This is a genomic window from Pseudomonas sp. MT92, from assembly GCF_058792515.1.
In genome coordinates, this window is sequence record NZ_JBXAFA010000015.1 from 1 (window position 1) to 112857 (window position 112857).

Annotated in this window: 108 protein-coding genes, 2 tRNA genes and 3 pseudogenes (1 of these 113 only partly in view); 50 read left to right on the forward strand and 63 right to left on the reverse strand. The window is 58.7% G+C overall.

Annotation, left to right across the window (positions count from 1 at the left end):
- The coding region (locus AC1Q6D_RS25165) for a hypothetical protein (RefSeq protein WP_103405882.1) at window positions 1-233 on the reverse strand (233 nt) is incomplete at its 3' end.
- The gene (locus AC1Q6D_RS25170; protein ID WP_158249410.1) at window positions 230-385 is read right to left on the reverse strand and encodes a hypothetical protein; all 156 of its coding nucleotides are present in this window, start codon (window positions 383-385) and stop codon (window positions 230-232) included. The genes AC1Q6D_RS25165 and AC1Q6D_RS25170, both read right to left, overlap by 4 nt.
- Window positions 386-759: 374 nt before the next feature.
- On the opposite strand from AC1Q6D_RS25170, the gene AC1Q6D_RS25175 reads away from it, so the two are divergent.
- From AC1Q6D_RS25175 to AC1Q6D_RS25185, 3 genes are read left to right on the forward strand one after another with little or no spacing between them, the layout of a single operon-like run.
- Complete coding sequence (locus tag AC1Q6D_RS25175; RefSeq protein WP_103405883.1) at window positions 760-978, forward strand: tautomerase family protein; 219 nt, start codon at window positions 760-762, stop codon at window positions 976-978.
- On the forward strand, window positions 975-1631 hold the full coding sequence (locus AC1Q6D_RS25180) for a DsbA family oxidoreductase (protein ID WP_103405884.1): 657 nt from the start codon (window positions 975-977) through the stop codon (window positions 1629-1631). The genes AC1Q6D_RS25175 and AC1Q6D_RS25180 overlap by 4 nt, the downstream gene beginning before the upstream one ends.
- A gap of 43 nt (window positions 1632-1674) precedes the next feature.
- Window positions 1675-2385, forward strand: coding sequence for an SDR family NAD(P)-dependent oxidoreductase (locus AC1Q6D_RS25185; protein WP_047539192.1), 711 nt, complete (start codon window positions 1675-1677; stop codon window positions 2383-2385).
- A 122-nt stretch (window positions 2386-2507) separates the two neighbouring features.
- Here AC1Q6D_RS25185 and AC1Q6D_RS25190 read toward each other — a convergent pair whose 3' ends face one another.
- The 10 genes and pseudogenes from AC1Q6D_RS25190 to AC1Q6D_RS25235 form a co-directional block, all read right to left on the reverse strand.
- Complete coding sequence (locus AC1Q6D_RS25190) at window positions 2508-3341, reverse strand: hypothetical protein (RefSeq protein WP_256590352.1); 834 nt, start codon at window positions 3339-3341, stop codon at window positions 2508-2510.
- Window positions 3341-5143 (reverse strand): hypothetical protein, encoded by a 1803-nt coding sequence (locus tag AC1Q6D_RS25195; protein ID WP_103405885.1) that lies wholly within the window; start codon window positions 5141-5143, stop codon window positions 3341-3343. The genes AC1Q6D_RS25190 and AC1Q6D_RS25195 overlap by 1 nt, the downstream gene beginning before the upstream one ends.
- Window positions 5144-5160: 17 nt before the next feature.
- Entirely contained in the window at window positions 5161-6702 is a 1542-nt protein-coding gene (locus AC1Q6D_RS25200; RefSeq protein WP_158249411.1) for an OmpA family protein, read from the reverse strand.
- A 1246-nt stretch (window positions 6703-7948) separates the two neighbouring features.
- Window positions 7949-9169: a hypothetical protein gene (locus AC1Q6D_RS25205; RefSeq protein WP_178083152.1), complete on the reverse strand. Its 1221-nt coding sequence runs from the start codon at window positions 9167-9169 to the stop codon at window positions 7949-7951.
- 281 nt (window positions 9170-9450) lie between these two features.
- Entirely contained in the window at window positions 9451-10092 is a 642-nt protein-coding gene (locus AC1Q6D_RS25210; protein ID WP_178083153.1) for an ATP-binding protein, read from the reverse strand.
- On the reverse strand, window positions 10089-10808 hold the full coding sequence (locus AC1Q6D_RS25215) for an ABC-three component system middle component 1 (RefSeq protein WP_103405887.1): 720 nt from the start codon (window positions 10806-10808) through the stop codon (window positions 10089-10091). Before AC1Q6D_RS25215 ends, AC1Q6D_RS25210 begins: the two co-directional genes overlap by 4 nt.
- Window positions 10798-11745, reverse strand: a complete 948-nt coding sequence (locus AC1Q6D_RS25220) for an ABC-three component system protein (protein ID WP_256590353.1) — start codon at window positions 11743-11745, stop codon at window positions 10798-10800. Before AC1Q6D_RS25220 ends, AC1Q6D_RS25215 begins: the two co-directional genes overlap by 11 nt.
- Window positions 11746-11789: 44 nt before the next feature.
- The gene (locus AC1Q6D_RS25225; protein ID WP_256590354.1) at window positions 11790-12236 is read right to left on the reverse strand and encodes a hypothetical protein; all 447 of its coding nucleotides are present in this window, start codon (window positions 12234-12236) and stop codon (window positions 11790-11792) included.
- A 289-nt stretch (window positions 12237-12525) separates the two neighbouring features.
- Window positions 12526-12801 carry a hypothetical protein gene (locus AC1Q6D_RS25230; protein ID WP_029529272.1) on the reverse strand — a complete coding sequence of 92 codons (276 nt, stop codon included), beginning with the start codon at window positions 12799-12801 and terminating at the stop codon, window positions 12526-12528.
- Window positions 12798-13643: pseudogene (locus AC1Q6D_RS25235) on the reverse strand (integrase domain-containing protein); the annotation flags it as partial. The pseudogene AC1Q6D_RS25235 and the gene AC1Q6D_RS25230, both read right to left, overlap by 4 nt.
- Here AC1Q6D_RS25235 and AC1Q6D_RS25240 point away from each other — a divergent pair.
- Window positions 13527-14129, forward strand: a complete 603-nt coding sequence (locus AC1Q6D_RS25240; protein WP_371919931.1) for a hypothetical protein — start codon at window positions 13527-13529, stop codon at window positions 14127-14129. The pseudogene AC1Q6D_RS25235 and the gene AC1Q6D_RS25240 sit on opposite strands and share 117 nt — an antisense overlap.
- On the forward strand, window positions 14114-15091 hold the full coding sequence (locus AC1Q6D_RS25245) for a hypothetical protein (RefSeq protein WP_103405888.1): 978 nt from the start codon (window positions 14114-14116) through the stop codon (window positions 15089-15091). Before AC1Q6D_RS25240 ends, AC1Q6D_RS25245 begins: the two co-directional genes overlap by 16 nt.
- Before the next feature lie 731 nt (window positions 15092-15822).
- Here AC1Q6D_RS25245 and AC1Q6D_RS25250 read toward each other — a convergent pair.
- From AC1Q6D_RS25250 to AC1Q6D_RS25315, 14 genes are all read right to left on the reverse strand, one after another.
- Entirely contained in the window at window positions 15823-16119 is a 297-nt protein-coding gene (locus AC1Q6D_RS25250; RefSeq protein WP_103405889.1) for a hypothetical protein, read from the reverse strand.
- Window positions 16120-16132: 13 nt separating this feature from the next.
- The gene (locus tag AC1Q6D_RS25255) at window positions 16133-16321 is read right to left on the reverse strand and encodes a hypothetical protein (RefSeq protein WP_371919932.1); all 189 of its coding nucleotides are present in this window, start codon (window positions 16319-16321) and stop codon (window positions 16133-16135) included.
- 190 nt (window positions 16322-16511) lie between these two features.
- Complete coding sequence (locus tag AC1Q6D_RS25260) at window positions 16512-17216, reverse strand: hypothetical protein (RefSeq protein ID WP_103405890.1); 705 nt, start codon at window positions 17214-17216, stop codon at window positions 16512-16514.
- Window positions 17217-17758: 542 nt separating this feature from the next.
- The gene (locus tag AC1Q6D_RS25265) at window positions 17759-18193 is read right to left on the reverse strand and encodes a DUF2335 domain-containing protein (RefSeq protein WP_103405891.1); all 435 of its coding nucleotides are present in this window, start codon (window positions 18191-18193) and stop codon (window positions 17759-17761) included.
- A gap of 28 nt (window positions 18194-18221) precedes the next feature.
- Window positions 18222-18449, reverse strand: a complete 228-nt coding sequence (locus tag AC1Q6D_RS25270) for a hypothetical protein (RefSeq protein ID WP_178083154.1) — start codon at window positions 18447-18449, stop codon at window positions 18222-18224.
- A 214-nt stretch (window positions 18450-18663) separates the two neighbouring features.
- Window positions 18664-19020: a hypothetical protein gene (locus AC1Q6D_RS25275; RefSeq protein WP_103405893.1), complete on the reverse strand. Its 357-nt coding sequence runs from the start codon at window positions 19018-19020 to the stop codon at window positions 18664-18666.
- A 484-nt stretch (window positions 19021-19504) separates the two neighbouring features.
- Window positions 19505-20095: a hypothetical protein gene (locus AC1Q6D_RS25280; protein WP_103405894.1), complete on the reverse strand. Its 591-nt coding sequence runs from the start codon at window positions 20093-20095 to the stop codon at window positions 19505-19507.
- Window positions 20096-20189: 94 nt separating this feature from the next.
- Window positions 20190-20265 (reverse strand) — tRNA-Thr (locus AC1Q6D_RS25285).
- A 130-nt stretch (window positions 20266-20395) separates the two neighbouring features.
- On the reverse strand, window positions 20396-21637 hold the full coding sequence (locus tag AC1Q6D_RS25290) for a nucleoside deaminase (protein ID WP_103405895.1): 1242 nt from the start codon (window positions 21635-21637) through the stop codon (window positions 20396-20398).
- Window positions 21638-21936: 299 nt separating this feature from the next.
- Entirely contained in the window at window positions 21937-23166 is a 1230-nt protein-coding gene (locus tag AC1Q6D_RS25295) for a methyltransferase (protein ID WP_103405896.1), read from the reverse strand.
- Window positions 23147-23836 (reverse strand): ABC transporter permease, encoded by a 690-nt coding sequence (locus AC1Q6D_RS25300; protein WP_103405897.1) that lies wholly within the window; start codon window positions 23834-23836, stop codon window positions 23147-23149. Before AC1Q6D_RS25300 ends, AC1Q6D_RS25295 begins: the two co-directional genes overlap by 20 nt.
- Window positions 23833-24528: an ABC transporter permease gene (locus AC1Q6D_RS25305; protein WP_047536288.1), complete on the reverse strand. Its 696-nt coding sequence runs from the start codon at window positions 24526-24528 to the stop codon at window positions 23833-23835. Before AC1Q6D_RS25305 ends, AC1Q6D_RS25300 begins: the two co-directional genes overlap by 4 nt.
- Window positions 24529-24606: 78 nt before the next feature.
- Window positions 24607-25353, reverse strand: a complete 747-nt coding sequence (locus AC1Q6D_RS25310; protein ID WP_103405898.1) for an ABC transporter substrate-binding protein — start codon at window positions 25351-25353, stop codon at window positions 24607-24609.
- Between the two features lie 13 nt (window positions 25354-25366).
- Window positions 25367-26140 carry an ABC transporter ATP-binding protein gene (locus AC1Q6D_RS25315; protein ID WP_007972784.1) on the reverse strand — a complete coding sequence of 258 codons (774 nt, stop codon included), beginning with the start codon at window positions 26138-26140 and terminating at the stop codon, window positions 25367-25369.
- A 565-nt stretch (window positions 26141-26705) separates the two neighbouring features.
- Between AC1Q6D_RS25315 and gabP the strand changes: the two genes are divergently transcribed.
- Window positions 26706-28097 (forward strand): GABA permease, encoded by a 1392-nt coding sequence (gene gabP / locus AC1Q6D_RS25320; protein ID WP_103405899.1) that lies wholly within the window; start codon window positions 26706-26708, stop codon window positions 28095-28097.
- 87 nt (window positions 28098-28184) lie between these two features.
- On the opposite strand, the gene AC1Q6D_RS25325 is transcribed toward gabP, so the two are convergent.
- Genes AC1Q6D_RS25325 through AC1Q6D_RS25335 form a run of 3 tightly spaced genes read right to left on the reverse strand, consistent with a single transcriptional unit; the run spans window position 28185 to window position 30060 of the window.
- Window positions 28185-28637 carry a hypothetical protein gene (locus AC1Q6D_RS25325; protein ID WP_047536296.1) on the reverse strand — a complete coding sequence of 151 codons (453 nt, stop codon included), beginning with the start codon at window positions 28635-28637 and terminating at the stop codon, window positions 28185-28187.
- Window positions 28638-28643: 6 nt separating this feature from the next.
- On the reverse strand, window positions 28644-29060 hold the full coding sequence (locus tag AC1Q6D_RS25330) for a hypothetical protein (RefSeq protein WP_047536298.1): 417 nt from the start codon (window positions 29058-29060) through the stop codon (window positions 28644-28646).
- A 37-nt stretch (window positions 29061-29097) separates the two neighbouring features.
- Window positions 29098-30060: an alpha/beta hydrolase family protein gene (locus tag AC1Q6D_RS25335; protein ID WP_103405900.1), complete on the reverse strand. Its 963-nt coding sequence runs from the start codon at window positions 30058-30060 to the stop codon at window positions 29098-29100.
- Between the two features lie 216 nt (window positions 30061-30276).
- On the opposite strand from AC1Q6D_RS25335, the gene AC1Q6D_RS25340 reads away from it, so the two are divergent.
- Complete coding sequence (locus AC1Q6D_RS25340) at window positions 30277-30726, forward strand: hypothetical protein (RefSeq protein ID WP_103405901.1); 450 nt, start codon at window positions 30277-30279, stop codon at window positions 30724-30726.
- Between the two features lie 107 nt (window positions 30727-30833).
- Here AC1Q6D_RS25340 and AC1Q6D_RS25345 read toward each other — a convergent pair whose 3' ends face one another.
- From AC1Q6D_RS25345 to AC1Q6D_RS25380, 8 genes are all read right to left on the reverse strand, one after another.
- On the reverse strand, window positions 30834-31625 hold the full coding sequence (locus tag AC1Q6D_RS25345) for a TSUP family transporter (RefSeq protein WP_103405902.1): 792 nt from the start codon (window positions 31623-31625) through the stop codon (window positions 30834-30836).
- Window positions 31626-31695: 70 nt separating this feature from the next.
- Window positions 31696-32775: a hypothetical protein gene (locus AC1Q6D_RS25350; protein WP_103405903.1), complete on the reverse strand. Its 1080-nt coding sequence runs from the start codon at window positions 32773-32775 to the stop codon at window positions 31696-31698.
- A gap of 449 nt (window positions 32776-33224) precedes the next feature.
- Window positions 33225-33662: a hypothetical protein gene (locus AC1Q6D_RS25355; protein ID WP_047536308.1), complete on the reverse strand. Its 438-nt coding sequence runs from the start codon at window positions 33660-33662 to the stop codon at window positions 33225-33227.
- Window positions 33663-33896: 234 nt separating this feature from the next.
- Window positions 33897-33972: transfer RNA gene (locus tag AC1Q6D_RS25360), tRNA-Phe, on the reverse strand.
- 103 nt (window positions 33973-34075) lie between these two features.
- The gene (locus AC1Q6D_RS25365) at window positions 34076-34348 is read right to left on the reverse strand and encodes an oxidative damage protection protein (RefSeq protein ID WP_003220737.1); all 273 of its coding nucleotides are present in this window, start codon (window positions 34346-34348) and stop codon (window positions 34076-34078) included.
- A complete protein-coding gene (mutY, locus tag AC1Q6D_RS25370) occupies window positions 34345-35412 on the reverse strand; it encodes an A/G-specific adenine glycosylase (RefSeq protein ID WP_103405904.1) in 1068 nt (355 codons plus the stop codon). Before mutY ends, AC1Q6D_RS25365 begins: the two co-directional genes overlap by 4 nt.
- The gene (locus tag AC1Q6D_RS25375) at window positions 35409-37634 is read right to left on the reverse strand and encodes an AsmA family protein (RefSeq protein ID WP_103405905.1); all 2226 of its coding nucleotides are present in this window, start codon (window positions 37632-37634) and stop codon (window positions 35409-35411) included. Before AC1Q6D_RS25375 ends, mutY begins: the two co-directional genes overlap by 4 nt.
- A 78-nt stretch (window positions 37635-37712) precedes the next feature.
- Window positions 37713-38117, reverse strand: a complete 405-nt coding sequence (locus AC1Q6D_RS25380; RefSeq protein ID WP_103405906.1) for an acetyl-CoA sensor PanZ family protein — start codon at window positions 38115-38117, stop codon at window positions 37713-37715.
- 291 nt (window positions 38118-38408) lie between these two features.
- Here AC1Q6D_RS25380 and AC1Q6D_RS25385 point away from each other — a divergent pair, with 291 nt between their 5' ends.
- From AC1Q6D_RS25385 to AC1Q6D_RS25415, 7 genes are all read left to right on the forward strand, one after another.
- Entirely contained in the window at window positions 38409-40073 is a 1665-nt protein-coding gene (locus AC1Q6D_RS25385) for an OFA family MFS transporter (RefSeq protein ID WP_103405907.1), read from the forward strand.
- Window positions 40074-40274: 201 nt separating this feature from the next.
- Window positions 40275-40868 (forward strand): imidazoleglycerol-phosphate dehydratase HisB, encoded by a 594-nt coding sequence (gene hisB / locus AC1Q6D_RS25390; RefSeq protein WP_047536319.1) that lies wholly within the window; start codon window positions 40275-40277, stop codon window positions 40866-40868.
- Entirely contained in the window at window positions 40868-41506 is a 639-nt protein-coding gene (gene hisH / locus AC1Q6D_RS25395; RefSeq protein ID WP_103405908.1) for an imidazole glycerol phosphate synthase subunit HisH, read from the forward strand. The genes hisB and hisH overlap by 1 nt, the downstream gene beginning before the upstream one ends.
- Window positions 41507-41770 (forward strand): DUF2164 domain-containing protein, encoded by a 264-nt coding sequence (locus AC1Q6D_RS25400; RefSeq protein WP_103405909.1) that lies wholly within the window; start codon window positions 41507-41509, stop codon window positions 41768-41770.
- A gap of 92 nt (window positions 41771-41862) precedes the next feature.
- Complete coding sequence (hisA, locus tag AC1Q6D_RS25405) at window positions 41863-42600, forward strand: 1-(5-phosphoribosyl)-5-[(5-phosphoribosylamino)methylideneamino]imidazole-4-carboxamide isomerase (protein ID WP_090328037.1); 738 nt, start codon at window positions 41863-41865, stop codon at window positions 42598-42600.
- A 9-nt stretch (window positions 42601-42609) separates the two neighbouring features.
- Window positions 42610-43380 (forward strand): imidazole glycerol phosphate synthase subunit HisF, encoded by a 771-nt coding sequence (gene hisF / locus AC1Q6D_RS25410; RefSeq protein ID WP_007897430.1) that lies wholly within the window; start codon window positions 42610-42612, stop codon window positions 43378-43380.
- A gap of 236 nt (window positions 43381-43616) precedes the next feature.
- Window positions 43617-44372, forward strand: a complete 756-nt coding sequence (locus AC1Q6D_RS25415) for a substrate-binding periplasmic protein (RefSeq protein ID WP_103405910.1) — start codon at window positions 43617-43619, stop codon at window positions 44370-44372.
- Window positions 44373-44427: 55 nt separating this feature from the next.
- Here AC1Q6D_RS25415 and AC1Q6D_RS25420 read toward each other — a convergent pair whose 3' ends face one another.
- The 4 genes from AC1Q6D_RS25420 to gpmI form a co-directional block, all read right to left on the reverse strand.
- Complete coding sequence (locus tag AC1Q6D_RS25420) at window positions 44428-45204, reverse strand: divergent polysaccharide deacetylase family protein (protein ID WP_047536331.1); 777 nt, start codon at window positions 45202-45204, stop codon at window positions 44428-44430.
- 2 nt (window positions 45205-45206) lie between these two features.
- Complete coding sequence (locus AC1Q6D_RS25425) at window positions 45207-46526, reverse strand: S41 family peptidase (protein WP_047536333.1); 1320 nt, start codon at window positions 46524-46526, stop codon at window positions 45207-45209.
- A 31-nt stretch (window positions 46527-46557) separates the two neighbouring features.
- Window positions 46558-47853: a murein hydrolase activator EnvC family protein gene (locus AC1Q6D_RS25430; protein WP_047536335.1), complete on the reverse strand. Its 1296-nt coding sequence runs from the start codon at window positions 47851-47853 to the stop codon at window positions 46558-46560.
- 239 nt (window positions 47854-48092) lie between these two features.
- The gene (gene gpmI, locus AC1Q6D_RS25435; protein WP_103405911.1) at window positions 48093-49622 is read right to left on the reverse strand and encodes a 2,3-bisphosphoglycerate-independent phosphoglycerate mutase; all 1530 of its coding nucleotides are present in this window, start codon (window positions 49620-49622) and stop codon (window positions 48093-48095) included.
- A gap of 153 nt (window positions 49623-49775) precedes the next feature.
- Here gpmI and AC1Q6D_RS25440 point away from each other — a divergent pair, with 153 nt between their 5' ends.
- From AC1Q6D_RS25440 to secB, 3 genes are read left to right on the forward strand one after another with little or no spacing between them, the layout of a single operon-like run.
- On the forward strand, window positions 49776-50189 hold the full coding sequence (locus tag AC1Q6D_RS25440) for a rhodanese-like domain-containing protein (protein WP_047536339.1): 414 nt from the start codon (window positions 49776-49778) through the stop codon (window positions 50187-50189).
- A gap of 1 nt (window position 50190) precedes the next feature.
- Window positions 50191-50445 carry a glutaredoxin 3 gene (gene grxC / locus AC1Q6D_RS25445; RefSeq protein ID WP_008149430.1) on the forward strand — a complete coding sequence of 85 codons (255 nt, stop codon included), beginning with the start codon at window positions 50191-50193 and terminating at the stop codon, window positions 50443-50445.
- Window positions 50446-50501: 56 nt separating this feature from the next.
- Entirely contained in the window at window positions 50502-50987 is a 486-nt protein-coding gene (gene secB / locus AC1Q6D_RS25450; RefSeq protein WP_047536344.1) for a protein-export chaperone SecB, read from the forward strand.
- 114 nt (window positions 50988-51101) lie between these two features.
- Here the strand turns inward: secB and AC1Q6D_RS25455 are convergent, their stop codons facing one another.
- The gene (locus AC1Q6D_RS25455) at window positions 51102-51557 is read right to left on the reverse strand and encodes a tRNA (cytidine(34)-2'-O)-methyltransferase (protein WP_103405912.1); all 456 of its coding nucleotides are present in this window, start codon (window positions 51555-51557) and stop codon (window positions 51102-51104) included.
- Here AC1Q6D_RS25455 and AC1Q6D_RS25460 point away from each other — a divergent pair.
- Window positions 51556-51996 (forward strand): hypothetical protein, encoded by a 441-nt coding sequence (locus AC1Q6D_RS25460; protein ID WP_090465736.1) that lies wholly within the window; start codon window positions 51556-51558, stop codon window positions 51994-51996. The two genes, AC1Q6D_RS25455 and AC1Q6D_RS25460, sit on opposite strands and share 2 nt — an antisense overlap.
- 738 nt (window positions 51997-52734) lie before the next feature.
- Here the strand turns inward: AC1Q6D_RS25460 and ntrC are convergent.
- From ntrC to glnA, 5 genes are all read right to left on the reverse strand, one after another.
- Window positions 52735-54171 (reverse strand): nitrogen regulation protein NR(I), encoded by a 1437-nt coding sequence (gene ntrC, locus AC1Q6D_RS25465; RefSeq protein ID WP_047536349.1) that lies wholly within the window; start codon window positions 54169-54171, stop codon window positions 52735-52737.
- Window positions 54168-55253 carry a nitrogen regulation protein NR(II) gene (gene glnL, locus AC1Q6D_RS25470; RefSeq protein ID WP_047536351.1) on the reverse strand — a complete coding sequence of 362 codons (1086 nt, stop codon included), beginning with the start codon at window positions 55251-55253 and terminating at the stop codon, window positions 54168-54170. Before glnL ends, ntrC begins: the two co-directional genes overlap by 4 nt.
- Before the next feature lie 316 nt (window positions 55254-55569).
- Window positions 55570-56085, reverse strand: coding sequence for a DUF4124 domain-containing protein (locus tag AC1Q6D_RS25475; RefSeq protein ID WP_103405913.1), 516 nt, complete (start codon window positions 56083-56085; stop codon window positions 55570-55572).
- Window positions 56086-56110: 25 nt separating this feature from the next.
- Entirely contained in the window at window positions 56111-56530 is a 420-nt protein-coding gene (locus AC1Q6D_RS25480) for a cupin domain-containing protein (protein WP_103405914.1), read from the reverse strand.
- 182 nt (window positions 56531-56712) lie between these two features.
- Window positions 56713-58119 (reverse strand): type I glutamate--ammonia ligase, encoded by a 1407-nt coding sequence (glnA, locus tag AC1Q6D_RS25485; protein WP_047536354.1) that lies wholly within the window; start codon window positions 58117-58119, stop codon window positions 56713-56715.
- Window positions 58120-58447: 328 nt separating this feature from the next.
- On the opposite strand from glnA, the gene thiI reads away from it, so the two are divergent.
- Together thiI and typA are read left to right on the forward strand one after the other, a co-directional pair.
- On the forward strand, window positions 58448-59902 hold the full coding sequence (gene thiI / locus AC1Q6D_RS25490; RefSeq protein WP_103405915.1) for a tRNA uracil 4-sulfurtransferase ThiI: 1455 nt from the start codon (window positions 58448-58450) through the stop codon (window positions 59900-59902).
- Window positions 59903-60041: 139 nt separating this feature from the next.
- Window positions 60042-61862, forward strand: a complete 1821-nt coding sequence (gene typA / locus AC1Q6D_RS25495) for a translational GTPase TypA (protein WP_090465730.1) — start codon at window positions 60042-60044, stop codon at window positions 61860-61862.
- Between the two features lie 157 nt (window positions 61863-62019).
- Here typA and AC1Q6D_RS25500 read toward each other — a convergent pair whose 3' ends face one another.
- Complete coding sequence (locus AC1Q6D_RS25500; RefSeq protein ID WP_047536361.1) at window positions 62020-62457, reverse strand: YkgJ family cysteine cluster protein; 438 nt, start codon at window positions 62455-62457, stop codon at window positions 62020-62022.
- A gap of 255 nt (window positions 62458-62712) precedes the next feature.
- Here AC1Q6D_RS25500 and AC1Q6D_RS25505 point away from each other — a divergent pair, with 255 nt between their 5' ends.
- The 5 genes from AC1Q6D_RS25505 (at window position 62713) to AC1Q6D_RS25525 (ending at window position 72164) form a co-directional block, all read left to right on the forward strand.
- Window positions 62713-65163: a glycogen/starch/alpha-glucan phosphorylase gene (locus tag AC1Q6D_RS25505; protein ID WP_103405916.1), complete on the forward strand. Its 2451-nt coding sequence runs from the start codon at window positions 62713-62715 to the stop codon at window positions 65161-65163.
- A 158-nt stretch (window positions 65164-65321) separates the two neighbouring features.
- On the forward strand, window positions 65322-68909 hold the full coding sequence (locus tag AC1Q6D_RS25510; protein WP_103405917.1) for a DUF2339 domain-containing protein: 3588 nt from the start codon (window positions 65322-65324) through the stop codon (window positions 68907-68909).
- A complete protein-coding gene (locus AC1Q6D_RS25515; RefSeq protein ID WP_103405918.1) occupies window positions 68906-70276 on the forward strand; it encodes a DUF3999 domain-containing protein in 1371 nt (456 codons plus the stop codon). The genes AC1Q6D_RS25510 and AC1Q6D_RS25515 overlap by 4 nt, the downstream gene beginning before the upstream one ends.
- 271 nt (window positions 70277-70547) lie before the next feature.
- Window positions 70548-71558, forward strand: a complete 1011-nt coding sequence (locus tag AC1Q6D_RS25520) for a class 1 fructose-bisphosphatase (protein ID WP_103405919.1) — start codon at window positions 70548-70550, stop codon at window positions 71556-71558.
- Window positions 71559-71561: 3 nt separating this feature from the next.
- A complete protein-coding gene (locus AC1Q6D_RS25525) occupies window positions 71562-72164 on the forward strand; it encodes a DUF924 family protein (protein ID WP_103405920.1) in 603 nt (200 codons plus the stop codon).
- Between the two features lie 113 nt (window positions 72165-72277).
- Here the strand turns inward: AC1Q6D_RS25525 and AC1Q6D_RS25530 are convergent, their stop codons facing one another.
- Together AC1Q6D_RS25530 and AC1Q6D_RS25535 are read right to left on the reverse strand one after the other, a co-directional pair.
- Window positions 72278-73042, reverse strand: coding sequence for a methyl-accepting chemotaxis protein (locus AC1Q6D_RS25530; RefSeq protein ID WP_422625966.1), 765 nt, complete (start codon window positions 73040-73042; stop codon window positions 72278-72280).
- Between the two features lie 93 nt (window positions 73043-73135).
- Window positions 73136-74170 (reverse strand): annotated as a pseudogene (locus AC1Q6D_RS25535) (HAMP domain-containing protein); the annotation flags it as partial.
- Between the two features lie 285 nt (window positions 74171-74455).
- Between AC1Q6D_RS25535 and AC1Q6D_RS25540 the strand changes: the two are divergent.
- The gene (locus AC1Q6D_RS25540) at window positions 74456-74710 is read left to right on the forward strand and encodes a hypothetical protein (RefSeq protein ID WP_103404440.1); all 255 of its coding nucleotides are present in this window, start codon (window positions 74456-74458) and stop codon (window positions 74708-74710) included.
- Window positions 74711-74741: 31 nt separating this feature from the next.
- Complete coding sequence (locus AC1Q6D_RS25545; protein WP_090465714.1) at window positions 74742-75311, forward strand: lipocalin family protein; 570 nt, start codon at window positions 74742-74744, stop codon at window positions 75309-75311.
- Window positions 75312-75412: 101 nt separating this feature from the next.
- On the opposite strand, the gene AC1Q6D_RS25550 is transcribed toward AC1Q6D_RS25545, so the two are convergent.
- Window positions 75413-76777 (reverse strand): formimidoylglutamate deiminase, encoded by a 1365-nt coding sequence (locus AC1Q6D_RS25550; protein ID WP_103404441.1) that lies wholly within the window; start codon window positions 76775-76777, stop codon window positions 75413-75415.
- Between the two features lie 146 nt (window positions 76778-76923).
- On the opposite strand from AC1Q6D_RS25550, the gene hutC reads away from it, so the two are divergent.
- Together hutC and AC1Q6D_RS25560 are read left to right on the forward strand one after the other, a co-directional pair.
- Complete coding sequence (gene hutC / locus AC1Q6D_RS25555; RefSeq protein ID WP_161793960.1) at window positions 76924-77634, forward strand: histidine utilization transcriptional repressor HutC; 711 nt, start codon at window positions 76924-76926, stop codon at window positions 77632-77634.
- Entirely contained in the window at window positions 77631-78203 is a 573-nt protein-coding gene (locus tag AC1Q6D_RS25560; RefSeq protein WP_103404442.1) for a HutD/Ves family protein, read from the forward strand. The genes hutC and AC1Q6D_RS25560 overlap by 4 nt, the downstream gene beginning before the upstream one ends.
- A 6-nt stretch (window positions 78204-78209) precedes the next feature.
- Here AC1Q6D_RS25560 and AC1Q6D_RS25565 read toward each other — a convergent pair whose 3' ends face one another.
- The gene (locus tag AC1Q6D_RS25565) at window positions 78210-79847 is read right to left on the reverse strand and encodes a methyl-accepting chemotaxis protein (protein ID WP_103404443.1); all 1638 of its coding nucleotides are present in this window, start codon (window positions 79845-79847) and stop codon (window positions 78210-78212) included.
- A gap of 455 nt (window positions 79848-80302) precedes the next feature.
- Between AC1Q6D_RS25565 and hutU the strand changes: the two genes are divergently transcribed.
- From hutU to AC1Q6D_RS25655, 18 genes are all read left to right on the forward strand, one after another.
- On the forward strand, window positions 80303-81991 hold the full coding sequence (gene hutU, locus AC1Q6D_RS25570; protein WP_103404444.1) for a urocanate hydratase: 1689 nt from the start codon (window positions 80303-80305) through the stop codon (window positions 81989-81991).
- 78 nt (window positions 81992-82069) lie between these two features.
- Window positions 82070-83542 (forward strand): purine-cytosine permease family protein, encoded by a 1473-nt coding sequence (locus AC1Q6D_RS25575; protein WP_103404445.1) that lies wholly within the window; start codon window positions 82070-82072, stop codon window positions 83540-83542.
- Between the two features lie 69 nt (window positions 83543-83611).
- On the forward strand, window positions 83612-84580 hold the full coding sequence (locus AC1Q6D_RS25580) for an ABC transporter substrate-binding protein (protein ID WP_103404446.1): 969 nt from the start codon (window positions 83612-83614) through the stop codon (window positions 84578-84580).
- Between the two features lie 214 nt (window positions 84581-84794).
- Entirely contained in the window at window positions 84795-85646 is an 852-nt protein-coding gene (locus AC1Q6D_RS25585; RefSeq protein WP_103396924.1) for an ABC transporter permease, read from the forward strand.
- A complete protein-coding gene (locus AC1Q6D_RS25590; protein WP_103404447.1) occupies window positions 85643-86473 on the forward strand; it encodes a quaternary amine ABC transporter ATP-binding protein in 831 nt (276 codons plus the stop codon). Before AC1Q6D_RS25585 ends, AC1Q6D_RS25590 begins: the two co-directional genes overlap by 4 nt.
- A gap of 163 nt (window positions 86474-86636) precedes the next feature.
- A complete protein-coding gene (hutH, locus tag AC1Q6D_RS25595) occupies window positions 86637-88160 on the forward strand; it encodes a histidine ammonia-lyase (RefSeq protein WP_103404448.1) in 1524 nt (507 codons plus the stop codon).
- A 115-nt stretch (window positions 88161-88275) separates the two neighbouring features.
- Window positions 88276-89808: a histidine ammonia-lyase gene (gene hutH / locus AC1Q6D_RS25600; RefSeq protein ID WP_103404449.1), complete on the forward strand. Its 1533-nt coding sequence runs from the start codon at window positions 88276-88278 to the stop codon at window positions 89806-89808.
- Window positions 89809-89932: 124 nt separating this feature from the next.
- Entirely contained in the window at window positions 89933-91138 is a 1206-nt protein-coding gene (gene hutI / locus AC1Q6D_RS25605) for an imidazolonepropionase (protein ID WP_103404450.1), read from the forward strand.
- A gap of 10 nt (window positions 91139-91148) precedes the next feature.
- Window positions 91149-91952: an N-formylglutamate deformylase gene (gene hutG / locus AC1Q6D_RS25610; RefSeq protein WP_103404451.1), complete on the forward strand. Its 804-nt coding sequence runs from the start codon at window positions 91149-91151 to the stop codon at window positions 91950-91952.
- Between the two features lie 269 nt (window positions 91953-92221).
- Complete coding sequence (locus AC1Q6D_RS25615) at window positions 92222-93169, forward strand: choline ABC transporter substrate-binding protein (protein WP_103404523.1); 948 nt, start codon at window positions 92222-92224, stop codon at window positions 93167-93169.
- 146 nt (window positions 93170-93315) lie between these two features.
- A complete protein-coding gene (locus tag AC1Q6D_RS25620; RefSeq protein WP_103404452.1) occupies window positions 93316-94233 on the forward strand; it encodes an alpha/beta hydrolase in 918 nt (305 codons plus the stop codon).
- A 104-nt stretch (window positions 94234-94337) separates the two neighbouring features.
- Window positions 94338-95309 (forward strand): prolyl aminopeptidase, encoded by a 972-nt coding sequence (pip, locus tag AC1Q6D_RS25625; protein ID WP_047536406.1) that lies wholly within the window; start codon window positions 94338-94340, stop codon window positions 95307-95309.
- Complete coding sequence (gene dtd, locus AC1Q6D_RS25630; RefSeq protein WP_047536408.1) at window positions 95306-95743, forward strand: D-aminoacyl-tRNA deacylase; 438 nt, start codon at window positions 95306-95308, stop codon at window positions 95741-95743. Before pip ends, dtd begins: the two co-directional genes overlap by 4 nt.
- A 321-nt stretch (window positions 95744-96064) precedes the next feature.
- Window positions 96065-97879 (forward strand): glucan biosynthesis protein G, encoded by a 1815-nt coding sequence (locus AC1Q6D_RS25635; protein WP_103404524.1) that lies wholly within the window; start codon window positions 96065-96067, stop codon window positions 97877-97879.
- Window positions 97872-100442: a glucans biosynthesis glucosyltransferase MdoH gene (gene mdoH / locus AC1Q6D_RS25640; RefSeq protein WP_103404453.1), complete on the forward strand. Its 2571-nt coding sequence runs from the start codon at window positions 97872-97874 to the stop codon at window positions 100440-100442. The genes AC1Q6D_RS25635 and mdoH overlap by 8 nt, the downstream gene beginning before the upstream one ends.
- A 223-nt stretch (window positions 100443-100665) precedes the next feature.
- Entirely contained in the window at window positions 100666-101463 is a 798-nt protein-coding gene (locus tag AC1Q6D_RS25645) for a transporter substrate-binding domain-containing protein (protein WP_103404454.1), read from the forward strand.
- A gap of 162 nt (window positions 101464-101625) precedes the next feature.
- Complete coding sequence (locus AC1Q6D_RS25650) at window positions 101626-102585, forward strand: amino acid ABC transporter permease (protein ID WP_103404455.1); 960 nt, start codon at window positions 101626-101628, stop codon at window positions 102583-102585.
- Window positions 102578-103312 (forward strand): amino acid ABC transporter ATP-binding protein, encoded by a 735-nt coding sequence (locus AC1Q6D_RS25655; RefSeq protein WP_103404456.1) that lies wholly within the window; start codon window positions 102578-102580, stop codon window positions 103310-103312. The genes AC1Q6D_RS25650 and AC1Q6D_RS25655 overlap by 8 nt, the downstream gene beginning before the upstream one ends.
- Window positions 103313-103454: 142 nt before the next feature.
- Here the strand turns inward: AC1Q6D_RS25655 and AC1Q6D_RS25660 are convergent, their stop codons facing one another.
- The 11 genes and pseudogenes from AC1Q6D_RS25660 to ubiE form a co-directional block, all read right to left on the reverse strand.
- Window positions 103455-104318 carry a methyl-accepting chemotaxis protein gene (locus AC1Q6D_RS25660; RefSeq protein ID WP_371919911.1) on the reverse strand — a complete coding sequence of 288 codons (864 nt, stop codon included), beginning with the start codon at window positions 104316-104318 and terminating at the stop codon, window positions 103455-103457.
- Window positions 104313-105371, reverse strand: a pseudogene (locus tag AC1Q6D_RS25665) (methyl-accepting chemotaxis protein); the annotation flags it as partial. The gene AC1Q6D_RS25660 and the pseudogene AC1Q6D_RS25665, both read right to left, overlap by 6 nt.
- A gap of 132 nt (window positions 105372-105503) precedes the next feature.
- Window positions 105504-106211: a 16S rRNA (uracil(1498)-N(3))-methyltransferase gene (locus AC1Q6D_RS25670; RefSeq protein WP_103404458.1), complete on the reverse strand. Its 708-nt coding sequence runs from the start codon at window positions 106209-106211 to the stop codon at window positions 105504-105506.
- Window positions 106208-107002, reverse strand: coding sequence for a twin-arginine translocase subunit TatC (tatC, locus tag AC1Q6D_RS25675; RefSeq protein WP_103404459.1), 795 nt, complete (start codon window positions 107000-107002; stop codon window positions 106208-106210). Before tatC ends, AC1Q6D_RS25670 begins: the two co-directional genes overlap by 4 nt.
- Window positions 106999-107442: a Sec-independent protein translocase protein TatB gene (tatB, locus tag AC1Q6D_RS25680; protein WP_103404460.1), complete on the reverse strand. Its 444-nt coding sequence runs from the start codon at window positions 107440-107442 to the stop codon at window positions 106999-107001. The genes tatC and tatB overlap by 4 nt, the downstream gene beginning before the upstream one ends.
- A gap of 10 nt (window positions 107443-107452) precedes the next feature.
- On the reverse strand, window positions 107453-107725 hold the full coding sequence (locus AC1Q6D_RS25685) for a twin-arginine translocase TatA/TatE family subunit (RefSeq protein ID WP_103404461.1): 273 nt from the start codon (window positions 107723-107725) through the stop codon (window positions 107453-107455).
- A gap of 25 nt (window positions 107726-107750) precedes the next feature.
- Window positions 107751-108083 carry a phosphoribosyl-ATP diphosphatase gene (locus tag AC1Q6D_RS25690; protein WP_027922119.1) on the reverse strand — a complete coding sequence of 111 codons (333 nt, stop codon included), beginning with the start codon at window positions 108081-108083 and terminating at the stop codon, window positions 107751-107753.
- On the reverse strand, window positions 108076-108477 hold the full coding sequence (gene hisI, locus AC1Q6D_RS25695) for a phosphoribosyl-AMP cyclohydrolase (protein WP_103404462.1): 402 nt from the start codon (window positions 108475-108477) through the stop codon (window positions 108076-108078). The genes AC1Q6D_RS25690 and hisI overlap by 8 nt, the downstream gene beginning before the upstream one ends.
- A gap of 115 nt (window positions 108478-108592) precedes the next feature.
- The gene (ubiB, locus tag AC1Q6D_RS25700) at window positions 108593-110197 is read right to left on the reverse strand and encodes a ubiquinone biosynthesis regulatory protein kinase UbiB (RefSeq protein WP_103404463.1); all 1605 of its coding nucleotides are present in this window, start codon (window positions 110195-110197) and stop codon (window positions 108593-108595) included.
- Window positions 110194-110817, reverse strand: coding sequence for a ubiquinone biosynthesis accessory factor UbiJ (locus AC1Q6D_RS25705; RefSeq protein ID WP_047536431.1), 624 nt, complete (start codon window positions 110815-110817; stop codon window positions 110194-110196). The genes ubiB and AC1Q6D_RS25705 overlap by 4 nt, the downstream gene beginning before the upstream one ends.
- Window positions 110817-111587, reverse strand: a complete 771-nt coding sequence (gene ubiE, locus AC1Q6D_RS25710; protein WP_007989286.1) for a bifunctional demethylmenaquinone methyltransferase/2-methoxy-6-polyprenyl-1,4-benzoquinol methylase UbiE — start codon at window positions 111585-111587, stop codon at window positions 110817-110819. Before ubiE ends, AC1Q6D_RS25705 begins: the two co-directional genes overlap by 1 nt.
- Before the next feature lie 155 nt (window positions 111588-111742).
- Between ubiE and AC1Q6D_RS25715 the strand changes: the two genes are divergently transcribed.
- From AC1Q6D_RS25715 to AC1Q6D_RS25725, 3 genes are all read left to right on the forward strand, one after another.
- Window positions 111743-112018, forward strand: coding sequence for a polyhydroxyalkanoic acid system family protein (locus AC1Q6D_RS25715; protein WP_047536433.1), 276 nt, complete (start codon window positions 111743-111745; stop codon window positions 112016-112018).
- A gap of 188 nt (window positions 112019-112206) precedes the next feature.
- Window positions 112207-112629 (forward strand): phasin family protein, encoded by a 423-nt coding sequence (locus AC1Q6D_RS25720; protein ID WP_047536435.1) that lies wholly within the window; start codon window positions 112207-112209, stop codon window positions 112627-112629.
- A gap of 10 nt (window positions 112630-112639) precedes the next feature.
- Window positions 112640-112857, forward strand: the 5' portion of a protein-coding gene (locus AC1Q6D_RS25725; RefSeq protein WP_103404464.1) for a phasin family protein. The gene runs 637 nt beyond the window's last position; the window shows 218 of its 855 coding nt (coding positions 1-218); its start codon is at window positions 112640-112642; the stop codon falls past the right edge of the window.

Sequence of the window (112857 nt, forward strand, 5' to 3'; positions counted from 1 at the left end):
AACTGATGCTCGTACCGGGCGTACCAGTTCCACACGAACAGCTCGCAGTGGACGCTGAATAAACGCTCCGTTTCGCGCTCCACCTCATCGGTCAGGGCCGGCAGCGGTTCAACGCCGGACCGGTCGAAGAGCACCAGGCGCTGGTCTTTGGAATGGCCGGTGCCGATCACCTGGACGATCAGCCTGTCGGGCTCGCAGCAAGGGCCGGCGGATAATCTTCCCAGGCGCTTCATGATTGGACCTGCGTGCAGTGGGTGCTGCGTTTCAGATCAAGGCGCAAAGGTCGGCGGGTGGCTTCCTTGCCGGTGGACTCAAGGACTTGCAGATCCTGATTGAATCCCTGTTTGTCCTGGATAAAAGAGGCTGGGTCGGCAGGGCTGAACATCACACATCCCTTGTGCTGGTTTAGTAAGGGCGGGACTGTGGATGAGTGAATACGGGATTAATGCAGGGCGGCTCGGTTTCTTGTGTGGGAAACGTGTTTTTGTTGTGTAGGATTTTTCGTTTGGCTCTTCCAGAAAAAGAACGCCTCACATTACTGCGGGGCCTTCCTTGAGATTTCGGAGCGAAACCTGGAAGCGGGGGAAAACAGACGGGAATCCTTTTCACATAGAGCACTGTCTATGAACCGAATTACTAATTACACAGCGTAACTAATGATGTTCCCATCCCCGCCTTTATCCCCTCCAGCGAACGCCATACATTGAGCTCCAACGCCTCTCCCATCATCCCGACGGGAAGGTCACTGGAGATTCCTCAATGCCTTTCGTAAGCGTGCGCATCACCCGCGATGGCGTGACCACTGAGCAGAAAGCTCAGGTGATCGCGCAAATCACTGAAACACTGGAACGTGTCCTCAACAAGCGTCCAGACCTGACCCACATCGTGATCGAAGAAGTCGACACCGATAACTGGGGTTACGCCGGGATCACCACCACTCAGTACCGCCAGCAACTGGCGCAAGAGGGGCAGTCATGACGCCGTCGGTGACCATCGATTTCGTCTCCGACGTGGTGTGCCCATGGTGCGCTCTGGGGGCGACGGCGCTGGAGCAGGCCATCGAGAACGTGGCGGGTGAGGTTTCGGTCGAGCTGACCTACAAGCCTTTCGAGCTGAACCCGAACATGCCGGCCGAAGGCGAAAAAGCCGTCGAGCACCTGATGCGCAAATACGGTCGTACCGCCCAGGACGTCGCCAATGGCAAAGCGATGCAGATCGAACGCGGCAATGCCATCGGCTTCAAGTTCGACCTCGAAAAGCGCACCCACTTCTACAACACCTTCGACGCTCACCGCTTGCTGCTTTGGGCGTTGGAGCAAGGGCGTCAGGTGGTGCTGAAGAAGATCCTGCTTCGCGCTTACTTCAGCGAAGGCCAGAACCCGAGTGATCAGCAGACGCTGGCGCGGTTGGCGGCAGAAGCCGGGTTGGACCAGGAACAGGCGAGCGAGGTGTTGGCGTCTGGCGCGTACGCCGCCGAGGTGCGTGAACTTGAGGCTTTTTACCAGCAGCGCGGCATCAATTCGGTCCCGGCCCTGGTGTTGAACGACCGTCATCTGGTGTCCGGTTCGCAATCGGTCGAGTACTACGAACAGATGTTGAGACAAATGGCGTCGGCCTCCGCCGAAGCCTGATTACTTACTTTTTCAAATCATCATTTATCAGTAGAGGTTCATCATGAGCAATTCGAAAAAAGTCGTTGTCATCACTGGCGCATCCCAAGGTCTCGGCGACGGCATGGTCAAGGCCTTCCGTGAACTCGGCTACCAAATCGTCGCCACTTCGCGTTCGATCAAGCCGTCGACCGATCCGGACATCCTCACCGTGGCCGGCGACATCGGCGAACCGGCCACCGCACAGCGCGTCATCCGTGAAGCGATCGCACGTTTTGGCCGTATCGATACGCTGGTCAACAACGCCGGGATCTTCATCGCCAAGCCCTTCACCGCGTACACCGCTGAAGACTACGCCAACGTGCTGTCCGTGAACCTCAACGGCTTCTTCTACATCACCCAGCTGGCCATCGCCGAGATGGAGAAAAACGGCAGCGGCCACGTCGTCAACATCACCACCAGCCTGGTGGACCACGCCATCGACGGCGTGCCATCGGTACTGGCCTCGCTGACCAAAGGCGGCCTGAACGCGGCAACCAAATCCCTGGCCATCGAGTACGCCAAGCGCGGTATCCGGGTGAATGCGGTATCGCCAGGCATCATCAAAACCCCGATGCACGGCGAAGAAACCCACGCCGCACTGGGCGCGCTGCACCCGGTCGGGCACATGGGCGAGATCGATGACATTGCTAACGCGGTCGTATACCTGGACGGCGCCAAGTTTGTCACTGGCGAAATCCTGCACGTCGACGGTGGTCAGAGCGCGGGTCACTAAGACCTGGGTTTTAAAGCGGTAGAAACAACAAAGCCCTCGTATTGCTGCGAGGGCTTTGTCGTGGAACCTATCCTGTCATTGAGGCGGTTGCGTGAATGGGCTGTCCGTTGGGGGCCCTGTAATCACTCGACTGCGATCGTCAATTCCGGGTTGCCGAAGCCTTTGAGTTCTGCGTTCGATTTCTCGAAATAACGGCGCCAGAAACCTTCGAGGTTCTGGATCATCTTGCCGCTGCGATAGCCGTTCTTGATTTGCGTAGGCACGAATGCCGCGCCGTGAACGTAGACCCTGGCCCCGGAAAAATCTGCCAGCAATTGCTGTTTTTCGACCTTCGCCAATTCCACGGCAGGGTTTATCTCGCGGATGCCTTTGTTGGTGTAGAAGCTGCCGAAGTCACTGTATTCGAGCATGTCGGACATCAGCAGGATGACCCGCTCGTTCACGCCTTCGGCGTTTTTGATGTCATCGCCGATGGACTTCAGGCTGAACAGGATTTCGCTGCGCGGAATGTCCGAGCTGGATTTGCCCATTGCGTTGGAAAAAGCCTTTCCGAACCGTTGGTACAACGCAGCAGACTGACCCTTCAGGCAGGCATCGAACTTTCGGCTGGCCATCATCGGTACATCGCCGAGTACGGCCGGATCGATCGGTTTTTCAAGCTCGCCGGCGAATTGCAGGCGGGTGTAGTGACCTTCCAGGTAGGCGCTGAACGAGTAAAGCCGCAGCTTGTCACCGGGCTGGATGAAGCGCTTGATGTGGCCCCAGGCGGTTTTTTGCAAGTCAGGCGTCAATGGCGTTGTCTGATCGACAACGACGGTCAGCAGGCGGCCGGAAGGTGCACTGCGAAAGTTCTCGATTTTCGCTTGGGCGTAGCAGCTCGGGACATCATTGCGCTCCGCTGCCACGAGGGCAGCGGGGGCAAATGCCAGAGCCAGGATCAGGCTCTTGAACTTCATTAAGCCTCCGACTTGTCGAGTAGCTGGAGTTTGCGGGCGCGGCGGATGACGGCGGCGTCCACGCCTTTTTTGGTGGCCACGTAGTCGATGTCGTCTTCCTCGTAGCCGGTCAGGTCGCCGAAGGCGTTGTGATCAAAGGTTGTCTGCGCAGGTGCGGCAGTCGGTGTCGGCGTCGGGGCTGCTTCAACGGCTTGGGCGACTTCGGCCACGGGGGGCTCGACCGGTGCAACAACGGCGGCGGTCGTTGGTGCCGCGTTGGGTTGGGCGTTAAAAATGCTCAGTCCGGCAAACTGCTTTTTGAAATCTGCCAGCGTCGGATCATTGTCGGCGATTTGCTCGAAACGAGGGCCGGCCACCGAGATCAGGTCGTTGATCCTTGCGTTGTCACCGGCTTCAATCGCGGCGGACAGATCTGCCACGACCTTCTTGAAGTAGTTTTCAATGACCTTGCGGCTTTCTTTGCCGAGGTTGTCGGTGACATTCTTGCGCGCCTTGGCTGCGTTCTTTTCGTCTTCCTGGGCGATATAGGACTCGAACGTGCGGTTCAACAGGTCCGAACGCAGCGCTTCCAGTTCTTTGCCGCCGACGCGGAACACCTTCATTTGCAAACCTTGCAACGTGCCCAGCGAGGCTTGGGCATCATTGGCAACCCCACGGGCTTTGTTGGCGTGGTAACGCATGAAGTCATCGGCGCTGGAGAATTTGTGCGTCCGTTCCCAGGCCTTGCGTGAGTGTGTGCCGGCAAAACCGAAGATGAAGGCCAGGTACGTCGAGCTCGCCTGGATAAAGATAAACAGACCGCTCAGTACGGCAAAGGTGACCAGCGATGCACGGTGCAACGAATCGATCTGATCTTGAGCCGATTTGTGGGTGGCACTGTCGGACAGGGCTTTCATGTCATCCGGAATCGGCACGTTGTCTGCCGCCGGGAAGTCATCTGCGGACTGCATCACTGCAGGCGGATTGGCGATCAAGTCGGATTCTTGAGCGTTGAGCGTCTCGGTACGGACCCAAAACGCGGCCACCGCCAGACCAATGATGAATACGCCATAACCGATCAGCATGGTGAAGCGCTTGGCCGGCATGTCGCCATCTTTATCCACTTTTACGCGGTTCAACATTTGTTGATAGGGCGCGCAGCTATCGTCGTCGTTGGTGTTGTCGATGGTGATGATGTGGGTACTGATCATGTCGCCGCCCGCGCCTGTGCGACGCAGGTTTTCATAAGACATGATGTTGTCGACGACGCGGTTCTTGTAGAGCGCGCGGCCGGCAAACTCGGAAAGGAACAAACCGATGATCGAGATCACCAGGCCGATGGCGAAAGCGCCGGCCAGTGCGGTGTTGGGTGTGGCCAGTGTCAGGGCAAAAGGCGCCAGCGCGAAACCGAAGGCCGTGGCCTCGATCAGCATCAGGACGATGATCAGCGTCCACAGGCCAAGGCCTTTCTCCCGCCGGCCGTCCTCCTGGATCTTGCCAAGGTAGTCCTGGCTGCGACGGAAATTGGCTTCCGAGGGCTGATGTTCCCGGTAGTACTTATCGTAGAACGAGCACAGCTCCAGCTCGGATGAAAGAAAACCGATGGGCTTGGTGTTGGTATCGCTTGGCTTTTCCTTTTCGCCGGGATGTTTGACCCAGTGGCTGATGCGGCCAAGTCCGGGCAGGCGAATACGGACTTTCATCAGCCAGTACTTGAATGACGACCAGTAGACAATCACCGGGATTGAAAGCAGGACGGTAAAGACCACCGGAATGATCACGTACCAGTATGCGGTGAAAAACGAACGGAAAATTTCGAGCATTGCGTGTCCCTCTAGACTTATCGGCGCTTCGGTGTGAACTGAGCGACGTAAGCGTCACCCTGTTTCGGGTAATAGATTTCGCCAGCGATGGCGCTGCCAGCACGCTTGTCGAAAACGATGTCCATGCAAGTCACTGGGGACTTGGACTGGTCGACGGCAAACACCCGATAAAGAATCTTGTTCTCCCCTTCATAGGTATTAGCGACGGAGAGGTATGGCTGACTCTGATGCTTTTGCGGGGTTGCGTAGTCGGTGATGAATTGCATTTTCGGCGCTTGAGCGACCTTGGCGTCGTCACGCAAAACCGCAATCGGGCCAACGGTGACGGAGTGACCGTTGACCGCAGTTGCCCAGGGCTTGCCAGTCAGGCCAGGGAAGAATTCGTTGGTCGCGAACTCGTTCAGCGGCTTGTCATCGGCCAGGTTCTTGACTTGGCCTTCGATACGGGGAAGGTCGGCAACACATGAACTCAAGGGTGCAGTCGCATTGGCGGTGCCAATCAAGGAGAAGGGCGAGCTTTTGGGTGTGATGCCCATGGCCAGGATCGAGCGAGTGTCGGTGACAGCATTACCGCCGAAGTCGACACCTCCGTCACCGCCCAGTGGAACAATGGCTGATTTGGCAGGGGAAGCCGTCGTGGAGGCAGGCGCCTGGGCAACCGGTTGTGGCACTTGCACCGCAGGCTGTTGACTCGCCGTCACGACAGGTTTGGCCGGGGTCGATTTAGCCACGGCCGGTTTGGCCTTGGCCGCAGGCGCGGTGCCATGTGCCAGGTACTTGGCGTTACTGCGCTCGCTACGGACGCGTTCAACCAGCAATTTCTCGTTGTCGATCTCGACGAATTCGACGCGACGGTTCTCGGTACGACCTTGCTCTGTGTCGTTACTGGCGAGAGGTCGAGACGCCCCGGCGCCCTGATAGTAAATGTCCTGGCGAGCGATACCGGCATCCGCCAGGATCTGGCCCACGGCACGAGCGCGTTGCTCGGACAGTTTCTGGTTGAATTCAGCCGCACCGGTCGCATCGGTGTGGCCAACCACCAGAATCTTCTTGAGCGTCTGAGGGGTTTGTTGGGGGGCTGGTTGCTTGTCGGCCAATGCTGCGGCCAGGCGCGTCAGTTTCCGCCTGCCTTCAGTGGTCAGCTCCGCAGAACCAACAGCGAACATTTCGGATGACTGCAGTTGAGCTTCAACACCCACGGACTGCACGTTCGGTGTGGCCGCAGGCTGGGCGACGTTGGCATTCAGCTCGCTGACCTGCATCACCAGGCCTTCTTCTTTTGCGACAGCCTGAAGCTTCTGCACCCGCTCGCGGTACAGCAGCGCGACGCCACACCCGGCGCCTGCGCCGATCAATGCACCTTTCTTGTAGGCATTGGCGTCGCCTTTGGTTAACGCGACGACTGCAACCCCCAGGACCGCACCCACCGCGCCACCGGCAACGCAGGCGCTTGTCCCGGAAGACTGCCCCATGTACTGATCGACGTGGGCGCAACCACTAAGGCCAACGGCAATCGCGACGGCGAGCGCTGTCGGTCTCAAAACATGATTTAAAAACATCCGAATGCCATCTCCCCATTCCATAGTCCGTCAGGCTGACGGATTTTTCTTCGGCCAATGGCCGAATGCTCCAGGCCCGAGGGGATCAAGCCCCCCTGGGTGTCTTCTGATTGTTTGAAAAAACGCTTTCCAAAGGCCCGATCTCTCGTGCCTGCGCAGCAATGTTCGAAAACAGAACGTCAAGGCCGGGCGGCATGCCCGTTGGATTTTTTGATGTGAAGGAATGCCTTCACCGTCCTGATCCAGGGTCGGTGTGGCTTTACGCTTGTCTGGGGTCTTGCGTGGTATTGCAGACGAACAGCACTAAAGCCGCGCGCATGGGGCGCAGCCGCAAGAAAATGCGTGATGCCTGGGTTGAGGCAGAAGCTCATGGGAAAAATATCCGTATAAGTGCAAGCCCTGAGGGCCGACACATCCATGTCCGTATGCCGCTGTACTCGCGAGGAGGAGTGCAGGGGAACCACCGTGGCAATGATACTGCTGTTTTGCTACGTGGTGGCACTCTGATATGCAGAAAAGCCAATGAGGTTGTGGGCAGAAGCGAGGGGGGAAGCTGGGAGGAGAGGGGGGGACAGAAACAACAAAGCCCCTGCATTTCTGCAGGGGCTTTGTTTTGTATGGTGCGGCACCAGACGAACGGTAACTTTCGGCAGGACTAGGTTTCCTGTGGTTCTGGAAGTCGGTGGAAAATTTGGCGTACCCCGACAAGTAACTATAAATAAATCAGCTAGTTATGGCTTTCTGTGGAATCAAATCCGGGATTTATAAGGCATTAGTATGCTGTCGGCCCGCATGTAAATCATCCAGTGCAGTGGCATATGGCCCGGGAAACCTGCTGAGGTTGAACGTTGCCGACTATTACTGCCATGGGTAATGGGCAGTAATCGGCCAAACAGCAGTCAATCGGATGCGTCTAGGACATATGGGGTAATTTATCGCAGGATCGGATGGTGCAACTAGTTTTCTGACTTTTTATTTGTGTTATTTATTAAGTCAGAAAACTAGAGTGGTGTAAGGCACTACGCGATGATTTTAGTAAATGTAATTGTTGTTAGGGGTGTACTCTTTTCTCTCCATGAGGTTTACTTTTTTGACCGAGTGTCCATGCTTTAAGAATTTGTAGACGAAATACCTAGAGACTTTCTCTTCGTGCGTAGAAAGAATTATTTGTTTTTCTGAGAATTCATTTCTGAGTAGTTCAACTAGAGAAGACATATTTATGTCATCCATCGTCTGCACTGGATCGTCAATAAGAATGGTAGAAAAAGATTTTGCATAAACTTTGTTCAGCGCAAGGGCTAGGGAGATCACAACGGCTGATATGTCCGGAACTCATAGTGTTTAGAATGTCATGGTCACTTTTCCAATTAGAAACAAGCCGAACATTTTTTAGCTCATCTCCTCCAGTTGGGTCTTTAATAAGAACACCTAGACCTAATCCTGCCTGATGGGCTTGAAGTATTTTTCCGGAGTAAATATAAAATGGTATTTCGATGTCAGTTATAAGTTTTTTTCTGTATTGTCTAATTTGAGTGCGTAGAGTACTCATTATCTCAGTTAGCTCTTCCCCTGATTGCTTTAATGTTAAGAATTTTTTGTCAAGCGCAGTAAGTTCCATTGCAATATTTTGGAGTGAGTTGAAATAATTTTCTTGAATATACTGCGTCTTCTGATCGGCCCAGTCTGCGATTTCGCTCGATATATGTTTGGGATCGCTAGAAAAATAGTCTCGAAAAATCCTATCAAACACATTGCCACTGTTTGCATCGTGATAATTTTCAGCTGGTGCACCAGATGCACTTCGAATACGTTCCGATAACTCGCCGACAGCGTGCTGGATATCGGCATCAGTTCGAAGTGATGGAAGGTCGACAGTTAAAAGATCTTCAAATTCTATGTTTTCACGTAGAAGCCATGCGTGTAGTTTTTGTAGTGTATCTTGATTGTCTCTTGCTCGGGCGAGATTGTTTAGGTCGTTTTCAGAGGGGGAGGGAGTTTTCTCTAGAAGGCTTTTTATTTTCTCTATCAGAGGCGCTAAATGATTTTTGTAAAAATAGTCCCTCATTGTTACTAGTAACATCGCCTGTTCATTAAGAAGCGCTTTAATTAGATTTTCATGATCAGAGACCGCCGCAGTTAGTAGATTGTGGGTTTCATATGGATGCCCACAGAATAGACAGTTTTTCTCATCAGGTAAGACTGATAGGGCCCCACTAAGGTTATTGTGATGTTTTATTATGTCGCTATAGAGCTTGTCTAAACCTGAACTCTTTTGTTCCTCTAGGAGCAGTTCGTCAAGTTTTTCATTGAATTCTAAAGGAGGTGCAGATTGCAGAACTCTAAAAAGCTCTTCAATCGTTGGTATGTCTTTGATCCGTTGGAGGTTACCGCAGGTCAATGTACTTAAAACTTGACGAAGAAAACTGTTTCTTGCGCCAAGTTCGTGAAGGTCGGTTATTTTGCTCAAAAAATTGAATGATTGTATAAAATATCGTATCGGCTCTATTCGCTGTGATGCTCTTGAGTAAGATCTTAGTCTTAAATAATCAGTTTTATGATTTATAAAAGATTTTATATGGCTAACTTCCTCAAGGAAATGACTCAGCTTTTCTTGAGATAAAATTCCTAGGTCTGCCTTATCCCATTCAGGTGTCGAATGTTTTTCCACAAGGTGAGGGAGTAAAAAAAAGTGCAGGGACTTTGAGGTGTTGGTTAAGTCGGCAATATTTGAAATATTGTAGGTTGATTTTATTTGCGATATTTTTTGCCAGGTGCCTTTTTTAATGCATCAATTTTTTTCTGTATGGAATTTAAGTGGGATAGTTTGTCTTCAGCCTTCTTTGTGTCACCGAAAAGCTGAGATAACTCCTCCGCTCGTTGCGCCTCGTTCTTGGATTTAAGAAAAATAGCAGTTTCTTCCTGTTGTATATAATGGAATAAACTGAAATCTCGAGAGAAGTTGTTGCTGTTAAGGTAGTTTCCGAGTTGTGTCGAGTCAACCGCTTGCCACTGTCCGTCAATCATTTCATAACTTTGCCAGAGTTCCTGGAATTTTGAAATTTTTCTGGCATCTCTGGGAATAGGGTCTTTAAGTTTTCTAAGTATTGCATACTCTTTTGAGTTGTCATCCTTGAACTCAAGAATTACCTCGACTTCTTGTGCTCCCTCGTGAGCAACCACAATATCTGTCGGATTTTGACGGTTTTCTAATGCAATTAGTCGCGAAATGTTGCCTGTTAACGCTAGTTCAATGGCGTCGAATACTGAGGTTTTTCCATATCCATTTGGGCCATCCATAAGAATAAGTTGATTGTCTTCAAAGTTTATTCTGTATGGGGTCGAGCCAAATACTTTGAAGTTTTTGAATGTAATTCCTTTTAGTTTAATCATGATATGTTGTTCCATGCTTCAAAGATCAGTTGCTCAGTTTTTTCTTCAGATACATTCAAGTCTAACAATAGCAGTTTGTTGTAAATAGTTCGCTGTTCAAGTGTTAGTGCTTTTTCGATGCTGATTTCTAGATCGATAAGGCTTTTTGCTTTTGGTTGATAAGAAATAAATGGTAGTTTCATGATTATTTTCATGAGCAGCGAATAGTGATTATTACGGTTCTTGGTTTGTTCTTTGAATGCGCGAAACTCATTTCCGGAGTCGGAATTTATTATGTTGTTTATAAGTTCATTCGAAAGTTTTTGAAAGGAGTGGTCGCTGCCGTAGAACTGTTCTAGACCGGTAATTTCACCTTTGGTGTAGATGATAACGTTTTTCTTAAAGTTGTAATGATCCTCCTCAAGTTGAAGCGTTAGCTCGCGTGTTGTATTCGCGGCTTCACAGCAAATAATCATTGTGCAGTTTTTGGCAAATGATTTTTTAAGGTTTTCCATGGAGCAAAATTTGTTGAAAAGTAGGTCGGCACCTTCATTAAGCAAATACTCTGTCGCATGCGCAGACTGTGTTATTGCTTCAATTACAACAAAATACTCTTCTCTGTGAGGCGCCTCTTTTGGTTCAAATAGGGAGAGTATGTATCCATCAAGGTTTTGGTTGTTAGGGACTTTGCAGTAACCATTGTTTAAAAAAATACTATCGATATGTTCACTTAGCATTTAGCTCATCCTTAGCCATCTGAATGGGTATAAGTCGTATATTCTCAAGGATGCTTTCTCTTCGCTGACGCATGTCAGCACCTACTTGATCTGGAGCTGTTGTGTGATTTCCGAGTTGGGATGGAAGTTTTGTTATAAGTGCTCCATCATAGATTAGCGTGCTTATCTCAAACAAAGCTTCTATCATGTTTGGGTTGTTAATGACTTTTCGAGCAATAATGCTCGCTGGAAATCCTGACTGAATCGTGGTTGGTAAGTAGTGCTCAGTAGGCTTTAATGTGGTGCTGTAAGTTATTTTTTTACTAGTCTTGTCGTGTTTGGATTTTTCGTAATCAATCTCGTTGAATATCTTTATAAGGACCAGAAAAACACCCTGGAGATCGGTGTTGAATGCAATTGATAAATTGTTTGATGTGTCTATATATTCGTGGGGCGAAAAGTTTCTGTGGTAGTCCCAGAGATCAATTGCGCTCAGATTGGAAAGCAAAGTGTAAATGGATCTCAAGTTGCAGACTGCACCGTTATCGAGTTCTGGCTCAGTGTAAAGCTCAGGGTATGTCATGAATTCGTCAAATTTACTTAAAAATTGATTTTTGAATTCGTAGGCAAGGTATTCGGAGCTGACGTCTTCGAAGTCATGGCTCAGAATCGATAGTATTTCATTAAATGATATCGGAATCGGAGAGCCGCCAGTGTTTTTGTGGCGCTCTATGATGTGTTTGTCCGTATACCCAAGCAAATAGTGAAAAGCATTTTTAAGCTGTTGCGGTGTGTTGGATATACCGCGATTGGAAAAGCTTAAGGAGAGTTCTTCTTTAACTTTGTTATTTATTTCATCAAGGTCGCAGCAATTTTTTCCGTCAGGGTATCCGTAGGGTTGAATTCTTTTAACGGCATCTTCAGTTATGTTTCCAATGCTTTCTAGCAACTTAACCAAGTTTTTTTCGTTTGTACCTGGGAGCGCTAGTCGTATTATTGCTGCTAATTTTTTATAGAGCCTTTGGTGCTAGCAGCCTGTTCAATTATAGTATTCCCTTCTTTTTTTTGGCAGTTCCTATATTCGGTTACAATATCGCTAAAATCGCTGGCGATAGATTCCGTGAAGGTTTTGTTCTCTTTAGGGTTAATTGGGTTCCATGTGTGTATGTACCCTTGTGCACTTTTTTCGTTATAAAGCTCGAGAGTTATTCCTACGAGTGCCTTGCTATAGGAGCTGAAACTGGAATTTTGGTAAGCTTTTACTTGGTGAAGCGATATAGGAGTGTCTTTTAATCTGACTTCGAAATCTTCAGTGTTTTCTAAAACTAGACTGTAGTCTGTAAAATCAAAGTCTGCGGCCTTTTCATTTATTAAACGCAGAGCGTAGTAAAGGGCAACTTTCCCCTGATAATTAAACCCGCTCCACGATGGAGATGCATCATGAGCCATCAGAAAACTCCAGCTTAGACTTATGGTTGAAGCCGCCGTAAGGAGCTGGGTATCGAATGCATGCCTGATCGCGTCTCCCTACGCACGATCCATACTAAGTCATTTTTGATGGCAAGACGCCACTTCTGTGACTTTGTTTACGGAGCTGAGGAGAGGGCTCTTTTTTACTCAAGAGGTCGCTTGCGTCTCTGGCTGTGATGGGAGTCCACCATTTAACCCGGTGCCTGCATGAAGTCTGAATCGACCCTGATTTTCTCGAAACGCCCGATGGCCGGTTACTGACCGTTGACTAACGTTTGAACTGCCAGGTCCTCCCTAAGCGAAGAGTGAGCAGATGCATGGTCAGCAGATAGTAATAGCGCGTCGATTCAGTGTGTTGGTTCACGTGGCAATTTAGGAACCACGCCAAATGCTTTCGCCGCCAGGTCCATGGATTATCTAGGTGCCAGCGATTAGAGATCGCTACTTGAATGGCCTTCGCCTGGCGTAGGTGACGCCGGCGTGTGGTATGCGACCCGGCCAGGAAGCCCGCCAGGAACAACTCCATATCGAATGGCTCACTCATGCTCGACCACCAATGTAAGCCGATACCACATCGATACGACCGTGCCCGAGTTCATCGCTGATTTGCACTCGTGCATTCTTATCTAGCCGTCGGTCGAGCTGATAGCAACGGCCACCGTTGACGGGCGCGGGATGATGGGTGATTTGCTCATAGCGTTCGCACGCATAGGCTGCTCGCAATTCGTGGAAGCCTTTGAGGTTGTGCTTATGGAGGATGTCACGTGCGAAGCGGACGATCCCCTGTTGAAAACCTAGGTAGCTTTCATCCGGTGCAAGCAGGTTGCGGCTACCGTCGGTCGAGACCTGTTCGGCAAACCTCAGTGCGTCACGAATATGATCATCTACCGTAATCCAGCGAGGTGCCGACGCGCCGGAGCGACCACCTTTGGTGCCATCCTGGATGTTGATCTTCCCGTATTGTTCGGACTCACGCTTCAGGCGCGGAAGGTCGGCCAAAATGGCCTCGCGCAAGCGCATTCCGGTGGCTCGCACCAACTGAGCAATTGCCGCGGCGCGAGGCATTTGGTGTTCGCAGAGCACGTCGACGATCCGCTTCACCTGTTCGCGGTCTTGGCCCTGTGGCACCGAGAGACGAACATTCGTGCGCCGCATTCCCAGCGCCTTGCTCGGACTCGGCACTTTCACATACTGATCACCGCGAAGCGCCGCCATGGTTCGGTTCACGCTGGACAATCGGTTTTGCGCGGTGGCGATGGCGAGCTCACCTTGTTCAACTTGCTGCCGCAGATGTCCGGCGTAGTCCAGCAAGGTCTGCCAATTAATCTGCCGCGCATCGTTAAACCCCGGCCCTTCCTCCGACCGACACCAGCGTACAAACGCCTGGCCAACAGCGTGCAACAGGTCGTGCTGTGTCGCGAGCTGGCTGCTGTGCTGGCCAACCCGCTGCCGTTGAACCTGCGTCATGTGGATCTGCGAGCTGTCTTGGGCGAAATCAGCGACAAGACCGGCCTGCGCTTTCGCGTTCCGGATCAGGCCTACACCAAGGTCAAGGCACCTTTTTTCTACAGCCTGGCCGCTGGATACCAAGCCATGGACAGCATGGCGCGGGTGTTCGACGTCCCGGACTTTATCTGGCAGCAGCAGGGGGACGGCGAAGTGTTCGTGGGCAGTTGGGCCGACAGCTTCTTTGGCGCCCGGGCGCCGCTGCAGTTGCCGGTCGAGCTGTTCGACGGTTACCAGGGCAACCAGAGCGCGACGATTTCAGCGCTGCCCGGGCTGCGACCAGGTGCAACTATCAACCAGGGCGAGCGAATCACCAGCGTGACGCTTTCCGGCACTCAGATGGGGATCAAATGGACGACGCAATAAAGCGCAGTGTCGAGCGACAGTTTCCGGAACTGACCGGTGGCTATCACCTGCCACGGTTTGCGCGGGTGGTGGGTATCGCCGATGCGCCCGCCGGCGCCGGTATCTGTGACGACTTCCGCCCGCGATACGCGGTCGACATTGAAGTGCTGTTGCCGAGTGGCGAAGCGGATCCCGATATGCCGGTGCTGAATGGTGTTCCGCTTCCGGTCCCCACCGGCGGCGAGGAAATGGGCGTCTACGGCTTCCCCGAAGAAGGCACCCGCGTCGTCGTGTGCTTTGCGTACGGCCTGCCGAGCAGTCCGTATATCCAGACGATCCTGCCGCATGGCCTGAGCCTGCCGAAGGTGCCCAAGGGTGACCAGGTATGGCAGCACAGTGACGCCGTGCAGCAGCGCGTCGACGCGGATGGCAACTGGACCCGACAGACTGATGGGAAGATTCGGGATCAGGCGATCGAGCGTGAGGTTGAGGCGTACGACAACCAGGAGCGGTACCAAAGTCACGTCCAGCAGGTTGAGCACCATTCGACAGAAACGGTCGGAGGTATCAAGAAAATCGAGGCATTGGGTGCGCTCAAGCTCAATTCAGCTGGCACCGCAACGATCGCCGCCCGGGACGATTTGCACCAGGCAACCGGTCGGGACTTCAACCTGGTCGTGGGGCAGAAGCACAACGCGGCTGTAGGCGGTGATATGCAGGAGCAGATCAAGGGGCTGCGTAAGAGCGTGGCCGGGATCAGTCAGCAGCTGCAGGCACCGAAGAACTGGATCGGGTCCGGGACGGTGAACCTGTTTCAGGTGGTGTGCGACGTGCTCGATCTGCTGCAGCAGATGAACAATCAATTGGCGGCTCATACGCACATACCTGGACCAACGCCGAGTCCCACTGACGCTACGGCGTTCATTGCGAAGGCAGTTAAAGCACAGATACTCGCAGCGGAGTTAAACGTAGTTACTCTTTAAAGAGATAATTTGATCGCTCTATTTATAGAGCGCCAATGATTCAGGGCTTCTTTAGGGCCTCAAAAGGGCCTCATAAGTGTCGCTATCAATTGATATCTTTTGCTATCAAAAAATAGGTATGACCGCCTGTCGGAAAAACTCACTCGGTCGTTACTCATATTTGATTAGCAAGGTGCTAAATCGAAAACGAATGATAATAGCGGGAACCCGCAAGATACTTACGCAAACACGAAGCTAATGGAGATGCTAGGCGACGAAAACGGCGAGGCCCGCGCAATGGCGGGCCTCTGTGAGCAATTTTCAGGGGATTCTCTCTCGATTCCCTTGTGGTAGGATCTCGCTCAACCACTCCTGCTTTACATCTTTGTATCTGGCGACTCAAAGGGTATGGCTAAGTGACGAAGCCGTCAACAGTGTGCTATTCGCGAAATCGCTAATTCGCACGTTAATTACGCCGCATAGTTCGAGCGTTACTTAGGTACTGTTGATGAGCTTAATCACTTCGTTGAGTGGGATATGTCTGGGACGTTGATAAGACGTTGCAGATCCCGTTAGCCCTCCGGAGAGTTCGCATATGAAGTCATTCATTAGCCGATACCTTCCTGAAGAACTGATTAGATTGTTGCAGACTGCTTATTGGTCGCTTCGTTTGATCAGAGTCCTTCAGCAAGTATAATCGGTATTAGCGGGGGCCCCAGGCCCCCGCTTTCGTTTCAGCCCTCAGATCTTCGCTATCCAAGTCGGCACCACCAAGATTGTGCGTAAGCGCACCCGTCGACGTACTCAATCCCGCTTAGGACGAAACCGGTAACTGACATCCCTGCCAGTGTCGCGTCCAAAAGGCGTGGTAACGGATCTGGGTCAAGAGGCATGCCGATTTCTACTCGAGCCACATTGGCGCTTCTGCCGAGCTCGCTGTTGCTCTCACAGTTCACCATTACATTGCCCTTTACCGCTTGATAGCGACGGCGCTCCTGTGGACTCAAAGCGACACCAAAGCGACGCATGGGGGTAACAAGCATATGCATGTGTGATGCCCACCTATTTTCCAGGTTGGTGATCAAACAAGGTTTCCACTGCATACGCGAGAGCGCCATCGGCTTGCTCTAGAAGATCGCTGAGATCATCTCTATTTATGATTTGAGCCCGATGCAAGGCATGGGCTTCACTCAGCAGCAACTTATGGTGAGCACCAGGGTGTTCGAGCAGAGACGCCTCGTCTTTGAGCATGGCTATCCACCGAGCGACTGCTGCGTCTCGATTTACCATCGTCTCAGTGTTTTTTTCGATCATCACACGCGGCCTCGAGCTTTTAGCTTACTGTATGTATAAACAGTATATTTGAGGGCGTTGTGAGGCTACAACTTCCCGACAAACGCGGAGCAATAATGGGGGGCGAAGAAATGGCAACAGAGCGCGCTCACAGTTTGCCCCATAGCCATTGGATGATCGCAAAGCCAGGCAGGGTAGCGACTGCAGCTAATAGGAGTAGCTCCCAAGGTGTCAGAAGGTGCTGAAAAGAATTGAGGTACCCACGTCGATTTCTAACATCGGTGAATCGCCACCATCGCATGCGCCAGGTGTCGAGGTAGCTTGGATGCTGTAAGCGACTTTCGACTCTGTTGAAAGCAAGAAAGCGCTTAAGGAGGGAGATCAACCAGTCGTTCGTCAGTAGGTCCGTGTTGTAGGTGAAGGTGTATAGAAGGGGTTCCTTCCTATTCTCCTCTTCGAGATTGGAAACTGGATATTCAAAAAACACCTGTATCGAACCGTCCGCCGGTGAGTGGTGAATGATGAGTTCTGAACCTCGCTCAAGGTCTAGCCGAGTGGTTTCGCCATCCGACGTTCGAGTCAACAAACCCTCGCCGGTGTACTCCGATCCAAAGCGAATGTGTACCGAGGATGCTCCTATGATGAATTCACCCAATGTATCCGGTTTGGGTGACCATTCGGGCTCTCTGACTATTAAGTAGACTCCATATTTTTCAGCCTCGAGTGCGAACGCACGAAATACCTCTACCGCTCGTTGTGCATGAATAGGCCTGTTTCTGATCATTCGATCTTTTCTGAAATCGTTAGCTTTTCTTTTGCGCGCCTCTTTTCGCCAAATTCGTTCTACGTTCATGTTTCCTCTGGCTCCTCCCCTGTTGGGTCCGATCCTATCTCGTTGGACGACGGTGGGGAACGAATCAATCAGCGAGGCTGGCTCACGTTGTGATCTATCGCCAACGATGCGAAGAAGCGACGCCGAAGAAAAAAACGTCTGAAAAAGCACTTATCCCCCTTCCGCCGACGGGCCTTGCGTCCTTTTTTTGTGCAAATCCGGATGTAGTGCAAACGAACCTTTAGCCCAGGCGGGCCGTGGGGCTCTGCAGGGGATCGGCAATTTCACAGAGTGCAAAGTTTTGAAGGGGAATGAAGCGTGGTTGCACAGCGGGGCAGAGTGCGGCCACGGAATGGGGCGCGCTGGAGTGCCCGGTTTCATTGGGCGAGAACTTCTAAAACGTGGGTTTTGGAGCGTTTTTCAGATTTGAAGCGTTCAGATGCAGCGGGTATTTGGTGATCTTTCTTCAACATCAAAACGGGTCGAAAAGCGCGTGGCGCCTAGGCCTCAATCCATTTGACCCGTTTCATTGTCTGACAGATCCCAGAAGGCAAAAGAACGACCTATTTAGTAGGTTTTTTCTTTTCCTGCTTGTTGTTTTCTTCACCGGCTACGCGTTTTCGACGACCAGTAATAAACGCCGCGACCATACTGCCGAATCCAATCGTACCGAGCGCCCCAGCCGCAATCTCTTTTCCATTCATCGCGAGATAGATAACTGCAAGTACTACGGAGACCGCGATCAGGAAGCCTAGAAGTAGGCCGATCATAATTTCCACAACGTACCAGGTGGAAAGCTTCTCATCGATTCCGATGGCGCGTTCTTCCATTTTTTGGCGGTGTGCTGTCTGGGAGGTGGTCCACTCAACGATTTTGGCCGCAAGGCCCGGTACGACGTCGTCGTAATCTCTAAGCAGACTAGGAGGGGGCAGGGGGCCTTGGAACGAGGTCGCGACAATATTTTTGCCATTGCCTGCAGGCTTCGACTCGCGTTCCACAAGGCCCTCCCTTACATCTGGATGGGTATTAACGGCACTCGTTGGTGGCTTTTTTCGCTTCGGCCGCATGCTGACGTCCATGTTCTGCTGCTTGGTAAAAATCATCGCCGATGGCTTTGACGTCAGCTTCTAGAGCTTCGTAATCACTGCGTTCGAAGTCAATACCGTTGCCTTTGTAGTGGCTGTAACCACTCGTTGGGCAAAGAACCAGGACGGAGCCAATGCCGGACAGTATGTTTTTGATCATACGATTCACGCTCGCTTCCGTTGGTTAATGGGATGGGGGGGAGCATTCTACGGATCAAATGCGTTCCCTTCAATGCTTCGACTCTCGAAACGACGAGCTGTTCGTTCTGTTTAACAGAACCAGATGGGTCGAAGCGAGTTGGAGATTAGCCGCGATTCAGCTCTCAAGCAACGTATTGCCTGTGACAATTCCTATCGTTCTCTGTAGCCCTCCAGTTTCCGCTTCACTCGTCGGCATCAACCAATCGAAGGTGAGGCAGTTCGCTCATGGTCTGCAGGCGCGTAAATTCCTTGGTCACGATCGGGATCAGCACGCGGTTCAGGGCATCACGCAACTTTGCAGCCTGGTCTTCGCTCAGCTTCTTTACTGTCCCGGTCACACTGCTGGCACACAACACATTGTCGGGATGAATGCACAAATCATCCATGGTGCCGTCGATGTAGCCCCTTAGATATTCGCCGCGCTGGAACAGAATCGAACTTTCGGGTGCTTCCTGGTAATCCCAGTGCACCTCCCAAGCCGCGCCGTTCTTGATGATTTCGATGATGGGTACTGCTGCTCGGGATGCTGTCTGACGCATGCTTTGTTCCTCGATCAGTGCGCGCCGGGGCATTTTGAAGGATAGCTATGGGATGCCCCATGAAAGTTTTTTAACCTGACCCCCAAATCCCTGTCAGACCATGGATATCTGTCAGTAAATCGTCTGGAGGCCCCGTATTTACTGGGCTGCAGATCTGACACCGAGGCTGGATGTTTGTGTCAGTTTTGCCATCTTGAATAAAAAACCTTTATAAATCAGCTACTTGAAAAGTATGAATCTGACACTGCTGCTTTGTCAGGTTTTGACAGGTCGCTGACACCTTTCTGACATCAATACAAACGGCTGAGAGCATTGATTTAGAAGGGTTAGATAGTAGTTAGATTAGTAATCTGACAAAACTGACAAGCTTTTGAGGGGTCGGCCCTAATTTTCTTCCGACTCGCATAGAGAGAACGCATACACGCTGTAACGTGATTCAGGTGCTTCAAAAAATCGACCTCTCACACAGCTTCTGATGCAGGTCTCACCCATCGCCAACTGGCAACTTTTCGATCTCGTTAAGCCTTTCTACGAGCCACTCACATGACTGGATCATCGATAGCGCGTCTAAGGTGCTGACGGCCATGTGGTTATCCAATGGATTCGAATGAGCCACTTGATTACGTAGGTGGTAAAGGCGTTTGAATGTAGATGCGATCAGAGGGCTGATGACCCCGGCGTCTACTAGGGATCTCATCAGGATGTGGGGCGCACCCCGCTTCCCTGGGAATGCGATGCCTTTACTCTCAGCCGCAGTGACCAAGGCTCTTTCCACGTCGTGCCAGGCCATAAGAATTGCTGCATGGGGAGCAGACTCAGCAAGTTGCGTGATTTCGAGGGACGGCGCGGGAGGTGGCAGTGGGGGAGCATTAGGTTCTGGCGCACTGGTCGCTAGTACCTGCTCCACCGCCTTGATCTCTGCAGAAAGGTCGATGTGGAGCTGGCCGTACTTGAAAGACCGGATTTTCGGGATCGCAGCAAGGATCGGATTCTTCAGAACCAGGACGATGGTCGTCACGGCGATTGGCCAAGCCAACGCCGAGGTGAGTGCTGCGACGAACTGCATCCAATCCATAGCTGCGCGAGTCCTTGCCTGTCCGTTGTTACGTGGCTTGTTACGTATTGCAGATAAACGAAAGGCCCGCATTGCTGCGAGCCTTTGTTTTGTATGGTGCCGGCACCAGGAATCGAACCCGGGACCTACTGATTACAAGTCAGTTGCTCTACCATCTGAGCTATACCGGCGTGTCAGGGCGACGATTATAGCGATTGGATTGGTTCTGTAAACCCCTGAATTCAGACTATTTTTGCTTTTGTGTCAGTCCGGCCCTGCGGAGTCTTCCGCAGAGCCGGGCGGCGGGATTGCCTGGAGGGGTCAAACGCTGTTTTTGACGGCGTTGATCAGGTCTTGGCTCAGCACTTGCGCGGGCGCTACTTGCACGCTTTGGGTGTAGAACGGCGGCAGGTTCTGGGCCAGTGTCGATAACGCTTGGGCCGTGGTGTTGCCTGGCAATAGCACGTATTGCAGGTTGGACGGATAGCTCTGCGGCACGGGGCCTTCCATGGTCGAGCCGTATGCGCCGAAGGTCATCACTGCCTGCGGGGTGGTGGGGTCGGGGGCATACAGAAAGACGAAGGTGCCGTACTTCGGATGGGTCAGGTATTGCTCGGCCTGTGCGCGAACGGCCGGATCGGGGTCATTCATCAGGGTCCAGCGCATGACCGCGTAGTTGCGGGTCGTTTCCATGAACGCTGTACGAATCGGTGACTGATTCTCGAGGCCTCCCAGGCACACCAGCAAATTGCCGAACGGATCGATGAGCGCCACCGAATTGAACACCGGGCTTTGCTGCGCGGTTTTGACCAGTGCAGGGGCGAGTTCTGCGCCGGGGTCGCGCGGGTTCGCCGATTGCACGGTCAGCGCAAATGGACTGAGTGCAGTGAGTGCCTGGCGCACTTTGCTGTTGGCCGGGAGCGTGGATGGATTTTTCAGCTGGTCTGGCGGCAAACCGCTGTTGTTGCTGGCCTCGCGCACCGTGTTGACGCTGGCGGAGAAGATCGAACTGGTGAGGAAATACGCGGCCGAGTCGATGGACTGGCCACCGAACACGGGGCTGGTTGACCCCTGATAGGCCCGGCTGACCGGCGCTGCAATCGCGTAGTAACCCCAGGTGTTCTGCGCTTGCTGGCGAATGTGCGGTGGTAGCGACGGAAACGTGAATTGGCTGTTGTAGTTGATGCCCGCGTAGTCATCGATCGCACTGACGGCAACGTTGAATCCTGCGGTCAGGAGTGAGCCGGCGCACATGGCGCAGGGGTCCAGCGTAGTGACGATGGTCAGTTGCTCGGGAGGGGGCAGCTTCAGTGGCGAGGCGTTTTCGTAATACCAGTCCACCAGTTGTCGTTCGCCATGGGCGGTAGGGTCGTGGGGCAGGAAGTAAGTCGTGCCACCGCCGGGAAACGGCATTAATACGTTGTTGTGCAGCGCAGCAATCACTTGTCCTGTTGCGTTGTTGATGATGGCGCCGCCCACCGCGAAGGTTTGCTGCAATGCAGCTTCAATGGCTTGGTTGGCAACGGCGTCGACGGCTTCCTGCGCATTGTTCAGTGTGCTCATGGTTTCTCAGCTCCTTGCTGACTGATCGCCAGACAATTCTGACGCTGGGAAAAGATAGTTGAGGTTTTCAGCGTCGTTTATGTTCTTTTGGTTTAACGCTTATGCACAACGTCGTTGTCGGCGCACGCGATCGTGCGTGAATTTGTGGACTCGTTCTCATCTGGTCCGCAAATCACTGTTTTTCAGGTTTTTTATCCGGGTGTACGAAATCTGAACAGTAGCGTTTCACCCCTGAAACAGCTGTAAATGTTGGATCCACGATATTTTCATCAACAGAGTTATCCACAGGCTGCACAGCCTTAGGGGCGTTCTGCCAACAGCAGGAAATTACGCGGCGTCAGCGGGGTTTCGCAGAAGGTGCCGAGGCGAACGGTGTAGCCCTGATCGAGCAGGAAAAGCGCCCGATCGAGTACCAGCCAAAGCTCCAGTGGGCGTCGGAAAAGGCCACGCAGCAGCTCAAGATTGCGCACTTGCGCCAGGCGCTGCCAACCGCTGGCTTCCAGTGCCACCCAGTCTTGCGGGCCGATTGTGGATAAGTTTTTGAGTCGGGCCAGATGCTGGCAGTACTCGGCGAAGGGGCTGTCCAGCCAGGCGCTGGGCAGGGAAGGCGTTGGCAGGTACTCATCCACGCCACGCACCTGGCGTTGCAGCAGGTCGAAGGCCAGTCGCCGGGCCATGGAGGTGTCGCGTTGACGGCGGACGCGCGCACCCGCGGTAACGGTTTCGCTCATCGGCAGTGCGAGATCGTCGATAGAGAGCTGTAGATCGGAGTGCCTGGCGGCCGAAGATATCGGTGAGTACTGGGGAAGATTGATTCGGTTATAGCAGCAAGGCGCGATGGCGATTTGTTTGCAGCCCGCTGCGCTGGCCAGATGGATCAGTTGCACGTGCAGATCACCACAGGCATGCAGGGCTACCGGTGTGTGGTCAACGCTCAGTAACGTAGCGGTATCCGCCGCGAGCACATCCTGCTCGACATGCAGCGCATGCAGGTGATGGCGTTGGCTGAGTGCCTGGCCGCTGGTTACCAGCGCCGGGTCGTATTCGAGGCAGGTCAGTTGTTGACCGGTTTGCAGCAACCGTCGGCCCAGGTGTCCTTTGCCCGAGCACCAGTCCAGCCAGTGCCTTGGTGCCTTTGCAAACTGCAATCGACTGGCGAAGGCTTCGATCTGTTGCCACTTGCGTCCCGGTACATCCACGTTCAGTCGATGACCCGCAGCCTCCAGCGCATGCGCTGGCAACTCACCCACTGCAGCCAATTCAAGGGACATCGCCGCCAATGAAGCAAAAGGCTCTGGCGCGTTCAACTGGGCGGGTTGGTTGTGGGCGTTTTCTGCGTCTTCCAGTGATCGGCCGCGTAGCCAGTTGGCCAATTCGGGGTAGGCCGTTTCCCAGGGAAGCTGCAGATGGGTGAACGGTCGAGGCTTCCACAGCGCCTGATGCTGTATCAGAAAAGCATCCAGCGCGGTGAAGCGGGCGAGCAGGGCTTCGCCCGTCAACACGTGGGAATCAACGCCCTTGGCAGGCATCGACGCGCAACCAGCGCTCCAGCAGCTTGAAGCCGCGCACCAGCACGTAAGCCATCAGCAGGTAGAACATGCCGGCGGCGAAGAAGATCTCCACCGGCAGGTAGGTCCGGGCAATGATGGTGCGGGCCATGCCGGTCAGCTCCAGCAGGGTCACGGTGCTGGCCAGGGCGCTGGCCTTGAGCATCAGGATCACTTCGTTGCTATAGGCCGGCAAGCCGATGCGCGCGGCACGGGGCAGGATGATGTAGATCAGCGCCTTGGCCTTGGACATGCCCAGGGCTCGCGCCGCTTCGATTTCGCCCGGCGGAATCGCCTGGATCGCGCCGCGCAGGATCTCGGCGATGTAGGCCGCGGTGTGCAGGGTCATGGTAGCCGTGGCGCACCAGAACGGATCGCGCAGGTAGGGCCACATCGAGCTGTTACGGATCACATCGAACTGCGCCAGGCCGTAATAGACGAGGAACAGTTGAACCAGCAACGGCGTGCCACGGAAAAAGAAGATGTAGCCGTAGGGAAAGGCCCGCACCCACCACAGGCGCGATGAACGAGCGATGCCCAGCGGAATCGCCAGCAGCAGGCCGGCGATCACGGCGATGGCCACCAGTTCCAGGGTCAGGGTTGCGCCTTGGGCCAGCTTCGGCAGCCACTTGATGATGATTTCCCAGTTCATTGGGCGCTCCTCGCGAAGCCGCGAGCGGCGCGTTTTTCCAGGAAGTGCATGCCGGTCATGGCCAGGATCGTCAGGCTCAGGTACATGAATGCGGCGACCATATAGAAGGTGAACGGTTGCTTGGACACGGTCACGCCGATTTGCGCGTGACGCATGATTTCTTCCAGGCCGATCACTGACACCAGTGCGGTGTCCTTCATCAGGATCATGAACAGGTTGCCCAGGCCGGGCAGGGCGATGCGCCACATCTGCGGCATGATCAATTTGGTGAAGATGCGCCATTTCGACAGACCCAGGGCTACACCGGCTTCACGATGGCCTTTGGGAATGGCGAGGATCGCACCGCGAAACACTTCCGTGGCGTAGGCGCCGAAGCACAGGCCCAGGGCGATGACGCCGGCGGCGAAGGCGTTGAGTTCCAGATCGGGGTTGCCGAAGAACTCGCCCAGGGCGCGCATCAGGTTGACGGTGCCGAAGTAGATCAGCAGGACCCAGAGCAATTCCGGGATGCCGCGAACCAGGGTCGAATACGTGCCGCCAAGCCATTGCAGCGGCTTGTACGGTGAAGTCTTGGCCAAGGCGCCGAGCAGACCGAGTACCAGCCCCAGGCACAAGGCCGAGAGCGCCAGTTTCACAGTCATCAGCGCGCCGGCGGCGAGCGCCGGGCCGAATCCGTAGAGGTCGATAATCATGGATTTCTTTTCAAATCGCGGCAGGCAAGGCCGGGGACCGGCGCCGTCAGCAGGCGGCACCGGTCCGGCAGGTCAGTATCAATAGATGCTGAACGGGAAGTACTTGTCGTTGATTTTCTTGTAGGTACCGTCAGCAACGATTTCTTTCAACGCGGCGTTCAGCTTTTCGCGGATCGGGTCGTTCTTGCGAACGGCGATGCCGATCTTGTCGCTTTCTTCCACCGGGTCGCCCTTGAATTCGTAGGCGCGGCCGGCGTCGCTTTTGAGCCACTCGTAGTTGACGTACTTGTCCGCCAGGATGCCGTCCAGGCGACCGGAAGTCAGGTCGAGGTAGGCGTTTTCCTGAGTGTCGTAGAGTTTGACTTCAACGCCTTCCATGTTGTCTTCCATCCAGGTGCCGGCGAGGGTCGCACGTTGTGCGCCGATCACTTTGCCTTGCAGGGAAGCCTTGTCGGTCTTGAACTCTTTATCTTTCGGCGCGATGAATTGCAGCTTGTTGGAGTAGTACGGGTCGGTGAAGTCCACCGCTTGCTTGCGCTCGTCGGTGATCGACATCGACGAGATCAGGAAGTCGAACTTCTTGGCGTTCAGGGCCGGGATGATGCCGTCCCAGTCGGACGTCACAACGGTGCATTCGGCCTTCATCTTGGCGCACAGGGCGTCGCCGATTTCCTTGTCGAAGCCGACAACGTTGCCACTGGCATCTTTATTGTTGAACGGCGGGTAGGCCGCTTCGATGCCCATCTTCAGGGTTTCGGCCATGGCACCGGCGCTGAAGGCCAGGGTGACGGCGGCAGCCAGGAAGATCTTTTTGTAGTTCTGCATGCGGGTAGCTCCGTTAGCGGTTGCTGGACATGAATTGTTTGCAGCGTGCCGAAAGCGGGTTTTCAAACACCTGCTGTGGCGATCCTTGCTCTTCGACCAGGCCCTGGTGGAGAAACACCACTTCGCTGGAGACCTGACGGGCGAAGCCCATTTCATGGGTGACCAGCAGCATGGTGCGGCCTTCTTCGGCCAGTGCGCGGATGACATTAAGTACTTCCTGGACCATTTCCGGGTCAAGGGCGGAGGTGGGCTCGTCGAACAGGATGACCTTGGGCTGCATGGCCAGGGTGCGGGCGATGGCTGCACGCTGTTGCTGGCCGCCGGACAGTTGCGCCGGGTAAGCGTGGCGCTTGTCGGCGATGCCGACCTTGGCCAGCAAGGCTTCGGCGACCTCGATGGCCTCGGCTTTGCTCTGGCCGAGCACGCGGCGCGGGGCCTCGATGATGTTGTCGAGCACGCTCATGTGCGGCCACAGATTAAAGTTTTGAAATACAAAACCAATTTCACTGCGCAGACGGTTGATCTGCTTGCCGTCGGCAGCGACCAGTTCGCCATTCTTGGCGGCTTTGAGCTTGAGTTCTTCGCCGGCTACCAGGATCTGGCCCTGGTGCGGGTTTTCCAGCAGGTTGATGCAGCGCAGGAACGTGGACTTGCCGGAACCGGAAGAACCCAGGATCGAGATCACATCGCCATCGCGGGCTGTCAGCGAGATGCCTTTGAGCACCTCCAGCGAGCCGTAGCGTTTGTGCAGGTTGCGGATTTCAAGCGCGGGCGTGGCCTCAGCCATGTGCGTTCCTCATTGTGTTTTGCGCTCCTGCTGTTGGTGGCCTTCCTGGCGAGGCGGCCAAGCTAGCATAGCGTTTCAAAGGCAGCCAACAGCGCTACGGGCAGTAAACGGGTGGCATGGGGCAGGTTGTCGCATCGGCACAGCAGACTGTCGCCCCATCAACAACCGAACAGTCGTTTGAACCCTGCTTCTGGAGAGAAAGCCAGGCGGCTGTTCTAAAAAAGGGCGCGATGTTGCCAGCTTTGGCGGGGGGTTGGAAGCGCTAACAGGCCAAAGGTTGCCGATCTGCCCTTTTATCGTGCGTCGAGCTATTTTTGTGTGTGTTTCCGGTGCGCGGGATTGTCACTTCAAGTGGGTCGCAGGGTAACGTTCTGGCAAAGTGCCATTAATATCAATGGCTTGCGATGACCGTCCGGTCAGGTGGAAAGCGCCGGAATAGGCGGCTTTGAAACATTTTGGCGCAATTATTGCGTGCAGATTCCGGAACACCTCCGTTTGTTTCTTTTTACACAGAAGGCGCCGAGGGGGGTGAACGCATTCGCTTCTCCTTACAAAGGTAGTTTCAATGAGCAGTACCCATAGCTCTAATGGCCTCGAACAGGGGCTCAAACCGCGTCATGTGACCATGCTGTCGATTGCCGGGGTAATCGGTGCCGGCCTGTTCGTCGGCTCGGGTCACGCAATCGCCGCCGCAGGCCCGGCCGTCCTGTTGGCCTACGCCGCCGCCGGTATGCTGGTGGTGTTGGTTATGCGCATGCTCGGCGAAATGGCAGTCGCCTCGCCGGACACAGGCTCCTTCTCGACCTACGCCGATCGCGCGATCGGTCACTGGGCCGGTTTCACCATCGGCTGGTTGTACTGGTGGTTCTGGGTGCTCGTCATCCCGCTGGAGGCCAACGCCGCCGCGACCATCCTGCATGCCTGGTTCCCTAACGTGGCTATCTGGGCCTTTGCCTTGGTGATCACGATGTTGCTGACAGTGACCAACCTGTTCAGCGTGAAGAACTATGGCGAGTTCGAATTCTGGTTTGCCCTGGTCAAGGTCCTGGCGATCATCGGTTTCATTGTGCTCGGCGTGCTGGCGATCTTCGGCTTCCTGCCAGGCAGCCAGGTCAGCGGCGTTTCGCACCTGTTCGACACTCAGGGCTTCCTGCCAAACGGCATGGGCGCGGTGTTGGGCGCGATCCTGACCACCATGTTCTCCTTCATGGGGACCGAGATCGTGACCATCGCGGCCGCCGAATCGAAGAACCCTGGCAAGCAAATCTCCAAGGCCACCAACTCGGTGATCTGGCGGATCGGCTTGTTCTACCTCGTATCGATCTTCATCGTCGTGGCCCTGGTGCCGTGGAACGATCCGCTACTGGCCAGCCTGGGTTCCTACCAGACCGTGCTTGAGCGCATGGGCATTCCGAATGCCAAAATGATCGTCGACATCGTGGTATTGGTCGCGGTGACCAGCTGCCTGAACTCGGCGCTCTACACCTCGTCGCGCATGTTGTTCTCCCTGGGCAAGCGCGGTGATGCGCCGGCCATGTCCACCCGCACCAACAACAGCGGCACGCCATACTGGGCGGTGATGTTGTCCACAGGTGCTGCGTTCCTGGCGACATTCGCCAACTACGTGGCCCCGGCGGCAGTGTTCGAATTCCTGCTGGCCAGCTCCGGTGCCATCGCACTGCTGGTGTACCTGGTGATTGCGATCTCGCAACTGCGCATGCGCAAACAGCGTATGGCTCGCGGCGAGAAAATCGTCTTCAGCATGTGGCTGTTCCCGGGCCTGACCTACGCGGTGATCGCGTTCATCGTCGGCGCCTTGACCATCATGCTGTTCCAGGAGGCCCATCGTGTGGAAATCCTCGCGACCGGCCTGCTCGCCGTCATGGTGGTTGCGGCCGGCCTGCTGGTTGCTCGCCGTCGTCGTAGCGAGAAGATGATTGGAGCGGTTGCGCGCTGAGTCCCTGACTCAGGCCAAACGTTGTTGAAATAAAAAAACGGCCGCTGTCAGCGATGACAAGCGGCCGTTTTTTTTGCCTCGAAATCTTTACTCGCCTTTCGCTTCCTGGGCATCCAGCGTCTGGCGATAGCTGTCGAGTGCATCGCCGAAGTCGGTGATGAACTGCGGGTCGGTCAGCCAGGCCTGGGCGGTATCGCGGTCCATGCCGTCGGCCCACATGCGATAGTCGATCAGCATGTCGGCAGCCAGGTGGGTGGCGGCCATGGCTTCGTTGTCGGCGTTTTCCATGTCCAGCAGTTCGGGATGGTCGTTGATGATCCCGGCGAGATCGGTCAGCAGGGTCAGCAGCATGTCATTGCGACCGATGGCTTCCGCGTCACGCATCTTGCTGAACATCGCCAGGGTGTATTCCGGGATCGGCTCGCCGATTTCACCCAGATCATCATCCAGCGCGGCGGGTTTTCTGCCGTGGATGTTGATTTGCCTGGCTTTGGCTTTTGCACGTTTGGCGCGTTTCTGTTGCTTGTTCAGGGAGGCCATGGGAACTCAGTTCGGTTTCTGTTGGGTTTGGGTCGCGATGGCGTCGGACGCCGCCACGTAATCAGCCTGGAAGGCCGGGGACTCGATCCACGCCAGGGCGCCGGCTTCATCGGTGTCGGCGGACCATTGGCGATACTCGATCAGCGCGGCGAGGATGAAATCCATCGCGCCTTCTTCGCCTTCCTGCTCGTAGACCAGTTCCAGCAGCGGGTCTTCGAGGAAGGCCGTGCACATGGCTTGCTGGCTGATCTTTTGCGCGTCGATCATTTTCTTGAACAGTTCGGTCAGGTCCACCGACTCGAAGTCGATGCGGTCGTCGTTAGGGTCCAGCTCAACCGGCGCGGCGGCCCGTTGCGTGCGGTTCTGCTTGGCCTTGGCCTTGGCGCGGGAGGCGCGTTTTTGCTGCTTGTTGGCGGAGGCCATGGGCGTCGTTCCGTAATTCGTTGAAAGGGCGGCTTATTCAGCTGCGGGGCACCGTCCGCCCGGGTGTGCCGGGGGCCAGCTCACCGTTTTGCAGCCAGGACAATGCAATGGGCCATAGTGTGGCTTGGTATGCGCTGCGAAAAAAGGCGAAATGCCCAACTTCTTTTTCGCCGATGTCTTGGGGCGCAATGCGCAGGTGGGTGTTGCTGGCGTGGGTGAAGTAGCCGAGCAGGCGTTCGATGGCCGGGATCGTGCCATAGGGGTCGTCGCTGACGCTGATGGCCAGGGCTTTCGCGGTGACAGCGGCAAAATTTCTGACATGGAGATCCTGGCCGCTGGGGCGCCTTTCGTAACGAGCGGTGGGCGTACACCAGTCACGGACCACGCCGGCGGGCGTGTCTTCCAGCCAGCCGAGGCGCTTGCCGGGAAAGTAACCGTAGATCATCGTGATCAACGGCATCACCACATGCCACTTGCCCAGCATCCGCCAGCGATGAGCGGGCGCATAGTCGCGCCAGTACGCGAATTGCGCGCCAACGGTCACCAGGCGGCGGATAAGCCGTCCCGACGCTCCCAGGCCCGCTGCACAGCCTCCAAAGCTGTGTCCGACCACATCGATCGGCTGATTGGGAAACTCACGCTGTGCGCGCTTGAGCATCGCCTCGAAATCCAGGGCGCCCCAGTCGGACCATGACGCCTTCAATCCTTTCAGCGACGCGGGGCGCGATTCACCGATGCCGCGGTAGTCATAGGTGATCACGTCGAAGTCATTGGCAAACAGGTAGTCGGCGAAGCGCGAGTAGTGACGGCAGCGCACCGAGGTGGCGGCGTTGATGATGACGACCGGGCGCTGAGTGTCCTGGACAGCATGCCGCCAGGTGAAACCTCCGAGTAAAAAGCCATCTGCGGCGGGCTCCTTGAAGGGCTCACCGAGTGCGTCACTCGCCAGCGGCAGCTCGATTTGAGTGGCGGCGAGGGGTGGGGTTTCCTGCAAATTCATCGGTGCCCGTCCTTTGCGGATAGTTGCCAACGATAGTCTTCACGCCGCAGATGAACAATCCATCGGGGTTATCGTCGGTTCTGACTCAGCGGCGCTTAGCAGTCCGGGGTCGTTTCGGGCGCGTCCCAAGACTGAATCAATCTAAAACTCCTGCCTTCGCGCGCAAATCAAAAGAAGGGTAACGAATGGGTTCTGAAGAGCCCGGGAGTCATCATCATGAAAACCTTCCATTCACTGCTGTTGCCCATCGCCACCGTCGGTGTATTCATGTTTTCAGCCATATCGCCTGCCGCCAGCCTGGAGCCCGTTGACGGTTCGGGCGTGCAGATTCAGCGACAAGAGGAAAACGGAATTGCCTATCTGTCTGGCGGAATCGGCGAGGATGAAGCGCACGCCATCCAGCAGACCACAGGCTACAACCTGCACATGACCTTCTCCGTTGGCCCCCTGAACGAGTACATCCCTGACGTGAGCGTGGTCATACAGAAAAACCACGGACAAACCGTGCTGACATTGAACGAGGCCGGCCCGCTGGTTTATGTGCAATTACCCGCTGGCAAATACACCGTCGTCGCCTCGCGTAACGGCGAGGAACGGCGTGACACGGCGGATATCGGCAGCGGAGCGGCCCGCAACATGGTCTTTCACTGGAACAGTAAAAGTTAGCGAATGGCCAAAAACCGGGGAGGGAAATAGAACCCTGAATCTTGCGATTCAGGGTTTTTTGTATAGGTGGGCGGTGATTGGTTGGGAGCGCTGGTTGATTGAAATACTCATAACCAAGCCAGCGATTGGATCACCGCAATGCGCAAGGGATTGGTTTCTACGCTTAGCAGCTTGATGGCCAAGGCGCAGCAGACCACGATCAACATGGGTTTGATCAGTCGTGGACCGACTCGAACAGCGGCTCTGGCACCCAGTTGCGCGCCGACGAAGGCTGCCAAAGCCATGGCGATGGCTACTGGCCAGATGATCACGCCTTTGGTTATGAAGATCGAAAGAGAGCCGAGATTGCAGGAGGCGTTGGCCAGTTTGGTAAAACTCATGGCTCGCATCATGCCCAGGCCGCAGAGAAGTACGAATCCGACAATGAAGAAAGAGCCCACGCCTGGGCCAAATATGCCGTCGTAGAAACCCAGGATCGGCGCCAGGGTAAAGGAAAACAGCAGAATGCCGATTCTTTTGCGTCGATCTTCATTGGCCAGCTTTGGAGATAGCGAAAAATAAATGGCCACCAGAATCAGCATGATGGGCACGCATACTTCCAGATAGCGCTTATCAATAGAGCTGACCAGTAAGGCGCCACTGGCGCCACCCATAAATCCGCAGATAACCAGGAAGCGGCCTTCACGCCACTCAATAAGTCCTTTGCGAGCAAAGGTCACCGTGGCAGAAACAGTTGCCGACGCGGCCTGGAACTTGTTCGTTGCAATCGCGCTGATCGGATCTACCCCTGCCAGAAACAAGGCAGGCAAAGTGATCAGGCCACCCCCACCGGCAATCGCATCAAAAAAGCCGGCGCAGAAAGCGACGAGCGCCAACATGCCAATGAGATCCCAAGACATTACATTCCTCCCTGTTGGTAATTGGCCGGCAATCACATGATTGGTCATGCAGCAGCCCGAACTTAAGCAATCAGCCCTGCACCAGTAATGGATCCTCTGAAATTACGATAGGGGTGGAAAATTTTGAAAGTCCGAAAGTACGGACCAAGACCCGACTGTTGTCTCTGATGACATCCCTACAATGCAGCGCCCGAACGTTATTGATGACCAAGGCCGTCTCTTGCGTCAGCGTGTATTGGGCTGGAGTAGCTTCGCCTACACCCTGGCAGAGGGCGGCATAGGCTGCTTTGACAAAATGCGAGGCGTTGTCGTTGACGGAAAAACGGTACGAATTAAAGCGGGCCGCGAACCCTATCTTGTCATCGAACTCCAGAATCGAAACGTTGCGACCATCCTCTCCCTTGCCTCTGACAAAGGAGTCACTGCGGGTGAACTGGAAGTTACCCGTGGTCAGTGCGAGGCAGTTGGTGACGCCAATTTTTTCGAGTATGGGAGGTAGAGCAATAATCCGCGTAGGTTCCAGGCTCGGGTTCCATAAGGCGGAAAGTATGAGTGACGACGGAGACGGTGAGTGCCCGTCCTTGGCGTTCACGGCGCACCAGTAAGGCGCCTCCGTGTGCGGGCCAAGCGCGAGACCGGAATGGGAGCTCAGTTCTTTTGTTTCCGGCTCGGCATTGATTTTGATGAGTCCGCCGCCCTTGAAGTTGGCCACCAGTCGAACCAGCTTTCCTTCGTTATCCATGTCATAGGCAAAAGCACGGTTATCCACCAGCTCCAACAAGATCTGGTTGCGGGAGGCAAGGCAAAGGACGTCGTAACGATTTTCCAGGGAGGTCAGATCAGGCAATTCATTTGGAGGGCTGGCATCGGTGATTTTTTGCAGCCCTTCAAAGATCAGCGCGGAAACAAGGCCGTCGGAGTAGGTGGCCAGCAGATCGCATTGGGTTTTCGAGAGCGAGAACTTTAGTTCGGTGGCTGCAAGAGAGGCTTTGGACCTGGCTCCCGGTGCCTGCGACCCCCCAATGGCAGCCAGTTCTTCGGCGAACTTGTGAAGCAATGTCGATTGCTGAGCATCAAAATTGAAAACTCTGATTTCCTGCTCAGTAAAAAAATCAGCGGTACCGACGTCCGATTTGATGGCGTAAGTCATTTCTACATCCTTGCTATGTAGCTACTCCCGGTTATGCGGCAGCTCCTTTTTCCTATTCTGCTCAGTTCGGAGATCAGCGTATGTCATCCGTTTCGGTCAAAGCGTACGGAGCGTTCCGACAAGCCTGAGAGATATCCAGGACCGGGGCTGGTCATCCATGTCAGGCGCTTCTCGAAGCTCAGCTCTCGCAAGTATTGCTTTGTGTGCACGGGCAGGCCATCAGCCCTCAAGGCCGGAGGAAAAAGCAAAACGGGGTTACCCGGCGGTTTCAGGCGGGAAAGGGGCGGGCGTTGGCCGTATTTCGGCACTTGGAAAGGGGGAGCCAGCCCGTTCTCAAGTCCGCAAACAGCCGTTTTTCACTGGCTGCTTGCGGAATGCATTGCGCTAGGGTTTTCGGTTTGCCAAAACGCAATGGATGGATTGCCGAACAAACACCTGGGGGGGATGTGTTAGCGGATGCTGCGGATGTTGCCTTTGTTGCCTTTTACCGTGACGGAAACTTTTTTGAAGATGAAGTAGTTTTCTTCGTTCACTTCATAGCGAGGGGCGACGATCAGGTCGGCTCCGGAGGATTTGACCGCTTTGTAGGCCGCAGCCGATTTGACGGCGCTGACGGGATCCAGACCCAGACCGCTCAGGCCACCGCTCTCACCGCCGTAGCTGACGCCATCCGCAAACTGGGAGTCGCCACCAAACTTGAGGACGCCGAACAGGACGTTGACCGAAGATTGGCCGGAGATGGCGTCACCGACGGCGATGTCTGCTTTCAGGTCTGCTTTGACGGTGCTGTCGATCGGCGAAGAAGGTTGGCTGTTGTTGTAGCTGACGCAGCCGCTTGCTGTCGCAATGATTGTCGACAGGGCGAGGAACTTCAAAAGCGTATTCAAGAAATGCTTCCTTACTTTGAAACGTTGAGTGCAGGCAGATTTGCTGCTGCAAAAGTTTCACTTTGTAAGGGGGGTGCGCTCAATGAGACGTATCCCAAGGTTATGTGTGAGGAAGAGGATGCGACTAGAGAGAAAAGGGCGTGGCTGGCGTAGGAATTTTCGGCGGCGTTGGGACTGGACAAATCACGGGCATAAAAAAAACCCTGAATCTTGCGATTCAGGGTTTTCGGTATTTGGTGCCCAGAGACGGAATCGAACCGCCGACACGGGGATTTTCAATCCCCTGCTCTACCGACTGAGCTATCTGGGCAACGGGGCGCATTAAAAGGGTTTTTCGGATTTACGTCAACGACTTTTTTAAAATTTCTTAAATTAATTCCGTCGCTTACGATCCGCCCCCCGATTTTGCAGGGTTACTCTGCAGGCGGAACGTAGCCTTCAGCCTTGGCGTAATCCTCGCCGGAGAAGTACTTGTCCATCTCGCCCTGCAAATATTTGCGGTCTTCGGCGTTCATCATGTTCAGGCGTTTTTCGTTGATCAGCAGGGTCTGGTGCTTTTGCCAGTCGGCCCAGGCCTTGGCCGAAACGTGGTCAAAAATGTCCTGGCCCTTGGCGCCCGGGAATGGAGCGCGCTCCAGGGCTGGCAATTCTTCTTTGTACTTGCGGCACATGATGGTGCGGGTCATGACGACTCTCCTGCGTTCAATACGGCGGCCGCGCGTTCGAGCAAGGTTTTGACCGGGGCGGCAAGGCCCAGGCGCGGCGGGGTGGCGAGGTTATACCAGAGCCAGTCGGCCTCGGCCACGTGGTGGCCGTCCTCCTGGACCTGTACCAGCCAGGGTTCGATGGATAACTGAAAATGGCTGAAGGTGTGAACCAGGTTTGGCAGGGCCTGTTGGTTGCCCAGCGCCAGTGAATGCTGCGATGCCAGGTGCTGCAGGTCGTCGAGGTCATCGAGTTCCGGCAGGCTCCACAAACCGCCCCACAGGCCCGTGGAAGGGCGGCGGTACAGCAGAATCGCGCCGTCGCCATTGGCGAGCAGCGGCATCAGCGTGCGCTTCTGTGGCACGGCCTTGCGTGGTTTGGGGATCGGGTAGCGCGTCTCCAGGCCGAGCATGTGCGCTTCACAGCCCTTTTGCAGCGGGCAGAGCAGGCAACTCGGCTTGCTGCGGGTGCAGAGCGTGGCACCCAGATCCATCATCGCCTGGGTATAGGCGTCGACCCGGTCATGGGGCGTAAAGCGTTCAGCATTGGCCCAGAGCTGTTTGGCGACCTTGGGCTCGCCCGGATAACCCTCTTGCGCCGTAAACCGCGCCAGCACGCGTTTGACGTTGCCGTCGAGGATCGGCGCGCGCAGGCCCATGCTGATGCTGGCAATGGCCCCGGCTGTCGACAGGCCGATGCCCGGAAGGTCGGTGAGTTTTTCCACGTCCCGCGGAAATTCGCCGCCGTACTGTTCGACGACGATCTTCGCAGTCTTCTGCAGATTGCGCGCACGGGTGTAGTAACCCAGGCCTGTCCACAGGTGCAGCACTTCGTCCTCCGGCGCAGCGGCCAGGGCTTCGACCGTCGGCAGCGAGGCCATGAAGCGGTCGAAGTAATTGAGCACGGTGCTGACCTGGGTCTGCTGCAGCATGATTTCCGAAACCCACACCCGATACGGGTTGATGTCCTGCTGCCAGGGCAGGTCGTGACGGCCGTGGCGGTCGTACCAGTCCAGCACCGCCGTTGAAAACTGCTCGGCTTTCATCGCTTGAACAGCCCCTTGAGTGCATCTTTGAGTTCAGGGCTGACTTTGTCGCCCAGCTTCTCGTCGATTTTTTCGCTGATCTTGTCGCCTGCCAGTTTGCTCGCGACCTGCCCCATGCGCTCGTTGTCGAGACGGCATGCCTTGGCGCCCAGTTCCAGCGGACCACGGCAACGCAGTGGCCACTCGATGCCGACAAACTTGTCGCCCACCTGGCAGGCGGGGTCCGGCATGGCGCTGGTATCGCCTTCGACGATGATGCCCACGCGGTAATCCATGCCCAGCACCCGCAGGTCGACATCACCGTCACCTTTGACGGTCATGCCTGGGATGCGCACTTTCAGGTCCGGGTTGCTGGCCACGCCGTTGTGGAAGGTCAGGTTGCCCTTGAGCTCCTGGAACGGTGTGTCCTTGCCCCGTGGCTCGCCGCTGAGGCTTTTGCGATTGAGCGTGGCGATGCCCTTGCACAGTTGTTGTTCAAGGTTGGCGTTGAGTAGCACGCCATTGTTGATGACGAAACCGGCGTTGCCATTGAGGGTTTCGATCAACGCTTTCTGGCTGTTGCCGTTGCCGGTCAGGTTGCTGTTGAGTGTGACCAGGCCTTTGACCGGTGGATTCTTGCCCTGGCTTTCGAGGATTTTCTCCACCGGGACCCGGTTGATTTTCGTCTGCAGGTTCAGCGCGGGTACCTGCTGGCGTACATCCAGGGTGCCGCTGGCTTCGAAATTGCCCCCGTACAGATCGCCACGCAGGTTTGTCAGGGTCAGCAGTCCGCCCTGGCCGTTGGCCTTGAGCGCGGCGTTCTGGATCGGCAGTTTGTCCAGGGTCAACTGGCCGAAGGTCAGATCGGCATCCACATCAAGTTTGCTCAGGCGCTCCACCGGCAACAGGCGTTCGTTGCTCCACGCGCCCTTGGTCGGTGCCTGTGGCAGTGGTGTGCTGCCCGCGCCGGCCAGGGCATCCGCTTCGGTGCTGGCGACTTCGGCCTGACGCACTTGCGTCGCGCTGTTGGCCTCCGCCGATTTTGGCCGCAGGTAACGGTCGACATTGAAGGTGTCGGCCTTGAGCACCGCCCGCAGCGATTGCTTGGCGAAGTCCTCGACGGCGATGCGGCCACTGAAGGTGCTGTCGTCGACCTTGAGGTTGATGTCGTCCAGTACAAGGCTGCTCGGCGTGCCCGACAGGCGACTGACCAGTTCGACCTTGCTCAGGCTGCCCTCGGCCATGGCCGGGAGGGTCTGACCGATGCTGTCGACGAACTTCGCCAGATCAAACTGGGCGATCGAGAGGCCACCACTGACCTGCGGCGTCTTGTCGAGGTCATTGACCTTCAGTTCACCCAGCGCACGCAGTTGGTTAGCGGAGATTTTGATGCCGGTCCACTCGGCGACGTTGGCCGCCTTGTCCAGTAACAACTGGCCCTGGGCGGCGAAGGTCATGGTCTTGCCTTGCAGCGGATCGCCGGCCACTTCGCCGGACAGTCGCATGTCTTCGAGTTTGTAGCGCTGCAATGCGCGTTCGAAACGCAGCTCGCCGTTGAGTTCGGTACGCACCCGCAGAACCGGCTGGTTGGTACCCAGGAAAGCGGTGAGTTTGACCGGGATGCTGGTCGAGTCATGCACCGGGCCGGTACTGAGCTGAATGCTTTCGGCGCTGAACTGCTTGCCGGTCTGCTCGTCGTTGTATTCAACGCGGGCGTTATTGATGGTCAGGCTGTCGATGTCGAGGCGGATCGGCTGGGACGGTTTTTCAACCTGGGCCGTGGTTGGGGGGGGCGATTCATTGGCGGTAGCGGCAGGCGCGCCAGCAGTGGTCGGCGCCGGGACCTTGCCGATGTCTTGCCAATTGCCGTGGCCATCCTTATCGCGGGTCAGGCGCAGATTCAGGCCTTCGACGCGCACATCGCTCATTTGCACTTCACGGCGCAGCAGCGGCAGCACGCGGACCGACAGGCCGAGCATCTGCAAGTCGGCAAACGGTTCGGTGGGCTTGGCCAGGGTCGCAACACCGGCATCGTGCAACTCCAGGCCCAGCCATGGGAACAGGCTCCAGCCGATATCGCCATTGAGCGTCAGCTCGATGTGGGCCTTGTCGCGGGCTATCTGGCGAATCTTGTCTTTGTAGTCGTTGGGATCGAAGAGGTGGGTCAGGGCAAAGCCCAGCGCCACAATGATCAGCAACAGCCCGAGAAGCACCAGACCCAGGATTTTGCCGAACGCTTTCATGGGCGAGTCCTTTTAATTAGTCGAATTCGTAATTTAGCCGAGGAGTATAGCGCCCCAAAACGGACGACCGGTCAGCGATCATTCCGCCAGAGCATCCAGCGGTACGTGCAACTTGGCAGCCAGTGCTTGGGCTTCCAGATGTCCGGCGGGGGCCAGAAGACGCAATGAGGCGCCCGATTGCGCAGCCATTTTCTGCGCTTCGCACACCAGGCGTTCTGCTACCCCACGACGACGGGTGATTTTTCGTACGCACAATTGAGACAAATACCAAACGCCGGGGTGCCGTTGCAGGCGGGCAGCGCCCAAGAGCCGGTCATTGAAGCGCCCTGCAATCAGCGAACCTTCCTGCAGGCAGCTTTCAATCAGCTGTGTATCTGTGGCAAACGGTGTGAACAGCCAGTCCGGGGCATCGCGGTAAATTTTCTGCAGGTCTTGCTGATCCTGGTAGGTGGCTTCGTTCAGCGGCTCGACAATGATCGGCATATCGTTTCCTGTCAGTTGTAAACGGATTGCTCCCTGTCGCAGATGCCGGCGGCTCGGGCCGTTCGGCAGCGCCCACAGGAGAAGAGATCGGATAACGTACAAAACATGATGTCAGTTTGGTTTTACTGTCACGTGCAAATGGTAACCTTCGTCCGTTCGTCGGTCCTTCTGCGGCAAGTTGTCGCGGCAAAATGCAGCTTTAGCCTGAAAAAAAACGGTCGTGCCTGTGTGCAATCAAGGCTGAGGGTGAGGAGTGACTGACGCACCATACTAATAATTGGGGGATACACAATGACCACGAGCATAGCGGCGGACGGCTTGAAAGCCGATCAGCCCGCGTTCCTGTCCAAGGAGCGCATCATCGCCAAGCCCGGTTTCAACCGTTGGCTGGTGCCACCGGCCGCGCTGGCCATCCACTTGTGCATCGGCATGGCCTACGGTTTCTCGGTGTTCTGGCTGCCACTGTCCAAGGCGCTGGGCATTACCGCTCCGCTGGCGTGCGCGCCGGACATGAGCTTCATCGCTCAAGTCTTTTCTTCGCAATGCGACTGGCCGATCTCGATGCTCGGCTGGATCTACACCCTGTTCTTCATCTTCCTGGGTTGCTCGGCAGCGATCTGGGGTGGCTGGCTGGAACATGCCGGGCCACGCAAGGCTGGCGTTGTGTCGGCACTGTGCTGGTGCGGTGGTCTGCTGATTTCGGCGCTGGGTGTGTACACGCACCAGATCTGGCTGATGTGGATCGGCTCCGGTGTGATTGGTGGTATCGGCCTGGGCCTGGGTTATATCTCGCCGGTGTCGACCCTGATCAAGTGGTTCCCGGACAAGCGTGGCATGGCCACCGGCATGGCGATCATGGGCTTCGGCGGTGGCGCGATGGTCGGTGCACCATTGGCTGCGGCGTTGATGGGGCATTTCGCCTCGCCCACCAGCGTCGGCGTGTGGCAGAGCTTCCTGGTGATGGCCGCGATCTATTTCGTGTTCATGATCGGTGGCGCCTTGTCTTACCGCGTGCCGCCTACTGGCTGGAAGCCTGAAGGCTGGACCGCGCCGGTGAAGAAAGCTTCGAACGCGATGATCACGCATCGCCACGTCCACGTGAATGTGGCGTGGAAGACCCCGCAATTCCGTCTGGTGTGGCTGGTGCTGTGCCTGAACGTGTCCGCCGGTATCGGCATCCTGGGCATGGCTTCGCCATTGTTGCAGGAAGTGTTCGCCGGCAAGTTGCTGGGTAATGGGCTGACGTTTGGTCAGCTGGACGCTGCGCAACTGGCTTCGATTGCCGCGATCGCTGCGGGCTTCACCGGTCTGCTGAGCCTGTTCAACATCGGTGGCCGCTTCTTCTGGGCTTCGTTCTCGGACTATCTGGGGCGCAAAAACACCTACTTCGTGTTCTTCGCCCTGGGCTTTGCCCTGTATGCGCTGATCCCGAACCTCGGTCATTTGGGCAACATCTCGCTGTTCGTGGCGGCGTTCTGCATCATTTTGTCGATGTACGGCGGTGGCTTTGCAACGGTGCCGGCTTATCTGGCTGACCTGTTCGGTACGCAAATGGTCGGTGCGATTCACGGTCGTCTGCTGACCGCGTGGGCGGCGGCGGGTGTGTTGGGGCCGGTGTTGGTGAACTACCTGCGCGAGTATCAGCTGAGCATCGGCGTTGAGCGCGCGGCTGCCTACGACATCACCTTGTACATCCTCGCCGGCCTGCTGGTGCTGGGCTTCCTGTGCAACCTGCTGGTGCGCCCGGTGGCCGACAAGTACTTCATGACCGACGCCGAACTGGCCGCCGAACAGGCGCTGGGCCACGACAAGGGCGCTGACAGCAGCACCGTGCTGGAGTGGAAAGCTGATGCGGGCTCCAAGCCGTTGGCGGTGGCGGCGTGGCTGGTAGTGGGTATTCCGTTGGCGTGGGGTGTTTGGGTGACCCTGCAAAAAACGGCAGTGTTGTTCCACTAAGTCAGCGTATTGCCCTTGTGGGAGCGAGCAGGCTCGTTCCCACATTGGTTTTATGTGGCTCTAGAATGGCTTGTATGGACATGTACATCGCCGACACCCCCGGATTCACTCCGTCAGTGATATCACCTCCCGTGTTTCTGTTTCCGGCCCGCGCCCCTATAATGGTTGCCTTTTTCGCCCAATGATTTTGCGGAGCTGGTGATGGCCGAACGTAAGGCGTCTGTCGAGCGCGACACTCTGGAAACCCAGATCAAAGCCTCGATCAACCTGGATGGCACCGGAAAGGCCCGATTTGAGATCGGTGTCCCTTTTCTTGAGCACATGCTCGACCAGATCGCCCGTCACGGGCTGATCGACCTGGATATCGTCAGTAAGGGCGACCTGCATATCGATGACCACCACACCGTGGAAGATGTCGGTATCACCCTGGGTCAGGCATTCACCAAAGCCATCGGCGACAAGAAAGGCATCCGTCGCTACGGTCACGCCTACGTGCCGCTCGATGAAGCGCTGTCGCGCGTGGTGATCGACTTCTCTGGCCGTCCCGGCCTGCAGATGCATGTTCCCTATACCCGCGCTACCGTCGGCGGCTTCGACGTTGACCTGTTCCAGGAATTCTTCCAGGGCTTCGTCAACCACGCCAACGTCACCCTGCACATCGACAACCTGCGTGGCCACAACACCCACCACCAGATCGAAACCGTGTTCAAGGCTTTCGGCCGCGCCCTGCGCATGGCCGTCGAACTCGATGACCGCATGGCCGGGCAAATGCCATCGACCAAGGGCGTCCTGTAATGCAGACAGTTGCGGTTATCGATTACGGCATGGGCAACCTGCACTCGGTGGCCAAGGCCCTCGAGCACGTCGGTGCCGGCAAGGTCCTGATCACCAGCGATGCGAATGTGATTCGCGAAGCCGACCGGGTTGTTTTCCCCGGCGTTGGCGCGATTCGCGATTGCATGGCAGAGATCCGTCGCCTGGGCTTCGACTCGCTGGTGCGTGAAGTCAGCCAGGACCGTCCGTTCCTCGGCATCTGTGTCGGCATGCAAGCCTTGCTCGACACCAGTGAAGAGAACGACGGCGTCGATTGCATCGGCCTGTTCCCGGGCCAGGTGAAGTTCTTTGGCAAGGATCTCGTCGAAGACGGCGAGCACCTGAAAGTCCCGCACATGGGCTGGAACGAAGTGAAGCAGAAGGTGAGTCACCCGCTGTGGCACGACATTCCGGACCTGGCGCGCTTCTACTTCGTACACAGCTACTACATCGCCGCCGCCAATGCGCGTCAGGTGGTCGGTGGCGGTCACTACGGTGTCGACTTCGCCGCGGCGCTGGCCGATGGCTCGCGTTTCGCCGTGCAGTTCCACCCGGAGAAGAGCCATACCCATGGCCTGCAGTTGCTGCAGAACTTCGCTGCGTGGGACGGTCGCTGGTAAATGGCCGTCAAGAAATCCAGGCCGCCGATCCTCACGCTCACCCCCGAGCAGGAGAACGAGGCCAACAGCAAGATCAAGCGCTTCATGGAAGACCGCTTCGAACTCGACCTCGGCACATTCGAGGCGGGTGAGATTCTTGAGCTGTTTACCCGTGAAATTGCTCCGCACTATTACAACAGGGCGATTTTCGATGTGCAGACGCACCTCAAAGAGAGGTTCGAAAGCATCGAAAGCGACCTGTGGGCGCTCGAAAAAAGCAGTTGAAAGCTTCAAGCTTCAAGCTGCAAGAATTAGTACGCGTGCTTGCTCGCAGCTTATAGCTTGCAGCTTGCAGCTCTTTTGACGAAGGAAAAAGCATGCTCATTATTCCCGCTATCGATCTAAAAGACGGTGCCTGTGTTCGTCTGCGCCAGGGCCGCATGGAAGATTCCACAGTGTTCTCCGATGATCCGGTGAGCATGGCTGCCAAGTGGGTCGAGGGTGGTTGCCGTCGTCTGCATCTGGTCGACCTGAACGGTGCCTTCGAAGGCCAGCCGGTCAACGGTGAAGTGGTGACCGCGATTGCCAAGCGCTACCCGAACCTGCCGATCCAGATCGGCGGCGGTATCCGTTCCCTGGAAACCATCGAGCACTACGTCAAAGCGGGCGTGAGCTACGTGATCATCGGCACCAAGGCCGTGAAGGATCCAGCGTTCGTTGCCGAAGCCTGCCGCGCGTTCCCCGGCAAGGTGATCGTCGGCCTGGATGCCAAGGATGGTTTCGTCGCCACCGACGGCTGGGCTGAAATCAGCACCATTCAGGTCATCGACCTGGCCAAGCAGTTTGAAGCCGACGGCGTGTCCGCCATCGTTTATACCGACATCGCCAAAGACGGGATGATGCAGGGCTGCAACGTACCGTTCACCGCCGCGCTGGCCGCTGCCACCAGGATCCCGGTGATCGCGTCCGGTGGCATCCACAACCTGGGCGACATCAAGACGCTGCTCGACGCCAAGGCGCCAGGCATCATCGGCGCCATCACCGGCCGGGCGATCTACGAAGGCACTCTCGACGTCGCCGAAGCGCAAGCTTTCTGCGATTCGTACAAAGGCTGAGGACTGACCATGGCGCTGGCCAAACGCATCATCCCTTGCCTGGACGTGGACAACGGCCGGGTGGTCAAGGGTGTGAAATTCGAAAACATCCGCGACGCCGGTGACCCGGTAGAAATCGCCCGTCGCTACGACGAGCAGGGCGCGGACGAGATTACCTTTCTCGACATCACCGCCAGCGTCGATGGTCGCGACACCACGTTGCATACCGTCGAGCGCATGGCCAGCCAGGTGTTCATCCCGCTGACTGTGGGCGGTGGCGTGCGCACCGTGCAAGACATTCGCAACCTGCTCAATGCCGGTGCGGACAAGGTCTCGATCAACACTGCAGCAGTGTTCAACCCGGAGTTCGTCGGCGAAGCGGCGCAGCATTTCGGTTCGCAATGCATCGTGGTCGCGATCGACGCGAAGAAGGTTTCCGGCCCGGGCGAAACCCCGCGCTGGGAAATCTTCACCCACGGCGGGCGCAAGCCGACCGGCCTCGACGCGGTTGAGTGGGCGAAGAAAATGGAAGGCCTGGGTGCTGGTGAGATCCTGCTGACCAGCATGGACCAGGACGGCATGAAAAACGGTTTCGACCTGGGCGTCACCCGCGCCATCAGCGATGCACTGGGCATTCCGGTGATCGCCTCCGGTGGCGTCGGCAACCTGCAACACCTGGCCGACGGTATCCTGGAAGGCCACGCCAGCGCGGTCTTGGCGGCGAGTATCTTCCACTTCGGTGAATACACCGTGCAGGAAGCCAAGGCTTATATGGCTCATCGCGGAATTGTGATGCGCTAAGCTCTGCGCGAAAACTGCCTGCGCGACAATCATGCTGCGTTAAAAACAGGCTCGGAATGCTCATGTAGGCCCCTACAGTCGAACGCGACCCCGGCCGTTCCTCGCCTGTTTTTGCCTTGCCTGATTGCCGCTCGGCAAGTTTTCGCACAGACCTTCAACAAACCGATGCAGGCCAGTGGACATCATGGCGGGCTCAAGGCACTCTTGGGTACGCCATGGATTTCGGTAGCCAGACAATGTTTAAACGCCTTCTGCTTGTCCTCGCCAGCGCTTGCCTGTTGTTCCTCAGTGGAGTGCAGGCGGCAGACAATCCCGCCACCGACATAGTGTTGCTGACGGAAAACTTCCCTCCGTACAACATGGCGAAGAATGGCAAGAACTTCGCGCAGGACGAAAACATCAATGGCATCGCCACCGATATCGTCCGCGAAATTTTCAAGCGCGCCGAGATTACCTACAGCCTGACGCTGCGTTTCCCATGGGAACGAATCTACAAACTCACCCTGGAAAAGCCCGGCTACGGCGTGTTCGTCATGGCACGGCTGCCCGACCGCGAAAAGCTCTTCAAATGGGTTGGCCCTATCGGTCCGGACGACTGGATCATGTTGGCCAAAGCTGACAGCAAAATCACCCTCGAAACCCTGGACGACGCCCGTCAATACAAGATTGGCGCCTACAAAGGCGACGCGATCGCCGAGACACTGGCCAAGCAGGGGCTCAATCCCATCGTGGTGCTGCGCGATCAGGATAACGCCAGCAAGCTGGTCAACGGCCAGATCGATCTGTGGGCGACGGGAGATCCGGCCGGGCGCTACCTGGCGCGTCAGGAAGGCGTAAACGGGCTCAAGACCGTATTGCGGTTCAACAGTGCCGAGTTGTACCTGGCGTTGAACAAGGACGTGCCGGACGAGATGGTGGCCAGGCTTCAGGCGGCGCTGGATCAATTGCGCAAGGAAGGCAAGGTCGAAGAGATCATGGCGCGGTATCTCTAAAGCTGCTCTGCGGAGTTCTTTGCATTCCCCTGTGGGGGGGGCGTGCTGCCGCTAACTAGCGGTACACCCCATCCTTGCCATGGGCGGCCGTCGCCCGATTGCTGCGTACACTGATCATCTGCTTGATATCGATCCAGTTGATGCCCTGAGCCTTGAGCTTGGGCAGCTCGCGCTCCAGGACCGCCAGCGTCTGCGGATACGGATGCCCGATCATCACCGCCGAACCCTGTTTTTGCGCCAGGCTGATCGCCGTCTGAAGCTGCGTGAGGATCGCCGCCTCGGTGCGCTCATCGTCCAGGAACACATCCCGAGAAACACTCGCCAGGCCGATCTTCTGCGCTTCGGCAGCCGCCACGGTTTGCGCGCTGGTGCGGCTATCGACGAAGAATTTGTGTCTCCCCTGCAAGTTCGCCATCAACCACGCCATCGCTGGTTGCTGAGCGGTCATGCGACTGCCCATGTGGTTGTTGATTCCGGCGGTGAAGGGCACGGCTTTGAACGCGGCGTCGAGGCGTTTCTCAAGTTCTTCGATGGGCAGGTCAGGGTGCCAGGCGAACGGACCGGTGGCCGGGTCCATGGGCATGTGCAGGATGACGATTTTGCCGGCGCGATGGGCCTCGCGAGCGAATTCGCCGGCGTGGGGCGTGTCGGGCATGATCGCCGTGGTCACCGGGCCGGGCAGCGCCAGCACACGACGATCCCGGGGCAAATTTTGCCCCAGGTCATCGATGATCAGGCTCAGATAGGCTTTGTGAGGCTTCTGCCTGGCGGGCTCCGCGTGAGCAGTACCCGCCAGACAGCACAACAGCACGAGGATGAAGCGCAACGTCATCCTCAACGGCCGGACGTAATGCTCAGCCCTTTGAGCAGGCTCAGGGCCTGGGCCAGTTGGTAATCATCGTCCTGCGGCATTGGCTTGGCCTTGCCGCTGGAACCGGTTGGTTTGTCGGCGCCGCCGTTGCCATTGCCCAGGTGGCCTTGCAGGTCGGCTTCCTTGAAGTACTCGCCGTCCTGCTCGTTGGTGATCTTGGCCTTGCGCACCTCGATGTCCGGCACGATGCCCTGCGCCTGGATCGAGCGGCCGTTCGGCGTGTAGTACAGCGCCGTGGTGATCTTCAGCGCGCGGTCGTTGTTCAGCGGCAGCACGGTTTGGACCGAGCCTTTGCCGAAACTGGTGGTGCCCATCAGCACGGCGCGTTTCTGATCCTGCAGGGCACCGGCGACGATTTCCGACGCCGAGGCGCTGCCGCCGTTGATCAGCACGACCATTGGCACGGCTTCGCTTTCGTCTTTGCCGGTGGCCGAGAAGCGCAGTTCGGAGTTGGCGATACGTCCCTTGGTGTAGACGATCAGGCCTTTGGTGATGAAGTGGTCGACCACTTCCACCGCCGCTTGCAGCACGCCGCCCGGGTTGTTGCGCAGGTCGAGAATGATGCCGTTGAGCTTCTTGCCGTTTTCCTTGCGCAGCTTGGCCAGGGCCTTGGAGACTTCTTCGCCGGTCTTGACCTGGAATTGGGTGATGCGGATGTAGCCGTAGCCGGACTCCAGCAGCTGGCTCTTCACGCTCTTCACTTGGATGATGGCGCGGGCCAGGGTCACGTCGAACGGCGTACCGCCATCGCGCACCAGGGTCAGGGTGATTTTCTGGCCGATCTTGCCGCGCATCTTGTCCACGGCTTCGGTCATGCTCTGGCCGCGAGTCGGCTGGCCATTGATCTTGACGATGAAGTCGCCGGCCTGGATGCCAGCCTTGGAGGCCGGGGTGTCATCGATGGGCGATACCACCTTGATGAAGCCGTCTTCGGCGCCGACTTCGATGCCCAGGCCGCCGAATTCGCCGCTGGTGCTTTCCTGCAGTTCGGCGAAGTCTTCCGGGCCCAGATAGGCGGAGTGCGGATCAAGGTTGCTGAGCATGCCCTTGATGGCGTTTTCCAACAGGGTCTTGTCGTCTACCGGCTCGACATAAGCGGCTTTGATCCGATCCATGACCTCGGCAAAGGTGCGCAACTCTTCCAGGGGCAATGGCGCCTTGGTGGTCGCAGCAGTGCCAGCAGGCGCGACGGCCGGGGCCGGTTGAGCGGCAAACGCCAACGGCGCGCCGATCACCAGGGCGATCGTCAGGGCCAGCGAGGTAAGGCGGGACAAATGCAGCATGTCGAACGAACTCCTGAATTAGGCGGCACGCTTATCCTTGCGCGCGGCACCATTGCGCCGGGTCACTCGGGTGACCCTGCTGACGAATAGCAAAATACAGCGCTGGTGTGTCCTGCCCGCCACTGTTACCGACAGTGGAGATGGACTCACCGGCTTTTACCACGTCACCCGCAGACTTGAGCAGCGTCTGGTTGTGACCGTAAAGACTCAAAAAACCGTTGCCGTGGTCGAGAATCACCAGCAACCCGGCACCGCGCAACCAGTCGGCGAACACGACGCGACCGCCGTGAACCGCATGCACCGCGCTGCCCGCGGAGGCGCCGATCATCACGCCGTCCCACTTGGTCCGGGCATCGTCGCCCCGGCTTTCACCGAAGCGCGCCAACAGTCGACCGTCGACAGGCCAGGGAAGTTTGCCTCGGGTTGACGCAAATGGACCGCCAAACGTCTCGCCTGAACTGGAGACCAGTGCGCCAGGTGTCGATTTAACGGGTTTGCGTGGGGCATCGTCGGTGGCTTCTGCCTGTGCCTGGGCCTCACGTAAACGCTTTTTTTCGGCTTCCTGCTGGGCTATCAGCGCTTTTTGCCGCGCTTCTTCAGCCTCACGAGCCTGGCGGGCCAGGGTTTCCTCGATGGTTTTAAGGACTTTAGACAGGTCTGCCTGATCCTGCTCGCGGGCGGCCAGTTTCTGGTCGCGCGCCTTGACGTCGTCATTGAGCTTGGCCAGGACTTGCTGGCGCTCCTGGCGAACTTTCTCGAGTTCGCCGCGCTGGGTTTCCAGGCTGCTTTGCTGCACCAGCAATTGCGCTTGCTGGGCGGCGATGTCTTTTTCGACATTAGCCAGCTGGCGCAGGGTTTCGTTGAAGTTCTTCAGCTGTTCCAGGCGGGCCTGGCTCAGGTAGTCGTAATAGGTGAGGGTGCGGGCGAATTTCTCGGGGTTCTGCTGATTGAGCAGCAGCTTGAGATACTCCTGACGGCCATTCTGGTAGGCCGCGCGGGCCTGGATGGCGATCAGTCGTTGCTGTTCAGTGCGTGCGCTCTGGAGTTTTTTTTTCTCTGCATCGAGCCGCTGCAGCTCGGATTCGCTCTTCTTCAGCTCTTTTTGCAGGGCTTCGACCTGCTTCTCGAGCTTGCCCATTTCGGTCTCGGTGCCTTTCAGATCCTTCTGGATACCGGATTTTTCTTCCTGCAATTTGCCCAGCAGTTTTTTCAGCTCGGCAATGTCCTGGCGCGTAGCGTCCAGCTGCTGTTGGGTTTGCGCGCGCTCGTCAGCAAAGGCCGGTTGGAGCAGGCAAGTCAGAGCGAGGGCTATCAGGACGCGAAGCATAGAGGCGGGCGACACCAGGGAAAGGGACGGCCTAGTATGCCCGCCCCACGCTGCAAAAAAAACGCCCAATTGGGGCTGTGTGATAACTGGAGGGGAATGCTGGGGGAATTAGGCTTCCAAACCGCCAAAAACCACTGTGGGAGCGGGCTTGCCCGCGATGGCGGCCTGACATTCAACATAGAAGTTGGCTGGCAGATTGCTATCGCTGGCAAGCCAGCTCCCACAGGGATTAACGGTGATTACACCAAAATGGAAGTCCCGGTCATTTCCGCCGGTTTTTCCAGGCCCAGCAGTTTCAGCATGGTCGGGGCCACATCCGCCAGCACGCCGCCTTCGCGAACCTTCAGGTCGCGCTTGCCAACATAAATGAACGGCACCGGCTCGGTGGTGTGCGCGGTGTGCGCCTGGCCGGTGGATTCATCGGACATCTGCTCGACATTGCCGTGGTCGGCGGTGATCAGCGCTTCGCCACCGACTTTTTCCAGGGCTTCGACGATACGGCCGACGCACTGGTCCAGGCATTCAACGGCTTTTACCGCCGCCTCGAACACGCCACTGTGGCCAACCATGTCGCCGTTGGCGTAATTGACGACGATCACGTCATAACGCTGGTGTTCGATGGCATCGACAATGCGATCGGTCACTTCCGGCGCGCTCATCTCTGGCTGCAAGTCGTAGGTGGCGACTTTCGGCGACGGGATCAGGATGCGCTCTTCGCCCGGGAACGGTTCTTCGCGACCACCGGAAAAGAAGAAGGTCACGTGGGCGTATTTCTCGGTTTCAGCGATGCGCAGCTGAGTCTTGCCGTTTTTCGCCAGGTAATCGCCCAGCACGTTTTCCAGGCTGCCGGCGGCGAAGGCGGCTGGCGCGGGAATGCTGGCGGCGTATTGGGTCAGCATCACGAAGCCGGCCAGTTTTGGCTGGCGCGCACGTTCGAACTCCTTGAAGTCGTCTTCAACGAAAACCCGGGTCAGCTCGCGGGCGCGGTCGGCGCGGAAGTTCATGAAGACAACGGCGTCTCCGTCTTCGACTTTCACCGGTTCACCGATGGAGGTGGCCTTGACGAACTCGTCGCTCTCGCCACGTTCATAGGCCGCTTGCAGGCCTTCCTGGGCGGTGGCGGCGTTGAATTCGCCCTGACCGTCGACAATCAGGTTGTAGGCCTGGGCTACGCGGTCCCAGCGGTTGTCGCGGTCCATGGCGAAATAACGACCGATGAGGCTGGCGATGCGGCCCTTGCCCAGCGCCTGGAAAGCGGCGTCCAGCAGTTCGATCGACGATTGCGCGCTTTTCGGTGGGGTATCGCGGCCATCGAGGAAGGCGTGCAGGTAGATTTTTTCCGCGCCGCGCTTGGCGGCCAGTTCAGCCATGGCGACCAGGTGATCCTGGTGGCTGTGCACCCCGCCATCGGACAGCAGGCCCATGAAATGCACGGCTTTACCGGCGGCAACAGCTTTGTCCACGGCGGCGCAGATGGTCGGGTTCTCGAAGAACTCGCCGTCGCGGATCGATTTGGTCACGCGAGTGAAGTCCTGGTACACCACGCGGCCGGCGCCGAGGTTCATGTGGCCAACTTCGGAGTTACCCATCTGGCCATCCGGCAGGCCGACGTCCATGCCGCTGCCCGAGATCAGGCCATTCGGCGCGGTGGCCCACAGGCGGTCGAGCACGGGCTTCCTGGCGGCATAGATGGCATTGCCTTCCTGGCTTTCACTGTGACCGAAGCCGTCGAGAATCATCAGGACCAAAGGTTTAGGCGTGGTAGTCATGGAATCCACTCGTGGCTGAGATAAAAAGGGGTGATGGAAAAGGGAGTGGCAGTTTAAAGCGAAGTTCCTGCGGCGTCACCGCCGGACGGGGTTTGGCCCACCTTGGTGGCTGTGTATACTGGCCGACATTTTAACGCCCTGGAACCTCCTTCGATGGTTGCTCACCTGATTGAATTTGCCACTAACCACTACATTCTCGTCGGTATCTTCGTCGTACTGCTGGCGTTGCTGATTGCCTATCAAATGCAGGGCGGCGGCCGTAGCCTGAGCACCGGCGAACTGACCGCACTGGTCAACAAGGACGCCGGGGTAGTGGTCGACATCCGTCCGAGCAAGGATTTCGCCGCCGGTCACATCGTCGGCGCGGTGAACATTCCCCAGGACAAACTGGCCGCCCGCATCGGCGAGTTGGAAAAACACAAGGCCAAGACCATCATTCTGGTCGATGCCCTGGGCCAGACCGCCGGCACTCACGCTCGCGAGCTGATGAAATCCGGCTTCACCGCCGCCAAGTTGTCCGGTGGCGTTTCCAGCTGGAAAGCCGACAACCTGCCGCTGGTGAAGTGATATGAGCAACGTCGTCGTCTATTCCAGCGATTACTGCCCTTATTGCTCGCGAGCCAAATACCTGCTCGAGAACAAAGGCGTGGCCTTCGAAGAGATCAAGGTCGATGGCAAGCCGCAGGTGCGCGCCGCAATGGCTCAAAAAGCCGGACGTACGTCCGTGCCGCAGATCTGGATCGGCAGCACCCATGTTGGCGGTTGTGATGACTTGTTTGCCCTGGAGCGCGCCGGCAAGCTCGACGCGATGCTCAAGGCCTGACTGCTGTATTCAAAACAAGCAAACCTAAAAGACCCCTGGATCAAGAAGGATCTGCGATGACTGACCAACAGAACACTGCTGCGAACGAAGAAGAAACTGCACCGCAATTCTCCTTGCAGCGCATTTATGTCCGTGACCTGTCCTTCGAAGCCCCGAAAAGCCCGGCGATCTTCCGCCAGCAGTGGGAACCGAGCGTCGGTCTGGACCTGAACACCCGTCAAAAGGCTCTGGAAAACGATTTCCATGAAGTCGTGCTGACCCTGTCGGTCACGGTGAAGAACGGTGACGAAGTGGCGTTCATCGCTGAAGTGCAACAGGCCGGGATCTTCCTGATCAAGAACCTGGATGACGCTTCGATGAGCCACACCCTCGGCGCGTTCTGCCCGAACATCCTGTTCCCGTACGCTCGCGAAACCCTGGACAGCCTGGTGACCCGTGGTTCGTTCCCGGCGCTGATGCTGGCCCCGGTTAACTTCGACGCGCTGTACGCGCAAGAGCTGCAACGCATGCAGGCGGCTGGCGAGACTCCAACCGTTCAATAAGCGGGTCCAAATGTGGGAGCGAGCTTGCTCGCGATGAGGTCATCAGCTTCAACATTGATGTTGACTGAAACACCGCCATCGCGAGCAGGTTCGCTCCCACATTTTTTTGCGGTGTTATTTGAAGCCGTTCTGCCGCCAAGCCTCGTACACGGCCACGGCTACGGTGTTGGACAGGTTCAGGCTGCGGCAGCCTTCGCGCATCGGCAGGCGCAGGCGTTGTTCGCCGGGCAGGGCGTCCAGCACTTCGGCGGGCAGGCCACGGCTTTCGGGGCCGAACAGGAACGCATCGCCTTCGACGAAGCTGGCATCGTGGAACGGCCGTGAACCCTTGGTGGTGAAGGCGAACACCCGTGGATGGCCGAGGCTTTCCAGGCAGCTCGCGAGGTCTGCGTGGCGTTGCAGGGTGGCATACTCGTGATAGTCGAGGCCGGCCCGGCGCAGTCGCTTGTCGTCCATCTCGAAGCCCAGCGGTTCGATCAAATGCAGGTGGCAGCCGCTGTTGGCGCACAGCCTGATAACGTTGCCGGTATTCGGCGGAATTTCCGGTTGGAAGAGGATGACGTGAAACATGCACGGCTCCGAAGGTAAAGATGAGCGGCATTCTACGCCGCAACCCGACTCTCGTTCGAAACTATTCCCGCGCGTGATGGGTTCGCTGGCGATTGTCGGGGTGATGGTCGGGATGATGATCGGACGCCTGACCACGCCCGACCCCAGCGAACTGCAGCAGGTCGAAGTGATGGATAACGGGCTGGTGGTCTGGTTCAACAATGAACCCAAGGTCCATGGCGAGATTGTCGATGGCAGTGTCGCGTTGTTGTTCGAAGCCGAAGGCAAGGTGCAAAAGGGTCAGCTCAAGCTCAACGGCAAGGACGTCAACTGGCGAACGCGTTTGAGTGATGGGGGGTTGTTGCTGACGCTGGTGGCGGCCCGGCCCCTGCAGGGCGACTGGACCGGAAGCGAGGTCGATGACCGCTGGCGGCTGGAGATCCATCTCCGAGAGCAATAAAAGAGGGAATCCCCGGCCTGCCTGTACCAAGGTTCCCAAAACGGGAGGGTTCGCGCCTTGCGTCGTGAGCCCGATGTAAAGAGGGAATCCCCGGCCTGCCTGTACCAAGGTTCCCAAAACGGGAGGGTTCGCGCCTTGCGTCGTGAACCCGATGTAAAGGGGGAATCCCCGGCCTGCCTGTACCAAGGTTCCCAAAACGGGAGGGTTCGCGCATTGCATCGTGAACCCGGTGTAAAGAAGGAATCCCCGGCCTGCCTGTACCAAGGACCCCAAAACGGTGGCTCGTCGCTAGTGCGGTGTGAGCCCGGTGTAAAGAGGGGAATCCCCGGCCTGCCTGTACCAAGGTCCCCGAAACTGGGTAGTGAACTGAATCACTGATTGGACTATTGCAGGGGGCGTGCCAGGTTTTAACAATATGAAACAGATATCCGCCGGATAACGCTGAAAGCCCCGTATTTCGGGGCTTTCGTGTTTTTTCGATTGGGGTTCGATTGCGAATTCAGGCGAGATGTCGGATCAGAAGTAGTGCCCGATTGCAGGTCACGGTGCGTTGCGGCGGTGCACAGGGCGCTAAATGTTGGCCGGCAGCAATGATGTTGAATGTGCCGGCCCCATCGCGAGCAGGCTCGCTCCTACAGGGGAGTGGTGTTCACGCGATTGCGAAAACACTCAGGACCCACGGTGGGAGCGAGCCTGCTCGCAATTGGATGCGGTGGTGAGTGAAGAACTGAAGGTTGCTTAACCTTCATCCCCCTCATCGTCATCCCCGCCATCGACCTTCATCCCCAGCTCCTTGATTTTGCGAGTCAGGGTGTTGCGACCCCAGCCCAGCAACACGGCGGCATCGCGACGACGGCCTGCGGTGTGCTTGAGGGCGGTTTCGATCATGATCCGTTCGAACGCCGGCACCGCGCTGTCGAGCAGGCTCGACTGGCCGCGCGCCAGGGCCTGATCAGCCCATTGGCGCAGCGCCTGCTCCCAATTGGTCACTGGTGCCGAATCCTGAGGCAGGCTCAGCAGCTCTGGCGGCAAGTCGCCGATGTGCACTTCGCGACCGGACGCCATCACGGTGATCCAGCGACAGGTGTTCTCCAGCTGACGCACGTTGCCCGGCCATGGCAGGTTTTTCAGGTATTCCTCGGTTTCGTTTTTCAGCAGCTTCGGCTCGACGGCCAGCTCCTGCGCGGCACGGCTGAGGAAGTGCTTGGCCAGGGTCGGGATGTCTTCGCGACGATCCGACAGGCGCGGAATGTGGATGCGGATCACGTTGAGGCGGTGGAACAAGTCCTCACGGAATTTTCCGGCGTGCACCAGGGTCTCCAGATTCTGGTGCGTTGCGGCGATGATTCGCACATCAACCTTCACCGGCACGTGACCACCGACGCGATAGAACTCGCCATCGGCCAAGACCCGCAGCAGCCGAGTCTGGGTATCGGCCGGCATGTCGCCGATTTCATCGAGGAACAGCGTGCCGCCGTCCGCCTGCTCGAAACGCCCGCGCCGCAGGTTGGCCGCGCCGGTGAAGGCGCCTTTCTCGTGGCCGAACAGCTCGGATTCCATCAGGTCTTTGGGGATCGCCGCCATGTTCAGCGCAATGAACGGCGACGCCGCGCGCGGACTGTGACGGTGCAGGGCGTGGGCCACCAGTTCTTTACCGGTACCCGATTCGCCATTGATCAGCACAGTGATGTTGGAGTGGCTCAAGCGCCCGATGGCGCGAAACACTTCCTGCATCGCCGGCGCTTCGCCGATGATTTCGGGGGTACGGGTCAGGGTCGGGGCGACTTCGAGTCCTTGCTGTTCCTGGGCGTGCTGGTTGGCGCGCTTGACCAGGGACACCGCCTCGTCGACATCGAACGGCTTGGGCAGGTATTCGAACGCACCGCCCTGGTAGGACGCGACAGCGCTGTCCAGATCGGAGTGCGCGGTCATGATGATCACCGGCAGCCGTGGGTGTTGTTCGCGAATCCGTGCCAGAAGGTCCAGGCCGCTGGCGCCTGGCATGCGGATGTCGGAGATGATCACGTCCGGCTGCTGGCGAGCCAGGCGGCTCATCACGCCATCGGCGCTGTCGAAGCTTTGCGTGGTCATGCCTTCTTGTTGCAAGGCTTTTTCCAGGACCCAACGGATAGAACGGTCGTCATCGACGATCCACACGGTTTCACTACGGCTCATGTCGATGTGGCTCCTTGTTCCAGTGGCAGAAAGATCGAGAAAGTGGTGTGGCCCGGGTGGCTGTCACACTCGATCAGGCCCTGGTGCTGGCTGATGATGTTCTGGGTAATGGACAAGCCCAGCCCGGTACCGTCCGGACGGCCGCTGACCATGGGAAAGAAAATGGTTTCCTGTAGTTCCGCAGGAATGCCCGGGCCGTTGTCGATGATTTCGATCTTGGTCACCAGACGATGGCGTACGTGGCCGATGGTGAATTGGCGCATGGCACGGGTGCGCAGCGTGATGCGGCCCAGGCGCAGCTCGTTCTGGCTGCTGATCGCTTGCATTGCGTTACGCACGATGTTCAGCACGGCCTGAATCATTTGTTCGCGGTCGATCAGGACGTCCGGAATGCTTGGGTCGTAATCGCGCACCAATGTGATGCAGCCCTGACTTTCGGCCTCGACCAAGTGACAGACGCGCTCCAGCACTTCATGGATATTGCACATGGCCAGCGACGGCAGTTTGTTGGAGCCGAGCATGCGATCCACCAGATTACGCAGGCGATCGGCTTCTTCAATGATCACGTTGGTGTAATCGCGCAGGCTTTCTTCCGGCAGTTCGCGGGCCAGCAATTGCGCAGCGCCACGAATCCCGCCCAGCGGGTTCTTGATTTCGTGCGCCAGGCCACGCACCAGCATCTTGCTGGTTTCCTGTTTCGACAGCTGCGCTTCTTCCTTGGTGATCCGCAGCAAACGGTCACGGGGATGGACTTCGAGCAACAGCAGGGTGTCGCCATTGCTCAGGATCGGCGTGACCGCGTAATCGACCGTCAGGGTCTGGCCGGTGAGGGCGGTGAGCATCGCTTCGCGCTTGGTGAACGGATGCGCCTGCTGCACCGCCTGGCGCAAGGAATTCAGGGCCTCGGTGGACTCGGTGAACAACTCGCTGATGAACTGCCCATGGCTACGCTGGCCGCTGATGGCCAGGAGCATTTCCGCAGCCGGGTTCATGTACTCAAGGCGCAATTCGGCATCGAGCAGGATGGTCGCGGTGGTCAGGTTGTCGAGTAGCAAGCGGTGTAGTGCGTCACTGATGGTCATTCAGGACCTCTTTTGGCGCATGAATTAAGAGCTGATACGAGGAAACTGCAAAAACCAAACCAAGGCTCCGAAAAGAAGCGTCGCCCCCCTGAAACAGGCGTTTGACGCTCGATTGCGTGGCGCTCTGCCAGCTTTTGCGGGTACTTTCGAACCAAAATGGGTTGGATTTCGACGTGAGTGCAACCAATCGCACCAATATAGTGCGCAAACCTGAACGAGATGGGGAGAAGCGCAGGCGCCGACTTTTTTGTGGCGGGTTGGCCGCTGAAGACCCGATTCCGGCAGCGTGTACCGGCAAGCGATCAGCGCCAGGCGTTCAACGCTTATGCATCCGTTGCAGGGTAAACGTCACGGTTGGGCTTTGCTGTATGACCGTATCGCCGTCGATCACTTGCACGGCGAGACGATGCTGGCCGCGATCGATATTCACCAGTTGCAGGATCGGTACGTTGCCGGGCTGGCCATACGGTTGATCGTCCAGCCACAGTCTGAGCAGATGCGTTCCTTGCAGGCGGGGCTTGATGAGTACGTTGACGGTGAAGGTGCCGTCGTTGGCGCGCAGGGCTTCGGTGACGGGCAGGCCAGTGAGTTCCAGTACCTCATACGTGACGTGAGGTTGTTCGCGGTTGCCGGCTTTGGCTGGCGGTTCCGGTATTCTCGGCGGCTGACTTTCGACACTGTTGAGCGGTGGCAACTCGACGGGTTGAGCTTTAACGCCATCTGGTGGTTGATTGCTGTATCCGGTGTTGCCATCGGCGTCGGTGTATTTGTAAATCTGCGCCATCACGGGAAAAGCCAAAGACAGCAGCAAAAGCATTGATAACAGCCGCATTCAGACTCCAGGTGGGCCGCGAGGATTACTCCGACAATGGAATACCTTGGCTGCCAGCATAGAACACAATAAGTTCTACCGGCTTGTTACCGGTCTTTCCACGATGCGTGATATTGACCATTTCAGCCAGCGCGTCGCCCTGTTTGAAGTGCTGGATCTTGCCGTTGTCCCTGCTCTCCACCGTCAATTCGCCCGCAAGAATGTATGCCGCGTTGGGGATTGGGTGGGTATGCCAGTCGAGTTCGGTGTTGGCAGGTATCTTGAGTTTGAGCATTGACAGTTCGGGTGCGGCGTCGGGGTAGCGAATGTAAGGCGTGCTGTCCCAGGATGTGCTGGTTTGCAGCAGGATTTTACGTTCGATACCCGCCGGAGGTGAGGCGGGGCTGCAGCCCAGCAACGCAGTGGTCAAAGTGGCGATCAGGGGTGTGAGCAGGCAGGTCTTCATTCTTCCATCCATTGAATTCAAGCAAGTCGATATAGGCTACGAGCTACTCGAATGGATTGATGCCGGACGATGCTGTGAATGTCCGAGGAGAATGAGCAAGCAGTTGTCGGAAACTGCCCACAAAAAAGGCCTTCCGAAGAAGGCCTCTTTTTTGTCACGCCGCTTGCGCAGGCGCTACCGGATTAGCAGCTGTAGTACAGCTCGTATTCCAGTGGGTGTACGAAGGTACGAACCTTGATTTCTTCTTCGCTTTTCAGAGCGATGTAAGCGTCGATGAAGTCGTCGCTGAAAACGCCGCCTTTGGTCAGGAACGCACGACCTTTGTCCAGCTCTTCCAGGGCTTCTTTCAGGCTGCCGCAAACTTGTGGGATCTCTTTCGCCTCTTCAGGCGGCAGGTCGTACAGGTTTTTGTCAGCGGCGTCGCCAGGGTGGATCTTGTTCTGGATGCCGTCCAGGCCAGCCATCAGCAGTGCGGCGAACGCCAGGTACGGGTTGGCAGCCGGATCCGGGAAGCGCGCTTCGATACGGCGGGCTTTCGGGCTCGACACGTAAGGAATACGGATCGAAGCAGAACGGTTGCGAGCCGAGTAGGCCAGCATTACTGGCGCTTCGAAACCTGGAACCAGACGCTTGTAGGAGTTGGTGGCCGGGTTGGTGAAGCCGTTCAGGGCCTTACCGTGCTTGATGATGCCGCCGATGAAGTACAGGGCGGTATCGGACAGGCCGGCATAGCCTTCGCCTGCGAAGGTGTTCTTGCCATCTTTCCAGATGGACATGTGTACGTGCATACCCGAGCCGTTGTCGCCGTACAGAGGCTTAGGCATGAAGGTAGCGGTACGGCCGTAGGCATCGGCAACGTTGTGCACGACGTACTTCAGGGTTTGGGTTTCGTCGGCTTTCTTCACCAGGGTGTTGAACTTGACGCCGATTTCGTTCTGGCCGGCAGTTGCCACTTCGTGGTGGTGAACTTCGACGGTCAGGCCCATTTCTTCCAGTGCGTTGCACATGGAGGTACGGATTTCGTGGTCGTGGTCGAACGGTGGAACCGGGAAGTAGCCGCCTTTGACGCCTGGACGGTGGCCCTTGTTGCCGCCTTCGATGTCCTGGTCGGACATCCAGGAACCTTGTTCGGAGTAGATCTTGAACATGGAACCGGAAATGTCGGACTTGAACTTGACCTGGTCGAAGATGAAGAACTCTGGCTCTGGACCGGCGAACACGGTGTCACCGATACCGGTGGCTTTCAGGTGCTCTTCGGCGCGCTTGGCGATCGCACGCGGGTCGCGATCGTAGCCTTGCATGCTCGAAGGTTCGATGATGTCGCAGACCAGGATCAGGGTCGGCTCTTCGGTGAACGGGTCGAGAACGGCGGTGGAATCGTCCGGCATCAGGATCATGTCGGAGGCTTCGATGCCTTTCCAGCCAGCGATGGAAGAACCGTCGAACATCTTGCCGACTTCGAAGAAGTCTTCATCCAGCGCGTCGCGAGCCGGCATGGTCACGTGGTGCTGAGTGCCTTTGGTGTCCGTGAACCGCAGATCAATCCACTTGACGTCATGATCTTTGATGAGTTGAACCGACTTCGACATAGTGTCCTCCGGGTGGCTTAGGGCTGGTAGTGGATGCCCTTAAATGTTTGTGATGCCGGCGCGAATACTCTGCCAAGGCAACCTGCCTCACAAGGGAGCAAATTGCATGCCAGTGCCCCAGCATGGGTTTTTTGCCCCAATTTCACGCTTATAGAGGTGCGAGGCCTATAAATGCTTGAATTTGCGCCCCTTAATGTGGCGCTCAGGCCTCAAAGTGACCTGTTTTGGTGCGTGCAAAACCTTCTGCACATTAACTGGTTAAACCTTGAGCAATTTCCGCTATAATCCGCGCCCCCCTTTTTCGGCTGGCCCAGCGCGCGCTGTTTTCATGAAACTAATCGTAAAAGTCTTTCCCGAGATCACCATCAAGAGCCGCCCGGTACGGATGCGTTTCATCCGCCAATTGGCCAAGAACATCCGTGCCGTGCTCCGCGATCTGGACCCGGCTGTGGTGGTGAACGGTGTGTGGGACAACCTCGAGCTGGAAACCCGTGTCAGCGACCCCAAGGCCTTGAAAGAGATGGGCGAGCGCCTGAGCTGCATGCCGGGCATCGCGCATTTCCTGCAGATCGACGAATACCCGCTGGGCGATTTCGACGACATCGTCGAAAAGTGCAAGCAGCACTACGGTGATGCACTGGCCGGGAAGATTTTTTCGGTGCGCTGCAAGCGCGCCGGCAAGCACCCATTCAGCTCGATCGACATCGAGAAATATGTCGGCAGCCAGTTGCGCCGTCAGTGCGGTGCCGCCGGGATCGACCTGAAAAAGCCTGAAATCGAAGTCCGCATCGAAGTTCGCGACCAACGGTTGTTCGTGATCCACAGCCAGCACAACGGCATCGGCGGTTATCCGCTGGGCGCGCTGGAGCAAACGCTGGTCCTGATGTCCGGCGGTTTCGACTCGACCGTCGCCGCCTACCAGATCATGCGCCGTGGCCTGATGGCCCATTTCTGCTTCTTCAACCTGGGTGGCAGGGCCCATGAATTGGGCGTTATGGAAGTCGCGCATTTCATCTGGAAGAAGTACGGCAGCTCCCAACGCGTGTTATTTGTCAGTGTGCCGTTCGAGGAAGTGCTGGGAGAAATTCTCGGTAAAGTCGATAACAGTCATATGGGCGTAGTATTGAAGCGTATGATGTTGCGCGCTGCGTCCCAAATCGCCGATCGCCTGCACATTGACGCATTGGTTACCGGTGAGGCGATTTCCCAGGTTTCGAGCCAGACACTGCCGAACCTGTCCGTGATCGACTGCGTGACCGACAAGCTGGTGCTGCGCCCACTGATCGCCAGCCACAAGCAGGACATCATCGACCTGGCCAACGAAATCGGCACCGCCGACTTCGCCCGGCACATGCCGGAGTACTGCGGGGTCATTTCGGTGAATCCCAAGACGGCGGCCAAGCGCCATCGGGTGGAGCACGAAGAGAAAGAATTCGACATGGCGGTGCTTGAGCGTGCGCTCGAGAACGCCAAACTGGTGCCGATCGATCGCGTGATCGATGAATTGGGCCAGGACGTTCAGATTGAAGAAGTCAGCGAAGCGCTGGCCGGTCAGATCGTGATCGACATCCGCCACCCGGATGCCGCCGAGGATGACCCGCTGGAACTCGCTGGTATCGAGGTACAAACGATGCCGTTTTATGCTCTGAACGCTCGTTTCAAGGAACTGGACCCTACTCGCCAGTACCTGTTGTATTGCGACAAAGGCGTGATGAGTCGCCTGCATGCCCACCATTTGCTCAGTGAGGGGCATGCCAATGTGCGCGTTTATCGACCGAGCTAAGTGCCCGGGGCTGTTTGCCTGTGGCTTGCGTCACCGGCCCCCCGACGCCGCCGTCAAGCTGTAACGGCTTTCACGGACGCTACTGTTAATCGCTGCCACGACCTGTCAGCACACCGAATCCTCTGATCGAGATACACAAGTGATCGAAAATCTACGCAACATCGCCATCATTGCCCACGTTGACCATGGTAAAACCACCCTGGTAGACAAACTCCTGCGTCAATCCGGCACCCTGGAGCGCAACGAGCTCAACGACGAGCGCGTGATGGACTCCAACGACCAGGAAAAAGAGCGCGGTATTACCATTCTGGCGAAAAACACCGCCATCAACTGGAACGGCTACCACATCAACATCGTGGACACCCCGGGCCACGCCGACTTCGGCGGCGAAGTTGAACGCGTAATGTCGATGGTCGACTCCGTTCTGCTGCTGGTTGACGCTCAAGACGGCCCTATGCCGCAAACCCGTTTCGTGACCAAGAAGGCTTTCGAAGCCGGCCTGCGTCCAATCGTGTGCATCAACAAGGTTGACCGTCCAGGCGCGCGTCCGGACTGGGTTCTGGACCAGATCTTCGACCTGTTCGACAACCTGGGTGCCACCGAAGAACAGCTGGACTTCAAAGTCGTCTACGCCTCGGCCCTGAACGGTATTGCCGGTCTGGACCACAACGAAATGGCTGAAGACATGACCCCGCTGTACCAGTCGATCGTCGACAACGTACCTGCGCCGGCTGTTGACCGTGACGGTCCGTTCCAGATGCAAATCTCCGCACTGGACTACAACAGCTTCCTGGGTGTTATCGGCGTTGGCCGTATCGCTCGTGGTCGCGTCAAGCCGAACACTCCGGTTGTGGCGATCAGCGCCGACGGCAAAAAGCGTAACGGTCGTATCCTGAAGCTGATGGGTCACCACGGTTTGCACCGTGTCGACGTTGAAGAAGCAGCTGCCGGCGACATCGTGTGCATCAGCGGTATGGACGAGTTGTTCATCTCCGACACCCTGTGCCAGCTCGACACCCCGGAAGCGATGAAGCCTCTGACCGTTGACGAGCCAACCGTTTCCATGACCTTCCAGGTAAACGACTCGCCTTTCTGCGGTAAAGAAGGCAAGTTCGTGACTTCCCGTAACATCAAGGAACGTCTGGACAAAGAGCTGCTGTACAACGTTGCACTGCGCGTTGAAGAAGGCGACTCGGCTGACAAGTTCAAGGTTTCCGGCCGTGGTGAGCTGCACCTCTCGGTACTGATCGAAACCATGCGTCGCGAAGGCTTCGAAATGGCTGTAGGTCGTCCGGAAGTGATCATCCGTCTGGTTGACGGCGTGAAGCACGAACCGTACGAAAACGTGACCATCGACCTGCCGGAAGAATCCCAAGGCAAGGTGATGGAAGAGATGGGCCTGCGTAAGGGCGACCTGACCAACATGGTGCCGGATGGCAAGGGCCGTGTACGTCTGGAATACAACATCCCTGCTCGCGGTCTGATCGGTTTCCGTAACCAGTTCCTGACCCTGACCAACGGTGCTGGCATCCTGACCTCGATCTTCGACCGTTACGACGTGATGAAGTCCGGCGACATGTCCGGCCGTCAGAACGGCGTTCTGGTTTCGGTTGAAACCGGCAAGGCGCTGACCTACTCCCTGGAAACCCTGCAGGCGCGTGGCAAGCTGTTCGTTGAACACGGTCAGGAAATCTACAACGGTCAGATCGTTGGTCTGAACAGCCGTGACAACGACCTGGGCGTTAACCCTACCAAGGGCAAGAAGCTCGACAACATGCGTGCTTCGGGTAAAGACGAAACCATCGCTCTGGTTCCACCTGTTCGCTTCACCCTGGAACAGGCTCTGGAATTCATCCAGGACGACGAGCTGTGTGAAGTCACTCCTAAGTCCATCCGTCTTCGCAAGAAGATCCTGGACGAAAGCGAGCGTACCCGCGCTGCCAAGAAAGCCAAGGCGTAACCTTTAGCCTGGCTCAACGAAAACGCCCCCGGTCGAAAGGCCGGGGGCGTTTTTGTTTGTCTGGGATTTGTCTGGCGCTTGTGCGGTGTGGGTGCGGCCCTCTTCGCTGTCAGGCCAGCGAAGGCGGCCGATCAGCCACCGCCAATGTCAGGCGGAATCAGAACCGCTCGATATGCCGCGAATTTTTCTCGCGCTCCACTTCCTTGGGCTTGTACGCGCAATACCCCGGCCGCGGGCCGATTTTCGGGTGATTGCGGCAGGTGTCAGGGCGCTTTTCATAAATAGTGCACAGACGGCTCTTACGATCCAGGTACAGGCAATCGTTGTTGCTCATGCGTTGCAGGGTGAAGATCTCGGACTTCTGGTTGTAGCGCTCGACGATCCCTTCCTTCTGCAGGCGCTTGGCGATGTTCTTCGGCGGGTCGCCGCGCTCGAACTCGTCGACGATGCCGATACGGATCAGATCCTTGATCTTGACCTCGACAGGCAGCGTGCAGCAGCTGGATATGCAGGAGCCGCACATCGGAGCAGAGTACTTGGCCCAGGTATCGAGTCGGTCGATCTCCGCGGCGGCGATCAGGTTCGGCTTCATCATCGGTTGTTACCAGCATGCATCAGGGCGCGCGATCATACCGGGACTGGTGGATTTTTGAACAACCTTTCGCCAGATTTTTTGCGTTGGGTACCCGATTAGCCATAAATTCGGCACGGCCCCTGCATTGATTCCACTACACGACAATGTATTAACGACCTAAGTCGCACTAACAGGAAAAACTGCCGAACCAGAGCCTCTACCGCCTGTCAGACCGTCTAGGCTCAGACAACCCAACGCTCGCTCGAGGTCTTATCGATGACTCAAGAACCACTTGTTCGCGAAGCAGAGGTGGCCGCATTCCGCGACGCCGTCTTGACCAAACTCACCTACGCGGTGGGCAAAGACCCGGATCACGCCTTCGACCATGACTGGTTCGAAGCCATTGCGCTGGCCGCGCGTGATCACATGGTCGAGCACTGGATGGACCATACGCGCCAGATCTATCGCAAGGGTCAGAAGCGCGTTTACTACCTGTCCCTGGAATTCCTCATCGGCCGCTTGCTCTACGACAGCCTGAGCAACCTCGGTTTGCTGGACGTGGCGCGTGAAGCACTGACCGAACTGGGCGTCGACCTTGAACGCATTCGCTTGCTGGAGCCCGACGCGGCGCTCGGCAACGGCGGCCTCGGTCGTCTGGCGGCGTGCTTCATGGAAAGCATGTCGACCCTGGGCATCGCCGGTCATGGCTATGGCATCCGGTACGAGCATGGCTTGTTCCGTCAGGCCATTGTCGACGGCTGGCAGCAGGAGCAGACCGAACACTGGCTGGATTTCGGCAACCCCTGGGAGTTCGAGCGGCCGGAAGTGGTGTATCCGATTGGCTTCGGCGGCAGCGTCGAAACGGTCACCGATGAAACCGGCAAATCCAAACAGGTCTGGCACCCGGCGGAAACCGTGCGGGCCATTGCCTACGACACGCCGGTGGTCGGCTGGCGCGGGGCGAGCGTGAACACGCTGCGACTGTGGCGTGCGCGGGCCATGGAAGATCTGCACCTGGAACGTTTCAACGCCGGTGACCACCTGGGAGCGGTCGCCGAAGTGGCCCGGGCCGAAAGTATTTCCCGCGTGCTCTACCCGGCCGACAGTACCGAAGCCGGCCAGGAACTGCGCCTGCGCCAGGAATACTTCTTCGTCGCCGCGTCCCTGCAGGATTTGCTGCGCCGCCATCGCAACATGCACACCTCGGTACTGACGCTGGGCGATCACGCGGCGATCCAGCTCAATGACACCCACCCGTCGATTGCCGTGGCCGAGCTGATGCGTCAATTGGTCGACGTCTACGATGTGGCGTGGGACGCCGCCTGGCAGGTTACGGTCGACACGTTGTCCTACACCAACCACACACTGCTGCCCGAAGCGCTGGAAACCTGGCCGGTCGGCTTGATGGAACGCATGCTGCCGCGGCACATGCAGATCATTTACCTGATCAACGCCCAGCACATCGACTCGTTGCGGGCCAAAGGCATTCACGACTTTGACGTGTTGCGCGCGGTATCACTGATCGAAGAAGACAACGGCCGCCGCGTGCGCATGGGCAACCTGGCATTCCTCGGTTCCCACAGCGTCAACGGCGTGTCCGGGCTGCACACGCAGCTGATGCGCAAAACCGTGTTCTCCGAACTGCACAAGCTCTATCCGGACCGGATCAATAACAAAACCAACGGCATCACCTTCCGCCGTTGGCTCTATCAGGCCAACTCCGAACTGACGTCGATGCTGGTCGATGCCCTTGGCCCGCAGCTGCTGGACAACCCTGAAGATCGCTTGCTCGGTCTGGAACCGTTCGCCGACAAGAGCGCATTCCGCAAGGCGTTTGCCGAGCAACGGCTGCACAGCAAAAGAGCCCTGGCCTACATCATTCACGAACGGCTGGGGGTGGCGGTCAACCCGGCGGCCATGTTCGACGTGCAGGTCAAGCGCATCCACGAATACAAACGGCAACTGCTCAACCTGATGCACACCGTGGCGCTCTATCAGGCGATTCGTGCCGAGCCGGAGGTCGATTGGGTGCCGCGGGTGAAAATCTTTGCCGGCAAGGCGGCGGCGAGTTATCACCAGGCCAAGCTGATCATCAAACTGACCAACGACATCGCCCGGGTGGTGAACAACGACCCGACCGTGCGTGGGTTGCTGAAAGTGGTGTTCCTGCCCAACTACAACGTCAGCCTGGCGGAAAGCATCATTCCGGCGGCGGACTTGTCCGAGCAGATCTCTACCGCCGGCTACGAAGCCTCGGGCACCAGTAACATGAAATTCGGCCTGAACGGCGCGTTGACCATTGGCACACTGGACGGCGCCAACGTGGAAATGTGCGAACGCATCGGCGCCGAACACATGTTCATCTTCGGTCTCAGCGCCCAGCAAGTCGAAGCGCGCAAGCTGAACCAGGAGTTCAGCGCAGTGCCGGACATCGCCGCATCCCATCGGCTCAGCGACGTGTTGCAAGCCATTCGTAGCGGGGTGTTCTCGCCGGATGATCCGTCCCGTTACACCGGACTGATCGATTCACTGGTGGATTACGACCGCTTCCTGGTCTGCGCCGATTTCGACTCCTACTGGAATGCGCAAATGCGCGTCGAAGCCCATTGGCATGACTCGAACGAATGGTGGCGCTCTGCGGTGCTGAACACGGCGCGGATGGGCTGGTTTTCGTCCGACCGGACCATTCGTGAGTACGCGACCGATATCTGGAAGGCACTGGAGTAACTATTCGCCCGGCCCGATATACTGGCGCCCGGGAAAAGATCGCAGCCTTCGGTGGCGCCTACAGGTGAACATATCGTCCTGTAGGCGCTGCCGAAGGCTGCGATCTTTTGGGGCTGGCCAGGCTAGTCTTTCAGGGATTGTGCTCAAGGATATCGACCATGCAATGGATGTTCATGCTGATTGGCCTGGTGCTGGGCTGGATACTCGATGAGTCGTTCAGCGATGCGCTGCTCGGCGCGTTACTCGGGTTGGGCATCGGCCAGGCCATTCGCATCGCTCGATTGGGTTCCCAGGCCAACGAGCAGCGTCGCTTGCTGGAGCAGGCGCAGGTCGCGCTGCATGCGATCGAGCAACGGCTCGCGGTGCTGGAAGTCACCGGCGTTGCAGCGCCTGAAACCCGCGAACCGGTCATGGGTGCAACCGTTCCCGTCCCGGACCTCGTTGTCGCGCAAGCCCCGGCCGAAACCCCGGAATTGATCTGGGAGCTGCCGCCCGAACTCGAACCCGTCGCTGCTGCGGCCACCGAAGCCAGTCGTCCGTCACCGGTCGATGCCTGGAAACCGGAGCCGGTTGCCCGCGAGGCACAATCCCCTGCCATTCCTCGCGGCCCCAATTTCATTGAGCGCGCCATCAGCGGTGCCCGTGCGTGGCTGTTCGGCGGCAACACCGTGCTGCGGGTCGGCGTCGTGTTGTTATTCCTCGGTCTGGCCTTCCTGCTGCGTTACGCCACTGAAGGCATGGTGGTGCCGATCGAGTTGCGTTACGCCGCAGTCGCGGCGGTGGCACTCGGTCTGCTTGGGCTGGGTTGGTGGCTGCGAACACGCAACAACCACTACGCGTTAATGCTGCAAGGCACCGGTATCGCGGTGTTGTACTTGACGGTGTTTGCGGCGATGCGTCTGCACCCGTTGCTCGATCCCTCGGCGGCGCTGGGGTTGCTAGTGGCGGTGACGGTGTTTTCAGCGATTCTGGCCATTACCCAGGATGCCTTGGGGCTGGCCGCTGCCGCCGCACTGGGTGGGTTCGCCGCGCCGATCCTGACCTCTACCGGTGCCGGCAATCACGTCGCTTTGTTCAGTTACTTCGCGCTACTCAATGCCGGCATCCTCGCCATCGCGTGGTTCAAGGCCTGGCGCCTGCTGAACCTGATCGGCTTTGTCGGCACCTTCGGTATCGGCTTCGCCTGGGGGCTGCGTTCTTATACGCCAGAGTTGCTGTGGAGCACCCAGCCGTTTCTGATTCTGTTCTTCCTGATGTACCTGGCCATCGGCCTGTTGTTTGCCCGACGAAAGCTGCTGGAGATGAGCGACGCGCCGGAGGATGACAGCCGTGAAGCGCTGCTGCACTGGTCGGCGCGCAAAGGCGATTACGTCGATGGCACGATGCTGTTCGGCCCGCCATTGGTGGGTTTCGGATTGCAGTTCGCCCTGGTGCAGCACCTGGAGTTCGCCGCTGCGTTCAGTGCCTTGGCATTGGGCATGATTTACATGGGGCTGGCGCGGGCATTGATGGGGGGGCGGGCGCTGCTGCTGGCGGAAACCTGCCTGGCGCTGGGCGTGATCTTCGCCAGTCTGGCGATTCCACTGGGGCTCGATGCGCGGTGGACATCCGCGGCGTGGGCGGTGGAGGGGGCGGGTATTTTCTGGCTTGGCTTGCGTCAGCAACGACCGCTGGCCCGCGCGTTTGCGTTGTTCCTGCAATTGGGGGCGGCGCTGGCGTTTCTGAGCGAGTTGCGCGGCGGCGAGAGCAGCTTGCTGGACGGCGCGCCGCTGGGGGCATTGATGCTCGGTGCCGCGCTGCTGTTCAGTTTTTATCAACTACACAAAGCCTTGCCTGAACAGGTCTCGAATCGGGAACGACAGGGCCTGCCGGTGCTGGCTTGCCTCGGCCTGACGTTTCTCTATCTGCTGGCGCCGCTGTTCTTCTTCACCCATGGCACGGCAATCAGTTGGGCGCTGGCGGGGCTGGCGACCCTGTTCGTCGGCTTGCGCCTGCAATCGCGCACCTTCCTGTTCACTGCGTTTGCCGTGCAGTTGCTGGGCGGCGCGCTGTTCCTGTTGCGCCTGCAAGGCGCCGGCGACGAGTCTGGCGCGGTGTTGAGCGCCGGTTGGAACGGATTGCTCAGTGCATCCTTGATCGGCCTGGCGTTGATCGTCGGCATGCTGTGGGCGGTGCGTGATGAGGGAGTGCGCAGCGATGTGCGACTGCTGCGCGGATTGTCGGTGGTGTTGTTGGCCGGTCTGATGCTGATCAATCTCGCGGTGTTGTTTGTCCTGCCGTGGCAAACGGCGAGTGCGGTGTGGGCGGCCAGTGGTTTGTTGATCATCTGGCTGAGCCTGTACCTGAAGCAGCGAGTGAGTTTTGCCTTTGGCCTGGTGTTGCAGGTGATTGGCGGCGCGGCCTTCCTGATGGCCGGGCCGGAGTTGCTCGGGCCGTTGGCCAGTGAAGGTTTGCGCCCCTTGGCCCATGGCGGTTTCTGGACGCCGCTGGTCTTGGGCTTGGCTGCACTGGTCGGGGCCTGGCGTTTGCAGCTCGGCAACCATGACACGGCGTTCGATGTGCTGAATTTGCAGCGTTTGTCCGATGTGTTGCTGTTATGGGGTGCGGGCTGGTGGGCGCTGGCGTGGATCAGTGAAGTACTGCGCTTTGCCCCGCTGAATCTGCAAGCGACTTTGCTGCTCGCCGTTGCCGCGCTAAGCGTTGCGCCATGGGGGTGGCTGACGCTGCGCCTGAAATGGCCGTCGCTGGGTTTACTCTGCACGTTGCTGATTCCGGCGGCCGGCCTGGTGTTGCTCGGCGCCTGGCATGGGCGTTATCACCCGGCGGCCAATGTCGGATGGCTGGCGTGGGTGGGCGTGTTTGTCGTGCACTTCATCGCGTTGCGACGTTTGGCTCCGATGCTGCCGGGGCGGGCGCTGAGTGCCGCCCACGTGCTCGGCTGCTGGCTGTTGATCGGTGTGCTGGCCCTGGAACTGCGTTATGGCCTGTTGCTGTTGTCCGAGCAGTACAACGCTTGGCGCTGGTTGGGTTGGGCGATCCTGCCGAGCCTGTATCTGGTCTTGATGGCGTCCCCGCGCGCCTGGCCGTGGCCGGTATCGGCTTACCCTCGCGAGTACCGCGTGTATGCCGCCGCGCCGTTGGCGTTGCTGATGCTGGGCTGGTTCTGGCTGGCCAATATCGTCAGTGACGGCACCGCCGAACCGCTGCCGTACGTGCCGTTGATCAATCCACTGGAGCTGGGGTTGTTGTTTGCGCTGTTCGGCGTCTACGTCTGGTCGCGCAGCGCGGTGGCACAGCTGGCGATCCGCGGGGGCTACACGGCCCGCGTTTCACAAATTGTCGCCGGCGTTTCGCTGTTCGCGTTCTTCACTGCGCTGGTGATGCGTGCGGCGCACCATTGGGGCGGTGTAGCGTTCGAGCTGGATGCGTTGCTCGAATCCATGTTGGTGCAGGCCGGCCTGTCGATCGTCTGGACCTTGATGGCCCTGGGGCTGATGATTGGTGGCCATTTGCGCCACCGGCGCGAAGTCTGGTTGATCGGTGCGGCGCTGATCGGCGTGGTGGTGGCCAAGCTGTTCTTTGTTGAGTTGAGTAACCGCGGCGGTCTGGCGCGGATCGTTTCGTTTATCGGCGTTGGTGTATTGCTGCTGGTGGTGGGCTATTTCGCCCCGTTGCCGCCCAAGCGCGCCGAGCCTGTGCCGGAAGCTGAAAAACCGGCCCCGGAATCCGAAGGAGTGTCGTCTTGAGTCAGAAGCTGAACCTGGGCTGGTTGGGCGCAGTTGCAATGGGAATGGCCATGGCCGCTGTTGCCCAGGACAAACCGGCGGACTTCGCCACGCAGGTGCCGTTGTCCGTCAGTGGCGAAGGCCCGTGGTATCGCCTCGATCTGCCCTTGGTCGTGCAACTGAATGCACGGCAGACCGACCTGAGCGATGTACGTGTGTTCGATGCGGCGGGTGATGCACAGGCCTACGCCCTGGCCCGGGAAACCGCGCAAACCGCTGACAACCGCAGGCTGACCGACGTGAAATGGTTCCCGCTGTACAACTCGATGGACGCCACCGAGCACGCGCCAAGCGTGCGGGTGCAATCGAGCGCCAATGGCACCCTGGTCGAGGTGCAGCCCTCCAGTCAGCTGGAGGCCGGCGAAGAAGCGTTGCGTGGCTGGTTGCTCGACGCCAGTGCCATCAAGGCGCCGTTGCAGCAGCTGATTCTCGACTGGACCAGTGAGCGCGATGGTTTTCAACGTTTCAGTATCGAGGCCAGCGACGATTTGCAGCATTGGCAGTCCTGGGGCGAAGGACAGGTGGCGCGGCTGACCTTTGCCGATGAGCGGGTCGAACAACACGAGGTCGGTCTGCCAGGACAGTCGGCGCGCTATCTGCGCTTGCTGTGGGACACCCCGTACTCGGCACCGACCCTCACGTCGGCGCAATTGGAAAGCGCCAGCTCCCGCCGCCTGCCGCTGCCGTTGGTCTGGTCGCCAGCGTTGGCCGGCAGCAGCGTGAAGGCCGGTGAATACACCTGGCAATTGCCGATGGGGCTGAACGTCGAGCGGGTGCAGGTCGAGTTGAGCCAGCCCAACAGCCTGGCGCCAGTGACCTTGTACGGGCGTCGGGACAGCAGCCTGCCATGGCAACCGATGAGCAGCGCTTTGCTCTATCGCCTGACGCAGAACGGCCAGGATGTGGTGCAGAACGAGCTACAGCTGCCGGGGCAAACGGTCCAGCAGTTGAAACTGACCGTGGACGAGCGCGGCGGCGGTCTGGGTGCTCAGGCTCCGATGGTCAAGTACGCCGTGCGCGCCACGCAATTGGTGTTCCTGGCTCGCGGGCCGGGGCCTTATACCCTGGCGCTGGGAAGTTCCACGGTGAAGGCCGCTAACCTGCCGTTGTCGACGCTGATTCCGGATTACAGCGCTGCGAAACTGGCGACGCTGGGCAAGGCTTCGGTCGAGGGTGGGGGTGTGGTTACGCCGGTTGCCTCGCCGGTGCAGGCGTCCACAGGCACTGACTGGAAGAAATTCGGCCTGTGGGCCGTTTTGTTGCTGAGCGTGCTGTTCCTGGCGGCGATGGCGTTCAGTCTGCTGCGCAAACCGCCCGCCAAATCCTGAAGCCGGGTGCTTCGCACCCCATCGCGAGCAGGCTCGCTCCCGCAAGAAAGCGCAGTACCCGTGGGAGCGGGCTTGCCCGCGATAGCGGTCGATCAGTCAATGGAAAGGCTGAAATGACCGCCACTTTTCGGCTCACACCCGGACCATTTCCAACTACGCTGAACCCCGCGCATGAACTCTCTTCGGTCGATCACGTCTGATAGGAGGAAATGCGCCCCGACTCGCGTTAAACTGCGCGGGTTTTTAGCCCCCCATTCCTCCGGAGCCTTCCATGTCCCGCGTTACCTTGAGTCGCTATTTGATTGAGCAGACCCGTAGCAACAACACTCCTGCCGATCTGCGCTTTCTGATCGAAGTGGTGGCGCGTGCCTGCAAGGAGATCAGCCACGCCGTTTCCAAAGGCGCCCTGGGCGGCGTTCTGGGCAGCATGGGCACTGAAAACGTCCAGGGCGAAGTGCAGAAGAAGCTCGACGTTCTGTCCAACGAGATCCTGCTGGAAGCCAACGAATGGGGCGGTCACCTGGCTGGCATGGCGTCCGAAGAAATGGACAACGCCTACCAGATCCCGGGCAAATACCCGAAAGGCGCCTACCTGCTGGTTTTCGACCCGCTGGACGGTTCGTCGAACATCGACATCAACGCGCCGGTCGGTACGATCTTCTCGGTGCTGCGTTGCCCGAGCGAATACCTGAGCCAGAACGAAGCCCTGAACGAAAAGGCCTTCCTGCAGCCAGGCACCCAGCAGGTCGCCGCCGGTTATGCCATCTACGGTCCGCAGACCATGCTGGTGCTGACCCTGGGCGACGGCGTCAAAGGCTTCACCCTGGACCGCGAAATGGGCAGCTTCGTACTGACCCACGAAGACATCACCATTCCTGAATCCACCCAGGAATTCGCCATCAACATGTCCAACCAGCGCCACTGGGAAGCCCCGGTGCAACGCTACGTCAGCGAATTGCTGGCGGGCGAAGAAGGCCCACTGAAAAAGAACTACAACATGCGCTGGGTCGCCGCGATGGTGGCTGACGTGCACCGCATCCTGACCCGTGGCGGTCTGTTCATGTACCCACGCGACAGCCGTGAGCCATCGAAGCCGGGCAAACTGCGCCTGATGTACGAAGCCAACCCGATGTCGTTCCTGGTGGAACAGGCGGGCGGCGCGTCCACCGACGGCCACCAGCGCATCCTCGACATCAAGCCTGACGGCCTGCACCAGCGTGTTGCGGTGTTCCTCGGCTCGAAAGAAGAAGTTGCACGCGTCACGGGTTACCACAAGGAATAAACCATGAACGCGCCCTGGCAGCCGCTGCTCGAATGGTGGTTCGGTAAAGCCGAATCTTCCAGGGAAGTCGCGGCTGACAAGGGCAGGTTATGGTTCGGCAAGCGTGACAGCCAGGACCTCGAAGCGCGCACGCGTTTCGGGGACCAGGTCGAGCAGGCACTGACCGGCGGTTTGACCGATTGGGCGCAATGCCCCGAAGGTTGGCTGGCTCTGGTGCTGCTACTCGATCAACTCCCGCGAATGATCTTTCGCGACTCCCCCAAGGCTTTTTCCGGTGACATCAGGGCTCAGGCGCTGGTAGCACAAGGCATTGCTGCGGACTTCGATCGCCAGTTGCGGCCCATTCAGCGGGTGTTCATCTATCTGGTGTTCGAACACAGCGAACATCTGGCGGTACAGAACGAAGGTGTCTCGCGTTACATCGAGCTGGTGGCGCAACAGCCGGACGTCGATCGGGCGCTGTTTGCCGACTATCTGGATTACGCCGAAAAGCATCAGAAAGTGATTGCGCAGTTTGGACGGTTTCCCCATCGCAATGCGGTGTTGGGTCGCGAGTCTACGGCTGAGGAGTTGGCGTTTCTGTCGAAGCCGGGGTCACGGTTCTAGCTTTTGGGGCGGCTGCTGCCATCGCCAGCAGGCTGGCTCCCACATTTGATCTGTGGCGCTCACAAATCCCCTGTGGGAGCTAGCCTGCTAGCGATTGTGCCGGTAGCAGCACCTCAGATTCTGAAACTACCTACAAGATGCTTCAATCGCGCCGCCTGCTGCTCCAGGTCTGAACACGCGCGCAAAGTCGCCTGCAGGTTCTCCACACCTTCCTGGTTCAGCGTGTTGATCTCGGTGATGTCGACGTTGATCGATTCCACCACGGCTGTCTGTTCTTCGGTTGCCGTGGCGACCGACTGGTTCATGCCGTCGATTTCGCCGATGCGCTGGGTCACGCTGCCCAGGCGTTCTCCGGCCTGGTTGGCGATGCCGACACTGCTTTCGCTCTGGCGCTGACTGTCGGTCATGATGGTGACCGCTTCCCGGGCGCCGACCTGCAGTTCTTCGATCATCTTCTGCACTTGCTGCGCCGAATCCTGAGTGCGGTGGGCGAGGTTGCGCACTTCATCGGCCACCACCGCAAACCCGCGTCCGGCTTCACCGGCACGCGCCGCTTCAATGGCAGCGTTCAGCGCCAGCAGGTTGGTCTGCTGGGAGATGCTGGTGATCACGTCCAGAATCTGCCCGATGTTGACGGTGTTGCTGTTGAGCGTCTCGATGTTGCCGCACGAATCGCTGATCTTCGCCGAGAGTTGCTGCATCGCGCTGATGGTTTTGTCCACCACCTGCTGGCCGTCTTCGGCCAGGCTACGGGCATCGCTCGAATGCTGGGAGGCGAGGGCAGCGTTCTGGGCGATTTCCTGGGCGGCGGCGCCGAGCTGGTTGATCGCCGCGGCGACACTGCTGGTGCGCGAGGCCTGCTGGTCGGAGTTGAACATCGACGAGTTCGAGGCGGCCACCACACGCAGCGCCACTTCGTTGACCTGGCCGGTGGCCGAGGACACTTCGATGATCGAGGTGTGAATGCGTTCGACAAAGCGGTTGAATGACAGCCCCAGCGCGCCGAATTCGTCGTGACCGTGAATGGTCAGGCGTTTGGTCAGATCCCCTTCGCCTTCGGCGATGTCATGCATGGCGCGACCCATGGCCAGCAACGGCTGCATCAGGAAACTGATCAGCATGCCCAGCAACGCGATGATGATCACCACGGCAATCACCATGGCGATGAGCGCCGAGGTGCGGAACTCGCTGAGCATCGAGAACGCGGTGTCCTGGTCGAGCACCAATGCCACATACCAATCGGCCGAAGGCACGCCGTTGACGTGGGTGAAGGAGATGAACTGGCTTTTACCGTCGATCTCGACTTCTTTCAGGCCCGGGCTGACCTTCGGCGCACCATTGGGGTAGGCGTCTGCCAGGTTTTTGAGCACCAGTTTGCTGTCCGGGTGGATCAGGATCTTGCCGTCGGCGCTGACAATGAAGGCATGACCGTGACCGCCGAAGTTCAGCGAGTTGATGATTGCACTGACGCTGGACAAGTCGATGTCGGCGCCGGCAACGCCGATCATCTGGCCCTGGCGTTGTACCGGGGTCGCGACGGTGATCACCAGTTTGCCCGACGAGGCGGCGATGTACGGTTCGGTGACGATGGTCTGCTGCGCGCCGGTGGCCGCCTTGTACCAGCCACGCGCGCGCGGATCGTAGTCCGCCGCACGGTTACCGGTCGGGACCGAGAACATGACGCCGTCGGCACCGCCGAAGTAGCTCAGCTGGAAGTTGCCGGTGTAGGCGGGCAAGTCGATGATGCGTTTCAGGCTGGCGGGGGCGCTGCCATCGGCGCTGACCTGTTGGGCCATTGATTGCAGCAACTGTATGCGGCTTTCCAGCCAGGTCTGAATATTACGGGTGGTCAGGCTGCCGAGTTCCTGCATCGAGGCTTCGGTGCTGTTATGCAGCGTTTGACGCTGGCGATAGTCGTTGAACAGGATGAAACAGGCGAATGCAACGACCACCACGAGGGCAGCAGCCAACAAAATTTTGTGGCTGAACTTCATGTTTCTGGACATTAAATGAGCTACCGCGGAAAGACAGGACAACAAAGGTGGGGGCAAGCGCCACGGTCGTGGGCTTTGCGCTGCCTTTTATGTCGACAGAGTGGCGCCAAAGATTAGACGCTTTTTTGCGAAACCCGACGAAATGCTCAAGAGCCAGGCGAAGTGGCTGAATCTTCGGCTATAGGCGGACGAGCGGCCCGATAAATAGGCGCTCGGCCAGGGAACCAGACAGGGGTTTTCTCTTCTAAGGTTCAGCTTGGCTGCCATGCCAATCCCCTTCACCCCTGGAGTTACACCATGTCGCTGCGATCCATTGCCTTGCTTTCGTTCTGCGTGCTGTTGGCTGCGTGCAGCAAGGTCAATCAGGAAAACTACTCGAAGCTTTCGGCCGGCATGTCCAAGGCCGACGTAGAAACCTTGTTGGGCAAGCCGGCCGACTGCTCTGGCGCGCTGGGCATGTCCAGTTGCACCTGGGGTGACAAGAACAGCTTTATCAGCGTGCAGTATGCCGGTGACAAAGTGCTGATGTTTTCCGGCCAAGGCCTGAAGTAAACCGGGGCTACGTGCCCACGGGAGAAAAACAATGAAGCGGTTGTTGATAATGCTTTTTGCCGGCCTGGTATTGGCCGGCTGTGCCACTTCTGGCCAGGATCCGTTGGCGCCCAAGACCGCCAACAGCGTCAACCTCAAGCGTTACCAGGGCACCTGGTACGAGTTGGCACGTCTGCCGATGTATTTCCAGCGCGACTGTGCGCAATCCGAAGCCCACTACACGCTCAAGCCGGATGGCAACGTGGCGGTGCTGAACCGCTGTCTGACAGCGCAATGGCAATGGGAAGAGGTCAAGGGCACGGCTTATCCACAGGTGCCGGGCAAGACCGACAAATTGTGGGTCGAGTTCGATACCTGGTTTTCGAGGCTGATTCCGGGTGTGGCGAAGGGCGAGTACTGGGTGTTGTACGTCAGCGATGACTACAAGACCGCGATCGTCGGCGACCCGAGCCGACGTTACCTGTGGCTGCTGTCGCGCACGCCGACCGTCAATGGTGTGGTGCGTGAAGAGCTGCTGAGCAAGGCGCGTCAGCAGGGATACGACACCACGCGGCTGATCTGGCGAGCGTCGGACACGCAGATGGCCAAGACCTCGAACTGATAGCACATGACCCTGTAGGAGCGAGCCTGCTCGCGATGGAGTATCAGACACAAGATGTCGACTGACACACCATCACGAGCAAGCTCCCACAGGTTTTTGAGTCAGTTCAGAAGTTCGCGCAGTACCTGGGTGAAGGCACGGTTGCTTTCCTCTTCCCCGGCATGACGCCCGTCGCGCACGACCCACTGACCGTTCACCAGCACGTCCCGCACCTGACGGTCGCCACCGGCAAACAACCATCGGTTCAGAATCCCGTCGCCACTGGCCGTTGCCAGGTACGGATCGTTGCCGTCCAGCACCAGCCAATCCGCACGCTTGCCCACTTCCAGCGCACCGATCGGTTGTCCCAGCGCCTGAGCGCCGCCATCCAGCGCCGCGTCATACAGGGTGCGCCCGACCATGGGCTGATCCGCGCCATACAAGCGATTGCGCCGTTGATCGCGCAGACGCTGGCCGTATTCCAGCCAACGCAATTCTTCCACCACGCTCAATGACACATGGCTGTCGGAACCGATACCCAGGCGTCCGCCTTGTGCGAGGAAGTCCACCGCCGGGAAAATCCCGTCGCCCAGGTTGGCTTCGGTGGTCAGGCACAGGCCGGCAATGGCGCGACTCTTGGCCATCAGCGTGACTTCTTCCGGGTTGGCGTGGGTGGCGTGGACCAGGCACCAGCGCTGATCGACTTCGGTATTTTCGTACAGCCATTGCAGCGGGCGGCGACCGCTCCAGGTCAGGCAGTCGTCGACTTCTTTTTGCTGTTCGGCGATGTGGATGTGCACCGGGCACTGCTTGTCGCTGGCGCCCAACACTTCGCTGATCTGCTGCGGTGTCACCGCGCGCAGCGAGTGGAAACACAGGCCCAGCGACTGGGCCGGTTGCTGCGCCAGAATCGGCTGCAGGCGCGATTGCAGCTTGAGGTAGCTGTCGGTGCTGTTGATGAAGCGGCGCTGGCCCTCGTTCGGCGTCTGGCCACCGAAACCGGAGTGGCTGTAGAGCACCGGCAGCAGGGTCAAACCGATACCGGCGGAACCGGCGGCCTGGCTGATACGCAGGGCCAGTTCGGCCGGGTCGGCGTAAGGCTGGCCGTTGTTGTCGTGATGGACGTAATGAAATTCCGCCACCGAGGTGTACCCGGCCTTGAGCATTTCGATGTACAGCTGACGGGCGATGACGCCGAGTTGTTCCGGGCTGATTTTTCCGACGAGGCGATACATCAAGTCGCGCCAGGTCCAGAAACTGTCGTTCGGATTCCCCGCCACTTCCGCAAGTCCCGCCATGGCCCGCTGGAAGGCGTGAGAGTGCAGGTTCGGCATGCCGGGCAAGAGCGGACCGCTCAGCCGTTCGGCGCCTTCTGCGTGGGAATCGGCCTGGATATGGCTCAAGACGCCATCGGCGCTGACCTCAAGACGTACATTGTTGGCCCATCCACTAGGCAGCAGCGCGCGTTCGGCAAAGAAGGCGGACATGGTTCAGCACCCCATCGTGTGTTATTTGTATATACATATACAGACGTTTGCCTGCCCGGTAAACTCCGGCAAGCTAGCAACCCTATTCAAACGAACAAGGATTAACCGTGCCGACTCCGCCTCCAGTCTCTCCGTTGGCCGCGAACATGGGCGACAGTCCGGCGCCCTTGTACGCCCGCGTCAAACAAATGATTACCCAGCAAATCGACAGTGGAAACTGGCCGCCGCACTACCGCGTTCCGTCGGAAAGCGAGCTGGTCAATCAGTTGGGCTTCAGTCGCATGACCATCAACCGCGCCCTGCGCGAGATGACCGCTGACGGTCTGCTGGTGCGCATGCAAGGCGTCGGCACGTTCGTCGCCGAGCCGAAAAGCCAGTCCGCGCTGTTTGAAGTGCACAACATTGCCGATGAAATCGCTTCCCGAGGCCACCGCCACACGTGCAAGGTCATCACCCTGGAAGAAGAGGCCGCCGGCTCGGAACGCGCCCTGGCCCTCGACATGCGCGAAGGGCAGAAAGTCTTCCATTCGTTGATCGTGCATTTCGAGAACGATATCCCGGTGCAAATCGAAGACCGTTTCGTCAACGCGCTGGTGGCGCCGGATTACCTCAAGCAGGACTTCACCCTGCAAACGCCTTACGCCTACCTCAACCAGGTCGCGCCGCTGACCGAAGGCGAGCACGTGGTCGAGGCCATTCTGGCCGAGCCGTCCGAATGCAAATTGCTGCAGATCGAAAAAGGCGAGCCGTGCCTGCTGATTCGTCGCCGCACCTGGTCCGGCCGTCAGCCGGTGACCGCCGCCCGTTTGATCCACCCTGGTTCCCGTCATCGTCTGGAAGGCCGGTTTCATAAATGAACGAGTTGAAAGTTTTACGCGCCAAGGATTACCCGCGCATGCCCTGGAAAAACGGCGGCGGCAGCACTGAAGAAATCAGCCGCGATGCCGGCACCGGCCTGGACGGCTTCGGCTGGCGCCTGTCGATTGCCGACATCGGTGAGTCGGGCGGTTTTTCCACCTTCGCCGGTTACGAGCGGATCATCACCGTGTTGCAGGGCGACGGCATGACGTTGTCGGTGGACGGCCAGAACACGCGACCGCTGTTACCGCTCGACCCGTTTGCCTTCAGTGGCGAGAGCAAAGTGACCTGCGCGCTGCTCGGAGGAGCAATCCGCGATTTCAACCTGATCTATGCGCCGCAGCGCTACCGTGCACGGTTGCAGTGGCTGGCCGGCGAGCAGCGGTTTTTCAGCGAGGCCAACACGTTGCTGGTGTTCAGCGTGAGCGAGCAATCCGACGTATCGGTCGATCACCGCGTCCAGCCATTGGGGCTCCATGATTGCCTGCAGCTGGAGGCCAATGACGGGTTGCTGGACGTCACCATCAAGGGTTTGTGCTGCGTGATCGAACTCACCTCGCGCGGCTGATCCCGATTACTCCCGTTCGAGGGTAAAGCCTCGAACGGTTGCCTCCAGTTCACTGGACATCCTTTTCAGCGCCTGGATGGTTTTCACCATGTCCTGTTGCGCCGCGACATTCTCCTCGACCCGCTGCGCCACGGTTTCCACATTGCGTGCCACGTCTTCGCTGGCTTCGCGCTGTTCCTGCAAGGCATGGGAAATCTGGCTGACGGCATTGAGTGACGCATCGAGCACGGCCTTGACGTCATTCATCGACGCGCCGGCGCTGTCGATCAATTGCTGACCCTGAAGCACCCGCTCGCGGCCAGTGTTCATGCTGCTGCTGGCTTTTCGCATGCCGCTTTGAATGGTGCTCACCAGCACCACAATCTCGGCGGTGGAGCGGGTCGTGCGGGTCGCCAGCTCCCGCACCTCGTCGGCCACCACGGCAAACCCGCGACCTTGCTCGCCGGCCCGCGCCGCTTCGATGGCGGCATTGAGGGCGAGCAGGTTGGTCTGTTCGGCAATGCTGTGGATCACGTCGACAATGTTCCCGATGGCGTTGGAGTGCTGGGTCAATTGATCGATTTCACTCGACGTCTGGGTCACCAGTTGGGCGATCTGCTGCATCTCGATGATAGAGCGGTCCATGCTGGCAATGCCCAGGGCAGTGATCTGCTCGGCCTTTTGTGTGGTGTCGTGGGCCTGGGCGGCGTTTTCGGCGATGTGCGTAATGTTGGCTGACATCTGCTCTGCCGCGGCGGCAATGGAAGAGGTCGCGCCATTTTGCTCGGCGGCCTGCTTCAGCCCTTGCTCGGCCGAAATGCTCAGGTTCAGAGTCGAGGACTCGATGTGCCGCGAGGCCTCGCGTACCTTGCCGATCATGCTGGCCAGGCTGCGCCGCATGGCCTCGACCGATTGCATGACGCCTGTGGGGCTCGCGTTGCCGATCGCCGGATCGCCGAGCATGCCCTGGGCAATCCGTGTGCTGATATTGGCCAGTTCGTGGGGCTCGGCGCCCAGGTATCGCGCCAGTCTGGCACCGAACAGCAGCGCATAAAGGCCGCCACACAACAGTGCGAAGGCCAGGACCCCGGCCATCAGCCTGATGTTGACCTCGTAAAGCGCTTGGCTGAGTTCGAACTGTTGGCGAGCTTCTTTCAGTTGAGCATCCGTCAGTTGCGAAAACAGTGAGGTCAGCGGGTCGATCAAGGGGTAGAGCTGGTGTGCGGCGAAATCCTCCAGAGGCTGACTGGAGCCGTCGTTGCGGTTCAAGACCGCCTGCAATTGCTGGAGTGGCGCTTCGGTGGCCTGCATCAGTGGCGCGATTTCGTTGATCAGTCGCACCTCCTCATCGATCAGTCGGGTCGACAGGTAGGTGCGCCAGAGTGGATCGATCTCAAGCATTGCCTGGCGTATCTGTTGCGCCGCCTCGACGCCACTGTGGATGCCATCGCGGGCCTTGTGGATGGCATCGACGATCTGGACGGAATACAGCTCGGAAATTTTCTTCAGGTCCTGTTGCGGGATGACCCGGTCGAGGTAAACCGTTTCCAGTCCCTGGACCGTGGCGCGCATGCCGTACAGGCCGAGTGCGCCGATGCCGGTCATGCTGCTCAGCAGGATGCCGGCCAGCAGCAGAAGGTGGGTTTTGACTTTCCATTGTTTCATTGCGCGTTCCTCGCAGGAGTGACTTCAGGGGGGGCTTGCTCGTGAAGTCGGCGAGGATCAGTGGAGGTGGAGTCGGACGCTTCTGATGAGGTTGTAGGGTGTTTCTGGAATGCGCTTAATTGGGCATCACGTGTTACCGAACGCCCCAACGTGGCGCAAAACCACGTTGCAGTAACCACCGTCACCCCCGCAAAAAATCCCCGCGAAAAATTTTATCCGCGCCAGAACCCGCGATTCAGGCGCTCTCCAGTCGTTTCAGCGTTTTTCTTGAATGCCTGTCCAGAAAGTTGGCCGCTTGATTGCATATGCTTGTATGTACAAGTAAAGACGTATGCGTATGAGTCGATCGAGACTCTCCGCAGCGTCCACTGATTCGCTTGTCGCGCAACGATGCGCACAGGCTGGCTTGCCCCCTGCCAGGGTTGGTTTGAATTGATCGCTGAGGAGTCTTTTTCGTGACTGACAATACCCAGAAACCTACGAAATACCGTGACGTCGAAATCCGCGCTGCCCGCGGCAACAAGCTGACCGCCAAAAGCTGGCTGACCGAAGCGCCGCTGCGCATGCTGATGAACAACCTCGACCCGGAGGTGGCCGAGAACCCGAAGGAACTGGTGGTCTACGGTGGCATCGGTCGTGCGGCGCGTAACTGGGAGTGCTACGACAAAATCGTCGAGAGCCTGACCCATCTGAACGACGACGAGACCCTGCTGGTGCAATCCGGCAAGCCGGTCGGCGTGTTCAAGACCCACACCAACGCCCCGCGCGTATTGATCGCCAACTCCAACCTGGTGCCGCACTGGGCGAACTGGGAACACTTCAACGAACTGGACGCCAAAGGCCTGGCCATGTACGGCCAGATGACCGCCGGCAGCTGGATCTACATCGGCAGCCAGGGCATCGTCCAGGGCACCTACGAAACCTTCGTCGAAGCCGGTCGCCAGCACTACAACGATGATCTGAAAGGCCGTTGGGTCCTGACTGCAGGTCTGGGTGGCATGGGTGGCGCTCAACCTCTGGCTGCAACTCTGGCTGGCGCTTGCTCGCTGAACATCGAATGCCAACAGGTGAGCATCGATTTCCGCCTGAAGAGCCGTTACGTCGACGAGCAAGCCAAAGACCTCGACGACGCACTGGCCCGTATCGCCAAGTACACCGCCGAAGGCAAGGCCATCTCCATCGCGCTGCTGGGCAACGCCGCTGAAATCCTCCCGGAACTGGTCCGTCGCGGTGTGCGCCCGGACATGGTCACCGACCAGACCAGCGCCCACGACCCGCTCAACGGTTATCTGCCGGCCGGCTGGACCTGGGAGCAATACCGCGCTCGCGCCAAGACCGAACCTGCCGCTGTGATCAAGGCCGCCAAGCAATCGATGGCGGTGCACGTCAAAGCCATGCTCGACTTCCAGAAGCAAGGCATCCCGACCTTCGACTACGGCAACAACATCCGCCAGATGGCCCAGGAAGAAGGCGTTGAAAACGCCTTCGACTTCCCGGGTTTCGTACCGGCGTACATCCGTCCGCTGTTCTGCCGTGGCATCGGCCCGTTCCGTTGGGCGGCACTGTCGGGCGATCCGCAAGACATCTACAAGACCGACGCCAAGGTCAAGGAACTGATCCCGGACGACGCGCACCTGCACAACTGGCTGGACATGGCCCGCGAGCGCATCAGCTTCCAGGGCCTGCCGGCACGTATCTGCTGGGTCGGCCTGGGCTTGCGCGCCAAGCTCGGCCTGGCGTTCAACGAAATGGTACGCAGCGGCGAGCTGTCGGCGCCGATCGTGATCGGTCGCGACCACCTCGATTCCGGCTCGGTTGCCAGCCCGAACCGTGAAACCGAATCGATGCAGGATGGTTCCGATGCCGTGTCCGACTGGCCACTGCTCAACGCCCTGCTGAACACCGCGAGCGGCGCGACCTGGGTGTCCCTGCACCACGGCGGCGGCGTCGGCATGGGCTTCTCCCAGCACTCGGGCATGGTGATTGTCTGCGACGGTACCGACGAAGCGGCCGAGCGTATCGCTCGCGTGCTGCATAACGACCCGGCCACCGGTGTCATGCGTCACGCCGATGCCGGTTACCAGATCGCCATTGATTGCGCCAAGGAACAGGGCCTGAACCTGCCGATGATCACCGGCAAGTAATGCTTGCCCCTGTAGGAGCGGGCTCGCTCCCACAGGGGAGCCCACCAACCCACAATAACAATCCACAGAGGTTGAACCATGGCTGTCAGCAGCGAACGTGCTGGTAACAAACCGTTGATCGAAAAGCGTTCGATCGACTACATCCCGGAGGCGGAAAGACACGGTCGTCTGTTGAGCCAGTTCACCCTGTGGATGGGTGCCAACCTGCAAATCACCGCGATTGTCACCGGGGCCCTGGCCGTGGTGTTGGGCGGTGACGTGTTCTGGTCGTTGATCGGGCTGTTGATCGGTCAACTGCTCGGCGGCGCCGTCATGGCCCTGCATGCCGCGCAAGGGCCCAAGCTTGGCCTGCCGCAGATGATCTCCAGCCGTGTGCAGTTCGGCGTTTACGGTGCGGCCATCCCGATCGTGCTGGTCTGTTTGATGTACCTCGGTTTCACGGCAACGGGAACCGTGCTTTCCGGCCAGGCGCTGGGCCAGTTGTTTGGCGTCAGCGACAGCGTCGGCATCCTTCTTTTCGCCAGTGTCATCGTGCTGGTCACGGTGCTTGGTTATCGAGTGATCCATTGGATCGGCCGTGTTGCCAGTGTCATTGGCGTGATTGCCTTTGTTTATCTGTTCAGCCGTTTGATGAGCCAGGTTGACGTTGGCGCGCTGTTGCAAATCCGCCACTTCAGCTGGAGCAGCTTCCTGTTGGCGGTGTCGCTCGCGGCGTCCTGGCAGATCGCTTTCGGCCCTTACGTGGCTGACTATTCCCGCTACTTGCCGAGCAAGATTTCCTCGGTAAAGACCTTCTTTGCCGCAGGCGCGGGTTCGGTCATTGGCGCACAGGTGGCGATGGTCCTTGGTGTGTTCGCCGCCGCGTCGGCCAACGGGCAATTCGCCGGCCATGAAGTGGCCTACATCGTGGGTCTGGGCGGTACCGGTGCCACCGCTGCGCTGCTGTACTTCAGCATCGCGTTCGGCAAGGTCACCATTTCCACGCTGAACTCCTACGGCAGCTTCATGTGCATTGCGACCATCATCAGCGGTTTCCGGGGTGATCTGAAGGTCACGCGCTTGCAGCGTCTGGTCTTCGTGCTGGTCATTGTCGGTGCCGCGACCCTGATGGCGTTGCTCGGTCAGCACTCGTTCCTCGGTGCGTTCAAGTCCTTCATCCTGTTCCTGCTGGCGTTCTTTACGCCATGGAGCGCGATCAACCTGGTGGACTACTACTGCATCACCCGCGAGCGTTACGACGTGCCGGCGCTGGCCGACCCGAAGGGTCGCTACGGTCGTTGGAACGTCCTCGGCATCAGCGTCTATGTTTTCGGTGTGCTGGTGCAGTTGCCGTTCATTTCCACCAAGTTCTACACCGGTTCGCTGGTCGCCGCCCTGGGTGATGTGGATATTTCCTGGATCATCGGTCTGGTGCTGCCGGCAGCCCTGTACTACGTGTGTGCGAAAAAATGGCACGGCACAGTGCCCGATCACCTGATTCTGCCGGTCGAGCAGAACGGCGTTGTACAACCTGAAACACGTGGGGCCGGCCGCGCTGCGGCGCAGGCCTGATTGGACGTTGCCAGGGCTGGATGCCTCTTGACTGCCGTAAGCCAATTCATGATTAGGAGCGTCACAACAATGAAATCGAACAAGACCCTGCTGACCACTTTGCTTTCCATGGGCCTGCTGGCCAGCGCCGGCGCCACTCAGGCGGCGGGTTGGTGCGAGTCGGGTAAACCGGTGAAATTTGCCGGCCTGAACTGGGAAAGCGCCATGCTCCTGACCGACGTGCTGCAAGTCGTGTTGGAGAAAGGCTACGACTGTAAGACCGACAGCCTGCCGGGCAACTCCATCACCATGGAAAACGCCCTGAGCAGTAATGACATCCAAGTGTTTGCCGAAGAGTGGGTTGGCCGCAGCGAGGTCTGGAACAAGGCTGAGAAGGCCGGCAAAGTCATCGGTGTGGGTGCTCCGGTCGTGGGCGCTGTCGAAGGCTGGTACGTGCCGCGCTACGTGATCGAAGGCGATGCCAAGCGCAAGCTGGAAGCCAAGGCGCCGGATCTGAAAGCCATTGCCGACCTGGGTAAATACTCGGCGATTTTCAAGGACGCCGAAGAACCGTCCAAGGGCCGTTTCTACAACTGCCCGGCCGGGTGGACCTGCGAACTCGACAACAGTGAAATGCTGAAAAGCTACGGCCTGGAAAGCAGCTACACCAACTTCCGCCCAGGCACCGGCCCGGCGCTGGATGCTGCCGTATTGTCGAGCTACAAGCGTGGCGAGCCGATCCTGTTCTACTACTGGTCGCCAACGCCGCTGATGGGCCAGGTCGACGTGGTCAAACTGGAAGAAAAACCAGGCGTCGACAAGACCGTGAGCATCAAGGTCGGCCTGTCCAAGACGTTCCATGACGAAGCGCCGGAACTGGTGGCCGTGCTGGAAAAGGTCAACCTGCCGATCGACCTGCTGAACCAGAACCTGGGTCGCATGACCAAGGAGCGGATCGAGTCGCCGAAACTGGCCAAGATCTTCCTGAAGGAACATCCTGAAGTCTGGCATGCATGGGTGAGCGAAGACGCAGCCAAAAAGATCGACGCTGCGCTTTGAAAACTACTTCGTGCTGGGAGCCTACGGCTCTACGCGAGGCAATACTGCGTTGAAAGCAGGCTCAAAATGCTCATTGACTAAAGTCAACTCCGCTTTCTCGCCTGCTTTCGCCTTGTCTTGCCTTCGCTCGCTACGTTTTCAAACAGCTTGTTTATAAGGGCAAGCTTTTCAGCACCGCAAGCGGTGCTGAAAAGCCCTTGATTGAGAGCTTCTTATGTTTCCCGAAAGCTTTACCTTTTCCATCGCCGACTGGGTCAACGGTTGGGTCGATTCACTGGTCACCAACTACGGCGACGTGTTCCGGCACATCTCCGACACCCTGTTGTGGGCCATCGTCAATCTCGAAAGCCTGCTGCGCGCGGCGCCCTGGTGGCTGATGCTGGCCATCGTGGCGGGCGTGGCCTGGCACGCGACCCGTAAAGTCGTGACCACGGCCGTGATCGTCGGTTTGCTGTTCCTGGTGGGTGCGGTCGGCCTGTGGGACAAACTGATGCAAACCCTGGCGCTGATGATGGTGGCAACGATCATCTCGGTGCTGATCGGCATTCCACTGGGCATTCTCTCGGCGCGCAGCAATCGCCTGCGTTCGGTGCTGATGCCGTTGCTGGACATCATGCAGACCATGCCGAGCTTCGTGTACCTGATCCCGGTGCTGATGCTGTTTGGCCTGGGCAAGGTCCCGGCGATTTTCGCCACGGTGATCTACGCCGCACCGCCGCTGATCCGTCTGACCGACCTGGGCATTCGCCAGGTTGACGGCGAAGTGATGGAAGCAATCAACGCCTTCGGTGCCAACCGCTGGCAGCAACTGTTCGGCGTGCAACTGCCGCTGGCCCTGCCAAGCATCATGGCCGGGATCAACCAGACCACCATGATGGCCCTGTCGATGGTGGTAATCGCCTCGATGATCGGCGCCCGTGGCCTGGGTGAGGACGTGTTGGTAGGGATTCAGACCCTCAACGTCGGGCGTGGACTGGAAGCCGGTCTGGCGATCGTGATTCTGGCAGTGGTGATCGACCGCATTACACAAGCGTACGGTCGCGCACGGCATGAGGTGAGCAAATGAACAAGGCAACCGTGAGCAAGATCGAAGTCAAAAACGTCTTCAAGATTTTCGGCAACCGTGCCAAGGACGCGCTGGCTATGGTTGGCCAGGGCAAGACCAAGGATCAAGTGCTGGCCGAAACCGGCTGCGTGGTCGGTGTGAACGACCTGTCGTTGAGCATCGGCAGCGGTGAAATCTTCGTGATCATGGGCCTGTCGGGTTCCGGCAAATCCACCCTGGTACGCCACTTCAACCGCCTGATCGACCCGACCAGCGGCGCGATCCTGGTGGATGGCGTGGACATCCTCCAATACGACATGGAAGCCCTGCGCGAATTTCGCCGGCGCAAAATCAGCATGGTGTTCCAGAGCTTCGGCCTGTTGCCGCACAAGACCGTGCTGGACAACGTCGCCTACGGCCTGAAGATCCGTGGCGAGAGCAAGCAGATGTGCGCTGAGCGCGCGCTGCACTGGATCAACACCGTGGGCCTCAAGGGCTACGAAAACAAATACCCGCACCAGCTCTCGGGCGGCATGCGTCAGCGCGTGGGCCTGGCCCGTGCATTAGCGGCGGACACCGACATCATTTTGATGGACGAAGCCTTCAGTGCGCTTGACCCGCTGATTCGCGCCGAAATGCAGGACCAGTTGCTGGAACTGCAAAAGACCCTGCACAAGACCATCGTCTTCATCACCCACGACCTCGACGAGGCCGTGCGCATCGGCAACCGCATCGCGATCCTCAAGGACGGCCGCCTGATCCAGGTCGGCACGCCGAAAGAGATCCTGCATTCGCCGGCCGATGAGTATGTCGACCGCTTTGTGCAGCGCCGGGCGGCGGTGGTTTAAGAGATTCTGCGGTGAGTGAGCTGGCCACTTCGCTGGCAGGCCAGCTCCCACAGCAATAGGTTGTGTTGCACAGAGGGTGTGCACACCCCTGAACACTGTGGGAGCTGGCTTGCCAGCGATGGCGTCGGCGATGCTGCATCAATATTCAGGTAGGAGGTTGAAGATGTCCCAGGCTGAAAAAATCGTTATCACCGAGGCGCAGGTAGGTTGGCAGGACGTGGTCGCCGTCGCCCGTCATGGCGCACAGCTGGAGCTGTCGGCGCCGGTCTGGGCACGGATTGAAAACGCGCAGGCCATCGTCCAGCGCATCGTCACCAGCGGCGAGCGCGCCTACGGCATCAACACCGGCCTGGGCGCGTTGTGCAACGTTTCGCTGCAGGACGAACAACTCAGTCAGTTGTCGCGTAACACCCTGCTGAGCCACGCCTGCGGCGTCGGCGCCCCGCTGAGCGATGAGCAGACTCGCTCAATCATGTGCGCCGCTATCGTCAACTACAGCCACGGTAAATCCGGGCTGCATCGCCAAGTGGTTGAAGCGCTGCTGGCGCTGCTCAACCGTGGCATCACCCCGCAAGTGCCATCCCAGGGCTCGGTGGGCTACCTGACCCACATGGCTCATATCGGCATCGCCTTGCTGGGCGTCGGTAATGTGAGCTATCGCGGGCAGATCGTTTCCGCGCAGCAGGCCCTGGCAGAAGAAGGGCTGCAACCGGTCAAGCTGGGTGCCAAGGATGGGTTGTGCCTGGTCAACGGCACGCCCTGCATGACCGGCCTGAGCTGCCTGGCGATTGCCGATGCCACGCGCCTGCTGCATTGGGCGGACGTGGTCGGCGCCATGAGTTTCGAAGCCCAGCGCGGCCAGATCGACGCCTTCGATGCCGAGATCATCGCGCTCAAGCCGCATCCGGGCATGCAGCAGGTCGGGATCAACCTGCGGGGCTTGCTCGACGGCAGCGAAGTGATTGCCCGGAGCAAGGGTATTCGCACCCAGGACGCGCTGAGCATTCGCTCGATCCCGCAGGTGCATGGCGCGGCCCGTGACCAACTGGTGCACGCGACCCGACAGATCGAAACCGAACTCAACAGCGCCACCGACAACCCGCTGGTGCTGGGCACCGCAGACAATTACCGCGTGGTGTCCCAGGCCAACCCGCACGGCCAGTCCGTGGCACTGGCGGCGGACCTGCTGGCCATTGCCATGGCGGAAATCGGCTCCATCGCCGAGCGTCGCCTGGACCGTTTGATCAACCCGCATGTCAGCGGTCTGCCGGCCTTCCTGGTGGCCAACCCGGGGGTGAACTCCGGGATGATGATCGTGCAATACGTCGCCGCTTCCTTGTGCGCGGAAAACCGCCAATTGGCGCAACCGGCGGTGCTCGACAACTACGTCACCTCGGGCCTGCAGGAAGATCACCTGAGCCTGGGCACCAACGCCGCGCTGAAACTGCACCGCGCCCTGGAGAACTGCACGCAGATTCTCGCCATCGAGTACTTGCTGGCGGCTCAGGCGTTTGAGTTTTTGAAAGAGCAGCGCTTCGGTGCGGGCACCGATGCGGCGTGGCGCCTGCTGCGTGAGCGGGTTCCGGCCTACGATCAGGACCGTTGGTTGGCACCGGATATCGCCGCTGCCGCCAGCGTTCTGAAAGACCCTGCCTTGCTGCAGAAAGCCTTACCGAATTTGAACTGATTTCCCTGAAAACCAGCGTGCCAAGGCGCGGCTCCCCAAAAGGGAGACGCGACGGACAACGGACATCTCCGGAGCGTCTGGTTAGTTAGTAAAAAACTCTCAAAAGGAGCACAAAATGACTGCGCTAAACCTGATCCCCGGCCAACTGAGCCTGGCCCAACTGCGTGATGTCTATCAGCAGCCGGTGACACTGACCCTCGACCACAGCGCTTCGGCCCAGATCGAAGCCAGCGTCGCTTGCGTGGAACAGATCCTCGCCGAGAACCGTACCGCGTACGGCATCAACACCGGCTTCGGCCTGCTGGCCTCGACCCGCATTGCCAGCGAAGACCTGGAAAACCTTCAGCGCTCGCTGGTGCTGTCCCACGCGGCCGGTGTCGGCCAACCGATCAGCGACGACCTGGTGCGCTTGATCATGGTGCTCAAGGTCAACAGCCTGAGCCGTGGTTTCTCCGGCATTCGCCGGGTGGTGATCGACGCGCTGATTGCCCTGATCAACGCCGAGGTTTACCCGCACATTCCGCTGAAAGGCTCGGTCGGTGCCTCCGGTGACCTCGCACCGTTGGCGCACATGTCGCTGGTGCTGCTGGGCGAAGGCAAGGCACGTTACAAAGGCGAGTGGATGGAAGCGACCGAAGCGCTGAAAGTCGCCGGCCTGACCCCGCTGACCCTGGCTGCGAAAGAAGGCCTGGCGCTGCTCAATGGCACCCAGGTGTCCACCGCGTTTGCCCTGCGTGGCCTGTTCGAAGGTGAAGACCTGTTCGCCGGCGCCCTGGCCCTGGGTGGCCTGACCGTTGAAGCGGTACTGGGCTCGCGCTCGCCGTTCGATGCCCGCATCCACGCTGCCCGTGGCCAGAAAGGCCAGATCGACGCCGCTGCCGCCTATCGCGATCTGCTGGGTGAGCGCAGCGAAGTCTCCGACTCCCACGAGAATTGCGAAAAGGTCCAGGACCCGTACTCCCTGCGTTGCCAGCCGCAAGTCATGGGCGCGTGCCTGACCCAGTTCCGCCAGGCGGCCGAAGTGCTGGCCATCGAGGCCAACGCCGTCTCGGACAACCCGTTGGTGTTCGCCGCTGAAGGCGATGTGATCTCCGGCGGTAACTTCCACGCCGAACCGGTGGCCATGGCCGCCGACAACATGGCGCTGGCCATCGCGGAAATCGGCTCCCTGAGCGAGCGCCGCATCTCGTTGATGATGGACAAGCACATGTCGCAACTGCCGCCGTTCCTGGTGGCCAATGGCGGCGTGAACTCCGGTTTCATGATCGCCCAAGTGACCGCGGCGGCACTGGCCAGCGAGAACAAGGCACTGTCCCATCCACATTCGGTGGACAGCCTGCCGACGTCCGCCAACCAGGAAGACCATGTGTCCATGGCCCCGGCGGCGGGCAAGCGCCTGTGGGAAATGGCCGAGAACACCCGCGGGATTCTCGCCGTTGAATGGCTGGCAGCGGTTCAAGGCCTGGACCTGCGCAACGGTCTGAAGACCTCGCCGAAACTGGAACAGGCCCGGGCGATTCTGCGTAAAGAAGTGCCGTTTTATGAGAAAGACCGTTTCTTCGCGCCGGACATCAACGCGGCCACCGAGTTGCTGGCGTCGCGTTGCCTGAACGACCTGGTGTCGGCGAAGTTGCTGCCGAGCCTGTAATGGCCAATCGCGGGCAAGCCCGCTCCCACAGGCTTTTGCTGTGAACGCAGGATTGCAGGCAACCCTGATTACTGTGGGAGCTGGCTTGCCAGCGAATCGATTTTGAACAAGACGAGGACTTGGGATGAAAACCCTCTGGCAACACTGCCACGTCGCAACCATGGCGCAAGGCGTCTACTCGATCATCGAGGATGCGGCCATCGTGACGTCCGGTGCGCACATTGAATGGGTTGGCCCGCGCGCTGAACTGCCGACGGGCGAGTACTCGACGGTCACTGATTTGAACGGGGCCTGGGTGACGCCGGGCCTGATCGACTGCCACACCCACACGGTGTTCGGCGGGAACCGCAGCGGTGAGTTCGAGAAACGCCTGCAAGGCGTCAGCTACGCGGAAATCGCAGCAAGCGGTGGTGGCATCGCCAGCACCGTACGCGCCACCCGCGCGGCCAGCGAAGATGAGCTGTTCGCCAGCGCCGCCAAGCGTCTGAAAAGCCTGATGCGCGATGGCGTCACCAGTATCGAAATCAAATCCGGTTACGGCCTCGACCTGGCCAACGAACGCAAGATGCTGCGGGTGGCCCGTCGCCTCGGTGCCGAGCTGCCGATCAGCGTGCGCAGTACTTGCCTGGCCGCCCATGCCTTGCCGCCGGAGTATATTGATCGCGCCGACGACTACATCGATCACATCTGCGCCGAGATGCTCCCGGCCCTGGCCGCCGAAGGGCTGGTGGATGCGGTGGATGCGTTTTGCGAATACCTGGCGTTTTCCCCGGCGCAGGTCGAGCGGGTGTTCATCACCGCCCAGGAACTGGGGTTGCCGGTGAAACTGCACGCCGAGCAGTTGTCGTCGTTGCACGGTTCGACCCTGGCGGCGCGTTACCACGCACTGTCCGCCGATCATCTGGAATTCATGACCGAGGACGACGCCATCGCCATGGCCAAGTCCGGCACGGTCGCGGTGCTGTTGCCTGGCGCTTTCTACTTCCTGCGCGAGACTCAATTGCCGCCGATGGACGCCCTGCGCAAGCACGGGGTGAAAATCGCCATCGCCAGTGACCTCAACCCCGGCACTTCACCGGCATTGTCGTTGCGCCTGATGCTGAACATGGCGTGCACCTGTTTCCGTATGACCCCGGAAGAAGCCCTGGCCGGCGCCACGATTCACGCCGCCACTGCCCTGGGCATGGCCGACACCCACGGCTCGCTGGAGGTGGGCAAGGTCGCGGATTTCGTCGCCTGGCAAATCGATCGTCCCGCTGACCTGTCTTACTGGCTGGGCGGTGATCTGGAAAAACGCGTCGTGCGTCACGGCGTCGAAACGAGTCTGTAGGAGAGCAGTTGTGGATAAGGTTCTGAACTTCAAACAAGGCCGCGTGCCACTGCTGATCAGCATGCCCCACGCCGGTGTGCGCCTGACCCCGGCGGTCGAGGCCGGGTTGATCCCGGCCGCGAAAAGCCTGCCGGACACCGACTGGCACATCCCGCAGCTTTACGATTTCGCCGCCGAACTGGGCGCCAGCACCCTGGCCGCCGAGTATTCGCGGTTCGTCATCGACCTGAACCGGCCGTCCGACGACAAACCGTTGTACGTGGGTGCGACCACCGGCCTGTACCCGGCGACGCTGTTTGACGGTGTGCCACTGTTCCGCGAAGGGCTGGAGCCTTCGAAAGAAGAGCGTGCGACTTATCTGGAGCAGATCTGGACGCCCTACCACGGCACCTTGCAGCAGGAGCTGGCGCGCCTCAAAGCCGAATTCGGCTATGCGCTGCTGTTCGATGCCCACTCGATTCGCTCGATCATCCCGCACCTGTTCGACGGCAAACTGCCGGACTTCAACCTCGGCACCTTCAACGGCGCCAGTTGCGATCCACAGCTTGCGACTCAATTGGAAGCGATCTGCGCCGCACACCCGGACTACAGCCATGTGCTGAACGGACGCTTCAAGGGCGGCCACATTACCCGGCATTACGGTAACCCGGCGCAGAACATCCATGCCGTGCAACTGGAGTTGGGGCAGTGCACGTACATGGAAGAGTTCGAGCCGTTCCGCTATCGGGCAGATCTGGCGGAGCCCACGCAGGTGGTGTTGAAGGAGTTGTTGCAAGGTCTGCTGGCGTGGGGTGAAAAGCACTACAAGCGCTAAAACCCTTCACAAACTTTGTGGGAGCGAGCCTGCTCGCGATAGCGGACTTGCAGGCAACATCAATGTTGAATGTCATGGCCTCGTCGCGAGCAGGTTCGCTCCCACATTGGTTTAGCGTTCTTTTCGATACCTGACAGGAACAGTCGCCACCGTGCAAATCTCGGTCGCCTCAGTTCGCTTTTGCCACTCGTCTGCTGCGTAATGTTCTGGGCACGGTGCACAAAGACACCGGCCTCGACAATAATCCGCTGCCGCACGAGATCATTCTGATGAAAAGACTGTTCACCCGCTGTCTCTCAATCCTCTGCGGCACCGCTCTGCTGAGCACCAGCGCCCTGGCGGCTGATGACGCTTCCTGCAAAGCCGTGCGCATGGGCGTGGTCAACTGGACCGACGTGATCGCCACCAGCGGCATGGCTGATGTATTGCTCAACGGCCTCGGCTATGAAAGCAAGCAAACCAGCGCCGTGCAGCAAATCATCTTCGCCGGCATCCGCGACAAGCGCCTGGATATTTTCCTCGGTTACTGGAAACCGGCGATGGACAAAAACATCGCGCCGTTCCTGGCCGCCAATCAAGTGAAGGTCCTGGACAAACCCAGCCTGGCCGACGCCCAGGCGACGCTCGCCGTGCCTGATTATGTCGCCGCCGCCGGTTTGAAAACCTTTGCCGATATCGCCCGATTCAAGGATCAGCTCGGTGGCAAGATCTATGGCATCGAGCCGGGCAGCGGTGCCAACACCACCATCAAAACCATGATCGAGACCAATCACTTCGGCCTCAAGGACTTCAAGCTGATCGAGTCCGGAGAAGCCGGCATGCTCGCTGCCGTGCAACGGGCGGTGAACCGCAAGGAGTTCGTGGTGTTCGTCGGCTGGACCCCGCACCCGATGAACATCAACATGAAAATCGCTTACCTGACCGGCAGCGAAGACGTCTACGGGCCGAACGAAGGGGCGGCGACCGTTTCCACCGTGACCGCCTCGGATTACGCCGAGCGCTGCCCGAACGTCAATCGGCTGCTTGAGAACCTGACCTTCACCGCCGCCCAGGAAAGTCAGTTGATGGTGCCGATCATGGAACGCCAGACGGCGCAGGACGTTGCCAGAAAATGGCTGCGTGAACACCCGGAGGACATTCAGCGCTGGCTGGCGGGTGTCAGCAGTTTTGACGGCAAGGATGGCGTGGCAGCGGTGCAGGCCAGTCTGAAAAACTGACACCCAAACCCTGTAGGAGCTCGCTCGCGATAAACCCGAGAACACCGCGGGGTATCAGGCTTACCGCGTTATCGTTGGCCATTATCGCGAGCAGGCTCGCTCCTACAGGGGTATACATTCCTCCTCCCTGAACGGGCAGCAGTCTCATGGCGCCTTATCCGCTTTGCGAACAGATGACGGCTTTCGTCGAGAAAACCGTCAGTTTCAACAGCACTGACAGCAGCCTCGCCGGATTGCGCCAGGCCTACAGCGAGATGTGCAGGGCGTTCACCCCGCCACGTCCCGCTGGCCTCTACGTGGTGGACTTTGAATTGTCCGGTGTCCCGGTGCGGTCCTATCAACCGCCGGTTTCGCCGCCGACCGGTGGTGCGCCGTGCATTGTTTATCTGCATGGCGGCGGGTGGGTCGTAGGGGGCCTGGACTCCCACGACTTCATCTGTGCCGAACTGGCGTCGACCCTGGGCGTGCTGGTGATCGCGGTCGATTACCGGCTCGCGCCGGAGCATCCGTTTCCGGCGGCGTTCGATGACTGTCTGAAGGTCTGGCGCGGGTTGCGAAGCGGGCCTTTCCGTCTCGACCCCCAACGCACGCTGGTGGCCGGTGACAGCGCCGGCGGCAATCTGGCCGCTGCACTGTGCCTGGCATTGCGTGACGCGGGTGAGCCGGCGCCGGCGGCGCAGGTGCTGATCTATCCGGGGTTGGGTGGCGATCAACATCTGGCGTCGCGCAGTGAATGCATCGATGCGCCGTTGTTGAGCGGCAGTGATGTGGATTGTTACCACGCCTTGTACCTGCGAGGCACCCCGCAGCCTGGGCCCTACGCGATGCCGTTGCTCGCCGCGGATCTTCGCCGATTGCCGCCGGCCTTCATCGCGGTGGCGCAATTCGATCCGCTGCGCGATGACGGCGTGCTGTATGCCGAGCGACTGAACGCTGCCGGCGTAGCTGCGACGTTGTATTACGGCGAGGGCCTGGTACACGGTTGTCTCCGGGCGCGGGGGCAGGTAGCCGAGGTCGACAGGCTCTATGAAAACCTGCTCGGTTATCTGGCGCCCAGACTCTGACTCTGCAAGGGCATGCTCATTGGCGTAATTCGGGTTTATGATGCCCAACGGCAGAATAATTGAAGTCCCCCCAGGGATGACCCAGACCCCTTACGGAGCGCGCAATGCAGACTTTGTACCCGCAGATCAAACCCTACGCCCGGCATGATCTGGCTGTCGATGAAACCCATACGCTGTACGTCGACGAAAGCGGTTCACCGGAAGGGTTGCCGGTCGTGTTCATCCACGGCGGCCCCGGCGCCGGGTGTGACGCCCAGAGTCGCTGCTACTTCGATCCAAATCTGTATCGCATTGTTACTTTCGACCAGCGCGGCTGCGGCCGTTCCACGCCCCACGCCAGCCTGGAAAACAATACCACCTGGGATCTGGTCGCCGACCTTGAGCGGATTCGCAAACACCTGGGCATTGAAAAATGGGTGCTGTTCGGTGGCTCCTGGGGTTCGACCCTGGCGCTGGCCTACGCGCAAACCCACCCGGAACGTGTGCACGGTCTGATCGTGCGCGGGATTTTTCTCTGCCGGCCGCAGGAAATCGAGTGGTTCTACCAGGCCGGTGCCAGTCGTCTGTTCCCCGATTACTGGCAGGACTACATTGCGCCGATCCCGCTGGACGAGCGCCACGACTTGCTCACGGCCTTCCATAAGCGTCTGACCGGCAACGATCAAATCGCTCAGATGCATGCGGCCAAGGCCTGGTCCACCTGGGAAGGCCGGACCGCGACCCTGCGTCCCAATCCGCTGTTGGTCGATCGTTTCTCCGAACCGCAGCGTGCACTGTCGATCGCCCGTATCGAGTGCCACTACTTCACCAACAACGCCTTCCTCGAGCCGAACCAGTTGATTCGCGACATGGGCAAAATCGCCCATTTGCCCGGCGTGATCGTCCACGGTCGTTATGACGTGATTTGCCCGCTGGATAACGCCTGGGAACTGCACCAGGCCTGGCCGAACAGCGAGCTGCAAATTATCCGTGACGCCGGTCATGCCGCCGCTGAACCGGGGATTACCGACGCCTTGGTACGTGCCGCTGATCAGATGGCCCGGCGCCTGCTCGACCTGGCGCCTGAAGAAGCATGAAGGGGCTGCTGCAGCGCGTGCGTGGCGCGCGGGTCGAGGTGACGGGCGAGGTGGTCGGAGCAATCGACCAGGGTTTGCTGGTGCTGGTAGCCGTCGAGCCCGAGGACACTCGGGCCAGTGCCGACAAACTTCTCAATAAGCTGCTTAACTATCGAGTGTTCAGTGACGCCGAGGGCAAGATGAATCTGTCCCTGGCGGACGTGGGCGGCGGGTTGCTGCTGGTCTCGCAGTTCACCCTGGCCGCCGACACCAAGAGCGGGTTGCGCCCGAGTTTCTCGACCGCAGCCCCTCCGGCCCTGGGCGAGGAGCTTTTCGACTATCTATTAGGCAAAGCGAAACAGGTGCATGGCACTGTGGCATCAGGTAGATTCGGCGCGGATATGCAGGTGCACCTGGTCAATGATGGCCCGGTAACCTTCCTGTTACAGACGTAAAACCGCTCGAAACCCTGTTTCGCGCCGTTTTCGACTGAAAACAGGGGTTTTTCCCGATAAATACTTTGTTACCCCTGATGCGTTGTAACGCGGGCTACTAGATAATCGCGCGCTACGGGGATCAGCGTTCGTTGGTCCATTTTGACTTAGGTAGAGACTTGTCCTGAACCGTTTGGGGAATCATTTAGCCCCATCGGAGTCGGAACAATGCTCGCCAACTTGGCAAGAGTGGTCTGTAAGGCCGGTTTTTTCGTACCGGATTCCGTACATACCCTTTAACTGGCCGTTGGTTTTTTGATCTGTTTTCGGCGAGGGTTGCTCGTGATTGTTAGTCCCTGTAACGCACCAAAATTGTCTGCCAAACGGTTTCGTAGCGCTCTGGTAGCGGGCTCTGCTCTGCTCACCTTGCTCAGCGCCGGCCAGCTTTGGGCTTTCAATCTGGATGATGTCTCGGCCAAGGCAAAAGAACTGGCCGGGCAAAAATACGAAGCGCCGCGCAGTAACCTGCCGAACGAATTCCGCGAGATGAAATTCGCGGACTATCAGAAAATTCGTTTTCTGACGGAAAAAGCCGAATGGGCGGACCAGAAAACCCCGTTCAAGCTGTCGTTCTATCACCAGGGCATGCACTTCGATACGCCGGTGAAAATCAACGAAATCACGGCGAACAACGTCGAAGAGATCAAATACGACCCAAGTCGCTTCGACTTCGGCGACGTGAAATTCGATCCAAAAGCCACCGAACAACTGGGCTACGCCGGATTCCGTGTGCTGTACCCGGTCAACAAGGCTGACAAGCAAGACGAAATCATGACCATGCTCGGCGCGAGTTATTTCCGCGTTGTCGGCAAGGGCCACGTCTATGGCTTGTCCGCTCGCGGCATGGCGATCGATACCGCGCTGCCGTCCGGTGAAGAATTCCCGCGTTTTCGCGAATTCTGGATTCAACAGCCCAAACCGGGCGACAAGCACCTGGTGATCTTCGCGTTGCTGGACTCGCCACGGGCGACCGGCGCCTATCGCCTGATCCTGCGTCCGGGCAGCGACACCATCGTCGACGTCAAGGCGCAGATGTTCCTGCGTGACAAAGTCACCAAGCTTGGCGTTGCGCCGCTGACCAGCATGTACCTGTTCGGGGCCAACCAGCCGTCGAAAGTGCTGAACTATCGTCGCGAATTGCATGATTCCAGCGGTCTGTCGATCCACGCCGGTAACGGCGAGTGGATCTGGCGTCCGCTGAACAACCCTAAACACCTGGCCGTGAGCAACTTCTCGGTCGAAAACCCGCGTGGTTTCGGGCTGCTGCAACGTGGTCGTGACTTCAGCCACTATGAAGATCTCGACGACCGCTACGACAAGCGCCCAAGTGCCTGGATCGAACCGAAAGGCGATTGGGGCAAGGGCTCCGTCGATCTGGTAGAGATTCCGACCGCCGACGAAACCAACGACAATATCGTGGCTTTCTGGAGCCCGGAAAAACTGCCGGAACCAGGCCAGCCGCTCGATGTCGCCTATCGTATGCACTGGACCATGGACGAAGCGTCCATCCACGCTCCGGACAGCGCCTGGGTCAAGCAGACCCTGCGCTCCACCGGTGACGTGAAACAGTCCAACCTGATTCGTCAGCCGGACGGTAGCGTCGCCTATCTGGTGGACTTCGAAGGCCCGTCCCTGGCGGCACTGCCAGAGAATACGGACGTTCGCAGCCAGGTGAGCGTTGGCGACAACGCCGAGCTGGTGGAAAACAGCGTGCGCTACAACCCTGAAACCAAGGGCTGGCGCCTGACCCTGCGCATGAAGATCAAGGACCCGAGCAAGTCCACCGAGATGCGTGCGGCGCTGGTTCAGAACGTCACGCCTGCCGACCTGGCCAAGACTTCGATTCCGGCCTCCAGCTCCTCCGTGGCCAAGGCCGACAAGGTCGCCGCCAAACAACAGGAGAAAGCGGACAAGGAAGCCAAGCAGACCGAGGCCAAACAGGGTGACGCCAAGCCGGTTGCAGAAGCCAAGGACAAGGCCAATAAAGACGCCAAGCAGCCTGTCGCTGCCGATGCGGCCCCAGCCACACCGGAATCGGCATCGACTGAAGAAGTCCTGACCGAGACCTGGAGCTATCAGTTGCCTGCCGATGAGTAATTCACACGTACAGCCAGAGACTCTGTCCGAGTACCTGGCGCACCTGCCGATGACCGACCAGCAGCGCGCGGAACTCGCGGGCTGCCAGTCCTTCAGCGAACTGCACGAACGTCTGTCGTCCTCGACTTTCGACGCCCCGACCGATGCCGCCCAGGCCTCGGTCGGCAAGCGCCTGACCCTGAGTACCGCCGAAGAGTTGCAGGACGCCGAAATGCTGGTGCTCGACGCCAACGGTCGGGTCTGCCTCAAGGCGACCCCGCCGATCCGTCGGACCAAAGTCGTGCCGGAGCCATGGCGCACCAATATCCTGGTGCGTGGCTGGCGCCGGTTGACCGGTCGCACCAATCCACCAGCGCCGCCAAAAGATGAGCGTGTGCTGCCGGCTGCGCGCTGGCGCACCGTGGGTTCGATCCGTCGCTACATTCTGTTGCTGCTGATGCTGGGCCAGACCATCGTGGCTGGCTGGTACATGAAAGGCATCATGCCGTACCAGGGCTGGTCGTTCGTCGACCTCGAAGAAGTCCTGCACCAACCGCTGCTGCAAACTGCCACGCAAGTGCTGCCGTATGCGTTGCAGACCAGCATCCTGATCCTGTTCGGGATTCTGTTCTGCTGGGTTTCCGCCGGTTTCTGGACGGCACTGATGGGCTTCCTGGAGTTGCTCACCGGTCACGACAAGTACCGCATTTCCGGCGCCAGCGCCGGCAATGAGCCGATTCCGAAAGACGCGCGCACTGCACTGGTGATGCCGATCTGTAACGAAGACGTGCCTCGGGTATTTGCCGGTCTGCGCGCGACCTTCGAGTCGGTCGCGGCCACCGGTGACCTGGATCGCTTCGACTTCTTCGTCCTCAGCGACAGTAACGACGCCGACATCTGCGTTGCCGAGCAACAGGCCTGGCTGGACGTCTGCCGCGAGGCCGGTGGCTTCGGCAAGATCTTCTATCGCCGCCGTCGTCGTCGCGTCAAGCGCAAGAGCGGTAACCTCGACGACTTCTGCCGTCGTTGGGGCGGTGACTACAAATACATGGTCGTACTCGACGCCGACTCGGTGATGAGCGGTGAGTGCCTGACCAGTCTGGTGCGCTTGATGGAAGCCACGCCGGACGCCGGGATCATCCAGACCGCGCCGCGTGCGTCGGGCATGGACACCCTGTATGCGCGCATGCAGCAGTTCGCCACCCGTGTGTACGGCCCGCTGTTCACCGCCGGCTTGCACTTCTGGCAGTTGGGCGAATCCCACTACTGGGGCCACAACGCGATCATTCGCATGAAGCCGTTTATCGACCACTGCGCCTTGGCGCCGTTGCCCGGTAAAGGCGCGTTTTCCGGTGCGATTCTGTCCCACGACTTCGTTGAAGCCGCGCTGATGCGCCGTGCCGGCTGGGGCGTGTGGATTGCCTACGACCTGCCGGGCAGCTACGAAGAATTGCCGCCGAACCTGCTGGACGAACTCAAGCGTGACCGTCGCTGGTGCCACGGCAACCTGATGAACTTCCGCCTGTTCCTGGTAAAAGGCATGCACCCGGTACACCGCGCGGTGTTCCTCACCGGTGTGATGTCTTACCTGTCGGCGCCGTTGTGGTTCTTCTTCCTCGTGCTGTCGACCGCGCTGCTGGCGGTCAACACGTTGATGGAGCCGCAGTATTTCCTCGAACCGCGCCAGCTCTATCCGCTGTGGCCACAATGGCACCCGGACAAGGCCATCGCACTGTTCTCGACCACCATCGTGCTGCTGTTCCTGCCGAAGCTGTTGAGCATCATCCTGATCTGGGCCAAGGGCGCGAAAGAGTTCGGTGGCAAGTTCAAGGTGACCCTCTCCATGTTGCTGGAGATGCTGTTCTCCATGCTGCTGGCGCCGGTGCGGATGATTTTCCACACCCGTTTCGTCCTCGCCGCGTTCCTGGGCTGGGCCGCGACCTGGAACTCGCCGCAGCGTGACGACGACTCCACGCCATGGAGCGAAGCGGTAAAACGCCACGGTCCGCAAACCTTGCTCGGCTTCTTCTGGGCCTTGCTGGTGATCTGGCTGAACCCGAGCTTCCTCTGGTGGCTGGTGCCGATTGTCGGTTCGTTGATGCTGTCGATCCCGGTCTCGGTGATTTCCAGCCGTGTCGGTCTTGGCCTCAAGTCCCGTGACGAGAGCCTGTTCCTGATCCCCGAGGAATACAATCCGCCGCAGGCATTGCTGGCAACCGACCAGTACACCCACGAAAACCGCTGGCATGCACTGAACGACGGCTTCATCCGTGCGGTGGTCGATCCTCAGCAGAACGCCCTGGCGTGCTCGCTGGCGACCTCCCGTCACCGTGAGGCGGAACCGATCGAGTGGCTGCGCGTCGAGCGGGTACGGCATGCGATGAAAGTCGGGCCTGAAGGGCTGACCAACAATGAGCGCGTGCAACTGTTGAGCGACCCGGTGGCATTGGCTCGCCTGCATGAGCAGGTCTGGAGCGAAGGTCACCAGGAGTGGCTGGGCGCGTGGCGCAAGTCGGTCATGGCCGACCCCCATGCACCGCTGCTGCCGCTCAAGCCCGTGAGCGTTCAGCCACAGTTGGCCTGATGAAAAAACCCGCGAAAGCGGGTTTTTTTATGATCGTTCGCCAGTGATGGGGCCACCAGCATCAGGCAACAAATCCTGCCTAAACCCTTGTGCAATCGAGTGAGTGCGTTAGCATCCGTCCCCGAATGGGTGCGCCCGGACCGTTTTGTGTCCGTATCTGTCTGTTTTTATTCGAAAACTGTCGATTTGGCGCCGCAAATGCAATGGTTTTGGGGGCTTGAAGATGAAGAAGTATCTGTCGATGCTGCTGGTCGGCGTCACGGCATTGGTTGCAGTCAACGCGGCACAGGCCGGTGCCATCGATGACGCGGTCAAACGCGGCACCTTGAAAGTCGGCATGGACCCGACCTACATGCCATTCGAAATGACCAACAAGCGTGGCGAGATCATCGGTTTTGAAGTCGACCTCCTCAAAGCCATGTCCAAGGCGATGGGCGTCAAGCTGGAGCTGGTGTCCACCGGTTACGACGGCATCATCCCGGCCCTGCTTACCGACAAGTTCGACATGATCGGCAGCGGCATGACCCTGACCCAGGAACGTAACCTGCGCCTGAACTTCAGCGAACCCTTCATCGTGGTCGGCCAGACGTTGCTGATCCGCAAGGAGCTGGAGGGCACCATCAAGTCCTACAAAGACCTGAACGCCGCCGACTACCGCATCACTTCCAAACTCGGCACGACGGGCGAATTGGTCGCCAAAAAGTTGATCGCCAAAGCCAAATACCATGGCTACGACAACGAGCAGGAAGCCGTGCTCGACGTGGTCAACGGCAAGGCGGATGCCTTCATCTACGACGCGCCTTACAACGTGGTCGCGGTGAACAAGGTCGGCAACGGCAAACTGGTGTTCCTCGACAAGCCGTTCACCTACGAGCCCCTGGCGTTTGGTCTGAAGAAGGGTGACTACGACAGCATCAACTTCATCAACAACTTCCTGCACCAGATCCACGAAGACGGCACCTACGATCGTATCCATGACAAGTGGTTCAAGAGCACCGAGTGGCTCAAGGACATGGAGTAACACTCGGTCACGTAGACCGCGTCGCTGCAATCGCGAACAAGCTCGCTCCCTCGGTTGATCCCGTTGAACCCAGGTTTTGTGCCCGGCACAGCCCCTGTGGGAGCGAGCTTGCTCGCGATTGCGGCCTGCCATGCGATACAGAATTCGGAACTTGCAAAATAGATGAAACAGAAAAAAGCCCAATGGCCCTGGCACGCATTGACCGTGCTGCTGCTGATCGGCCTGGCTGGTGCGTTGTATTACGCCACCTCGCTGATGTCCTACGAATGGCGCTGGAACCGCGTTCCGCAATACTTTGCCTACCACGCCGAAGAGTCCCAGCGCGCCGCCGACCTCTCCACCGTCAGCGAACTGGTGCGCAAGGGCGACAAGGCTGAAGTGACCCTGCGCAACGATGCGGGCGACGAGCAACGCCTGATCGTCGATGACAGCAGCCTGCAAGTCGCCCAGGGCGATGATGTGGCCGAAGGCGATGTCATCGGCGTGACCCGTCATTGGGCCGCAGGACCGTTGCTGTGGGGCCTCTGGACCACCTTGTGGCTGTCGGTGGTGTCCGGCGTGCTCGGTTTGCTGATCGGTCTCGCCACCGGTCTGTGCCGGCTGTCGAACAACCCGACCCTGCGCGACCTCTCGACCCTTTACGTCGAACTGGTGCGCGGTACGCCGTTGCTGGTACAGATTTTCATTTTCTACTTCTTCATCGGTACGGTGATGAACCTGTCCCGGGAGTTCGCCGGGATCGCCGCGCTGTCGCTGTTCACGGGTGCCTATGTGGCGGAAATCATCCGTTCCGGCGTGCAGTCGATCGCCCGTGGCCAGAACGAAGCCGCGCGTTCGCTGGGCTTGAGTGCCGGCCAGTCGATGCGTCACGTGGTGTTGCCGCAAGCGTTCAAACGCGTGCTGCCACCCCTGGCCGGGCAGTTCATCAGCCTGGTCAAGGACACTTCGCTGGTCTCGGTGATCGCGATTACCGAGCTGCTGAAAAGCGGTCGCGAAGTCATCACCACCTCGTTTTCGCCGTTCGAAATCCTGTTCTGCGTCGCCGGCCTGTACCTGTTGATCAACCTGCCGCTGTCGAAAATCGCCAGCCGGCTTGAGCGGAGGCTCGCGCAAAGTGATTGAAGTCCGCGATCTGGTAAAAGTCTTCGACACCCGTGGCCAGGTGGTGCGCGCGGTGGATAACGTCAGCACAACCGTCGCCAAGGGCGAAGTGTTAGTGGTGATCGGCCCCTCCGGTTCCGGCAAGTCGACCTTTCTGCGCTGCCTCAATGGCCTGGAAGAATTCGATTCGGGTTCGGTGAGCATTGACGGCTTACAACTGGCCGACCCGAAAACCGATGTGAATGCCTATCGTCGCGAAGTCGGCATGGTGTTTCAGCATTTCAACTTGTTCCCACACATGACCGTGCTGGAAAACCTCTGTCTGGCGCAGAAGGTCGTGCGCAAGCGTGGCAAGAAAGAGCGCGAGGCCAAGGCCATGGCGTTGCTGGAAAAGGTCGGTATTGCGCAGAAGGCCAATGAGTTCCCCTCGCGCCTGTCCGGCGGCCAGCAGCAGCGCGTGGCGATTGCCCGGGCGCTGGCGATGGAGCCGAAGGTCATGCTGTTCGACGAGCCGACGTCGGCGCTGGACCCGGAGATGGTCGGTGAAGTGCTGGACGTGATGAAAAACCTGGCCGTGGAAGGCATGACCATGGTTTGCGTCACCCACGAAATGGGCTTCGCCCGGGAAGTGGCGGACCGGGTGCTGTTCTTCGATCACGGCAAATTGCTGGAAGACGCCTCACCGGCGGAGTTCTTCGATGCACCGAAGGATCCGCGGGCGCAGGCGTTTTTGCGGCAGGTCCTTTAAAAGCAACGGCCTGGGGGCCGCTAATCGCTAGCAGGCTAGCTCCCACAGGGTTTGGTGTGGACACCAAAAATCCACTGTGGGAGCCAGCCTGCTGGCGATTGCATCACCTCGGTTCTAAGCGAGCCGAGGCAAATGAATCACCTCAAACCCTGAACCGCCCCACCAGCATCTGCAGATGAGTCCCCAGCCGCGCCAGCTCAGCGCTGGACGCCGCCGTTTCTTCGCTCGCCGCTGACGTCTGATCCGACACATCCCTCACGTTCAGCACGCTGCGGTTGATCTCTTCCGCCACGGCGCTTTGTTGCTCGGCAGCGGCGGCAATCTGCTGGTTCATCGCCTGGATCGCCGACACGGTGCGGGTGATGCTTTCCAGTGAGCCACCGGCGCGGCGGGTCAGTTCGACGCTGCTGTCGGTCAGGCTGCGGCTGTTGTCCATGATGGTCGCCACTTGCTGGGTGCCGCTCTGCAGGCCGACGATCAGTTCTTCGATCTCTTCGGTGGATTTCTGGGTGCGCTGGGCCAGGCTGCGGACTTCGTCGGCGACCACGGCAAAACCGCGCCCGGCCTCACCCGCGCGCGCCGCTTCGATCGCCGCGTTCAGCGCCAGCAGGTTGGTTTGCTGGGCCACGGACTTGATCACGTCGAGGACGCTGCCGATCTTGTCGCTTTCACACTTGAGCTCGCCCATGGCCTCGGTGGAGTGACCCACTTCCAGGGCCAGGCGCTCGATCTGTGCGATCGCTTCAGCCACCACCTTGTCGCCTTCACGGGCCTGCTGGTCGGCCGCGACGGCGGCCTCGGAGGCCTCTTCGGCGTTGCGCGCGACTTCCTGCACCGTGGCGGTCATTTCATTCATGGCGGTCGCCACCTGGTCGGTTTCGACTTTCTGGCTGTTGACCCCGGCGCTGGTCTGCTCGGTGACCGCCGACAACTGTTCGGCGGCGCTGGCGATTTGCGTGACACCATCACTGATGCCGCCGATCAGTTCGCGCAGGCCCAGGGTCATGCTCTGAATGGCACGTTGCAACTGGCCCAATTCGTCCTGGCGTTTGGAGGTCAGGTTGTGAGTCAGGTCGCCGGCAGCGATGCGCTCGGCCACTTTGAGGGTCTGACCCAGCGGGATCACGATCTGCCGGGTGATCGACCACGCGGCAAACAGGCCAAAGGCGAGCGCCAGGGCGGTGGCCAACAGCAGCGTGTTCTTGGCGTGGGCGACATCGGTGTCACGCACGATCGTTTGCGAAATCGTGAGCTTCTTGCTGACGTCGATCAGGATCTGACCTTGCGCCGCCATGCGTTGGAGCGCGTCGACGCTGGCGACCTGGGCATCACGGAACTGGCTGACCGCCGCGCGGTAGGCTTTGAGGGATTCGGCGGCCTGCTGCAGATTGGCGGTGTGTTGTTCCGGCAGTGTGGATGGCAGGTTTTCGAGGTACTTCAGCGTGTTGTCAATGGCATCCAGTGCGGGCTGCTCGGCCTCGGTCTTGCCGCTGTAGGTGTAGCCGCGAACCTGGAAGCGTGCTTGCTGAAGCAGTTTGCTCAGGTTGATCACGCTGTTGAAGGCGCTGAGGCTGTCGCCCTGCAGCATCGATTTTTCCACTTCGGCCACGCGAGCCGCCGCGTTGTCTGCCGTGGCGCCGAGTTTGCTGCGGGCGTCTTCACGACTGGTACCGGCCTGGATCATGGCGGCGAAGGCTTGCTTGTACTGGCCGACGGCGGCCAGTTGCTGTTCGATCATGGCCGCGTCGGCAGGTTGATCGATCATCTTGCGGGCGGATTGCAGGCTGGTGTCGAGCTTGACCAACTGCTCGTTGACGGCGCCCGTGCCTTGTTCGCCATGCTGCATTTCATAGTTAAGGCGCGCAACGCGCAGGTCTTTGGTCAGGTCGTTGATTTCGGAAATGAATGCCAGCTTATCGCCGCGGCTCGTCACGTCGCTCAGGCCGGTCCAGCCGGTGACAGTGGTCAGCAGCGTCAGCATCAAGACAAGACCGAAGCCGATGCCCAATTTGCGATTAACGCCTACGTTTCCCAGCTTATCGGCCAGCCATGGATACATGCTGCAACTCCCTCAAACAACATATTGATTTTGAAGGTATATCGGCGGGCGAGCCGGGTTCTGTAGGCGTCGCCCGACGGGTGGCAGATAAAAGGCCCGTGGGCGAGCCTGCTCAGGGGGGTAGTGTCAGGTTTAGAAGAGTCGTGCCAGCAGGGCGGTGACAGCGGTTTCGACTCGCAGGATGCGCTCGCCCAATTGCACCGGCTGCAAACCGGCTTTGCCGAGCAAGTCGATTTCGTAAGGAATCCAGCCACCCTCCGGACCGATGGCCAGGGTCACCGGTTCGCTCAGTGCGCGCGGGCAGGGCGGGTAATTGCCTGGATGGCCGACGAGGCCAAGGGTGCCTTCGACGATGGCCGGCAGGCGATCTTCGACGAACGGCTTGAAGCGTTTTTCGATGACGACTTGCGGCAGCACGCTGTCCCGGGCCTGCTCGAGGCCGAGGATCAACTGCTCGCGAATCGCTTCAGGTTCCAGGAACGGGGTCTGCCAGAAGCTCTTCTCGACGCGATAGCTGTTGACCAGCACGATTCGTGGCACACCCATGGCTGCCACGGTCTGGAACACCCTGCGCAGCATCTTGGGCCGTGGCAGGGCCAGCACCAGGGTCAATGGCAGCTTGGCCGGCGGTGGCTGGTCGAGGGTGACGCGTAATTCCGCTTCATCGGCATCCAGGCGCAGCACCTCGGCCGAACCCATCAGCCCGTCGATACGCCCGACACGCATGCTGTCGCCGACTTCGCAGCGGTGGACTTCCTGCATGTGGGTCAACCGGCGATCACGCAAGATCACCCGGTCGGCCGCGATAAAGTCGGCCGATTCAAGGAGCAGGAGGTTCACGCTTGGGTCGCTGGCGGCTGGTCGTTGTGATCGTCAGCCGGCTGATCGTCCGGATGTTCGCCGCGCTTGCTGACCAGGCTGCCAAACAGGATGCCGATCTCGAACAGCAGCCACATCGGTACGGCCAGCAGGGTCTGCGAGAAGATGTCCGGCGGCGTCAGGATCATGCCGACCACGAAGCAGCCGATGATCACGTACGGGCGGATTTTCTTCAGGTATTTGACGTCGACCACGCCGATCCAGACCAGCAGCACCACGGCCACCGGAATCTCGAACGCGACGCCGAAGGCGAAGAACAGCGTCATGACGAAGTCGAGGTAGCTGGTGATGTCGGTCATCATTTCCACGCCGGCCGGCGTGGCGGCGGCGAAGAATTTGAAGATCAGCGGGAACACCAGGTAATAGGCGAACGCCATGCCGGTGTAGAACAGCATGATGCTGGAGATCAGCAAGGGCACGGCGATGCGCTTCTCGTGCTTGTACAGGCCCGGCGCGATGAAGCCCCAGATCTGGTGCAGGATCACCGGGATCGCCAGGAACAGTGACACCATCATCGTCAGTTTCAGCGGCGTCAGGAATGGCGACGACACATCGGTGGCGATCATCGTCGCGCCTGCTGGCAAATAGGCGCGCAGCGGCGTCGAGACGAAGGTGTAGATCTGCTGGGTGAAGGCGAACAACCCGGCGAAGATGATGAAGATCGCCGCTACGCAGCGCAGCAGGCGGGTACGCAACTCGGTGAGGTGCGAAACCAGCGGCATGTGCTGGTCGTTTTCAGGAAGATCGCTCATGGGGCTCGCGGCGGCAGTGTGGGGTCATGAGGAGCCGGCGCGACAGGCGCGGCGGCTGGAGCAGCGGGTTCAACCGCAGGTGCCGCCACAACGGGCGCTGCTTCGGTTGTCGCGACAACGGGCGTTGGCGTGGGTGCCGAGGGTGTGTGGATCGACTGCTCGCCCACATGCTCCACCGGCGTTGGCTCCTGCTGGGTCGGCGTGAAGATCTTCCGCGCCTCCTGCTCAAGCGACAGGATGTGCTCGTTGTGCAGTTGCCGACGAATTTCGTCGGCACCGATTTCACGTTCAACTTCCTGTTTGATCGCGTTGAAGCTGCGCTTCAGACGCCCGACCCACAGGCCAGCGGTGCGCGCAGCGCCCGGCAGACGCTCGGGCCCCAGCACCAGCAGGGCGACGAGGCCGACGAGCAGCAGTTCAGAGAAGCTGATACCAAACATTAGTCAGTGCTCACACGTCTTTGCGGATCGGCTCTTCGACTTTTTGCGCCTGCACGTCGATGGTGTGCGGCTGGTTGACAGAGGCCTGTGGTTGAGCGGGCGGAACAGGTTGGGCCGGCGTCGCGGTCGGATCGGCCGGTTTTTCGTCGTCGTTCATGGCTTTGCGGAAGCCTTTGATCGATTCGCCGACGTCGGTGCCGAGGTTTTTCAGTTTCTTGGTGCCGAACACCAGTACCACGACAACCAGGATGACGATCCAGTGTTTCCAGTCAAAAATGCCCATGCTGCTGCTCCTCTCTAATCGTTATTCAGGCGGACGGGCGCGAGGCTTTCTCGGCGTGTCCGGACAGACCGAAGCGACGGTCCAGTTCATCGAGTACAGCCTGTGGATGCTGCCCCAATTGGGCGAGCATGACCATGCTGTGGAACCACAAATCGGCGGTTTCATAGATCACATCGCTGCAGTCGCCGCTGATGGCGGCATCCTTGGCGGCAATGATGGTTTCGACCGACTCTTCGCCGACTTTTTCCAGAATCTTGTTCAAGCCCTTGTGGTACAGGCTGGCGACATACGAGCTATCGGCGGCGGCGCCTTTGCGCTCTTCCAGCACAGCGGCCAGACGGGTCAGAGTGTCACTCATGTTTGTGTCCTGCGGAATAGATGGCATTGGGATCTTTCAGGACCGGGTCGACGGTTGTCCAGTCGCCGTTCTCGAAGACGCGATAGAAGCAGCTCTGGCGGCCGGTATGGCAGGCAATGTCGCCGATCTGTTCGACCATCAGGATGATCACGTCGGCGTCGCAGTCCAGGCGCATTTCGTGCAGCGTCTGCACGTGGCCGGACTCTTCGCCCTTGCGCCACAGCTTGCCACGGGAGCGCGACCAGTAAATGGCGCGGTTCTCGGCGGCGGTCAACGCCAGTGCTTCACGGTTCATCCAGGCCATCATCAGGACGCGCCCGGTCTTGTGATCCTGCGCAATCGCCGGCACCAGGCCATCAGCGTCCCATTTGATCTCGTCCAGCCAGTTTTTCATGTTCCGTCCCGGAGCAGCGGCGAGCTTTAAGCTGCAAGCTGCAAGTAAAAAACAATCTGCGTCGTGCTAACGAATCGCTTGAAGCTTGAAGCTTATCGCTTGCAGCTCAATCCGGCTATCGACGAACGACCAGATACAAGCCGACGGCCATCATGATGCCGGCCGGCCAATACGCCAACTGGTTCAACGGCCCACCGGCGGCGAGAAGGGCGCCACCGGCCAGATGCGCGGTACCGAGCAGGCGCAGGAACCAGTCGTCCCGGCGACGGTGCCACGGTGGCGGCGGGTCGTTGGCATGGGGTTGGGACATGCGCTCGAGCAGGTCGCGGGCCATGTTGGCCAGGTGCGGGATCTGCTCGAACTGGCTCTGTACATTGCCGAGCAAGGCTTTGGGGCTGACCCGCTCGCGCATCCAGCGCTCCAGGAACGGCTGGGCGGTGTTCCACAGGTCGAGGTCCGGATACAGCTGACGGCCCAGGCCTTCGATGTTCAGCAGGGTTTTTTGCAGCAGTACGAGTTGCGGCTGCACTTCCATGTTGAAGCGCCGTGCGGTCTGGAACAGGCGCATCAGCACCTGGCCGAATGAAATATCTTTTAACGGTTTTTCGAAAATCGGCTCGCACACGGTGCGGATCGCCGCTTCGAATTCGTTGAGCTTGGTTTCCGCCGGCACCCAACCCGAATCGATGTGCAATTGCGCCACGCGACGGTAGTCACGCTTGAAGAACGCGAACAGGTTGCGGGCCAGGTAATCCTGGTCTTGCGGGGTCAGGCTGCCGACGATGCCGCAGTCGATCGCAATGTACTGCGGACTCCATGGGTTCACGGTGCTGACGAAGATGTTGCCGGGGTGCATGTCGGCGTGGAAGAAGCTGTCGCGGAACACCTGGGTGAAGAAAATCTCCACGCCGCGTTCGGCCAGCATCTTCATGTCGGTGCGCTGGTCGGCCAGGGTCGCCAGATCGGTGACCTGGATGCCATAGATGCGCTCCATCACCAGCACTTTCGGCCGGCACCAGTCCCAATAGACCTGCGGCACGTACAGCAACGGCGAACCGTCGAAGTTGCGCTTCAGCTGGCTGGCGTTGGCGGCTTCGCGCAGCAGGTCGAGTTCGTCGTAGATGGTTTTTTCGTAGTCGCTGACCACGTCCACCGGGTGCAGCAGGCGTGCGTCGGCCGAGAGTTTTTCGGCGGCGCGGGCGAGGATGAACAGCCACGCCAGATCCTGGGCGATCACCGGTTTCAGCCCTGGACGAATCACTTTGACCACGACTTCTTCGCCGGTTTTCAGTTGCGCGGCGTGCACCTGCGCCACTGAGGCCGAGGCCAGCGGTTCGACGTCGAAACGGCTGAAGACTTCGCTGATTTTCTTGCCCAGCTGCTCTTCGATCAGCTTGACCGACAGCTGCGAATCGAACGGCGGGACGCGGTCCTGCAGCTTCATCAGCTCATCGGCGATGTCTTCGGGCAGCAAGTCGCGGCGGGTGGACAGGATCTGTCCGAACTTGATGAAAATCGGCCCCAGGTCCTGCATCGCCAGGCGCAGTCGCGCGCCCCGGCTCAGGTCCAGCGTCTTGCGCGGGAACCAGCGCCACGGCAGGGCGTAGCGCAGCGCCCGCAGGAACCAGGGCAGTGGCAGGGCGAACAGCAGGTCATCGAGGCGGTAGCGGATCACGACGCGCTGGATGCGCAACAAACGGCGGACGGCAAGCAGCTTCATGCGTTATCGCTTGGGTCGAGGGATCGGGAAAGGCGCTCGAAACGCGCCTCGAGACGTTCCAGATCAAGCTTGATCTGGTCCAGTTCACTGAATCGGGCTTCGGCTTCGCGCTGACCGACGAGGGTACGCGATTCTTCGGCCAGGTATTCGCCAAGGTTCTGGCCCAGGCTGGCGAACCCTTGCTGATACCAGCGGGCGCGGCTGCGCAGATGACCACCGACCAGTTGCGTGGCGACAGGGCCGAGCCAGCGCGAGAGTTCGTACTCCCAGTCCAGCTCCAGGTCCTGAAGGATGGCCGCCAGCTCCAGCAGTACACCGCTGTCACCCTCGAGCTCGACCTCGGGCCCATGCAGCACCGACGTCTTGTCCTTGCTCATCGCCAGCTTCAGCAGGCTCGAGGCCGGGGCCCGCAAGGTGCAGTCGGCACCGGTTTCCCACTGGGAAGCCAGCATCAGGCCTTCGTCGCTGGGCAGGATGAACACTTGAAATGCCGGGCTGCGGCAATCGACGGCAATCACCCTGCCGCTCAAATGTGCCAGCCGCGGCAGCGCCGTGCTGTCGAGGCGCAGCACCCGGTTCAGACCGAGTTCAACGCTGGCGAGCAGGCCGGCGAGCAGCATCAGGGCTTGATGCCGCGGTGCAGGGCGACGATGCCCGCGGTCATGTTGTGATAGGTCACGCGGTCGAAACCGGCCTCGACCATCATCGACTTCAGGGTTTCCTGATTCGGGTGCATGCGGATCGATTCGGCCAGGTAGCGATAGCTTTCCGAATCGTTGGTGATCAGCTTGCCCATCAGCGGCATGAAGGCGAACGAGTAGGCGTCGTAGGCTTTGGACATCAGCGCGTTGGTCGGCTTGGAGAACTCCAGCACCAGCAGGCGGCCGCCTGGCTTGAGTACGCGGAGCATCGAACGCAGGGCATCTTCCTTGTGCGTGACGTTGCGCAGGCCGAAGGCGATGGTCACGCAGTCGAAGTGGTTGTCCGGGAACGGCAGTTTTTCCGCGTCGGCCTGGACGAATTCAACGTTGCCGGCCACACCGAGGTCCAGCAGGCGGTCACGACCGACCTTGAGCATGGACTCATTGATGTCGGCCAACACGACCTGGCCGGTCGGGCCGACGAGGTGCGAGAACTTGCGGGTCAGGTCGCCGGTACCGCCGGCGATGTCCAGCACGCGATTGCCTGTGCGTACACCCGACAATTCGATCGCAAAACGCTTCCACAGGCGGTGCATGCCGCCCGACAGGAGGTCGTTCATCAAGTCGTACTTGGCGGCTACCGAATGGAAAACCTCAGCGACTTTTTCCGCTTTCTGGCTTTCCGGAACGTTTTTGAAGCCGAAGTGAGTGGTGGGTTCGGCATCGCTGCCTTTGCGCTGATCAGTCATATCGCTGTCACCAAAATAGAATGCGCGACATTCTAATCCCCAAGGGATGCTTTGTCTTGGCAAGGCTGAAGGTAAGATGGATCACCCTCGGGACGTTTTGCCGCATCAGTGGTCAAGATTCACCGAACAAGCATTCATAAAGCAGGAGTCATTCGATGGCCCATATTAGTGTTGAGCGTGCCCACGGCCTGGGTAAGGAAGCGGCTCGCGAGAAGGCCAACAAGCTGGCGCAGAAACTGTCCGATCAATATGGCCTGGAGCCGCAGTGGTCTGGCGACACCTTGAACCTCAAGCGCTCGGGTGTGAAAGGCGCGGTGCATGTCAGTGACGATTCGATCAAGGTCGATGTGGAACTGGGCCTGATGATGTCGGCCATGAGCGGCATGATCAAATCGGAAATCGAAAAGGCGCTGGATAAAGCTTTGGCCTGATCAGGTGCTTTCCATGAAATGAAGTCTCTGTGGGAGCGGGCTTGCCCGCTCCCACAGGTTTCGTGTTTGCTCTGCTTGCTGTTTATGTCAGTTGTTAGGGTGCCGTTTCTAATTTTTCTCCCTACTTTGTGCCAGAGCCCGACACTTTCACGGGCAGTTCCTCAAACCTTTTGCGCGTGAGGTGCACCATGGCCAAAGTTATTTTGAAGAAAAAAATCGACGCATCGACCACCGCCCTGAGCGACGTCAAATCCTATGCCCGCAAGATCTGGCTGGCAGGCCTGGGTGCCTACACCAAGGTTGGCCAAGAGGGCAGCGACTACTTTCAAGAGTTGATCAAGGCTGGTCAAACTGTTGAAAAGAAAGGCAAAAAAGCGGTCACTGAAAAGCTTGAAGCGGCGAATGCCGAGATCGATGAAGCAAAAGGCGAAGTGCGCACTTTCAAAGGCAAGGTCGAAGTTCAACTCGACAAAGTGGAGAAGGCGTTCGACACGCGTGTCGCAAGTGCCTTGAATCGTATCGGCATTCCGTCTAAACATGACGTTGAGACACTCTCTGCCAAGCTCGATGAGCTGACGGCATTGCTCGAACGCGTCGCGCGTAAATCTTAAGGAGAACGGGATGGCTGGCAAAAAGAATACTGAAAAAGAAGGCAGCTCGTGGATCGGGAAAGTCGAAGACTACTCCCGAAAAATCTGGCTGGCGGGTTTAGGCGTGTACTCGAAGATCGACACTGACGGCAGCAAACTCTTCGATGCATTGGTTAAGGACGGCGAAAAAGCCGAGAAGTTGACCAAGAGCGCGGTTGGCAAAACTGTCGACGCCGCCAAGGACTCCGC

Coding starts and splice junctions, on each gene's coding strand:
- hutH (WP_103404449.1), top strand. CDS start 88,276: ATGACTGCGCTAAACCTGATCCCCGGCCAACTGAGCCTGGCCCAACTG.
- AC1Q6D_RS25180 (WP_103405884.1), top strand. CDS start 975: ATGACGCCGTCGGTGACCATCGATTTCGTCTCCGACGTGGTGTGCCCA.
- hisI (WP_103404462.1), bottom strand. CDS start 108,477: ATGAAAAACTGGCTGGACGAGATCAAATGGGACGCTGATGGCCTGGTG.
- AC1Q6D_RS25565 (WP_103404443.1), bottom strand. CDS start 79,847: ATGAAACAATGGAAAGTCAAAACCCACCTTCTGCTGCTGGCCGGCATC.
- secB (WP_047536344.1), top strand. CDS start 50,502: ATGACTGACCAACAGAACACTGCTGCGAACGAAGAAGAAACTGCACCG.
- AC1Q6D_RS25255 (WP_371919932.1), bottom strand. CDS start 16,321: ATGCTCAAAGACGAGGCGTCTCTGCTCGAACACCCTGGTGCTCACCAT.
- pip (WP_047536406.1), top strand. CDS start 94,338: ATGCAGACTTTGTACCCGCAGATCAAACCCTACGCCCGGCATGATCTG.
- AC1Q6D_RS25525 (WP_103405920.1), top strand. CDS start 71,562: ATGAACGCGCCCTGGCAGCCGCTGCTCGAATGGTGGTTCGGTAAAGCC.
- AC1Q6D_RS25330 (WP_047536298.1), bottom strand. CDS start 29,060: ATGGCCTCCGCCAACAAGCAGCAAAAACGCGCCTCCCGCGCCAAGGCC.
- AC1Q6D_RS25325 (WP_047536296.1), bottom strand. CDS start 28,637: ATGGCCTCCCTGAACAAGCAACAGAAACGCGCCAAACGTGCAAAAGCC.
- AC1Q6D_RS25415 (WP_103405910.1), top strand. CDS start 43,617: ATGTTTAAACGCCTTCTGCTTGTCCTCGCCAGCGCTTGCCTGTTGTTC.
- AC1Q6D_RS25245 (WP_103405888.1), top strand. CDS start 14,114: ATGGACGACGCAATAAAGCGCAGTGTCGAGCGACAGTTTCCGGAACTG.
- mutY (WP_103405904.1), bottom strand. CDS start 35,412: ATGAAAGCCGAGCAGTTTTCAACGGCGGTGCTGGACTGGTACGACCGC.
- ntrC (WP_047536349.1), bottom strand. CDS start 54,171: ATGAGCCGTAGTGAAACCGTGTGGATCGTCGATGACGACCGTTCTATC.
- AC1Q6D_RS25345 (WP_103405902.1), bottom strand. CDS start 31,625: ATGTCTTGGGATCTCATTGGCATGTTGGCGCTCGTCGCTTTCTGCGCC.
- AC1Q6D_RS25455 (WP_103405912.1), bottom strand. CDS start 51,557: ATGTTTCACGTCATCCTCTTCCAACCGGAAATTCCGCCGAATACCGGC.
- AC1Q6D_RS25420 (WP_047536331.1), bottom strand. CDS start 45,204: ATGACGTTGCGCTTCATCCTCGTGCTGTTGTGCTGTCTGGCGGGTACT.
- hutH (WP_103404448.1), top strand. CDS start 86,637: ATGTCCCAGGCTGAAAAAATCGTTATCACCGAGGCGCAGGTAGGTTGG.
- AC1Q6D_RS25480 (WP_103405914.1), bottom strand. CDS start 56,530: ATGAAGACCTGCCTGCTCACACCCCTGATCGCCACTTTGACCACTGCG.
- ubiE (WP_007989286.1), bottom strand. CDS start 111,587: ATGACTGATCAGCGCAAAGGCAGCGATGCCGAACCCACCACTCACTTC.
- AC1Q6D_RS25540 (WP_103404440.1), top strand. CDS start 74,456: ATGTCGCTGCGATCCATTGCCTTGCTTTCGTTCTGCGTGCTGTTGGCT.
- AC1Q6D_RS25440 (WP_047536339.1), top strand. CDS start 49,776: ATGGTTGCTCACCTGATTGAATTTGCCACTAACCACTACATTCTCGTC.
- AC1Q6D_RS25310 (WP_103405898.1), bottom strand. CDS start 25,353: ATGCAGAACTACAAAAAGATCTTCCTGGCTGCCGCCGTCACCCTGGCC.
- hisA (WP_090328037.1), top strand. CDS start 41,863: ATGCTCATTATTCCCGCTATCGATCTAAAAGACGGTGCCTGTGTTCGT.
- AC1Q6D_RS25560 (WP_103404442.1), top strand. CDS start 77,631: ATGAACGAGTTGAAAGTTTTACGCGCCAAGGATTACCCGCGCATGCCC.
- AC1Q6D_RS25530 (WP_422625966.1), bottom strand. CDS start 73,042: ATGTTCAACTCCGACCAGCAGGCCTCGCGCACCAGCAGTGTCGCCGCG.
- hisF (WP_007897430.1), top strand. CDS start 42,610: ATGGCGCTGGCCAAACGCATCATCCCTTGCCTGGACGTGGACAACGGC.
- AC1Q6D_RS25590 (WP_103404447.1), top strand. CDS start 85,643: ATGAACAAGGCAACCGTGAGCAAGATCGAAGTCAAAAACGTCTTCAAG.
- AC1Q6D_RS25475 (WP_103405913.1), bottom strand. CDS start 56,085: ATGCGGCTGTTATCAATGCTTTTGCTGCTGTCTTTGGCTTTTCCCGTG.
- AC1Q6D_RS25550 (WP_103404441.1), bottom strand. CDS start 76,777: ATGTCCGCCTTCTTTGCCGAACGCGCGCTGCTGCCTAGTGGATGGGCC.
- glnL (WP_047536351.1), bottom strand. CDS start 55,253: ATGACCATCAGTGACGCACTACACCGCTTGCTACTCGACAACCTGACC.
- AC1Q6D_RS25375 (WP_103405905.1), bottom strand. CDS start 37,634: ATGAAAGCGTTCGGCAAAATCCTGGGTCTGGTGCTTCTCGGGCTGTTG.
- AC1Q6D_RS25275 (WP_103405893.1), bottom strand. CDS start 19,020: ATGCGTCAGACAGCATCCCGAGCAGCAGTACCCATCATCGAAATCATC.
- AC1Q6D_RS25295 (WP_103405896.1), bottom strand. CDS start 23,166: ATGCCTGCCAAGGGCGTTGATTCCCACGTGTTGACGGGCGAAGCCCTG.
- AC1Q6D_RS25650 (WP_103404455.1), top strand. CDS start 101,626: ATGAAACAGAAAAAAGCCCAATGGCCCTGGCACGCATTGACCGTGCTG.
- AC1Q6D_RS25545 (WP_090465714.1), top strand. CDS start 74,742: ATGAAGCGGTTGTTGATAATGCTTTTTGCCGGCCTGGTATTGGCCGGC.
- AC1Q6D_RS25315 (WP_007972784.1), bottom strand. CDS start 26,140: ATGGCTGAGGCCACGCCCGCGCTTGAAATCCGCAACCTGCACAAACGC.
- ubiB (WP_103404463.1), bottom strand. CDS start 110,197: ATGAAGCTGCTTGCCGTCCGCCGTTTGTTGCGCATCCAGCGCGTCGTG.
- AC1Q6D_RS25460 (WP_090465736.1), top strand. CDS start 51,556: ATGCACGGCTCCGAAGGTAAAGATGAGCGGCATTCTACGCCGCAACCC.
- hutC (WP_161793960.1), top strand. CDS start 76,924: ATGGGCGACAGTCCGGCGCCCTTGTACGCCCGCGTCAAACAAATGATT.
- AC1Q6D_RS25690 (WP_027922119.1), bottom strand. CDS start 108,083: ATGAGTGACACTCTGACCCGTCTGGCCGCTGTGCTGGAAGAGCGCAAA.
- AC1Q6D_RS25210 (WP_178083153.1), bottom strand. CDS start 10,092: ATGATTAAACTAAAAGGAATTACATTCAAAAACTTCAAAGTATTTGGC.
- AC1Q6D_RS25425 (WP_047536333.1), bottom strand. CDS start 46,526: ATGCTGCATTTGTCCCGCCTTACCTCGCTGGCCCTGACGATCGCCCTG.
- AC1Q6D_RS25175 (WP_103405883.1), top strand. CDS start 760: ATGCCTTTCGTAAGCGTGCGCATCACCCGCGATGGCGTGACCACTGAG.
- AC1Q6D_RS25500 (WP_047536361.1), bottom strand. CDS start 62,457: ATGATGAAGCCGAACCTGATCGCCGCCGCGGAGATCGACCGACTCGAT.
- AC1Q6D_RS25290 (WP_103405895.1), bottom strand. CDS start 21,637: ATGAGCACACTGAACAATGCGCAGGAAGCCGTCGACGCCGTTGCCAAC.
- AC1Q6D_RS25300 (WP_103405897.1), bottom strand. CDS start 23,836: ATGAACTGGGAAATCATCATCAAGTGGCTGCCGAAGCTGGCCCAAGGC.
- AC1Q6D_RS25190 (WP_256590352.1), bottom strand. CDS start 3,341: ATGAAGTTCAAGAGCCTGATCCTGGCTCTGGCATTTGCCCCCGCTGCC.
- AC1Q6D_RS25400 (WP_103405909.1), top strand. CDS start 41,507: ATGGCCGTCAAGAAATCCAGGCCGCCGATCCTCACGCTCACCCCCGAG.
- AC1Q6D_RS25225 (WP_256590354.1), bottom strand. CDS start 12,236: ATGGCTCATGATGCATCTCCATCGTGGAGCGGGTTTAATTATCAGGGG.
- AC1Q6D_RS25215 (WP_103405887.1), bottom strand. CDS start 10,808: ATGCTAAGTGAACATATCGATAGTATTTTTTTAAACAATGGTTACTGC.
- AC1Q6D_RS25510 (WP_103405917.1), top strand. CDS start 65,322: ATGCAATGGATGTTCATGCTGATTGGCCTGGTGCTGGGCTGGATACTC.
- AC1Q6D_RS25305 (WP_047536288.1), bottom strand. CDS start 24,528: ATGATTATCGACCTCTACGGATTCGGCCCGGCGCTCGCCGCCGGCGCG.
- AC1Q6D_RS25195 (WP_103405885.1), bottom strand. CDS start 5,143: ATGCTCGAAATTTTCCGTTCGTTTTTCACCGCATACTGGTACGTGATC.
- AC1Q6D_RS25520 (WP_103405919.1), top strand. CDS start 70,548: ATGTCCCGCGTTACCTTGAGTCGCTATTTGATTGAGCAGACCCGTAGC.
- hisH (WP_103405908.1), top strand. CDS start 40,868: ATGCAGACAGTTGCGGTTATCGATTACGGCATGGGCAACCTGCACTCG.
- AC1Q6D_RS25250 (WP_103405889.1), bottom strand. CDS start 16,119: ATGCATATGCTTGTTACCCCCATGCGTCGCTTTGGTGTCGCTTTGAGT.
- hutI (WP_103404450.1), top strand. CDS start 89,933: ATGAAAACCCTCTGGCAACACTGCCACGTCGCAACCATGGCGCAAGGC.
- AC1Q6D_RS25615 (WP_103404523.1), top strand. CDS start 92,222: ATGAAAAGACTGTTCACCCGCTGTCTCTCAATCCTCTGCGGCACCGCT.
- AC1Q6D_RS25685 (WP_103404461.1), bottom strand. CDS start 107,725: ATGGGCATTTTTGACTGGAAACACTGGATCGTCATCCTGGTTGTCGTG.
- glnA (WP_047536354.1), bottom strand. CDS start 58,119: ATGTCGAAGTCGGTTCAACTCATCAAAGATCATGACGTCAAGTGGATT.
- grxC (WP_008149430.1), top strand. CDS start 50,191: ATGAGCAACGTCGTCGTCTATTCCAGCGATTACTGCCCTTATTGCTCG.
- AC1Q6D_RS25230 (WP_029529272.1), bottom strand. CDS start 12,801: ATGAGTGAGCCATTCGATATGGAGTTGTTCCTGGCGGGCTTCCTGGCC.
- gpmI (WP_103405911.1), bottom strand. CDS start 49,622: ATGACTACCACGCCTAAACCTTTGGTCCTGATGATTCTCGACGGCTTC.
- AC1Q6D_RS25505 (WP_103405916.1), top strand. CDS start 62,713: ATGACTCAAGAACCACTTGTTCGCGAAGCAGAGGTGGCCGCATTCCGC.
- AC1Q6D_RS25280 (WP_103405894.1), bottom strand. CDS start 20,095: ATGGATTGGATGCAGTTCGTCGCAGCACTCACCTCGGCGTTGGCTTGG.
- AC1Q6D_RS25185 (WP_047539192.1), top strand. CDS start 1,675: ATGAGCAATTCGAAAAAAGTCGTTGTCATCACTGGCGCATCCCAAGGT.
- tatC (WP_103404459.1), bottom strand. CDS start 107,002: ATGAGCGATCTTCCTGAAAACGACCAGCACATGCCGCTGGTTTCGCAC.
- AC1Q6D_RS25385 (WP_103405907.1), top strand. CDS start 38,409: ATGACCACGAGCATAGCGGCGGACGGCTTGAAAGCCGATCAGCCCGCG.
- AC1Q6D_RS25170 (WP_158249410.1), bottom strand. CDS start 385: ATGTTCAGCCCTGCCGACCCAGCCTCTTTTATCCAGGACAAACAGGGA.
- tatB (WP_103404460.1), bottom strand. CDS start 107,442: ATGTTTGGTATCAGCTTCTCTGAACTGCTGCTCGTCGGCCTCGTCGCC.
- gabP (WP_103405899.1), top strand. CDS start 26,706: ATGAGCAGTACCCATAGCTCTAATGGCCTCGAACAGGGGCTCAAACCG.
- AC1Q6D_RS25585 (WP_103396924.1), top strand. CDS start 84,795: ATGTTTCCCGAAAGCTTTACCTTTTCCATCGCCGACTGGGTCAACGGT.
- AC1Q6D_RS25365 (WP_003220737.1), bottom strand. CDS start 34,348: ATGACCCGCACCATCATGTGCCGCAAGTACAAAGAAGAATTGCCAGCC.
- AC1Q6D_RS25645 (WP_103404454.1), top strand. CDS start 100,666: ATGAAGAAGTATCTGTCGATGCTGCTGGTCGGCGTCACGGCATTGGTT.
- hisB (WP_047536319.1), top strand. CDS start 40,275: ATGGCCGAACGTAAGGCGTCTGTCGAGCGCGACACTCTGGAAACCCAG.
- thiI (WP_103405915.1), top strand. CDS start 58,448: ATGAAACTAATCGTAAAAGTCTTTCCCGAGATCACCATCAAGAGCCGC.
- AC1Q6D_RS25705 (WP_047536431.1), bottom strand. CDS start 110,817: ATGCTGCTCGCCGGCCTGCTCGCCAGCGTTGAACTCGGTCTGAACCGG.
- dtd (WP_047536408.1), top strand. CDS start 95,306: ATGAAGGGGCTGCTGCAGCGCGTGCGTGGCGCGCGGGTCGAGGTGACG.
- AC1Q6D_RS25620 (WP_103404452.1), top strand. CDS start 93,316: ATGGCGCCTTATCCGCTTTGCGAACAGATGACGGCTTTCGTCGAGAAA.
- AC1Q6D_RS25715 (WP_047536433.1), top strand. CDS start 111,743: ATGGCCCATATTAGTGTTGAGCGTGCCCACGGCCTGGGTAAGGAAGCG.
- AC1Q6D_RS25380 (WP_103405906.1), bottom strand. CDS start 38,117: ATGCCGATCATTGTCGAGCCGCTGAACGAAGCCACCTACCAGGATCAG.
- AC1Q6D_RS25580 (WP_103404446.1), top strand. CDS start 83,612: ATGAAATCGAACAAGACCCTGCTGACCACTTTGCTTTCCATGGGCCTG.
- AC1Q6D_RS25575 (WP_103404445.1), top strand. CDS start 82,070: ATGGCTGTCAGCAGCGAACGTGCTGGTAACAAACCGTTGATCGAAAAG.
- AC1Q6D_RS25720 (WP_047536435.1), top strand. CDS start 112,207: ATGGCCAAAGTTATTTTGAAGAAAAAAATCGACGCATCGACCACCGCC.
- AC1Q6D_RS25200 (WP_158249411.1), bottom strand. CDS start 6,702: ATGTTTTTAAATCATGTTTTGAGACCGACAGCGCTCGCCGTCGCGATT.
- AC1Q6D_RS25660 (WP_371919911.1), bottom strand. CDS start 104,318: ATGACCCTGGGCCTGCGCGAACTGATCGGCGGCATCAGTGATGGTGTC.
- mdoH (WP_103404453.1), top strand. CDS start 97,872: ATGAGTAATTCACACGTACAGCCAGAGACTCTGTCCGAGTACCTGGCG.
- AC1Q6D_RS25340 (WP_103405901.1), top strand. CDS start 30,277: ATGAAAACCTTCCATTCACTGCTGTTGCCCATCGCCACCGTCGGTGTA.
- AC1Q6D_RS25260 (WP_103405890.1), bottom strand. CDS start 17,216: ATGAACGTAGAACGAATTTGGCGAAAAGAGGCGCGCAAAAGAAAAGCT.
- AC1Q6D_RS25335 (WP_103405900.1), bottom strand. CDS start 30,060: ATGAATTTGCAGGAAACCCCACCCCTCGCCGCCACTCAAATCGAGCTG.
- AC1Q6D_RS25430 (WP_047536335.1), bottom strand. CDS start 47,853: ATGCTTCGCGTCCTGATAGCCCTCGCTCTGACTTGCCTGCTCCAACCG.
- AC1Q6D_RS25350 (WP_103405903.1), bottom strand. CDS start 32,775: ATGACTTACGCCATCAAATCGGACGTCGGTACCGCTGATTTTTTTACT.